Origin of the sequence: Falsiphaeobacter marinintestinus, from assembly GCF_007923355.1 — a bacterium.
In the GTDB taxonomy this organism is placed as follows: domain Bacteria; phylum Pseudomonadota; class Alphaproteobacteria; order Rhodobacterales; family Rhodobacteraceae; genus Phaeobacter_A; species Phaeobacter_A marinintestinus.
Map to the genome: position 1 here is coordinate 1 of NZ_VOGO01000006.1, position 111,053 is coordinate 111,053.

General features: G+C 59.8%; 112 protein-coding genes (1 of these 112 running past the window's edge). 67 read left to right on the forward strand and 45 right to left on the reverse strand.

The genetic code is table 11. The features are described 5' to 3' along the window. Window positions 1-113: 113 nt before the first annotated feature. The gene (locus FOY56_RS13570; RefSeq protein ID WP_146346402.1) at window positions 114-1,691 is read right to left on the reverse strand and encodes a DUF5928 domain-containing protein; all 1,578 of its coding nucleotides are present in this window, start codon (window positions 1,689-1,691) and stop codon (window positions 114-116) included. Window positions 1,692-1,914: 223 nt separating this feature from the next. Here FOY56_RS13570 and FOY56_RS13575 point away from each other — a divergent pair, with 223 nt between their 5' ends. Further along, entirely contained in the window at window positions 1,915-2,733 is an 819-nt protein-coding gene (locus FOY56_RS13575; protein WP_146346403.1) for a sulfotransferase family protein, read from the forward strand. 143 nt (window positions 2,734-2,876) lie between these two features. Here the strand turns inward: FOY56_RS13575 and FOY56_RS13580 are convergent, their stop codons facing one another. Beyond that, on the reverse strand, window positions 2,877-3,554 hold the full coding sequence (locus tag FOY56_RS13580; protein ID WP_342779801.1) for a class I SAM-dependent methyltransferase: 678 nt from the start codon (window positions 3,552-3,554) through the stop codon (window positions 2,877-2,879). Window positions 3,555-3,599: 45 nt separating this feature from the next. On the opposite strand from FOY56_RS13580, the gene FOY56_RS13585 reads away from it, so the two are divergent. The 7 genes from FOY56_RS13585 to FOY56_RS13615 all read left to right on the forward strand — a co-directional run bounded on the left by FOY56_RS13585 (window position 3,600) and on the right by FOY56_RS13615 (window position 9,173). Continuing rightward, a complete protein-coding gene (locus FOY56_RS13585; RefSeq protein WP_146346404.1) occupies window positions 3,600-4,499 on the forward strand; it encodes a LysR family transcriptional regulator in 900 nt (299 codons plus the stop codon). A gap of 85 nt (window positions 4,500-4,584) precedes the next feature. Further along, window positions 4,585-5,061, forward strand: a complete 477-nt coding sequence (gene smpB / locus FOY56_RS13590) for an SsrA-binding protein SmpB (RefSeq protein WP_146346405.1) — start codon at window positions 4,585-4,587, stop codon at window positions 5,059-5,061. A 102-nt stretch (window positions 5,062-5,163) separates the two neighbouring features. After that, window positions 5,164-5,742, forward strand: a complete 579-nt coding sequence (locus tag FOY56_RS13595; protein WP_146346406.1) for a hypothetical protein — start codon at window positions 5,164-5,166, stop codon at window positions 5,740-5,742. 113 nt (window positions 5,743-5,855) lie between these two features. Continuing rightward, window positions 5,856-6,710, forward strand: a complete 855-nt coding sequence (gene sseA / locus FOY56_RS13600; RefSeq protein ID WP_146346407.1) for a 3-mercaptopyruvate sulfurtransferase — start codon at window positions 5,856-5,858, stop codon at window positions 6,708-6,710. Continuing rightward, entirely contained in the window at window positions 6,710-7,894 is a 1,185-nt protein-coding gene (locus tag FOY56_RS13605) for an amino acid aminotransferase (protein WP_146346408.1), read from the forward strand. Before sseA ends, FOY56_RS13605 begins: the two co-directional genes overlap by 1 nt. Window positions 7,895-8,014: 120 nt before the next feature. Then, entirely contained in the window at window positions 8,015-8,629 is a 615-nt protein-coding gene (locus FOY56_RS13610; protein ID WP_246139486.1) for an MliC family protein, read from the forward strand. A 25-nt stretch (window positions 8,630-8,654) separates the two neighbouring features. Next, the gene (locus FOY56_RS13615) at window positions 8,655-9,173 is read left to right on the forward strand and encodes a DUF805 domain-containing protein (protein ID WP_146346410.1); all 519 of its coding nucleotides are present in this window, start codon (window positions 8,655-8,657) and stop codon (window positions 9,171-9,173) included. Window positions 9,174-9,242: 69 nt separating this feature from the next. Here FOY56_RS13615 and amtB read toward each other — a convergent pair whose 3' ends face one another. After that, the gene (gene amtB, locus FOY56_RS13620; protein WP_146346411.1) at window positions 9,243-10,565 is read right to left on the reverse strand and encodes an ammonium transporter AmtB; all 1,323 of its coding nucleotides are present in this window, start codon (window positions 10,563-10,565) and stop codon (window positions 9,243-9,245) included. 30 nt (window positions 10,566-10,595) lie between these two features. Then, window positions 10,596-10,934, reverse strand: a complete 339-nt coding sequence (locus FOY56_RS13625; RefSeq protein ID WP_146346412.1) for a P-II family nitrogen regulator — start codon at window positions 10,932-10,934, stop codon at window positions 10,596-10,598. A 255-nt stretch (window positions 10,935-11,189) separates the two neighbouring features. Between FOY56_RS13625 and FOY56_RS13630 the strand changes: the two genes are divergently transcribed. After that, a complete protein-coding gene (locus FOY56_RS13630; RefSeq protein ID WP_146346413.1) occupies window positions 11,190-13,454 on the forward strand; it encodes a transglycosylase domain-containing protein in 2,265 nt (754 codons plus the stop codon). A 2-nt stretch (window positions 13,455-13,456) separates the two neighbouring features. Here FOY56_RS13630 and FOY56_RS13635 read toward each other — a convergent pair whose 3' ends face one another. Together FOY56_RS13635 and FOY56_RS13640 are read right to left on the reverse strand one after the other, a co-directional pair. Then, window positions 13,457-14,050, reverse strand: coding sequence for an MlaC/ttg2D family ABC transporter substrate-binding protein (locus FOY56_RS13635; RefSeq protein ID WP_425468369.1), 594 nt, complete (start codon window positions 14,048-14,050; stop codon window positions 13,457-13,459). Window positions 14,051-14,060: 10 nt separating this feature from the next. After that, window positions 14,061-14,834, reverse strand: coding sequence for an MlaA family lipoprotein (locus tag FOY56_RS13640; protein WP_146346415.1), 774 nt, complete (start codon window positions 14,832-14,834; stop codon window positions 14,061-14,063). Window positions 14,835-15,028: 194 nt separating this feature from the next. Here FOY56_RS13640 and FOY56_RS13645 point away from each other — a divergent pair, with 194 nt between their 5' ends. The 6 genes from FOY56_RS13645 (at window position 15,029) to FOY56_RS13670 (ending at window position 20,971) form a co-directional block, all read left to right on the forward strand. Further along, on the forward strand, window positions 15,029-16,762 hold the full coding sequence (locus tag FOY56_RS13645) for a type I secretion system permease/ATPase (protein WP_146346416.1): 1,734 nt from the start codon (window positions 15,029-15,031) through the stop codon (window positions 16,760-16,762). Next, complete coding sequence (locus tag FOY56_RS13650; protein ID WP_146346417.1) at window positions 16,759-18,060, forward strand: HlyD family type I secretion periplasmic adaptor subunit; 1,302 nt, start codon at window positions 16,759-16,761, stop codon at window positions 18,058-18,060. Before FOY56_RS13645 ends, FOY56_RS13650 begins: the two co-directional genes overlap by 4 nt. Window positions 18,061-18,222: 162 nt before the next feature. Beyond that, on the forward strand, window positions 18,223-18,681 hold the full coding sequence (locus FOY56_RS13655; RefSeq protein ID WP_146346418.1) for a RidA family protein: 459 nt from the start codon (window positions 18,223-18,225) through the stop codon (window positions 18,679-18,681). Continuing rightward, on the forward strand, window positions 18,678-19,448 hold the full coding sequence (locus FOY56_RS13660; protein WP_146346419.1) for a glycerophosphodiester phosphodiesterase family protein: 771 nt from the start codon (window positions 18,678-18,680) through the stop codon (window positions 19,446-19,448). Before FOY56_RS13655 ends, FOY56_RS13660 begins: the two co-directional genes overlap by 4 nt. 45 nt (window positions 19,449-19,493) lie before the next feature. After that, the gene (locus FOY56_RS13665) at window positions 19,494-20,681 is read left to right on the forward strand and encodes a GNAT family N-acetyltransferase (RefSeq protein WP_146346420.1); all 1,188 of its coding nucleotides are present in this window, start codon (window positions 19,494-19,496) and stop codon (window positions 20,679-20,681) included. After that, window positions 20,678-20,971: a 4a-hydroxytetrahydrobiopterin dehydratase gene (locus FOY56_RS13670; protein WP_146346421.1), complete on the forward strand. Its 294-nt coding sequence runs from the start codon at window positions 20,678-20,680 to the stop codon at window positions 20,969-20,971. The genes FOY56_RS13665 and FOY56_RS13670 overlap by 4 nt, the downstream gene beginning before the upstream one ends. A 4-nt stretch (window positions 20,972-20,975) precedes the next feature. Here FOY56_RS13670 and FOY56_RS13675 read toward each other — a convergent pair whose 3' ends face one another. After that, window positions 20,976-21,278, reverse strand: a complete 303-nt coding sequence (locus FOY56_RS13675; RefSeq protein WP_146346422.1) for a hypothetical protein — start codon at window positions 21,276-21,278, stop codon at window positions 20,976-20,978. 61 nt (window positions 21,279-21,339) lie between these two features. Beyond that, window positions 21,340-21,825 carry a peroxiredoxin gene (locus tag FOY56_RS13680; RefSeq protein ID WP_146346423.1) on the reverse strand — a complete coding sequence of 162 codons (486 nt, stop codon included), beginning with the start codon at window positions 21,823-21,825 and terminating at the stop codon, window positions 21,340-21,342. A gap of 113 nt (window positions 21,826-21,938) precedes the next feature. On the opposite strand from FOY56_RS13680, the gene FOY56_RS13685 reads away from it, so the two are divergent. Genes FOY56_RS13685 through FOY56_RS13695 form a run of 3 tightly spaced genes read left to right on the forward strand, consistent with a single transcriptional unit; the run spans window position 21,939 to window position 24,345 of the window. Next, window positions 21,939-23,150, forward strand: a complete 1,212-nt coding sequence (locus FOY56_RS13685) for an NAD(P)/FAD-dependent oxidoreductase (RefSeq protein WP_146346424.1) — start codon at window positions 21,939-21,941, stop codon at window positions 23,148-23,150. Beyond that, window positions 23,147-23,710, forward strand: coding sequence for a 16S rRNA (guanine(966)-N(2))-methyltransferase RsmD (gene rsmD, locus FOY56_RS13690; RefSeq protein ID WP_146346425.1), 564 nt, complete (start codon window positions 23,147-23,149; stop codon window positions 23,708-23,710). Before FOY56_RS13685 ends, rsmD begins: the two co-directional genes overlap by 4 nt. Then, window positions 23,707-24,345: an HAD family hydrolase gene (locus FOY56_RS13695; protein WP_146346426.1), complete on the forward strand. Its 639-nt coding sequence runs from the start codon at window positions 23,707-23,709 to the stop codon at window positions 24,343-24,345. The genes rsmD and FOY56_RS13695 overlap by 4 nt, the downstream gene beginning before the upstream one ends. A 130-nt stretch (window positions 24,346-24,475) precedes the next feature. On the opposite strand, the gene map is transcribed toward FOY56_RS13695, so the two are convergent. Then, on the reverse strand, window positions 24,476-25,306 hold the full coding sequence (map, locus tag FOY56_RS13700) for a type I methionyl aminopeptidase (RefSeq protein ID WP_146346427.1): 831 nt from the start codon (window positions 25,304-25,306) through the stop codon (window positions 24,476-24,478). 199 nt (window positions 25,307-25,505) lie between these two features. On the opposite strand from map, the gene FOY56_RS13705 reads away from it, so the two are divergent. Next, window positions 25,506-26,150, forward strand: a complete 645-nt coding sequence (locus tag FOY56_RS13705; RefSeq protein ID WP_146346428.1) for a hypothetical protein — start codon at window positions 25,506-25,508, stop codon at window positions 26,148-26,150. Here the strand turns inward: FOY56_RS13705 and sfsA are convergent. After that, window positions 26,137-26,853, reverse strand: coding sequence for a DNA/RNA nuclease SfsA (gene sfsA / locus FOY56_RS13710; protein WP_146346429.1), 717 nt, complete (start codon window positions 26,851-26,853; stop codon window positions 26,137-26,139). The two genes, FOY56_RS13705 and sfsA, sit on opposite strands and share 14 nt — an antisense overlap. A gap of 62 nt (window positions 26,854-26,915) precedes the next feature. Between sfsA and FOY56_RS13715 the strand changes: the two genes are divergently transcribed. The 5 genes from FOY56_RS13715 to FOY56_RS13735 are packed head-to-tail and all read left to right on the forward strand — an operon-like array spanning window position 26,916 to window position 31,086. After that, on the forward strand, window positions 26,916-27,638 hold the full coding sequence (locus FOY56_RS13715) for a competence/damage-inducible protein A (protein ID WP_146346430.1): 723 nt from the start codon (window positions 26,916-26,918) through the stop codon (window positions 27,636-27,638). Further along, the gene (locus FOY56_RS13720; RefSeq protein ID WP_146346431.1) at window positions 27,635-28,369 is read left to right on the forward strand and encodes a GNAT family N-acetyltransferase; all 735 of its coding nucleotides are present in this window, start codon (window positions 27,635-27,637) and stop codon (window positions 28,367-28,369) included. The genes FOY56_RS13715 and FOY56_RS13720 overlap by 4 nt, the downstream gene beginning before the upstream one ends. Beyond that, window positions 28,366-28,938 (forward strand): peroxidase-related enzyme, encoded by a 573-nt coding sequence (locus FOY56_RS13725; RefSeq protein ID WP_146346432.1) that lies wholly within the window; start codon window positions 28,366-28,368, stop codon window positions 28,936-28,938. Before FOY56_RS13720 ends, FOY56_RS13725 begins: the two co-directional genes overlap by 4 nt. Beyond that, window positions 28,935-29,849: an OmpA family protein gene (locus tag FOY56_RS13730; protein ID WP_146346433.1), complete on the forward strand. Its 915-nt coding sequence runs from the start codon at window positions 28,935-28,937 to the stop codon at window positions 29,847-29,849. The genes FOY56_RS13725 and FOY56_RS13730 overlap by 4 nt, the downstream gene beginning before the upstream one ends. Before the next feature lie 58 nt (window positions 29,850-29,907). Then, window positions 29,908-31,086, forward strand: coding sequence for a hypothetical protein (locus FOY56_RS13735; protein WP_146346434.1), 1,179 nt, complete (start codon window positions 29,908-29,910; stop codon window positions 31,084-31,086). Window positions 31,087-31,155: 69 nt separating this feature from the next. Here FOY56_RS13735 and FOY56_RS13740 read toward each other — a convergent pair whose 3' ends face one another. Together FOY56_RS13740 and FOY56_RS13745 are read right to left on the reverse strand one after the other, a co-directional pair. Further along, on the reverse strand, window positions 31,156-32,061 hold the full coding sequence (locus FOY56_RS13740) for a LysR family transcriptional regulator (RefSeq protein ID WP_146346435.1): 906 nt from the start codon (window positions 32,059-32,061) through the stop codon (window positions 31,156-31,158). A gap of 281 nt (window positions 32,062-32,342) precedes the next feature. Continuing rightward, complete coding sequence (locus tag FOY56_RS13745) at window positions 32,343-33,044, reverse strand: ArsR/SmtB family transcription factor (RefSeq protein ID WP_146346436.1); 702 nt, start codon at window positions 33,042-33,044, stop codon at window positions 32,343-32,345. 76 nt (window positions 33,045-33,120) lie between these two features. On the opposite strand from FOY56_RS13745, the gene FOY56_RS13750 reads away from it, so the two are divergent. Both FOY56_RS13750 and FOY56_RS13755 read left to right on the forward strand, forming a co-directional pair. Further along, complete coding sequence (locus tag FOY56_RS13750; protein WP_146346437.1) at window positions 33,121-33,444, forward strand: NIPSNAP family protein; 324 nt, start codon at window positions 33,121-33,123, stop codon at window positions 33,442-33,444. Beyond that, window positions 33,441-33,785: an antibiotic biosynthesis monooxygenase family protein gene (locus tag FOY56_RS13755; protein ID WP_146346438.1), complete on the forward strand. Its 345-nt coding sequence runs from the start codon at window positions 33,441-33,443 to the stop codon at window positions 33,783-33,785. Before FOY56_RS13750 ends, FOY56_RS13755 begins: the two co-directional genes overlap by 4 nt. 74 nt (window positions 33,786-33,859) lie before the next feature. Here FOY56_RS13755 and FOY56_RS13760 read toward each other — a convergent pair whose 3' ends face one another. Both FOY56_RS13760 and FOY56_RS13765 read right to left on the reverse strand, forming a co-directional pair. Further along, complete coding sequence (locus FOY56_RS13760) at window positions 33,860-34,159, reverse strand: CBU_0592 family membrane protein (protein ID WP_146346439.1); 300 nt, start codon at window positions 34,157-34,159, stop codon at window positions 33,860-33,862. A gap of 288 nt (window positions 34,160-34,447) precedes the next feature. After that, window positions 34,448-36,475 (reverse strand): NADPH-dependent 2,4-dienoyl-CoA reductase, encoded by a 2,028-nt coding sequence (locus FOY56_RS13765; protein ID WP_146346440.1) that lies wholly within the window; start codon window positions 36,473-36,475, stop codon window positions 34,448-34,450. Between the two features lie 179 nt (window positions 36,476-36,654). On the opposite strand from FOY56_RS13765, the gene FOY56_RS13770 reads away from it, so the two are divergent. Both FOY56_RS13770 and FOY56_RS13775 read left to right on the forward strand, forming a co-directional pair. After that, a complete protein-coding gene (locus tag FOY56_RS13770; RefSeq protein ID WP_146346441.1) occupies window positions 36,655-37,149 on the forward strand; it encodes an RNA pyrophosphohydrolase in 495 nt (164 codons plus the stop codon). Window positions 37,150-37,252: 103 nt separating this feature from the next. Further along, entirely contained in the window at window positions 37,253-37,444 is a 192-nt protein-coding gene (locus FOY56_RS13775) for a hypothetical protein (protein ID WP_146346442.1), read from the forward strand. A gap of 8 nt (window positions 37,445-37,452) precedes the next feature. On the opposite strand, the gene FOY56_RS13780 is transcribed toward FOY56_RS13775, so the two are convergent. Genes FOY56_RS13780 through nth form a run of 3 tightly spaced genes read right to left on the reverse strand, consistent with a single transcriptional unit; the run spans window position 37,453 to window position 39,685 of the window. Further along, window positions 37,453-38,052, reverse strand: a complete 600-nt coding sequence (locus FOY56_RS13780) for a GNAT family N-acetyltransferase (protein ID WP_146346443.1) — start codon at window positions 38,050-38,052, stop codon at window positions 37,453-37,455. 2 nt (window positions 38,053-38,054) lie between these two features. Further along, window positions 38,055-39,044, reverse strand: a complete 990-nt coding sequence (locus FOY56_RS13785) for an adenosine kinase (RefSeq protein WP_146346444.1) — start codon at window positions 39,042-39,044, stop codon at window positions 38,055-38,057. Continuing rightward, window positions 39,041-39,685 (reverse strand): endonuclease III, encoded by a 645-nt coding sequence (gene nth, locus FOY56_RS13790; RefSeq protein WP_146346445.1) that lies wholly within the window; start codon window positions 39,683-39,685, stop codon window positions 39,041-39,043. Before nth ends, FOY56_RS13785 begins: the two co-directional genes overlap by 4 nt. A gap of 113 nt (window positions 39,686-39,798) precedes the next feature. Between nth and FOY56_RS13795 the strand changes: the two genes are divergently transcribed. The 4 genes from FOY56_RS13795 to FOY56_RS13810 all read left to right on the forward strand — a co-directional run bounded on the left by FOY56_RS13795 (window position 39,799) and on the right by FOY56_RS13810 (window position 42,952). Next, the gene (locus FOY56_RS13795) at window positions 39,799-40,638 is read left to right on the forward strand and encodes a methylated-DNA--[protein]-cysteine S-methyltransferase (protein ID WP_146346446.1); all 840 of its coding nucleotides are present in this window, start codon (window positions 39,799-39,801) and stop codon (window positions 40,636-40,638) included. A 203-nt stretch (window positions 40,639-40,841) separates the two neighbouring features. Then, window positions 40,842-41,534 carry a helix-turn-helix transcriptional regulator gene (locus FOY56_RS13800; protein ID WP_146346447.1) on the forward strand — a complete coding sequence of 231 codons (693 nt, stop codon included), beginning with the start codon at window positions 40,842-40,844 and terminating at the stop codon, window positions 41,532-41,534. A gap of 135 nt (window positions 41,535-41,669) precedes the next feature. Beyond that, window positions 41,670-42,347, forward strand: coding sequence for a YiaD family glycine zipper/OmpA-like lipoprotein (locus tag FOY56_RS13805; RefSeq protein ID WP_146346448.1), 678 nt, complete (start codon window positions 41,670-41,672; stop codon window positions 42,345-42,347). Window positions 42,348-42,409: 62 nt separating this feature from the next. Next, the gene (locus FOY56_RS13810) at window positions 42,410-42,952 is read left to right on the forward strand and encodes an NADPH-dependent FMN reductase (protein ID WP_146346449.1); all 543 of its coding nucleotides are present in this window, start codon (window positions 42,410-42,412) and stop codon (window positions 42,950-42,952) included. A gap of 13 nt (window positions 42,953-42,965) precedes the next feature. On the opposite strand, the gene FOY56_RS13815 is transcribed toward FOY56_RS13810, so the two are convergent. Beyond that, the gene (locus FOY56_RS13815) at window positions 42,966-43,370 is read right to left on the reverse strand and encodes a VOC family protein (protein ID WP_146346450.1); all 405 of its coding nucleotides are present in this window, start codon (window positions 43,368-43,370) and stop codon (window positions 42,966-42,968) included. A gap of 42 nt (window positions 43,371-43,412) precedes the next feature. On the opposite strand from FOY56_RS13815, the gene FOY56_RS13820 reads away from it, so the two are divergent. Then, on the forward strand, window positions 43,413-44,219 hold the full coding sequence (locus FOY56_RS13820) for an HTD2 family dehydratase (RefSeq protein ID WP_146346451.1): 807 nt from the start codon (window positions 43,413-43,415) through the stop codon (window positions 44,217-44,219). Here FOY56_RS13820 and FOY56_RS13825 read toward each other — a convergent pair. Next, entirely contained in the window at window positions 44,211-45,251 is a 1,041-nt protein-coding gene (locus tag FOY56_RS13825; protein WP_246139487.1) for an NAD(P)/FAD-dependent oxidoreductase, read from the reverse strand. The two genes, FOY56_RS13820 and FOY56_RS13825, sit on opposite strands and share 9 nt — an antisense overlap. A gap of 47 nt (window positions 45,252-45,298) precedes the next feature. On the opposite strand from FOY56_RS13825, the gene mnmC2 reads away from it, so the two are divergent. Both mnmC2 and FOY56_RS13835 read left to right on the forward strand, forming a co-directional pair. Continuing rightward, a complete protein-coding gene (mnmC2, locus tag FOY56_RS13830; RefSeq protein WP_146346452.1) occupies window positions 45,299-45,964 on the forward strand; it encodes a tRNA (5-methylaminomethyl-2-thiouridine)(34)-methyltransferase MnmC2 in 666 nt (221 codons plus the stop codon). After that, window positions 45,961-46,830, forward strand: coding sequence for a DMT family transporter (locus FOY56_RS13835; protein ID WP_281288828.1), 870 nt, complete (start codon window positions 45,961-45,963; stop codon window positions 46,828-46,830). Before mnmC2 ends, FOY56_RS13835 begins: the two co-directional genes overlap by 4 nt. Here the strand turns inward: FOY56_RS13835 and FOY56_RS13840 are convergent. After that, the gene (locus tag FOY56_RS13840) at window positions 46,804-48,777 is read right to left on the reverse strand and encodes a lytic transglycosylase domain-containing protein (RefSeq protein ID WP_146346453.1); all 1,974 of its coding nucleotides are present in this window, start codon (window positions 48,775-48,777) and stop codon (window positions 46,804-46,806) included. The two genes, FOY56_RS13835 and FOY56_RS13840, sit on opposite strands and share 27 nt — an antisense overlap. Window positions 48,778-48,916: 139 nt before the next feature. Between FOY56_RS13840 and dapA the strand changes: the two genes are divergently transcribed. The 3 genes from dapA (at window position 48,917) to FOY56_RS13855 (ending at window position 51,797) form a co-directional block, all read left to right on the forward strand. After that, on the forward strand, window positions 48,917-49,789 hold the full coding sequence (dapA, locus tag FOY56_RS13845) for a 4-hydroxy-tetrahydrodipicolinate synthase (protein WP_146346454.1): 873 nt from the start codon (window positions 48,917-48,919) through the stop codon (window positions 49,787-49,789). Between the two features lie 188 nt (window positions 49,790-49,977). Continuing rightward, window positions 49,978-50,394 (forward strand): VOC family protein, encoded by a 417-nt coding sequence (locus tag FOY56_RS13850; protein ID WP_146346455.1) that lies wholly within the window; start codon window positions 49,978-49,980, stop codon window positions 50,392-50,394. Between the two features lie 239 nt (window positions 50,395-50,633). Further along, on the forward strand, window positions 50,634-51,797 hold the full coding sequence (locus tag FOY56_RS13855; protein ID WP_146346456.1) for a M20 aminoacylase family protein: 1,164 nt from the start codon (window positions 50,634-50,636) through the stop codon (window positions 51,795-51,797). Between the two features lie 2 nt (window positions 51,798-51,799). Here FOY56_RS13855 and FOY56_RS13860 read toward each other — a convergent pair whose 3' ends face one another. The 4 genes from FOY56_RS13860 to FOY56_RS13875 all read right to left on the reverse strand — a co-directional run bounded on the left by FOY56_RS13860 (window position 51,800) and on the right by FOY56_RS13875 (window position 57,546). Further along, the gene (locus tag FOY56_RS13860; RefSeq protein WP_146346457.1) at window positions 51,800-52,672 is read right to left on the reverse strand and encodes a dimethyl sulfoxide reductase anchor subunit family protein; all 873 of its coding nucleotides are present in this window, start codon (window positions 52,670-52,672) and stop codon (window positions 51,800-51,802) included. Further along, window positions 52,672-53,427: a 4Fe-4S dicluster domain-containing protein gene (locus FOY56_RS13865; protein ID WP_146346458.1), complete on the reverse strand. Its 756-nt coding sequence runs from the start codon at window positions 53,425-53,427 to the stop codon at window positions 52,672-52,674. The genes FOY56_RS13860 and FOY56_RS13865 overlap by 1 nt, the downstream gene beginning before the upstream one ends. Before the next feature lie 55 nt (window positions 53,428-53,482). Next, window positions 53,483-56,317: a molybdopterin oxidoreductase family protein gene (locus FOY56_RS13870; RefSeq protein ID WP_146346459.1), complete on the reverse strand. Its 2,835-nt coding sequence runs from the start codon at window positions 56,315-56,317 to the stop codon at window positions 53,483-53,485. 92 nt (window positions 56,318-56,409) lie between these two features. Beyond that, window positions 56,410-57,546: a citrate/2-methylcitrate synthase gene (locus tag FOY56_RS13875; RefSeq protein WP_146346460.1), complete on the reverse strand. Its 1,137-nt coding sequence runs from the start codon at window positions 57,544-57,546 to the stop codon at window positions 56,410-56,412. A gap of 33 nt (window positions 57,547-57,579) precedes the next feature. On the opposite strand from FOY56_RS13875, the gene FOY56_RS13880 reads away from it, so the two are divergent. Next, window positions 57,580-58,431: a phosphate acyltransferase gene (locus tag FOY56_RS13880; RefSeq protein WP_146346461.1), complete on the forward strand. Its 852-nt coding sequence runs from the start codon at window positions 57,580-57,582 to the stop codon at window positions 58,429-58,431. Between the two features lie 7 nt (window positions 58,432-58,438). Here the strand turns inward: FOY56_RS13880 and FOY56_RS13885 are convergent, their stop codons facing one another. From FOY56_RS13885 to FOY56_RS13900, 4 genes are all read right to left on the reverse strand, one after another. Further along, complete coding sequence (locus FOY56_RS13885) at window positions 58,439-59,599, reverse strand: acetate/propionate family kinase (RefSeq protein ID WP_146346462.1); 1,161 nt, start codon at window positions 59,597-59,599, stop codon at window positions 58,439-58,441. 3 nt (window positions 59,600-59,602) lie between these two features. Beyond that, complete coding sequence (xsc, locus tag FOY56_RS13890; protein WP_146346463.1) at window positions 59,603-61,384, reverse strand: sulfoacetaldehyde acetyltransferase; 1,782 nt, start codon at window positions 61,382-61,384, stop codon at window positions 59,603-59,605. A gap of 109 nt (window positions 61,385-61,493) precedes the next feature. Next, on the reverse strand, window positions 61,494-62,966 hold the full coding sequence (gene pdxR, locus FOY56_RS13895; protein WP_146346464.1) for a MocR-like pyridoxine biosynthesis transcription factor PdxR: 1,473 nt from the start codon (window positions 62,964-62,966) through the stop codon (window positions 61,494-61,496). 55 nt (window positions 62,967-63,021) lie between these two features. Continuing rightward, window positions 63,022-63,660 (reverse strand): glutathione S-transferase family protein, encoded by a 639-nt coding sequence (locus FOY56_RS13900; protein WP_146346465.1) that lies wholly within the window; start codon window positions 63,658-63,660, stop codon window positions 63,022-63,024. Window positions 63,661-63,782: 122 nt separating this feature from the next. Here FOY56_RS13900 and FOY56_RS13905 point away from each other — a divergent pair, with 122 nt between their 5' ends. Together FOY56_RS13905 and FOY56_RS13910 are read left to right on the forward strand one after the other, a co-directional pair. Beyond that, window positions 63,783-64,091, forward strand: a complete 309-nt coding sequence (locus tag FOY56_RS13905; protein WP_146346466.1) for an ArsR/SmtB family transcription factor — start codon at window positions 63,783-63,785, stop codon at window positions 64,089-64,091. Next, the gene (locus tag FOY56_RS13910) at window positions 64,084-65,121 is read left to right on the forward strand and encodes a permease (RefSeq protein ID WP_146346467.1); all 1,038 of its coding nucleotides are present in this window, start codon (window positions 64,084-64,086) and stop codon (window positions 65,119-65,121) included. Before FOY56_RS13905 ends, FOY56_RS13910 begins: the two co-directional genes overlap by 8 nt. 102 nt (window positions 65,122-65,223) lie before the next feature. Here the strand turns inward: FOY56_RS13910 and FOY56_RS13915 are convergent, their stop codons facing one another. Both FOY56_RS13915 and FOY56_RS13920 read right to left on the reverse strand, forming a co-directional pair. Continuing rightward, on the reverse strand, window positions 65,224-65,883 hold the full coding sequence (locus FOY56_RS13915) for a GNAT family N-acetyltransferase (RefSeq protein WP_425468370.1): 660 nt from the start codon (window positions 65,881-65,883) through the stop codon (window positions 65,224-65,226). Between the two features lie 35 nt (window positions 65,884-65,918). After that, the gene (locus tag FOY56_RS13920) at window positions 65,919-67,319 is read right to left on the reverse strand and encodes an aminotransferase family protein (RefSeq protein WP_146346468.1); all 1,401 of its coding nucleotides are present in this window, start codon (window positions 67,317-67,319) and stop codon (window positions 65,919-65,921) included. Window positions 67,320-67,768: 449 nt separating this feature from the next. Here FOY56_RS13920 and FOY56_RS13925 point away from each other — a divergent pair, with 449 nt between their 5' ends. The 5 genes from FOY56_RS13925 (at window position 67,769) to FOY56_RS13945 (ending at window position 75,633) form a co-directional block, all read left to right on the forward strand. Next, on the forward strand, window positions 67,769-68,173 hold the full coding sequence (locus tag FOY56_RS13925; RefSeq protein ID WP_146346469.1) for a (R)-mandelonitrile lyase: 405 nt from the start codon (window positions 67,769-67,771) through the stop codon (window positions 68,171-68,173). A gap of 23 nt (window positions 68,174-68,196) precedes the next feature. Further along, window positions 68,197-68,778: a VOC family protein gene (locus FOY56_RS13930; protein ID WP_146346470.1), complete on the forward strand. Its 582-nt coding sequence runs from the start codon at window positions 68,197-68,199 to the stop codon at window positions 68,776-68,778. Between the two features lie 178 nt (window positions 68,779-68,956). Continuing rightward, complete coding sequence (locus FOY56_RS13935; protein ID WP_146346471.1) at window positions 68,957-72,358, forward strand: transglutaminase family protein; 3,402 nt, start codon at window positions 68,957-68,959, stop codon at window positions 72,356-72,358. 3 nt (window positions 72,359-72,361) lie between these two features. Then, window positions 72,362-74,752 (forward strand): circularly permuted type 2 ATP-grasp protein, encoded by a 2,391-nt coding sequence (locus tag FOY56_RS13940; protein WP_146346472.1) that lies wholly within the window; start codon window positions 72,362-72,364, stop codon window positions 74,750-74,752. Between the two features lie 2 nt (window positions 74,753-74,754). Beyond that, window positions 74,755-75,633, forward strand: a complete 879-nt coding sequence (locus FOY56_RS13945; RefSeq protein WP_146346473.1) for a transglutaminase family protein — start codon at window positions 74,755-74,757, stop codon at window positions 75,631-75,633. Window positions 75,634-75,637: 4 nt separating this feature from the next. Here the strand turns inward: FOY56_RS13945 and hemC are convergent, their stop codons facing one another. Next, the gene (hemC, locus tag FOY56_RS13950) at window positions 75,638-76,597 is read right to left on the reverse strand and encodes a hydroxymethylbilane synthase (protein ID WP_146346474.1); all 960 of its coding nucleotides are present in this window, start codon (window positions 76,595-76,597) and stop codon (window positions 75,638-75,640) included. Between the two features lie 102 nt (window positions 76,598-76,699). Between hemC and hemE the strand changes: the two genes are divergently transcribed. The 9 genes from hemE to FOY56_RS13995 all read left to right on the forward strand — a co-directional run bounded on the left by hemE (window position 76,700) and on the right by FOY56_RS13995 (window position 89,528). Continuing rightward, window positions 76,700-77,734, forward strand: a complete 1,035-nt coding sequence (gene hemE / locus FOY56_RS13955; protein WP_146346475.1) for a uroporphyrinogen decarboxylase — start codon at window positions 76,700-76,702, stop codon at window positions 77,732-77,734. A gap of 124 nt (window positions 77,735-77,858) precedes the next feature. Next, window positions 77,859-78,443: an ANTAR domain-containing response regulator gene (locus FOY56_RS13960; protein ID WP_146346476.1), complete on the forward strand. Its 585-nt coding sequence runs from the start codon at window positions 77,859-77,861 to the stop codon at window positions 78,441-78,443. Further along, a complete protein-coding gene (locus FOY56_RS13965; protein WP_146346477.1) occupies window positions 78,440-79,621 on the forward strand; it encodes a CmpA/NrtA family ABC transporter substrate-binding protein in 1,182 nt (393 codons plus the stop codon). Before FOY56_RS13960 ends, FOY56_RS13965 begins: the two co-directional genes overlap by 4 nt. Window positions 79,622-79,903: 282 nt before the next feature. Next, on the forward strand, window positions 79,904-81,271 hold the full coding sequence (locus FOY56_RS13970) for a CmpA/NrtA family ABC transporter substrate-binding protein (protein WP_146346478.1): 1,368 nt from the start codon (window positions 79,904-79,906) through the stop codon (window positions 81,269-81,271). Between the two features lie 110 nt (window positions 81,272-81,381). Further along, complete coding sequence (locus FOY56_RS13975; protein ID WP_146346479.1) at window positions 81,382-82,464, forward strand: ABC transporter permease; 1,083 nt, start codon at window positions 81,382-81,384, stop codon at window positions 82,462-82,464. A gap of 5 nt (window positions 82,465-82,469) precedes the next feature. Then, window positions 82,470-84,152, forward strand: a complete 1,683-nt coding sequence (locus FOY56_RS13980; protein ID WP_146346480.1) for an ABC transporter ATP-binding protein — start codon at window positions 82,470-82,472, stop codon at window positions 84,150-84,152. A 5-nt stretch (window positions 84,153-84,157) separates the two neighbouring features. Beyond that, window positions 84,158-86,590: a nitrite reductase large subunit NirB gene (gene nirB, locus FOY56_RS13985; protein WP_146346481.1), complete on the forward strand. Its 2,433-nt coding sequence runs from the start codon at window positions 84,158-84,160 to the stop codon at window positions 86,588-86,590. Continuing rightward, window positions 86,587-86,922: a nitrite reductase small subunit NirD gene (gene nirD, locus FOY56_RS13990; RefSeq protein WP_146346482.1), complete on the forward strand. Its 336-nt coding sequence runs from the start codon at window positions 86,587-86,589 to the stop codon at window positions 86,920-86,922. The genes nirB and nirD overlap by 4 nt, the downstream gene beginning before the upstream one ends. Next, window positions 86,919-89,528 (forward strand): nitrate reductase, encoded by a 2,610-nt coding sequence (locus tag FOY56_RS13995; RefSeq protein ID WP_146346483.1) that lies wholly within the window; start codon window positions 86,919-86,921, stop codon window positions 89,526-89,528. The genes nirD and FOY56_RS13995 overlap by 4 nt, the downstream gene beginning before the upstream one ends. A gap of 134 nt (window positions 89,529-89,662) precedes the next feature. Here the strand turns inward: FOY56_RS13995 and FOY56_RS14000 are convergent, their stop codons facing one another. Further along, window positions 89,663-90,532, reverse strand: coding sequence for a helix-turn-helix domain-containing protein (locus tag FOY56_RS14000; RefSeq protein WP_246139489.1), 870 nt, complete (start codon window positions 90,530-90,532; stop codon window positions 89,663-89,665). 88 nt (window positions 90,533-90,620) lie between these two features. Between FOY56_RS14000 and pobA the strand changes: the two genes are divergently transcribed. The 9 genes from pobA (at window position 90,621) to FOY56_RS14045 (ending at window position 97,161) form a co-directional block, all read left to right on the forward strand. Beyond that, window positions 90,621-91,793: a 4-hydroxybenzoate 3-monooxygenase gene (pobA, locus tag FOY56_RS14005; RefSeq protein ID WP_146346485.1), complete on the forward strand. Its 1,173-nt coding sequence runs from the start codon at window positions 90,621-90,623 to the stop codon at window positions 91,791-91,793. 156 nt (window positions 91,794-91,949) lie between these two features. Continuing rightward, window positions 91,950-92,891 carry an aspartate carbamoyltransferase catalytic subunit gene (locus tag FOY56_RS14010; protein ID WP_146346486.1) on the forward strand — a complete coding sequence of 314 codons (942 nt, stop codon included), beginning with the start codon at window positions 91,950-91,952 and terminating at the stop codon, window positions 92,889-92,891. After that, window positions 92,888-93,421 (forward strand): hypothetical protein, encoded by a 534-nt coding sequence (locus FOY56_RS14015; protein WP_146346487.1) that lies wholly within the window; start codon window positions 92,888-92,890, stop codon window positions 93,419-93,421. Before FOY56_RS14010 ends, FOY56_RS14015 begins: the two co-directional genes overlap by 4 nt. Beyond that, window positions 93,421-93,804, forward strand: a complete 384-nt coding sequence (locus FOY56_RS14020; protein WP_146346488.1) for a hypothetical protein — start codon at window positions 93,421-93,423, stop codon at window positions 93,802-93,804. The genes FOY56_RS14015 and FOY56_RS14020 overlap by 1 nt, the downstream gene beginning before the upstream one ends. After that, a complete protein-coding gene (gene pyrC, locus FOY56_RS14025; RefSeq protein ID WP_146346489.1) occupies window positions 93,801-95,081 on the forward strand; it encodes a dihydroorotase in 1,281 nt (426 codons plus the stop codon). The genes FOY56_RS14020 and pyrC overlap by 4 nt, the downstream gene beginning before the upstream one ends. Then, the gene (gene plsY / locus FOY56_RS14030; RefSeq protein WP_146346490.1) at window positions 95,081-95,686 is read left to right on the forward strand and encodes a glycerol-3-phosphate 1-O-acyltransferase PlsY; all 606 of its coding nucleotides are present in this window, start codon (window positions 95,081-95,083) and stop codon (window positions 95,684-95,686) included. The genes pyrC and plsY overlap by 1 nt, the downstream gene beginning before the upstream one ends. A gap of 83 nt (window positions 95,687-95,769) precedes the next feature. Then, a complete protein-coding gene (locus tag FOY56_RS14035; protein ID WP_246139490.1) occupies window positions 95,770-96,297 on the forward strand; it encodes a GbsR/MarR family transcriptional regulator in 528 nt (175 codons plus the stop codon). Further along, window positions 96,242-96,787, forward strand: coding sequence for a hypothetical protein (locus tag FOY56_RS14040; RefSeq protein ID WP_146346491.1), 546 nt, complete (start codon window positions 96,242-96,244; stop codon window positions 96,785-96,787). The genes FOY56_RS14035 and FOY56_RS14040 overlap by 56 nt, the downstream gene beginning before the upstream one ends. Next, window positions 96,787-97,161 (forward strand): hypothetical protein, encoded by a 375-nt coding sequence (locus tag FOY56_RS14045; protein ID WP_146346492.1) that lies wholly within the window; start codon window positions 96,787-96,789, stop codon window positions 97,159-97,161. Before FOY56_RS14040 ends, FOY56_RS14045 begins: the two co-directional genes overlap by 1 nt. Here FOY56_RS14045 and FOY56_RS14050 read toward each other — a convergent pair. The 4 genes from FOY56_RS14050 to FOY56_RS14065 form a co-directional block, all read right to left on the reverse strand. Continuing rightward, the gene (locus FOY56_RS14050) at window positions 97,151-98,521 is read right to left on the reverse strand and encodes a glutamate--cysteine ligase (RefSeq protein ID WP_146346493.1); all 1,371 of its coding nucleotides are present in this window, start codon (window positions 98,519-98,521) and stop codon (window positions 97,151-97,153) included. The genes FOY56_RS14045 and FOY56_RS14050 overlap by 11 nt on opposite strands. A 90-nt stretch (window positions 98,522-98,611) precedes the next feature. Beyond that, window positions 98,612-99,139, reverse strand: a complete 528-nt coding sequence (locus tag FOY56_RS14055; RefSeq protein WP_146346494.1) for a hypothetical protein — start codon at window positions 99,137-99,139, stop codon at window positions 98,612-98,614. After that, the gene (locus FOY56_RS14060; protein WP_146346495.1) at window positions 99,136-100,014 is read right to left on the reverse strand and encodes a GNAT family N-acetyltransferase; all 879 of its coding nucleotides are present in this window, start codon (window positions 100,012-100,014) and stop codon (window positions 99,136-99,138) included. The genes FOY56_RS14055 and FOY56_RS14060 overlap by 4 nt, the downstream gene beginning before the upstream one ends. Continuing rightward, window positions 100,011-100,733, reverse strand: coding sequence for a 16S rRNA (uracil(1498)-N(3))-methyltransferase (locus FOY56_RS14065; protein WP_146346496.1), 723 nt, complete (start codon window positions 100,731-100,733; stop codon window positions 100,011-100,013). Before FOY56_RS14065 ends, FOY56_RS14060 begins: the two co-directional genes overlap by 4 nt. 12 nt (window positions 100,734-100,745) lie before the next feature. Here FOY56_RS14065 and ubiA point away from each other — a divergent pair, with 12 nt between their 5' ends. From ubiA to FOY56_RS14080, 3 genes are all read left to right on the forward strand, one after another. Next, window positions 100,746-101,708 carry a 4-hydroxybenzoate octaprenyltransferase gene (gene ubiA / locus FOY56_RS14070; protein WP_146346497.1) on the forward strand — a complete coding sequence of 321 codons (963 nt, stop codon included), beginning with the start codon at window positions 100,746-100,748 and terminating at the stop codon, window positions 101,706-101,708. Window positions 101,709-101,774: 66 nt separating this feature from the next. Next, on the forward strand, window positions 101,775-103,727 hold the full coding sequence (locus tag FOY56_RS14075) for an OmpA family protein (protein WP_146346498.1): 1,953 nt from the start codon (window positions 101,775-101,777) through the stop codon (window positions 103,725-103,727). Beyond that, window positions 103,728-104,054 (forward strand): hypothetical protein, encoded by a 327-nt coding sequence (locus tag FOY56_RS14080; protein WP_146346499.1) that lies wholly within the window; start codon window positions 103,728-103,730, stop codon window positions 104,052-104,054. A 4-nt stretch (window positions 104,055-104,058) separates the two neighbouring features. On the opposite strand, the gene FOY56_RS14085 is transcribed toward FOY56_RS14080, so the two are convergent. The 9 genes from FOY56_RS14085 to FOY56_RS14125 form a co-directional block, all read right to left on the reverse strand. Continuing rightward, window positions 104,059-104,502, reverse strand: coding sequence for a molybdenum cofactor biosynthesis protein MoaE (locus FOY56_RS14085; protein ID WP_146346500.1), 444 nt, complete (start codon window positions 104,500-104,502; stop codon window positions 104,059-104,061). Window position 104,503: 1 nt separating this feature from the next. Beyond that, window positions 104,504-104,749 carry a molybdopterin converting factor subunit 1 gene (gene moaD / locus FOY56_RS14090; RefSeq protein ID WP_146346501.1) on the reverse strand — a complete coding sequence of 82 codons (246 nt, stop codon included), beginning with the start codon at window positions 104,747-104,749 and terminating at the stop codon, window positions 104,504-104,506. Then, on the reverse strand, window positions 104,749-105,414 hold the full coding sequence (pgsA, locus tag FOY56_RS14095; RefSeq protein WP_146346502.1) for a CDP-diacylglycerol--glycerol-3-phosphate 3-phosphatidyltransferase: 666 nt from the start codon (window positions 105,412-105,414) through the stop codon (window positions 104,749-104,751). The genes moaD and pgsA overlap by 1 nt, the downstream gene beginning before the upstream one ends. Window positions 105,415-105,493: 79 nt before the next feature. Next, the gene (uvrC, locus tag FOY56_RS14100) at window positions 105,494-107,371 is read right to left on the reverse strand and encodes an excinuclease ABC subunit UvrC (protein ID WP_146346503.1); all 1,878 of its coding nucleotides are present in this window, start codon (window positions 107,369-107,371) and stop codon (window positions 105,494-105,496) included. A gap of 290 nt (window positions 107,372-107,661) precedes the next feature. Continuing rightward, window positions 107,662-108,444, reverse strand: a complete 783-nt coding sequence (locus FOY56_RS14105) for an SDR family oxidoreductase (RefSeq protein ID WP_146346504.1) — start codon at window positions 108,442-108,444, stop codon at window positions 107,662-107,664. Between the two features lie 24 nt (window positions 108,445-108,468). Beyond that, window positions 108,469-109,416: a calcium/sodium antiporter gene (locus tag FOY56_RS14110; RefSeq protein ID WP_146346505.1), complete on the reverse strand. Its 948-nt coding sequence runs from the start codon at window positions 109,414-109,416 to the stop codon at window positions 108,469-108,471. Next, complete coding sequence (locus FOY56_RS23965) at window positions 109,413-109,595, reverse strand: hypothetical protein (protein ID WP_146346506.1); 183 nt, start codon at window positions 109,593-109,595, stop codon at window positions 109,413-109,415. Before FOY56_RS23965 ends, FOY56_RS14110 begins: the two co-directional genes overlap by 4 nt. Window position 109,596: 1 nt before the next feature. Next, complete coding sequence (locus tag FOY56_RS14120; protein ID WP_146346712.1) at window positions 109,597-110,394, reverse strand: S49 family peptidase; 798 nt, start codon at window positions 110,392-110,394, stop codon at window positions 109,597-109,599. Between the two features lie 116 nt (window positions 110,395-110,510). After that, window positions 110,511-111,053 carry the 3' portion of an ABC transporter permease gene (locus FOY56_RS14125; protein ID WP_146346507.1) on the reverse strand. Its footprint extends 219 nt past the window's final position, so the window shows 543 of its 762 coding nt (coding positions 220-762); its start codon lies beyond the right edge, outside the window; it ends in the stop codon at window positions 110,511-110,513.

Genomic DNA, 111,053 nt, shown 5'->3' on the forward strand with positions numbered 1-111,053 from the left:
ATCGTCCGTTCTTCATTCAAAATCTCCTCAGATATCTTGCCGAGAAAATTCTACTTTTGAACACCACTATTTTTAGGGGGGATTACCGGCGGACCTGTCAAACAAGCGGTGACTTAGTCGGCGAACAGATGCGGAGCCGTGGCGACTTCCATTGCCTGATCCGGCGAGATCGACAGGAAAGCAGCGATCTTCTCTGCATTATCTTCGGCCGGCGCGGTTTCCAGTATCCGGTAGAAGTTTGAAAACTCCGAGTCGCGAATGCGATCACTTTCGTAAACCAGATCGTTGCGAATTGTAGGCAAGAGGCGCATGAGCGTTTCCTGGCTGGTCCGCTCTCCGGCCAGACCCACGCGGCGGGCGTGTCCGATCAGATAGTCCTCGCTAAAGTGACACTCGATTTCCAACATGCGCGTTTTCGAGCGGTCCGAGAAGAAATCGTTCATAAGGTCCAGGTTCGACGGATCCATGCAGACGATCAGCCGATCGGTTTCATAATACTCAAACAGCATCCGCATCAGGGCGCGCCGGTGGCGTGTTCGTTTTTCCAGCGTCGACTGGATGCCACCAAGGTCCGGGATTTCGGTGCTTTCTTCGTTGAACAGGTACTCAATGGCCGGAACATTGGTGACTTTCCGGATCTGTTCCAGAAGACGCTTGGCCACATGCCATTTCTTGCACACCACGATCAGAAGCTCGCGTTCCCGACCCAGAGAGCTTTCGGTTTCCCAGAATCGCATTGCGAATCGCCGTCCGATTCGGCCCCGCCCGGTCAGGAACTGAAACAGGCTTAAGCCTTCGTTCGAGATCTGAAAATGCACGTCTTTTTCTGCATACAACCGACCCAGCCGGGCTTTTAGGTCCTTGGCTTCGGGGCTGATCTTGCGGGCGAACAGGAAGTCCTGACTGAGCAGCAGATCATAGTGATCGTCATAAAACGTCACCGGCATCCCGTAGTCAGAAAACATCAGGAAGGTCAGAGTGCGCGTGCTGATCTGCGTTTCCGGGATCAGATGCCGGACAAGGGTCTGGAAAAAGGTTTCATCCGGGATCCAGGTGGTGCGGAAAAACCGCATCACGTCCTTGCGTTCGCGAGTAAACTCTATGATCCGCTCAATTGTGCGGCGGCGCAGGCACCACCATTGACTGCCGATCTGAATCTGGATGTCTGCCGGGATCTCGCGCGTGAGCCCGAACTTCTGCTGCAGACGGTACGATGTATAGAACCGCCATTTTTGGGTACGTTCGTTGAAGAAGTGGCGATAAATCAGCCGCTCCTTCTTCATGCCGGTCTTTATCCAGTCGCTTTCGAGGAAATCGAAGCTTTCGACATAGTCGACATCATTGGCATCAAGGAAGTCATGGGCATATTCGGCGGTTTTGATTGCCATGCAGTCGCCCGACAGCATGTAGAAATGCGTGGCGCGGGGAAACTGATCGGCAGCGGCTTCGACGGCATGAAGCGTGGCCTGAACCAAAGACCATTCGCCCCAGCCGCACTTGATGCGTTTGCGGGCGAAGGTCACGTTCGGGTTGTCGGCCAGTGCGGACTGAATGCGGCGGAAATGCTCTGGCTTGGCGCGCGCGTCGAAATGAATCGACATAAAGTCGCCTGCAGCGGTCAGACGTTCGGCCTGCTGAATGATCGCGTCAGGATCTTTATGGCAGAGTAGGATGTACGCGATTTTTGCCATTTGGGAAACAAAGTACCTGATTTGACTGGTGTTGTTCTCATAGATAGTCGTGAACAGGCGGTGAATAAACCGCAATTTGCCGGTGATGCGCGTTGTCACGGCATTGGCCGGGGCCTGCTGGCACACTGGCCACACCTTTCCCCGTAATCTGGGCTTGGTTCAGGCCATGTGCTTTTGCTATAAAGCGCTAAAGAACAAGAAAATCAGGCAGGAGGTGCGGCAGATGGGATTCCCAGGCACGTGGATGACCGAAAGCGAAAGCTTGGTGTATCGGGTGGTCCCGAAGTGCGCCTGCTCGACCATTGGTCAGATTATGTTCTACTCAGATCATGGCAGTTTCTTTGACGGTGACATTCATGACGCCAAGTCCGGGCTGCACAAATGGGCCCTGGAGGACAGTCAAAAGAAGATCCAGCGCAACGTGCGGGACCACAAGTCGTACACCTTCACCTGTGTGCGTAACCCATATTCCCGCATCCTGAGTTCTTTCTTTGACAAGATCTGCGGTATTCAGCGCAATGGCCGTCGGTATCGCGGCAACCTTGTACCAAAGCTGGCCTATGAATACGGGATCGAAGTCGGGGGCGAAGACGGTAAGGAAGAGTTCGACCAGATTGCGAGCTTTCGCCGGTTCTTGCTGTTTGCCCGCGACACCATTCGCTGGCGACGCCCGATGGACCCGGACATCCACTGGTCTGCCGTGTCTGGCCACGTGTCCACATTCATCGCGAATGGTGGGACGTATGACAAAATTTTCTGGACTGAAGCGTTCAACGACGGGATGAACCAGGTTTTGGATGCTGTCGACACGCGCCACGCCATCAACCTGAAACAGATCCCGCGTTTTAACGAAAGCGAGGGCCATGGTCCGAAACGGGCGCATCCGGTTGAGGATTACTTCGACGATCTGTCGATGCATCTGGTCTATGAAATTTACCGACGTGATTTCGACTTGTTCAAATACGACTTCGAAAACCCGGGCAACAAGATGCCTGTGGGCGAGATTGATCTGGACGAGGTGCACGCCAAGTTGGGCGACTGATCCGCCCAGTCGGTGGCGTAGCTAAACTGAGCGCTACCGCGCATTTCTATGCGCCAAGTGGCGAGGCGACGCAGTGCGCCGGCCGACGCGTCGAAGGCTGGGCTTTCGACGCGGGCAGGTACGAGGTAAGCTGCTCTTTTGTGTCAGAGCTTGCGCGCCACAATGTATCGGCTTGGAGGTTGGGCCGGATGGTTCCCAGTTTCGATGATTTCGAAACCGGCTTTTTGGACAGCCTCTTCGAGCTCATCAATCCGGTAGAAGAAAACGGGCGGCGCCTTGCCGAGCAGGCGCATGATCGGCAGCGCTGTCCGCATTGCATGGAATTTCAATGGAAACCCGTGTTCAGGCAGGCAGATGGTCTTTGAGATAAAGTGGCCGCCGGGCTTGAGCATGGCGTGGGCGTTGGCCAGCGCGGCTGGCAAGTCCGGAACGAGGTGCAGCAGGTTCAATGCCAGAACTGCGTCATAAGCCGCCCCCTCAGAAGCCGCATCTCCAGCATCCGTTGCAACAAATTCAACATTCCCAATTCCTTGTTCCTGCGCGTTGCGTTGCCCGATTTCGAGCATCTTCGGGGAGATGTCAGTGGCGACATAGGTGTCGACAGAGCCGGCAAGAAGCAGAGCAGTTGAACCTGTACCGCTGCCGAGTTCCAGCACGTGGTCGCTGGCCCGCAGGTAAGACCGCGTGCGATCCAGTGTGTATTGATAGGCATCCTTGTCCGAGATCGGCGACGCCGCGTATTTGTCGGCGACGTTGTCCCAGAATGTAGCTGAGTTGATCATGGGGTTCTCCTTTGAGTGAGAGAATAGCCATGCGCGCATCAGGGGTGAATTGCCGAAATCCGCAGGTCTGTTATACGTTTTTGCATGAACTGGCAGGCTTCGTCCTTTGACTGGAATCGCGCGCGGGCCTTTTTGGCGACCGCCGAAGAGGGATCGTTGTCTGCGGCCGCCCGTGCTTTGGGCCAGACCCAGCCGACGCTTGGACGGCAAGTGACGGCGCTGGAAGATGAGCTTGGTGTTGTTTTGTTTGAGCGAGTCGGCAAGGGGTTAGAGCTAACGCCAGCAGGGCGTGAACTTCTGGAACATGCGCGGGCCATGCGGGATGCAGCTGGGCGGATCTCGCTTGCAGCCAGCGGGCAAGCACATGGTGTCGATGGCAAGATTTCGATCACCGCGTCCGAGGTCATGTCTGTCTATGTCTTGCCGCCAGCGTTGAAACGTTTGCGCCAGGTGGCGCCGCGTCTTGAGATCGATGTGGTTGCCAGCGACGACCTGCAGGATCTGCAGCGCCGCGAGGCGGATATTGCAATTCGACATGTGCGCCCTGAGCAGCCTGAACTTTTTGCAAGGATGGTGCACGAGGCGACGGCTTGCATCTATGCCTCGACCGAATACCTGAACCTGCGTGGGCGACCTGCGACGCTGGAAGATCTGGTGAGCCATGATTTCATCAGTTTTGGTGACAATGCGCGGATGCTGGAATTCCTTCGCCCGCTGGGCCTGCCGGTAAGTGAAGAAAACATGCGGGTCGGGTCGTCTTCCGGCATGGCTGCCTGGGCGCTGGTGCAGCAGGGGATGGGCGTCGCCATCATGTCGGACCACGTGGCACGCCAAACGCCCGGGGTGGAACGTGTCTTGGCCGGGCAGCTTGACCCGGTGCGGTTCCCGATCTGGCTGACCACACATCGTGAGCTTCACAAGTCGCGCCGCATCCGGCTGGTGTTCGATTTGCTGGCAGACTTCCTGAGTACCGAGGGGCCTTAGGCGCGAGTCCAAGGGGACCCATGTGTCGCGAAATCCGCAGGCGGTCCCTTGCGCCTGACAAAGGGCAGGCCTATCTCTGGCGGCCATGTCCAATACAAAATCTGATCCGAATTATAAGATTATCGCTGAGAACCGGAGGGCGCGGTTCGACTATGCCATCGAAGATGACATAGAATGCGGAGTGATGCTGCAAGGGTCCGAAGTCAAATCGCTGCGGGCCAATGGCGGCAACATCGCTGAAAGCTATGCCACTGTTGATGAGGGCGAACTGTGGCTGGTCAACAGCTATATCCCGGCCTACGAGCAGGCCAAGATGTTCCCGCATGAAGAGCGCCGGCGCCGCAAGCTTCTGGTCAGCAAAAAGCAACTGTCGAATATGTGGAATGCAACGCAGCGCAAGGGCATGACCCTTGTACCGCTGGTGATGTATTTCAACCACAAGGGCCTGGCCAAGCTGAAGATCGGCATCGCCAAAGGCAAGAAGGCGCATGACAAGCGCGAAACATCTGCCAAGCGGGACTGGTCGCGCCAGAAGCAACGGCTTCTTAAAGACCACAATTGAGTCTACTCTCGACCTGTATTGAACTGGCCTGACATCGCGTGCCGGTAACCCAGGTCTGTTTCGATGGGCGGGCGTCAAAGAAAACGGGTTGGGAGATCTGAATTGAAAACAACAATACTGGGTGGATTTCTGTTTCTTGTTCCGCTGGCCTTCATCGCCATCGTGCTGGGAAAAACATATCAGATCAGCATGATGGTCGCCGGTCCGCTGGATAAGATCATTCCGGTCAGCAGTATTGCTGGCATCGCATTCGTGAACATTCTGGCGATCGTGCTTTTGTTGTTGGTCTGTTTTCTGGCAGGGCTTGTTGCACGCGGCGGATGGTTCACGGGCCGGATAGAAAAGCTGGACGGTTTCCTGATTGATGTCATGCCCGGATACGCCGTGGCCAAGGGGATGATCGGCGGTGTCACGAAAGAAGACGATATTGCGGCTGTTATGGTGCCAGTGATGGTTCGGTTCGATGACTATGACCAGATCGCGTTCGAGATCGAGCGGGACGACACCCAATCGGTGATTTTTCTGCCGGGCGCCCCATCGGCATGGTCTGGATCTACAGTCGTTGTCGACATCGCCCGCGTCCGACTGCTGAACATACCGGTCCACCAGGCCGTCAAACTGATGAGGGTTCTTGGGCGCGGCAGCCTGGCGGTAAAACCTGCTCCTGTGTCTCAAACATAAGCCACCTGCAAAAGCTGCTTCGGCATCGCCGGTTGCCTGCGACGTATCCCGGACTTGCGACTCTGCCTCTGCAATAGTAGGCACAAATGAACGTGCACGCGGGGAAAATGGCTATGCAGGACGATCCGAAAACCCTTGTTTCCACAGATTGGCTGGCAGCGCACCTGAAGGATCCGGATCTGCGGATTCTTGACGGGTCGTGGTACTTGCCTCAGGCAGGGCGTGATCCAAGGGCTGAATACGAGGATGCGCATATCCCGGGTGCCCGATTCTTTGATATTGATGACGTCGCCGACCAGCGTTCAGAATTGCCGCATATGGTGCCGCCGGTTGAAAAGTTCATGTCGCGGATGCGCGCGATGGGGATTGGCGACGGGCATCAGGTTGTCGTCTATGATGGCGTCGGCGTGAATTCAGCGGCCCGGGTCTGGTGGTTGTTCAAATTGATGGGCCAGCCCAACGTTGCCGTTCTGGATGGTGGTCTACCAAAGTGGCAGGCCGAAGGGCACCCGACCGAAGACATGGCGCCTATCGTGCGCGACCGACACATGACTGTGCGGTACCAGAATGCACTGGTGCGGGACGTGACGCAGGTGTCGGCAGCCTCCAAATTGCGCGATCACGAGATCATCGATGCACGCTCGGCCGGGCGGTTTCGTGGCGAAGACCCCGAACCGCGAGATGGATTGCGTGGCGGCCATGTTCCCGGATCCAGAAACGTTCCGTTCCCCAGCCTGCTGAACGACAACGGCACCATGAAGTCGCCTGACGAATGCAAAGCCGTGTTCGAAGCCGCAGGGGTCGACTTGTCCAAGCCAGCGATCACCACCTGCGGGTCGGGTGTAACCGCCGCGATCCTCAGTCTGGCACTTGAGCGTTTGGGCAAGTCCGATCATTCACTTTATGACGGGTCATGGTCCGAATGGGGCGCCTTTGCCACCCTCCCAGTTGCAACCGGAGACGACTGATGTTCGAGAACCTTAAAGCGCAACCGACTGACAAAATCCTGGAGCTTATGAAGCTGTTCGCGGATGATCCTCGCGATCAGAAGATCGATCTGGGCGTTGGCGTTTATAAGAATGCCGAAGGCGTGACGCCAGTGATGCGAGCGGTCAAAGCCGCCGAGCAACGCGTGTGGGAAGATCAGACAACAAAAGCCTATACCAGTCTGATTGGGGATCCTGCCTTTTCGGATGCGATGATTTCCCTGATCCTCGGCGACGCGGTGCCGCGCGCCAACATTGCTGCGGCGGCGACACCCGGTGGAACCGGGGCTGTTCGTCAGGCGTTCGAACTGGTGCGCATGGCCAATCCATCGGCGCGGGTTTACGTTTCGAACCCCACTTGGCCGAACCATCTGTCCATCCTGAAATATCTGGGCATGGAGACCGTGGCCTATCGGTATTTCGACGAAGAAACCCGTGCGGTTGATTTTGGCGGCATGATCGAGGATTTGGCGACCGCAAACGCGGGCGACGTGATCCTGTTGCATGGCTGCTGTCACAACCCGACAGGGGCCAACCTGAACCTGGTTGAATGGCAGGCGGTCATCGATCTGATCAACGAACGTGGCCTGATCGCCATGGTCGATATTGCCTATCAGGGGTTTGGCGACGGTCTGGACGAAGATGCGGCCGCCACGCGACTGGTCGCCTCCAACGTGTCAGAATGCCTGATCGCAGCCAGCTGTTCGAAGAACTTCGGGGTCTATCGCGAGCGGACTGGCCTGCTGATGGCGATCTCGCAAGAGACCAGCCAGCAGGGGCTCAATCAGGGCACTTTGGCGTTTCTGAACCGTCAGAACTTTTCCTTCCCGCCCGATCATGGGGCGCGCGTTGTGTCGACGATTTTGAACGATCAGGCCTTGCGCGCCGACTGGGCCGCCGAGCTTGAGGATGTGCGTCTGTCGATGCTGGGCCTGCGGCAACAGCTGGCGGACGAGCTGCAAAAGCGGTCCGGATCTGACCGGTTTGCGTTTATCGCGCAGCACCGGGGTATGTTCTCGCGCATCGGGGCAGCCCCCGAACTGGTGATGAAACTGCGCCAAGAACATGGGATTTATATGGTGGGTGACAGCCGGATGAACATTGCCGGATTGAATGCCACCACTGTTCCTATCCTCGCGCAAGCGATTGTCGACGTCGGCATCTAAAACCTTAAGTTTTGCCATAACACCGAATCGATCTACGATTTTCAAGCGTGCCCCTTTCCCGGGGCGCGCTTTTTTTGATTGGGTTCGAAGTCTTGCAACGGCCCACTGGAGGAGATGTCCATGCTAAGATCAGGGTTTGTGTTAACTGCGGTGTTTGCTCTCTGGGCAAGCGGAGGCATCGCCTCAGAGCCGTCGTTCGATTGCGCCAAGGCCAGTAGTAGCGCGGAAGAGGCCATCTGCGCCTCAGACGATCTTGCGGCTTTGGACCGTGAAGTGTCGCGGTTATACGCGCTGGCCTCGAAGGGGCCAAACATGACCGATGATCGCTTGCAAGAGTTGCGCGCCTTCCAGCGTGGATGGGTCAAAGGGCGCGACGAGTGCTGGAAATCAGATCTGGGCCTCGAAACCTGTGTGGCCGAGGAATACGCGCTGCGTGTTCAAGAACTCCGACAGGGCTATGCCGATGCCCGATCCGAGGGCGGGCCGTCGGACGGCCCCTTCCCATATATGTGTACAGGTTTTGACGCGCTGATCGGAGCGACCTTTGTAAATGCGGGATCCCCGCGTGTGGTTCTAAGATGGCTTGATAGCTTTGCGGTTCTTCAAGCGGCCGAGGCCGCCTCTGGTGCCCGGTATCAGAACGGGAACACCGTATTCTGGACCAAGGGTGACGAGGCAATGTTCACGACACCCGACGGTGACGAGTTGACCTGCGTTCGGGACGAGATGGGCTAACCGCAAGAAAACGAAAGGAAATCAAATGGGATTTCAGGACTCAATTCGCACGTGCTTGTCAAAATATCTGACCTTTTCCGGCCGTGCCCGGCGGTCTGAATATTGGTGGTTCTTGCTGTTTGTGGCAATCGGCGGGGCCATTCTGGGCATGCTGGATGCAATGATCTTCGGTGCTCCGATGGAGCCCGGAGATACGCAGGCAAGCCCGCTTGCGACGGTGTTTCAACTGGCCATGGCAATTCCACTTCTGGCGGCGGGGTGGCGGAGATTGCATGATACGGGGCGCCCGGGTTGGTATCTCTTTATTCCGATGCTGATCTCTTTGGCTTTCGTGTTCTCGATGTTGTTTGGCGTTATGACCTTCGGTGCGATCGAAGCCGGCGGTGCGGACCCCGATGCTTTGCGTGGGCCCGCAACTGTTTTGGGGCTTACAGGGGTGATGGCTGCGGCGGTCACACAACTGATCGTGGCGATTTTGATGCTTTACTGGCTGACCCGACCCAGCCAGCCGGGCGAAAACGAGTACGGTCCAGAGCCTGTCTAACACAGCACCAACAAAAAAACCCGGGCGCGAACGCCCGGGTCAGTTGGTTCAGGTTGAGGGAAGGAGAGCTCAACCCTTGGAGAATTCCGGATAGGCTTCCATACCCAGTTCGGCCATGTCGAGACCGTTGATCTCGTCTTCTTCACCGACGCGGATGCCGACTGTTGCCTTCAGGATGAACCACAGGACGAAGCTGGCGACGAAGGTGAACACGCCGTAGGCCACAATGCCTGTCAACTGCGACATCAGGTTTGCATCGCTGTTGTAGAAGATCACAGCGATTGTACCCCAGATGCCGGCGAACAGGTGAACCGGGATCGCACCGACAACGTCATCAATCTTCAGCTTGTCGAGGAACGGAACCGCGAAGACCACGATCACACCACCAACTGCACCGATCCAGAGCGCACCGAACAGGGTCGGGGCCAGAGGTTCGGCTGTGATCGACACGAGGCCGGCCAGCGCGCCGTTCAGCACCATGGTGAGGTCAGGCTTCTTGTACAGCACCTGCGTCAGGATCAGCGCCGCGACGGAACCGGCAGCAGCGGCCATGTTGGTGTTGGCAAAGATGCGCGACACGTCAGACACGTCACCAACTGTACCCATTGCCAGCTGCGAGCCGCCGTTGAAGCCGAACCAACCCAGCCACAGGATGAACATACCCAGCGTTGCGAGGGCAAGGTTCGAACCGGGCATCGGGTGCACACGGCCGTCTTTGTATTTACCGATACGCGGGCCCAGTACGATGGCACCAGCCAAGGCAGCCCAGCCACCAACCGAGTGTACGACAGTCGAACCAGCGAAGTCAGAGAAGCCAGCTTCCGACAACCAGCCGCCGCCCCACTGCCAGGACCCAGAAATCGGGTAGAACACGCCGGTCAGCACTATCACGAAGATCAGGAAGGGCCACAGTTTGATACGTTCGGCCAGTGCGCCCGAGACGATCGATGCAGTTGCCGCAACAAACACCAGCTGGAAAAAGAAGTCCGAGCCGATCGAGGCATAATCAAGCGCCGCATCAGCCGCGCCAACGCCAACCGGGTCAAGCGATGTGGTCGAGAAAAACGGGCCAACCCAGCCTGCGATGGTCCAGCCGTCGCCAGGGTACATCAGGTTAAAGCCGATCAGCCAGTACATGATGGCGGCAAACGAAAACAGCGCGACGTTCTTGGTCAGCTGCATCGCCACGTTTTTCGAGCGCACGAGGCCGGCTTCGAGCATGGCAAAGCCCGCGGCCATGAAGAACACCAGAAAGCCTGCAACCAGGAACAGCAGGGTGGTCATGATGTAGGGGCCGATTTCATCAAAGCCCGGAGCGGCGTCCTGGGCCAGTGCCAGCGTCGGCAGCGCGGTCAGCGCGGCGGCGACGGGAAGCGTTTTGGTCAGTTTCATTGTCTGTGTTGTCCCTTGTTCGACGCAGGCTTAGAGCGCGTCTTCGTTGGTTTCGCCGGTGCGCACGCGGATCGCCTGCTGCACGTCGAGCACGAAAATCTTGCCGTCGCCGATCTTTCCCGTCTGGGCGGTCTTGGTGATGGTTTCGACGACGCTGTCGGCCATGGAGGCTGCAACGACGATTTCCAGCTTGATCTTCGGTACAAAATTCACGGCATATTCAGCGCCACGATAGATTTCGGTGTGACCGGATTGGGATCCGAACCCCTTGATTTCCGTCACCATCATGCCGCGAACGCCAGCCTCGGTCAGCGCTTCGCGGACCTCTTCCAGCTTGAACGGTTTGATTGTCGCAATGATGAGTTTCACGTTTGTCCCCTACACTCGGCAGGTTGCCCTGCAATTCGCACATGCAGAAAGACCGGGAGGAGGCGGGGAAGGAAACGGATTCGGGTGGAAAATACGGGCATCGACCAAAGAAGATGCACAATTTTTGCACAATTTTAGATAAATGGTTAATTTTTATGCAATTTGTGGACGGGAAATTCTGTCGTTTGTGGCCCTCAACAAATACGAATTCACACGTTAGTCTACGCACAAACAAAAGATCGAGCAGGATCGAACATGGCTGATTCATCGCGGCGCAAAACGCCGCTTGTGGCGGACAAGCGCTATCCAACGGATACGCGCAAGGCGAAGCCTGCCAAAACGACAGCTGGCAAACCCACCAAAACAACCAAGCCAAAAACGACGACGAAACCCAAGGCTAAACCCAAACCCAAGCCGGCTCCAAAGCGTAAAACAGCCAGCGGTGGTAAGGGCGGCGGCAAGGGCGGTGGCGGAATTCGCCGGGCGATCACCGGCCTGTTTCGCTGGATCTTGCGCGTTGTCTGGGGGCTGACTTGGCGGGTCGGAATGGTGTTTGCACTGCTGGTCGGCCTGGCTGTCGGGTTCCAGTATCTTCAGTTACCCGATTACACCGCCCAGTTGGACGGCAGGGCCCGTGGGTCGGTCACCATGACGGATCGCAATGGTCAGGTGTTTGCCTGGCGCGGCGATCAGTTTGGCGGAGTGGTCACGACCGACACCGTGTCGCCATATCTGAGCAATGCAATCATCGCGACCGAGGACAAAAGGTTCTATCGTCACTTTGGCGTCAGTCCGCGCGGTGTGGCCAGTGCCGTGCGGATCAACCTGCGCGAAGGTCGCGGGCCGTTGTCCGGCCATGGCGGGTCAACCATCACGCAACAGACAGCCAAATTGCTGTGCCTGGGCGAACCTTATGATCCGACCTCGGGTCAGACCGAAGCCCAATATGAATCCTACTGTCGGCAGGGCACGCTGTGGCGAAAGGTCAAGGAAGCCATCTATGCCATGGCGATGGAGGTCAAATACTCCAAGGATGAAATCCTCACGATCTATATGAACCGAGCCTTTCTGGGCGCGGGCGCGCGCGGGTTCGAGGCTGCAAGCCAGCGCTATTTCGGCAAGTCTTCGGCCGAGGTGTCTGCTGCCGAGGCCGCCATGCTGGCCGGGCTGCTGGTCGCACCGACACGGTATGCACCGACCAACAGCCTGACGCGCGCGCAAAACCGCGCGGGCGTGATTGTCGGTCTGATGGAAGATCAGGGATACCTGAACGAAGCGCAGGCGCGCGACGCGATCGACAACCCGGCGCAGTTGTCTGACGCCGCCGCTGCGCGGGCAGGCGGGTATTTTGCCGATTGGGTCATGTCGAGCGGCCCCGAGTATTTCACCCGAAATACGACCGAAGACGTGATCATCCGCACAACGCTGGACCAGAACCTGCAGCGCGCTGCCGAAGAGGCGATGAATTTCGTGTTTCAGGAAAAGGTGCGGTCGGGGTCAAAGGCGCAAGCCGCCATCGTGGTGATGAGTGCGGATGGTGCCGTGCGGGCGATGGTTGGCGGGCGCAAGACGCGGGTGTCGGGGGCGTTCAACCGGGCAACGCAAGCGTTGCGTCAGACGGGGTCCGCGTTCAAACCGTTTGTCTATGCAACAGCGCTGGATCTGGGGTATTCGCCGCTCGATATCGTGGTGGATGCACCCTATTGCCAGACGATTCCCGGATCGGGGCAGTGGTGCCCGAAGAACTATACCAACAAACACTATGGTCAGGTGACGTTGACCCGGTCACTACGCGACAGCCTGAACATTCCGGCGGTCAAGATCTCGGAAGATGTTGGGCGTGACAAGGTGCGGCAGGTGGCCAGCATGTTTGGCATCGACAGCGATCTGGCGGCAGGCCCAGCCCTGGCGCTTGGGGCGTCGGAAAGCACGTTGATCGAGATGACCGGGGCCTATGCGGGCATTCTGAACGGCGGGTCCGCGGTAGAGCCTTACGGCATGGTTGAACTGCGACTGGTCGAGGATGACGCGCCCTTGATGGGCGCTGAAGGCGGCATTGGCGAACGGGTGATCCGCACCGAGGCGGCAAAACAGCTGATCTGGATGATGGAAAAGGTCGTGTCAGAAGGCACCGGTACCCGCGCGGCGATCCCGGGCTGGCAAGTGGCGGGCAAGACCGGAACAACGCAAGCCACGCGGGATGCGTGGTTTGTCGGGTTCACGGCAGAATACGTAACCGGCGTCTGGATGGGATATGACGACAACACGTCGCTGACCGGTGTGACCGGCAGTGGCCTGCCGGCCGAGATCTTTCATGAAACCATGATCCGCGTGCACGAAGGATTGCAGCCGGTTCCGTTGCCGATGATGGATCCGGTGCCGCCCAGCACGCACAGCGCCAATAGCGGCAAACCGGCTACGCAAAAGAAGCCCGAGCAGGGCACGGTGATCGACCAGATCCTGCGCGATATCTTTGGCGGCGGGGGCGGCAGCAAGCCGCCCCCGCAGAGTGACCGGTAAGCTCAACTCAGCTTTTTGAGGTCTGCAATCATCTGGTCGATGTTGCCTTTGCGGCGATCCAGCATCGCTCCGATTTCGGTGCGTTCGGTCAGCAGCAGGTTCACACCTTCGATGTACATGTTGAAGAACAGATCCTTGCCGGTCCGGTCCGAGACATGGAATGTGACCTCGAACGGTGCCTGCCCGCGAAGGTACGCAAGGGTCGATACCTCGTACCAGCTTTTGACCTTGCGCACGCCGGTTACCTCAAGCTTACCACCGATAAACTCCCGGAAGCGCTTGCCATACTTGCGCGAGATGTATCCTTGGAACGCCTTTGAAAACGCTTTTTTCTGCGCTGACGATGCCCGGCGCGCGTCAACGCCCATGGCATAGGCCGCGATGTAAGATGTGTCCGAATACCGCGCAAAGATCCGTTCGAATTCTTTGTACATTCCGGATTCAGATTTACCGGACGCGATGACCTTGTTGATGTCAGCGACAAGGGCATCGATCAGTTTTTCGGCGCTGGCTTCTGTCAAAGCAAGCAGTGGTGTGGGTGCGGCGGCAGCCGCAACAACTCCGCATAGGCCTGTAGAAAAAAGGCGCCGGGTCAGAATGGGCATATCAGAATCCTTCTGTGTCGATCGCGTAGGGGTCTGTGTAAAGTTCAAGATTAGCGTCCTGGTCGTCACCTGCCAGTTCAAATCGGCGGTTTTGAAGGAACAGCAGACGCGCCTGAGCATAGCTGTCAGCGCTTTCATAAAGAATGGAATCGACCGTGTCCGAATACCGACCGCGATCCCCCATCCGGTGCACGATTTCGGCCCAGACACCAAGGTTGTCGACCGGTCGGGTCGGGGCAAAGTCGATCGGGTTGGTGAAGATATTCACAATGATGCCGACGGCATCCCGTGTCGTGGTCGGGCCATAGAGCGGCAATTCGACATAGGCGCCTTCGGAAAAGCCCCAATGATGCAGCGTCTCGCCAAAATCGGTGTCCACGGCAGGCACCCCGAATTCTGTGGCAGGGTCGGCCAGTCCGGCGAAACCGATAGTCGAGTTCAGCAGGAAACGCGCGGTGGCGTTGCCGGCCTGCTTGATATCGCCTTGCAGGATCGAATCGACGATCATGCCGGGCATCGACAGATTCTCGGCAAAATAGTTGAAGCTGTCGACCATAGGAGGTGGCACAATTGTCACGTATCCCTTGGATGCCGGGCGAAATAGAACTTTGTCGACGCCAAGGTTGAACTTGTGCATCGCGCGGTTTGTATTCTCGTAAGGATCGAAAATCTCACCCCTGGCCAGCGATTCAGCAGATTGCGTGCCGCAGGACGACAAAAACGCTGTAAGTACCAAAGACACAAACAGAAAACGAAATTGGAATATGAGCTTCATATGATATGTGTTCCGGCAGCTGTTGGCGGCGTCAAGACAACAGCCGACATGTAATCGTATCATCGAGAGTTCAAAGTTGTTGGTCATTGATTTAATGGATCTGTGGCGGTTTTGGAACAAGCCACGACACGATTTGGCGTGAACACGCCGGGACATTGGAAAAAGCTGCGAAAAAAAATGGTAGGGCGACGTTAATGACGACCGGAAAAACCACCAGGGGCCGCGAAGAATTGGTCGCAGCCCGTCAGCAAAGCCGGGGTCTGTACTGGACTGTCGGTCTGTTCAGCTTTTTTGCGAATATGCTGATGCTGACCGGGCCCCTGTACATGTTGCAGGTCTATGACCGCGTTCTGGGCAGCCGGTCCGAAGAAACGCTGGTGGCGCTGTCACTGTTGGTCGTCTTTCTGTACGGCATAATGGGCATCCTTGATTACACACGGGGCCGGATCATGGCGCGGGTTGGCGCACGGTTTCAGGACGCTTTGGACAAACGCGTGTTCGACGCGATGATCCGCCGGTCTGCCGTGTCAGCCGATTCCAACGCGCAAACCGGACTGGCCGATCTGGAATCGGTGCAGCGTCTGATCAGCTCTCCGGTTCTAACAGCGGCCTTTGATATTCCCTGGACGCCGATTTTCCTGGCCGGGATCATGCTGTTCCATCCCTGGCTGGGTATGCTGGCGCTGGGTGGCGGTGCGGTGCTGGTCTTTATCGCTCTGATGAACCAGCTGTTTTCGCGCGGCCCAATGATTGAAGCCAACGTTGCATCGCACCGGGCGTCGATGATGTCCGAAGAGATCCGCAACGAAGCCGAGATGATTCAGGCCATGGGCATGCGCACAGCCGCGTTTGAACGCTGGAAGTCGGCCCGCGAAAAATCGCTGGTGCAAAGCGTCAGTGCGAATGATGTCAGCGGGTCATTCACGTCGATGACCAAAACGCTGCGCCTGTTCCTGCAATCGGCCATGCTGGGCCTGGGTGCCTATCTGGTGTTGCAGGGCGAAGTGACAGCGGGCGCGATGATCGCATCGTCGATCCTGATGGGTCGAGCGTTGGCTCCGATCGAACTGGCGCTTGGTCAGTGGGCGGTGGTTCAGCGGGCCGTGCGCGGCTGGAACAATCTGGCCGAATTGCTGAGCAATGTTCCGCCCGAGCTGACCAAGACCGAATTGCCCAAGCCCAAGGCCAAGCTGGACGTGCAATCCCTGACTGTGGTGCCTCCGGGTGATACGCGGGCGCAGTTGAAGACGGTGACGTTCAAGATTGAGCCGGGGCAGGCGCTGGGCGTCATTGGTCCGTCGGGTGCCGGAAAATCGACACTGGCGCGGGCTTTGACCGGGGTCTGGAGACCTGCAGGGGGAACCGTGCGGCTGGATGGTGCGGCGCTGGACCAATACGCGCCGGATGTTCTGGGTCTGCATATCGGATATCTGCCGCAACGGGTGCAGTTGTTTGAGGGGACCATTGCCGAAAACATTGCCCGCCTATCAGGTCAGCCGGACAGCCAAAAGGTCGTCGCCGCGGCCCAAAAGGCTGCCGCGCATGAGATGATTCTGGAACTGCCCGATGGTTATGACACCCGCATCAACGCCGGTGGCGGCAGGTTGTCTGGTGGTCAGATGCAGCGAGTCGCTCTGGCGCGGGCCATGTACGATGAGCCTGTCCTGCTAATCCTGGATGAGCCGAATTCGAACCTCGACAACGAAGGATCGATGGCTTTGAACAAGGCGATCCGGGCAATGAAAGAGGCCGGGAGTTCGGTGATGATCATGGCGCACCGTCCGTCTGCAATTCAGGAATGTGATACGCTTCTGGTGCTGGATCACGGCGCCGTTAAAGCCTTTGGGCCGAAAGATCAGGTTTTGAAAGACACTGTTACGAACCATCAGCAATTGCAGAAAACCAAGGCCATGGGAGGTGTGAAATGAGCAATTCAACGTGGTCCGCACGACGCCCCGTCTTTATCGGTCTTTTCGGTTTGCTGGTGCTGGTCGGCGGATTTGGCGCCTGGGCCGCGTTTTCGACAATCGCAGGCGCGATTGTTGCGCCGGGTCGGATCGAAGTCGATCGCAATCGCCAGATTGTGCAACACCCTGATGGTGGCGTTGTGTTCGAGATCATGGTCGATGAGGGCGATACTGTCGTTGAGGGGCAGCCTCTTATCCGGTTGGACGCAAATCTGCTGAAGTCTGAACTGTTGATCGCGGAAGGCCAGTTGTTTGAACTGATGGCGCGGCGCGGGCGTCTGGAAGCTGAACGGGATGAACTTGAGACGATCACATTTGATCCCGAATTGGTCGAAGTCGCCAGCGGCCGGCCCGATGTGCAGGACCTGATCGACGGGCAACAGCGGTTGTACGTCGCTCGCAAGGCGTCGACCACGCAGGAAATCAATCAGCTGGAAAAGCGCCGGGCGCAACTCAACAATCAGATTGACGGAATCGAAGCGCAGCAGGCCTCAATGGATGTTCAGCTTAAACTGATCCAGCTGGAGTTGGAGAATCAGCAAACACTTTTGGACAAAGGCCTTGCGCAGGCGGGCACCGTGTTGAACCTGCGGCGGACCGAAGCGGATCTTCAGGGAGATCTGGGCGAATTGATTGCCAGTCAGGCCCAGACCGAAGGCCGGATCACGGAAATCGACATCGAAGTTCTGAAACTTGGGACGGCGCAACGCGAAGAGGCGATCACACGTCTGCGCGACTTGCGATATCGCGAACTGGAACTGGCCGAACAGCGCCGGTCTTTGCAGGAACGCCTGTCACGGCTCGACATCACAGCGCCGGTTTCGGGGATTGTCTACGGGTTGCAGGTGCAAACCGTGCGTTCGGTCATTCGCCCGGCAGACCCGGTGCTGTATATCGTACCACAAGACCGCCCTCTGGTGATTGCCGCGCGGGTGGACCCGATTCATATCGACCAGATGCATGTCGGGCAGGAGGTTATCCTGCGGCTATCGGCATTGGATCAGCGCCAGACGCCGGAACTGAGCGGCAACGTCACGCAAATCAGTGCGGATTCGTTCGAAGATCAGGCCAGCGGCATTTCCTATTATCGCGCCGAGATCGAGCTGGCTAAGGGTGAGATTGCAAAACTGCCGGAAGGGTCTGTCTTGATCCCCGGGATGCCGGTCGAAACCTTTATTCGCACGGCGGATCGCTCGCCATTGGCGTATCTGGTGAAGCCGCTGGCGGATTACTTTACCAAAGCCTTCCGCGAGACCTGAGGCGACCCGCCTGGCGGGGCTGTCGAAGGTTGAGTATTTGGAAAGAGAAGATGCCAAAGGCGGGTCGCTTTTTGGCGGGCCTTTCAGCCTGAAAGCAACGGTTGCATTTTGCGTGGCATCGGGGCAGCGTCGCGTCGAACCTGAATGAACGGAGTCGCGATCATGACCATCGAAGCCAAACTTGCCGACCTGGGTGTCACACTGCCGGACGCGCCTGCGCCAGCGGCGAATTATGTGCCGTTCGTGCAGATCGGAGACATCGTCTATGTCTCGGGCCAGATTTCGAATGACGAAAACGGGCTGATCATCGGCAAACTGGGCGACACGATGGAGGTCGACGCGGGCGCAGCGGCGGCCAAGCGGTGTGCCATCAACCTGCTGGCGCAGGTGCGCGCGGCCTGCGGGGGCGATCTGGAGCGGTTGGTGCGCGTGGTCAAGCTGACCGGTTTTGTCAATTCGACAGCCGATTTCACCAACCAGCCTCAGGTGATCAACGGCGCGTCTGATTTTCTGGTCGAAGCGCTGGGCGATGCCGGACGGCATTCACGCTCAGCCGTTTCGGCGGCGGCGTTGCCTTTGGGCGTTGCGGTGGAAATCGAAGGGATCTTTCAGGTCCGATGAAACCGGCTCTTTCCGACGGGTTGCTGCGGGTGCCCATCGCGCACCGTGCGTTGCACGATATTGCCCAGGGACGCCCCGAAAATTCTCGCGCGGCGATCCGTGCCGCGATTGAAGCCGGGTATGGTATCGAGATTGATTTGCAACTGAGTTCAGACGGTCAAGCCATGGTGTTTCATGACTATGATCTTGCCCGGCTGACCGGTGAAAGCGGCCCGATTCAGGGGCGGAGTGCGGCGCAAGCCAGTCAGATTGTCCTGTTGCACGGGGATGGCGAAACGATCCCGACCTTGTCCGAGGTGCTTGAGATCGTCGGCGGGCAGGTGCCGGTTCTGATCGAGCTGAAAGATCAGGATGGCGCGATGGGGGCGAATATCGGAAGGCTGGAGGCCGCTACGGTGCAGGCTTTGGACGGCTATGACGGCCCGGTGGCTGTGATGTCTTTCAACCCGCACAGCGTGGCCGAGTTGGCCCGGCTGGCACCGGACATTCCGCGTGGGTTGACCACGAGCGAGTATGATCCAAAGGACTGGCCGTTGTCCGAGGCAACCTGTGCCCGGTTGCGCGATATCCCGGATTTTGAAGCCAGCGGCGCGTCCTTCATCAGCCATCATGCTGTAGATCTGGCCAACCCAAGGGTGCGCCAGTTGTGGGACGATGGTGTGCCAGTGTTGTGCTGGACGATCCGGTCGCCCGAAGCCGAGGCGGAGGCGCGCAAACTGTCGGATAATATCACCTTCGAGGGCTATCTGGCCGATCTTCCGGCTTGATCCAATGGCGTCAGACCACAGATAGTGATCAGGCGCGGAGAGATTATGGACCAGGCTCAGATCGAGATTAATGTACTGACCTCTCTGTCGCAGATCGCGGCAGAAGATTGGGATGCCTGCGCCTGCCCGGAAGCGTCCGATGGTGGCGCGCCGCTGGATCCGTTCACGACCTATAGGTTTTTGCGCGCCCTTGAGACCAGCGGGTCGGTCGGGGCGCGATCCGGGTGGGAGCCGCGGTATCTGGCGGCCTATCTGGACGGGATGCTGATTGCCGCAGCGCCGATGTACATCAAGCACCACAGCCAGGGCGAATACATCTTCGACCATAACTGGGCCCACGCGTATGAAAACGCGGGCGGGCATTACTATCCCAAGTTACAGATCGCGGCCCCATTCACGCCTGCGACGGGGCGGCGGTTTCTGGTGCGGCCCGGGTATTCCGGTGTGGGTGAATCGGCGCTTGTGCAGGGCGCGGTGCAACTGGCGTCAGACAACGAGGTCAGTTCTGTTCACATAACCTTTTGCACCGAGGATGAAGCGGCGAAGGGCGAGCAGATGGGCCTGATGCACCGGACCAGTCAGCAGTTTCATTGGTTGAACCCCGGGTATGACAGCTTTGATGCGTTCCTTGCCAGCCTGTCATCGCGCAAACGCAAGAATTTGCGCAAGGAACGTCAGCAGGCCAATGCGTTTGGTGGCACCATTCAGATGTTCACGGGTGACGATCTGCAGCCCGAGCATTGGGATGCGTTCTGGCAGTTCTATCAGGATACCGGTGCGCGGAAATGGGGGTCTCCCTACCTGTCGCGGGCGTTTTTTGACGAGGTTCAGGCGCATATGCGTGACGATGTCATGCTGGCTTTGGCAGAACGCGATGGTCGCTGGGTGGCGGGGGCGCTGAATTTCATCGGGCGTGAGGCGTTGTTTGGCCGCTATTGGGGCTGCGTTGAACATCATCCCTGTCTGCATTTCGAACTGTGCTATTATCGGGCAATCGACTTTGCCATCGAGCACGGATTGCAGCGGGTCGAAGCGGGGGCGCAGGGGGAACACAAGCTGGCGCGGGGGTATCTGCCGACGCAGACTCATAGCCTGCATTGGATTGCTGATCCGGGTTTCGCCGACGCCGTGCGCAAGTATCTTGCGGCGGAGCGCGAGGCGGTTGCGGAAGAGATCGAAATCCTGACCGAATACGGGCCTTTCCGGAAGGCACATGTGGAGGAGCAAGAATGACCGAGAAGATGTCAGAAGAAACCCGGGGGCCATTGCTGGACCCGCTGTTCGCCACCGGCTGGGAAATGGTTGAAGGGCGCGATGCGATCACCAAGACCTTTCGCTTTGACGATTTTGTGGATGCGTTCGGCTGGATGACACGTGTCGCGATCTGGGCCGAAAAATGGGATCATCACCCGGAATGGAGCAATGTCTATCGCTCGGTCGACGTGGTTTTGACCACACATGATGTCGATGGGCTAAGCGCTTTGGACGCGAAACTGGCGCGCAAGATGGACAGTCTGATCTGATCTCTCAGCGGCGACCAACCCCCGAGGCATAGGCCGAATTGGCAGCTGCGAACATGCGGTTGAATTCGTCTTGTGTGACAAAGCCATCCGAGTAATTGATGCCAGACGGAATGCGAGCCGGGTTTTTGCCGGTCAATTGGACGGACCCTCGGCTGGTGTTCAGATCAAAGCAGCGGTTGTTCAGGCAATTCCTGCCGTTCTGAATGCTGATCTGCGTGGCACCGGAATTTGACGTGCGTACCGGATTATCCGGCACCTCGCAGGCGGCGACCAGCAGCAAGGCGGGTATGGCAAATCTGTACAACATAGCTCCTCCTTTGGAAGAAACTGCGCCGCAACCCAAGGTGGCCGCGGCGCGTATTCAGGTATTACATCGACGCCAGAAGGCCTTCGCCAGCGGACACTTCGCAGACACCGGGGCTTTCTTCTGGTTGGAACAGGGTCACTTTGCCATCCTCCACCAGCATCGCATAACGACCCGAACGGGCCATCAGGCCAGCAGGGGGCGCGTCAAAGTCCATGCCGATGGCCTTGGTGAAGCCGCTGTCAGCGTCGGCCAGCATGGTGATGCCAGCAGCAGCAGCGCCGGTTGCATCGCCCCAGGCTTTCATCACGAAGGGGTCATTGACCGACACGCAAATGACTTCTTCAACGCCCTTGGCGTCGAACTGATCCTTCGTGCGGATAAAGCTGGGCACGTGTGCCGAATGGCAGGTCGGCGTGAAGGCGCCGGGAACGGCAAAGATCACAACTTTGCGGCCTGCTGTCTTTTCTGCCAGGGACACTGCGGCGGGTCCATCGGCTGTCATCTGGATCAGGGTTGCTTCGGGCAGTGTGTCGCCAACTGAAATCATATTATTCCTCCGTTTTGTAGGTATTCGCACATGGCGGTTCCAATTGCATATAAGCCCTACGCTCATGTAGGTTCCCACGCAATGAAGACCATTAATTGATGGGAGAGATACAGGTGTCTCACTATGTCGTGATCGGTGCGGGGCAGGCAGGCGCATCGCTTGTCGCCAAATTACGCAAAGACGGGTTTACAGGCGAAATCACGTTGATCGGGGCCGAGCCGGTGTTGCCCTATCAGCGTCCGCCGTTGTCCAAGGCGTATTTGCTGGGCGATATGGCATTGGAACGTTTGTTTTTGCGCCCCGAAAGTTTCTATGCAGAACAGAGCATTACAGTGAAACTGGGACAGCCGGTCACGGCCATCGATCCTGTTGGTAAAACCGTGACGGTCGGGGATGAGGTGATCGCCTATGACCAACTGGCCCTGACCACCGGGTCTGATCCACGCCGCTTGCCAGCCGCGATCGGCGGCGATCTGGACGGCGTTTTTGTGGTGCGCGGGTTGGATGATGTCGATGCGATGGCGCCGCATGTCGTCAAGGGCAAGCGCGCCTTGATCGTTGGCGGTGGCTATATCGGTCTGGAAGCCGCCGCAGTCGCTGCCAAGCTTGGTGTCAAAGTGACATTGGTTGAGATGGCCGACCGCATCCTGCAACGGGTCGCGGCCAAGGAAACGAGCGACTATTTCCGCACGCTCCACAGTGAGCATGGCGTTGAAATCATAGAAGGAATCGGGTTGCAGCGTTTGGTCGGGACTGATGGCCGTGTAACTGGCGCAATCCTAAGCGATGACAGTGAGATCGACGTCGATTTCGTCGTTGTCGGTGTGGGCATCGCCCCGTCGACGGCGTTGGCCGAGATGGCCGGGCTTGAGATCGAAAACGGGATCAAGACTGATGCACTGGGCCGGACGTCGGATGCATCAATCTGGGCGGCGGGCGATTGCGCATCTTTCCCGTATCGCAAGGGTCGGTTGCGGCTGGAAAGCGTACCAAATGCGATTGATCAGGCCGAATGCGTGGCGGCCAATATGATGGGCGGCGAAACCGCTTATGTGCCGCAGCCATGGTTCTGGTCGGACCAGTATGACGTCAAATTGCAGATTGCCGGGCTGAACACCGGGTATGACCATATTGTGTCGCGTCTGGGCGACGGTCAGACGGTATCGTTCTGGTACTACAAAGGTGGCCAGTTGCTGGCGGTTGACGCGATGAATGATCCACGCGCCTATATGGTGGGTAAGCGTTTGATCGACAACGGTAAAACCGCAGATCCAGCCATTGTGAGCGATCCCGAGGCGGATCTTAAACCCCTGCTCAAAGCGTGAGGATCATTGCGGGCGCGTTCCGGGGGCGGGCCTTGGCCTCGGTTGGCAAAGGCGATGCGGGCGCGCATCTGCGCCCGACGACTGATCGGGTGCGCGAAAGCTTGTTCAGCGTTCTGACTTCGCTGGGAGTTATTGCCGATGCGCGGGTGCTGGACCTGTTTGCCGGAACGGGTGCTTTGGGGTTGGAAGCCCTGTCGCGCGGGGCAGAGCACGTGACCTTTGTCGATGACGGGCGTGTGGCGCAGGGGCTGATCCGCAAGAACATCGGGTTGACCGGGGCCACGCATACGCAGTTGATCCGGCGGGATGCGACGAAGTTGGGGCCCAATTCTGATGCGCCCTATGACCTTGTGTTCCTTGATCCGCCGTATGGCAAAGGGATTGGGGAAAAGGCCTTGTTAGCGGCGGTGGATGGCGGCTGGATCGCAGATAACGCATTGATAGTATGGGAGGAAAATGCACCGATGATGGCGCCTCCCGGTTTTGAAATGCATGATGCGCGCAAGTATGGAGACACCCATATCACGCTGTTGTGGCGCGAAGACGGAGCCGCATCATGACAGGTCTGGTCATTTTTGATTGTGACGGCGTTCTGGTCGATAGCGAACGCGCGACCAACCTTGTTCTGGTCGAGGATCTTGCCGGATACGGGCTGACCCTGACGCTGGAAGACTGTTTTCGGATGTTCGTTGGCGGGACGATGTTGGGCGTTGCCGCGAAGGCCCGCACACTGGGCGCGGACCTTCCAACCGACTGGGTCGATCAGATCTATGCCAAGATGTATGCGCGTCTGGAAGAGGGCGTTCCGCTTGTCCCAGGTGTGCGTAACCTGCTGGGTTATTTGGAAAATAATGATATTCCGCATTGCGTTGCGTCAAACGGACACGAGGCCAAAATGCAGATCACATTGGGCCAGAATGGGCTTTGGGAGCAGTTTCAGGGCCGGATCTTTTCGGCTTATACGCTGGGCGTTTCCAAACCTGACCCGGGATTATTTTTGGCTGCGGCAGAGCAGTTTGGCGTGCAACCAGCCGAGTGTCTGGTGGTCGAAGACAGTGCCACCGGTGTGACCGCCGCGGCGCGGGCCGGAATGCGGTGTCTTGGCTATGCCCCGCTGGGGGATGGGGCACAGTTGCAGGCGTTGGGCGCGACGGTGATCCTCGACATGGCCGAGGTGCCCGCACATATCCTGTGACCGGCTAAACCCCTGCGGGGCAGGAGTTTGGGCCGTTTTGTACATCCCAAACCGGGGCGATGTACCGTTTTGTACTGCCCCGGAATGAGACAATCACCGTGAGACTTGCCCGGGAAAAAATTCCCCCGGGTCACTCGCCATATGTGGGGTGAAATTTTCCGCCGGGTGACAGGGTGAAAATGTCATATCCATCAGCCGTGACCCCGATCGAATGTTCGAACTGCGCGGAAAGGGATTTGTCGCGGGTGACGGCAGTCCAGTCATCGGCCAGCGTCTTGGTCTCGGGTCGGCCCAGATTCACCATCGGTTCGATGGTGAAGAACATGCCCTCTTCCAGAACGGCACCGGTTCCGGGACGGCCATAATGCAGAACATTGGGCGGAGCGTGGAACACGCGGCCAAGTCCGTGACCACAGAAATCACGAACCACGCTCATCCGGTGGGCTTCGACATAGGCCTGAATGGCGTGGCCAATATCGCCGAACGTGTTGCCCGGCTTGACCATTTCGATGCCTTTGAACAGGGCGTCATGTGTGACCTGGATCAGACGCTCGGCCTTGCGCGGCAGTTTGCCGGCTGCATACATGCGGGACGTGTCGCCGTACCAGCCATCGACGATCACGGTGACGTCGATGTTCAGGATGTCGCCATCCTTGAGCACCTTGGCCCCCGGGATGCCATGGCAGACCACGTGGTTCACGGAAATGCAGCTGGCGTGCTGATAACCTTTGTAGCCGATCGTTGCCGAGGTCGCGCCATTGGCTTCGACCATCTCGGTGATCTTGCCGTCGATCACTCCGGTTGACTGGCCGGGAAAAACAAAGGGGGCGATGTCATCCAGAATTTGCGCCGCCAACTTTCCAGCGGCGTGCATCCCGGCGAAATCGGACCGGTCATAAAGGCGGATTCCATCTTTGGTCACACGACCGCGTAAATCACTTTTCAAAATACGCTCCATCATTCTGCGCTTGCATCCTATTTAGGACGATTTGTGGGGAAGGACCAGAGGTGAGCCGCACAGAGAATTCAAGACGGCGTCAAGGCGGCAAACGGCGCGTTTACAGTTGCTTAAGATGCCGGGACTTGCCCGATGGCGGGGCTGGGCCTTAGTGTGGGATGATATTTCATCGTGTCTTTCATTCTGTGACTGGAGGTTTTTCATGCGTATTTCCGGCTTTTCCGCCCTGTGTCTGAGTGCTGTTTCGGTGGGTCTGACCATCCCGCCCGCAGCGGCTGATCCTTGTCGCGAGACGATTGCGGCCATGTTTCAAGGCGGGGCGATGGACCCGTTTGTGCGCCCCAAGCGGCATGAAACGACGATCCGGCACAATCCGGACGGCAGCGAAACCATGGTCACGGATGTGTATTGGGAAACGGTTCTGAAGTCGGTTAGCAAGTCGGGCGGCAATTATTATCTGACCTATGATCTGGACATGTGGTCGGGGCCATCTTTTGACGGGCCGTGGACGCCAACAGGGTCAAAATTGCCAGCGGATTTTGCCGAGATGACGCGTCAGATGAACGTTCAGCAGGCGGCCAACTTGTCCGAGACATCCTGTCCGGGCGAGGTGGCTGTCGATGGTCAGACGCTGGTCAAATATGTCTATCGGACCAAGACCGATACAAATGTGCACGGAAGCTGGTTTGGCGGGCTTTATACGGCCTTTCTGGATCCGGCGTCCGGACAGTTGGCCCGGTTGGAAACCGCCGAGATGACTGCATCCTGGGCCCCCGATCCGGCGGCGTTTGTGGACATCACGACCGTGGTTTACGACCCGTCGATTTCAATTGTCAGACCGCAGTAGCGATCTGCACCGGTAAGGGGTTGGCGACGTCGATGCTGTCGGGGGACAGGGTGCAGCCAAGGGCCATCACCTCGACACCCGCCCTGGTCGCGGCGGCAAGGGCGGCGGCATAGGTCGGATCTATATCGGCGGCCACAGTGACGGTGCTGCAATCGGTGCGCTGCACCAGATACAGCAGGATCGCGCGGTGACCGTCGCGGGCCATGTCGGCCAATTCGCCCAGATGTTTCGCTCCGCGCGCGGTGACGCTGTCGGGGAATTCAGCAAGACCGGGCTGGCGGGACAGGGTGACGGATTTGACCTCGACATAGGTGTCGGGCAGGCCCGGCTGGGTCAGCAGGAAATCGATGCGGCTGGCCTGACCGTATTTCACCTCGGGGCGGACGGTTTCATAGGCGTCCAGATCGGGGATCTGACGGTCGATGAGGGCGCTGCGCAGGGCGCGGTTGGGGACCGAGGTATCGACGCCGGTGAAATGGCCATTTTCATGGTCAACCAGTCGCCAGCCGAATTTGAGCTTTTTCTTCGGGTCGTCGTTAGGTTCAAGCCAGATCTTCATGCCGGGTTCGGCCAGACCCATCATCGAGCCGGGGTTGGCGCAATGGGCGGTGACCTCGCGCCCGTCATCCAGAGTGCAATCGGCGAGAAACCGTTTGTAGCGACGTATCAGCCGGGCGGGGACAAGAGGGGTTTGAAAGCGCATGAAACCCGGCCTATACCTGCCCGGGCGGCCCTTCAAGACCGCCCACTCACGAAAGGGACGAGATGACCAATCCTACCGCAGCTATGTTGGTGATCGGCGATGAAATCCTGTCAGGCCGGACCCGCGATTCGAACATGTACTATCTGGCCGGTGAACTGACCAAACACGGCGTCGACCTGCGCGAAGTGCGCGTGGTCAGCGATGATCCGGACGCGATAACCGGCGCGGTTCAGGCGTTGTCGGCGGCCTATGATCACGTGTTCACCAGTGGTGGGATCGGGCCGACCCATGATGATATAACGGCCGATTGCATCGCGGCCGCCTTTGGCGCGTCGATTGATGTCCGCGATGATGCGCGGGCGTTGCTGGAGGCCCATTATGCGCGGACCGGGGTTGAACTGAACGAGGCGCGGTTGCGGATGGCGCGGATTCCGGATGGGGCGACGCTGATCGACAATCCGGTATCGACCGCGCCGGGATTTACGCTTGAGAACGTCAATGTGATGGCCGGGGTTCCGGCGGTGTTCGAGGCCATGGTGGCCAGCGTTCTGCCGACGATCACCGGGGGCGCGCCGCTGTTGTCGCAATCCTTGCGGATCGAGCGGGGCGAAGGCGAGATCGCGGCGACGCTGAACGCGTTGGCGGCTGATTTCAGTGATTTGTCGATTGGATGCTATCCGTTTCAGAAGAATGGGGTGTTCGGGGCAAGCGTGGTTGTGCGCGGGTCTGACGGGGCGCGTATCGACGCGGCCATGACCCGGCTGGCCGGGGAGCTTGGCCTTTGAGCACGCATCCGTCGATTGCCGAGATTGTTGACGGGACGTGGCCTGCTGCGGAGTATCGGCAGGTTGGCCCGTGGACCCTGCGCCGGGGTGACGGGGGCGGCAGCCGGGTGTCGGCGGCAACTGTGAACGGTGCCTTTGACGATAGCGATATCGATGCAGCCGAGGCCGCGATGCGCGATATGGGGCAGCGCCCGTTGTTCATGATCCGGCCCGAGGATGCGGCGCTGGATGCCGCACTGGCAGCGCGCGGGTATGAGGCGTTCGATGCGGTCAATATCTATGAATGCGGCCTGGATCAGCTGACTGACCTCCCGATCCCGCGCGTGACGGTTCTGGTGGTTTGGGAACCGTTGGCGATCATGTGCGAGGCTTGGGCCAGCGGTGGCATCGGTCCGGAACGGCTGGCTGTCATGCAGCGCGCCAAGGGGCCGAAAACCGGGCTGCTGGGGCGCTATAACGACAAACCCGGCGGGGTCGGGTTTGTGGCCATCCAAGGCGACGCCGCGATGGTGCATGCGCTTGAAATCCTGCCGCATCAGCGCGGGATGGGGTTGGGCAAGTGGATGATGCGTGGTGCGGCCATTTGGGCGCGCGATCACGGCGCCACCCGTATGACCGTATTGTGCACGCAAGCGAATGACGCGGCGAACGGCTTGTATTCCTCGCTCGGAATGCGTGTTGTGGGGCAGTATCATTATCGACGCACGCCGAATGAGGAGATACCGACGTGACTGACACCAGACCCGTGACCGCGCTTGATTTGCCGATGGTCGACCCGTTGCCCGAAGCTACGCAGAAGTATTTTGACATTTGCGTCGACAAGCTGGGCATGGTGCCGAACGTGCTGAAGGCGAACGCGTTTGATATCGACAAGCTGAACACGTTTACGGCCATGTATAACGATCTGATGCTGGGGCAGAGCGGGCTGAGCAAGCTGGAGCGCGAGATGATTGCCGTGGTCGTGTCATCGATCAACAAATGCTTCTATTGCCTTGTGGCGCATGGCGCAGCGGTGCGGCAATTGTCGGGCGATCCGATGCTGGGCGAGATGATGGTGATGAACTATCGCGTTGCCGATCTGGATGCGCGGCAGCGCGCAATGCTGGATTTCGCGGCGCATATGACCACCTCCAGCGCGTCGATCGAAGAAGAGCACCGGCAGGGCCTGCGCGATGTCGGATTCAGTGATCGCGATATCTGGGACATCGCCAATGTCGCGGCGTTTTACAACATGACCAACCGGATCTCGAGCGCGACGGCGATGTGGCCGAACGAAGAGTATCACGCCCAACACAGATGATCAGAACTGCCGTCGTCACCTTTTTGTTTCTGGCCGTGGCCCCGGCTCTTGCCGCGCTGGAGCTGCCGGTGACCGCGCGTGAGCAAGCCGAACGCATCAGCCCGCTGGACAGTTATGCGCTGCCCATCGGCCCGTTTGCGGATGGGGCGATTCCTGCCGAATTGATCGAAGGGCGGATCGAGCGGCGCAGCTGGCGGATTGATGGCGGATCATCGACGACGTTGCAGATGCTGGCCCCCTTGCGCGCGCAGATAGCGGCGCAAGGGTATGAGACCATTTTTGAATGCGCGGACAAGGCGTGTGGCGGGTTTGATTTCCGCTTTGGAACCGAGGTTTTGCCCGGCCCGCACATGTATGTGGATCTTGGGGATTTCCGGTTTCTGTCGGCGCGACGTGCACCGGGTGACGTTCAAAGCCTTTTGATCAGCCGCACGGCAGCGTCGGTTTATGTGCAGCAGATCATCGCGACCGAGGTGACGCAAGAACAGGGTATTCCGGTTGTCCTCCCGACCGAGACGCCTGTTGCGCCACTTGCAGAGGATCTGGTTTCGCGGCTGATGGCGCAAGGCCATGTTGTTTTAAGCGACTTGGAGTTCAGGACAGGGGCCAACGAACTGGGCGACGGCCCGTTTGCGTCGCTTGAGGCGCTGTCCGGCTTTATCGATACCCACGATGATTATCGCCTTGTCTTTGTCGGCCACACGGACAGCGTTGGTCGCCTGTCTGCGAATATCGCCCTGTCCAAATCCCGGGCCGAAGCGGTTCGGGCGCGGATGCTTCGGGATTTCGATGTCTCGGGTGACCGGATCGAAGCCGAAGGCATGGGGTATCTTGCGCCGATTGCGTCGAACCTGACCAAGGCGGGACGCGAGGCCAACCGTCGGGTCGAGGTCATCCTGCTGCCGAAATAGCGGAAATTGTGATAGGCTGGGCGGCATTAGGGCTCTGGTTTTCACGAGGATATTTCACATGCAGATCGACGAGGAAGAGTTGCGCCGTTTCGAAGATGATCTGGCCGACCGGCTGGAAAACACGGTCCGCAAACGAGTCGTTACCTATTTTGCCGCCATGGGCGTGTTCGTGTCCGGGGTTCTGGGTTTCTTTGGCTATAACGTGATCCAATCGGCCAAGGTCGCCGCCGAGCTGCGGGGCGATGAACTGGTTCGGGACGTGAACCTGAAGGTCACAAACGATGTGGCCGCCCTGCGCGACAATGCACAGACAGAAGTCGATCAGTTTCTGAGGTTTTGGCAGGAGCGGGTGGATACCACTTTGCAACAAATGCAGACCGCAACGGGAGAGGCCAACGTCGCCGCGCAAAAGACGTTTTCTCGGTTGGAAATTCTGGACGACCATCTGGAGCGGCGCGAGGAAAAGCTGCTGGATGCCGAGACTGAGGCGCAACGCCGCTCGGCACAGTTGACGCAGATGGAAAAGGACGTGGACCTGACCCGGACCGAGGTCGCCAACGACGTGACCCACCTTCGTGCCAGTCTGGACGGGATCAAGACCGAAATCTCGACAGCTCAGGAAGAGCTGATCAAAGAGATTCAGGCCCAGTCGGATGCGTTGCGGTCGCGCAATACGGACCAGGCGCAGGCCAGCCAGGAAGGGTTGAGCACGCTTGCAACGGGGTTGGACAGCCTGGCCGAGCAGGTTGAACAGCTGAGCGCGCAACTGGTGGTGTTGCAGCAACGCATAACGGATGGCACCGGCCCGCAGGGTGGTGTGGACGAAGCCGCGATTGATGAGGTGCGTGGGTTCGCCCAGTCACAACAGATCGCGCCGCCGCCAGAAATGATGGTCGAACCCGTGGTCGTCGTCGAACAGGAACCGCTGTCGCTGGTCTATGTGCAATTCGCCGGCGTGGGCCGGTCGATTATCGAGGGCATCTCGGACGAATTGCGGCTGTTCGGGTATGAGGTGCCGCGCGAGGAACGGCTGTCATCTTCCGCAAATCTGCAGGAGGTCCGGTATTTCTGGAAAGAGGACCGGGCGGCCGCGCGGGCGCTGGCGGCCGAGGTCAATCAAATCCTGATGGATCAGGGGTATGTGAACCGAGTCGGTGTTGAGGATTTGACCGGCTGGTCGAAGGGGCCGAAACCGGCGCAAAACACGCTGGAGCTGTGGCTGGAACCCAAGCGCTAAAAAGAAACCCCCGAAGCCAAGCGGCGCCGGGGGCAGGTTGGGTTGCCAAGGGAAGCAACATGAAAAGAGTTACCAGTTGGTCGGGCCTTTGTCGGCGAATTGATGCGCCAGGAAATCGATAAAGGCGCGGACCTTGGGCTGGGTGAAACGGCCCGGCGGGTAGACGGCATAGATGCCTTGGGTTTCCATCGGAAGCGACGGCATGGCGTCTTCGATCAGGCCTTCGTCAAGGGCATCTGAATAGAGATAGCTGGGCAGATAGGCGATGCCGAGGCCCGAAATCGCGGCGTTCAGCAAGGATTGGCCGTCGTTGACACTCAGCCAGCCAGCGGTGCGCACCTGACGCTTTTCGCCGGATGGCGCGGTCAGTTTCCAGACATTGCCGCTGGACTGGTTCGAATAATGCAGCAACTTGTGCTCGTTCAGATCGTCGATCTTTTGCGGGCGGCCATAACGCTCGAAATACTCGGGCGAGGCGATCATGCGCTTGGTGGTTTCGGTCAGTTTGCGGGCACGCAGGGTGCTGTCTTCCAGCTCTCCGATTCGGATCGCCATATCGAACCCTTCCGAAATCAGTTCGACGTAGCGATTGTTCAGAACCATGTTCACGGTGATCTCGGGGAAGTCGGACAGGAATTCGGACAGAACCGGGGACAGGTGATTGACGCCGAAGTCGGTCGCAACCGAGATCCGCAGAAGGCCGGATGGCGCGGATTGCATGGATGTGACCAGCGCGTCGGCTTCGCCAGCATCGTTCAACACGCGGCGGGCGCGGTCATAATAGGCAAGGCCAATCTCGGTCGGGCTGACACGACGGGTCGTGCGGTTCAGCAGGCGGGCACCAAGGCGCGCTTCCAGGCTTGAGACGTGTTTGGACACAGCCGATTTGGAGATCCCCATCTTTTTGGCCGCATCGGTGAATCCTCCTTGATCCACGACATTGGCGAAGGCTTCCATTTCGGTGAGACGGTCCATTTAATTTTCCTCGGCTTCTCGTGTTCCGATGACCTGTATCGCTTCAGATCTGGGCAAGAACGGGGCAGTCTTGGGATAATATCAGGGTTTTGATGTGGATCGTTGAGCGCGCGGAAACGTAGAAACAGTCGTTTCCAGTGTGTTGAGACGGGATTGCGCGGCCTGCGCCCAACAGGAGGAGATCACCGTTAGGGGATCGACGACTGGCGGGAGCGTTTCGGGTCTAGTTGCTGGGTGGTGTCGGCGGTTTGGTCCGTGTTGCTGACGGCGTTTGGCGCGGTTCAGACGCTTTGGCTTGCGCGATCGGGCATGAACAGCGTGTCGAACCGGGCTGCGCCTTGGGTGGTCAAGGTGATCACGCGGCCCTCGCTTGCGCGGGACATCCAGCCAAGGTGCTCCATACGGGTCAGCATGGCGCGGCCGAGTGTTCCGGCGAGGTGATATTGTCGCGCGCTCCAGTCCAGGCATTCGCGGCACATCGGGGCGCGGCTTTTTTCGAGTTCGGCCAGATCTATGCCAAGATCAGTGACGAACCGGGTGCCGGTGTCGGTCAGGGTGACCGCGTCGCCGTCCAGGGCCAGGTGCCCGCATGCGCGCATGGCGCGAAACATCTGGACGCCGCGTTCACCGGCGAGGTGATTGTAGCACACCCTTGCGTGGCGCAGTTCGGGGTCTTTCGGACCGGTCCGCACCCGCAGGTGACCGCGCCCTGCCGCGAGACCCATGAGGCCTTCCAGCGCCTGGGCAACGTCATCGCCGGAGAGCGACACATATCTGTGCCGGCCTTGCTTGAGTACCGTGGTAAGCCCGCCCTCTTCCAGTTTGCGCAAATGGGAGCTGACCGTTTGCGGGCTGACGCCGGCTTCGGTGGCCAGTTCGCTTGCCGTCAGCGCCTTGCCGGACATGAGAGCCGTCAGGATGTTGGCACGGGCCGGGTCGCCAATCAGGGCGGCGAGTCGGGCGATGTCGGGTCCGTCTTTCATAGTTCGATCATAATCGAAGCATGGACGTTTAGGAAGCTGCTAAACCTGGGGAGAGATCAAAAAAAGGAACCTCCACATGCTCACCTGTATCATTCGATACCAGATCGATCCCACGAAAAAGGCCGAATTTCAGCAATATGCGCGCAACTGGGGGCAGGCGATCCCGCGCTGCGGGGCCGATCTGATCGGCTATTATGCCCCGCACGAAGGATCGTCGACGCTGGCCTATGGGATCTACAATATCCCCAGCCTTGCTGCCTATGAGGCCTATCGCACGCGGTTGGCGGCTGATCCGTTGGGGCGGGAAAACTATGAGTTTGCCCAGCGGGAAAAGTTCCTGTTGCGTGAAGACCGAACCTGGCTGACGCTGGCCTCGGCACCGCAGGGAGGGGACCTATGATCGCGATTATTTTCGAAGTTGAACCGGCCGAGGGGCAGATGGATCACTATCTGGATGTGGCGGCCGCCATGCGGCCACTGGCCGAGCAGGTGGACGGGTTTCTGGGGGTCGAGCGGTTTCAGAGCCTGACCAACCCCGAGAAACTGTTGTCGTTGTCGTTTTTTCGCGACGAGGCGGCCGTGACGCAGTGGCGGGCATTGGCCGAGCATCGCGGCGCGCAGGCCAAGGGGCGGGGCGGGATCTTTGCCGGGTACCGGTTGCGGGTGGCGCAGGTGATCCGGGATTATGGCATGGACGACCGGGCCGCGGCGCCCGCCGACAGCCGCGCTGAGCACGGCTGACGCCGGGCGCGGTTGCGCGTGTGATCAAAGGTGGTCGCCCCGGGCCAGCGGGAGGGGCCTGAGCCCGGGGCGTGTCATTTCCGGATCATGAGACCCGATCCCAGCCACACGCGGCTGCGGACGGCAATCGCTCCAAGCGACACGACGATATAGAACGATTGGATCAGCGCTGCGGACAGGTTGAAATCTGCCCAGAGGCTGGCCAATACGCAGCTGGACGCAACAAGGACCATAACGAAATAGAGGGGTCTTGTGCTGGTGAGCCTGCCGAAACTCAGGCTGATAAAGGCCAGCACATAAATCGCGAAGCCAATCAAGCCCAGCGTCCGGCAGAATACTTCCAGATCAACAGGCGCAAAATCAAATCCAAACATGAAAAAAACCTACGTATTAAAGGACTGCAACCGTCCACAAACAATATGCATAGACGTTAGGCTGGATGAAAACCGGCGTCAGGTCAGGAAATCCTGACCGGGCATTTGTCTGCCGAAAACGCGCGCGAAAAGCGGCTGGACGCCTTGTAAAACAAGGTGGATGAGCGGTTTTGTTCTGGTGTGAGGGGCTGGCAGACGTCGCCTGACATGTGCCGATCAGGCGTTTTTTGGAGCTGCGAGCGCCTGTTTGAACGGGTGCTCGCGGCAATTATTTTCGATGGATGCCCTTTACAATGCGGCGGCCAGTTCGGTGCCTTGACGGATGGCGCGTTTGGCATCGAGTTCTGAGGCCACATCGGCGCCACCGATGACATGGGAGGTGATCCCCTTGTCGGCCAGCGCGTCGGCCAGCGAGCGATCCGAGACCTGACCGGCACAAAGGACGATTGTGTCGGCGGGGATCACTTTCGGGTTTTCGCGGGCCTCACCAAAGCTGACGTGCAGGCCGTCGGCATCGATGCGTTCATAATTCACGCCGCCAACAAATTCGACATTCTTCATCTTAAGCGCGGCGCGGTGGATCCAGCCGGTGGTCTTGCCGAGGCGTTTGCCCAGGGCTTCGGACTTGCGTTGCAGCAGGGTGACCTGGCGCGCGGGCTTGTGGGGTTGCGGGCCTTCGGGGGCCAGACCGCCACGGGCTTTTTCCGGGTCGGTCACGCCCCATTCTTCCATCCAGAGGGGGAGGTTTTCGGTGGGGCTGTCGCCGTCGTGCACGAGGTATTCGGAGACATCAAAACCGATGCCACCCGCGCCGATCACGGCGACGCGGTCACCCACGGTCACCTTGCCGCGCAGAACGTCGATATAGTCGACCACGTTGGGGCCGTCCTGACCAGGAATCTGCGGATCGCGGGGCAGGACGCCGGTGGCAATGATAACCTCATCATAGCCGGTCAGGTCGTCGGCAGTGATCTCTTTGCCCAGTTCCACGGTGATGCCCAGATCGGCGATCATGGTACGGTACCAGTCGACGAAGCCCCAGAACTCTTCCTTGCCGGGGACCTGCTTGGCCATGTTGAGCTGGCCGCCGATTTCGTCGGCACGGTCGAACAGGGTCACGGTGTGGCCGCGTTCGGCCGCCGTCATCGCGGTGGACAGACCGGCGGGGCCTGCGCCGACGATGGCGATGGTTTTGGGGGTGTCGGATTTGGTGATGGTCAGTTCGGTTTCATAGCAGGCCATCGGGTTGACCAGACAGGTGGTCAGCTTGCCGCCGAATGTGTGATCGAGACAGGCCTGGTTACAGCCGATGCAGGGGGCGATCTTGGCGCTCTCATCATTGGCGGCCTTGGCGACGAAATGCGCGTCGGCCAGCATTGGGCGGGCCATTGACACCATGTCGGCGCAGCCTTCGGCCAGAACCTCTTCGCCGATTTCGGGCGTGTTGATCCGGTTGGAGGTGATGACGGGAATAGAGACCTTGCCCATCAGCTTTTTCGTGACCCAGGCAAAGGCGCGCCGCGGGACAGAGGTGGCGATGGTGGGAATGCGGGCTTCGTGCCAGCCGATGCCGGTGTTGATGATCGTGGCGCCGGCCTTTTCGATTTCCTGCGCCAGTTGCACGACTTCTGCGTGGGTCGAGCCGTTGGGGATCAGGTCAATCATCGACAGGCGGTAGATGATGATGAAATCCGGGCCGACAGCCTCGCGGGTGCGGCGGACGACCTCAATCGGCAGTTTGATGCGGTTTTCGTACGATCCGCCCCACCCGTCGGTGCGTTTGTTGGTGTGGGTGACGATGAACTGGTTCAGGAAGTAGCCTTCGGAGCCCATGATCTCGACCCCGTCATAGCCGGCCTTCTGGGCCAGAACGGCGGAGTTTGCGATGTCGTTGATCTGTTTCTGGATGCCGTCTTCGTCCAGTTCGGCAGGCGGGAAGGGCGAGATTGGGGATTTCACCGGGCTGGGGGCGACGCATTCGGGGCTATAGGCATAGCGGCCCGCATGCAGGATCTGCATGGCGATCTTGCCGCCCGCGTCGTGCACGCGTTGGGTGACGATGGAATGGTCGGCGACATCCTTGTCGTTCATCATGCCCGAGGCGCCGGGCAGAACGCCGCCTTCGCGGTTGGGCGCGATGCCACCCGTGACCATCAGCGCAACACCGCCGCGGGCGCGTTCGGCATAGAATTCGGCGACGCGGTTCCAGTCTTTGGTTTCTTCAAGACCGGTGTGCATCGAGCCCATGAGGACGCGGTTTTTCAGTGTGGTAAAGCCCAGATCAAGCGGGGCCAAAAGATGTGGGTACGCAGTCATATCACTCTCCCTTAGTTGCGTGCAGGTTTACGATGGTTTGCGTGCGAGTCATCCTGAACGCAGCGTCATTGAAATTGGCGCCTTACGTTAACATGCGTGAAACATCCTGCGTGGCAAGGTGCCCCTTGTGTCGGACGGGGGCGTTGCTAGACAAGGGCAGTACCGAATGGAGACACCAGATGACCCCGGAAGAGATCGCGAAACTGCCCTATCGTCGTTGTGTCGGCGTGATGCTGATGAATGCAGACGGCCATGTGTTCGTAGGGCAGCGCAATGACCGCCATGCCGAAGCCTGGCAAATGCCGCAGGGCGGGGTCGACAAGGGCGAAGACCCGCGCGAAGCAGCGCTGCGTGAGTTGTGGGAAGAAACCGGTGTGACCCGTGATCTGGTCGAGATCGTCGATCAGACTGACGACTGGCTGCCCTATGATCTTCCGCATGATATCGTGCCGCAGATCTGGAAGGGCAAGTATCGCGGGCAAGAGCAGAAGTGGTATCTGATGCGGTTTCACGGCACCGATGATCAGGTGGATATTGCGACTGAACATCCCGAATTCACGGTGTGGAAGTGGCAGGAGCCTGTGCATCTGGTCGACCGGATCGTGCCGTTCAAACGAGACGTCTACAGGCAAGTGCTGGCGGCGTTCGATAAACACCTGGGGTTTTCGGTATAATTAGGGCTTTGGCTCTTGCTGCACTTAGGGTGTCATTGTTACGTTTAGCGGACAGGGTGGGTGTTTTTGACCGCTGCGGGATTCGTTAGAGAAAGAAAATTACATGCGATTGCTTATTGTTTTGGCCTTTTCCAGCACGCTTCTTGCTGGGTGCGAGGCCTGTAACACGCCCCGTACCAACGTAAACGTTGGCGTCGGATCGGGCGGTGTTCATACCGGTGCCAGTGTCGGTGCGCAGTGCGGTCCGGTGCATGTGAATGTCGGGTCCGGTCGCGGGTATCACCCGAACTGGTAAGCCGCCCTTCAGCTTTCGATGATCGGTATATGGGATCCCGCGTCGCGCGGGATCAACCCGGCCAGCCGGGGGTCATCGGCGATTTCGATTTGCTGGCGGATCGGTGTGAACCCGCTGCGTTGGTAAAACCCAAGGGCTGACGGGTGATCCAGTGTGCAGGTGTGGACGTGAAACCGGGTGATTGGTTTGCGCCACGCATGGTCTATGGCGGCGTTCATCATGAACCGGCCCAGTCCCCGACCGATCATCCGGGTGGTCAGGCCGAAAAAGGCCAGTTCGCATTCGGTGTCCTGGCGAAAATCAAGCTCTAACAAGCCTTCGGCATGACCATCCAGTTCGATGGCGTAAACCTCGACTTTGGGGTCGGTCAGGATGGCGGAAAGTTCGGATTCGGACATCGCCAGCCGCGAGAACCACAGCCAGTCGTGCCCGCCAACGCGGGTGTACAGGTCGCGGTACCAGTCGGTCGACGGGGATGTCACGAAATTCAAGGATATACCGTCCGGCGCAGAGACCGGACGGAGGTCGGGTTTTTCACGCATCTCAAGATGGGTGACCACCGTGGCGATGGCCCCCGGCGGGACATCGTGAAACCCCTTGTCGAGCATGATCAGAGCAACCCTTCGCTGCGCAGCACGTCCAGCATGTTGGTTTCGGGGCGAGGCCCAATGTGCGAAATGACTTCGCGCGCGCAGATGTTGCCGATGCGGGCGCAGGTTTCGATGTCGCGTCCGGTGGACAGGCCGAACAGGAACCCGGCGGCAAACTGATCGCCCGCGCCGGTGGCATCCACGGGGGTGACCTTTTCAACTGGCACATCGACCCGGTCGGTGCCCGAGATGACCGTGACGCCATCGCCCGAGCGGGTGCAGACAACCATTGGGCACAGGCCAGCGGTCAGGGTCAACGCATCTTCCAGCTTGTCGGTTTCGAACAGGGCCTTGATCTCGGCCTCGTTGCCGATCACGTAATCCATCTCGTGTTCGATCAGTGACAGGAAATCATGCCGGTGACGGTCGACGCAGAACGGATCGGAAATCGCGATGCCGATCTTGCCGCCACCTTTGTGGCAGTCACGCGCGGCCTCAAGAAACGCGGCTTTGCCTTTGTCCTTGTCGAACAGATAGCCTTCGAGGAACATCAGTTCGGCATTGCCGGCCACTTCGCCCGGAACATCGAGCGAGCTGAGTTCGGCCGAGATGCCCAGATAAGTGTTCATCGAGCGTTCGCCATCGGGCGAGACAAAGATCATCGACCGCGATGACGGCAGTTCGCCGCCCGCGACCGGCGGATTGACGAAATCAACGCCGTCTTCGTTCATCGCGTCGGCATAGAAATGGCCCAAAGCGTCGTCGCTGACCCGTCCGATGAAGGCGGTATTCAGCCCCAATGCGCCTGCGCCTGCGATGGTGTTGGCCACCGACCCGCCGGGCGTCTGCACGCGGCTTTCCATGGCGCCATACAGGGTTTCGGCGCGCTCACGCTCGATCAGTTGCATGATGCCTTTTTCGATGCCCATGTGGTCAAGAAAGATGTCGTCAGCCTGGCTGATCACGTCCACGACGGCGTTGCCGATTCCGACGAGTTGATAGGTCTTCATAGTGTCTTGTCCTCGAATTGGCACAGGTCGCGGATGAGGCAGGCGCCACAGATCGGCTTGCGTGCTTTGCAGTGATAGCGGCCGTGCAGGATCATCCAGTGATGCGCATGCTGCTGGAAATCGACCGGAATGTTGTCTTCGATGGCGCGCTCAACAGCGACGACATCCTTGCCGGGGCAGATGCCCGACCGGTTGCCAAGGCGGAAGATATGCGTGTCGACCGCCTGAGCGGGGTAATGCCACCACATGTTCAGCACCACATTGGCGGTCTTGCGCCCGACGCCGGGCAGCGATTCAAGTGCTGCGCGCGAATTTGGCACGACGCCGTCATAGTCGTCGACCAGAATGCGCGACAGTTTGATGACGTTCTTGGCCTTGTTGCGATAAAGGCCGATGGTCTTGATATGTTCGATCAGCTGCTCTTCGCCCAGATCCAGCATTTTCTGCGGGGTATCGGCGATCTTGAACAGCTCTTTGGTGGCTTTGTTCACGCCGACATCGGTGGCCTGCGCCGACAGGGCGACGGCCACGACCAACGTATAGGCGTTGACGTGATCCAGTTCCCCCTTGGGTTCGGGTTCGCGCGCCTGAAAGCGGCTAAAGATCTCGCGGATCGTGTGGTAATCAAGTTGCTTGGCCATCCGGGACTTAATGCCGTGCTGGTCGCCACCCTGCAACGCCAAAGCGCAGGAATCGGGTCGCTTTGGCGCGGTCTGTTGCCTAGTTTGTCTGCAAGGACGTGGAGAAGTTTGTGATGAATACCCAGGCCCCCGAACAGGGATACCATTTTAACGTGATGCGGCGTGCCATTGATCTGATTGACGAGGGCGGTGAAAACCTGGCCTTGGAAGATCTGGCGGCGCAGATGGATATGAGCCCGGCGCATTTTCAGCGCCTTTTTTCGCGCTGGGTGGGTGTGTCGCCCAAGAAGTATCAGCAGTATCTGAAGCTGGGACACGCCAAGTCGATGCTGCGCGAGCGGTTCACGACGTTAGAGACGTCGCACGCCGTCGGGCTGTCAGGCAGCGGACGGTTGCATGATCTGTTTGTGCGGTGGGAGGCGATGAGCCCCGGCGAGTATGCCCGCAACGGACAGGATGTCACGGTGTACTGGGGCTGGTTTGACAGCCCGTTCGGGTTGTCGCTGGTGATGGGAACGGAAAAGGGGATCTGCGGCATCGCGTTTGCGTCTGAGACCGGAACCGAGGCGGCGATGGAAGATATGCGGTCGCGCTGGCCCAAGGCCGAGTATGTCGAGGATCCGATGTTGCTGCGCCCGTTGGTGCTGGCCGCCTATGACCAAAAGGGCGAAACCGCGCTGCACATGATCGGCTCACCCTTGCAGATCAAGGTGTGGGAGGCGTTGTTACAGATCCCGTCTGGTCAGGTGACGACCTATTCCGAGATCGCTGACGCCGTGGGCAAGCCCAAGGCGGTGCGGGCGGTCGGGACTGCGGTGGGCCGCAATCCCGTGAGCTGGCTTATCCCGTGCCATCGGGCGTTGCGCAAATCAGGTGAGCTGGGCGGGTATCACTGGGGATTGCCGGTGAAGCGGGCGCTTTTGGCGTACGAATCCGCGCGATCCGACGCCTGATCCAGCGGGGGACTATGGGGCAGACGACCAGCCCCGGTGGGGTATAGTCGGGATGCCAGCGATCCAGTTTCAGGGTCATCAGCACGTGATTGTCATAATGGCTCATATCAGCTCTCCTGTCTGAGCACATTTACGCAGGTTGCTGCTGACAGCCCGTTGTCAGCAGCCCATGTTAGAGTGGCAGCAGCAACTCTGAGGATGCGATGCGCCGTTCAACCCGCCTGTTCGAAATTATCCAGATTTTGCGTGCTGCCGAGGCACCGATGACGGCAACACAGATCGCCGAGCGGCTGGAGGTATCAAAGCGCACTGTGTATCGCGATATCGCTGCCCTGCAGGCAATGCGCACGCCGATCGAAGGCGAGGCGGGGTTGGGATACGTGATGCGGCGGGGCTATGATCTGCCGCCGCTGAACTTTGACAGTGAAGAGGTCGAGGCGCTGCGGGTCGGGCTGGCGATGCTGGCCCGAACCGGGGACAGTGCTTTGCAACAGGCGGCTCTGCGGATCTGCCACAAGGTCGAAGCGCTGCACGGGCCTGCGGACTGGTTGCAGATTTCCACGCAGGGCGCGGCGCCGGATGATCCGGCGCGGGGGTGTGTGTCTGTGTCGGTGTTGCGCTCGGCCATTCGGGACGAGCGTAAGCTGCGTCTGATTTATCGCGATGAGGATGGCAGCGAAACCGACCGGGTCATCCGGCCCCTGGGGCTGGTCTATCACGTCGATTGCATCCTGTTGGGGGCCTGGTGCGAATTGCGCGGGGGGTTCCGTCATTTCAGGACCGACCGGATTTGGGCCTGTGATCCGCAAGAGGCGTTTTTTGAAGGGCAGGCGGCCGGGCTGCGCCAGTTGCTGCGCGAAACCGATGTGCCGCAGATTGAAACGATCACGTTCTGAGGCGGGCCTAGACCGGCGATGGGCAAGGCTTTGCCGATGGCTGTGCAATTGCCCTTGAGACAGGGGGGCGTGGCCATGTTATACAGGGTTCAAACGCCCCGAAGCAGTCGGGTCATAATAAAAACGAGGCTGAGTATGATCAATTTCAAAGCGCCAATTGCGGCGGCTGTATGTGGTGTGTTCCTTTTGGGCGCGTGCACCCCGACGAACCCTGCCAATCTGGATGCGTCCGCGGACCCGAACAAGAACACGAAAACCGGTGCGATCATCGGCGGGCTTGTCGGAGCGGGTCTTGGGGCGGTGTCGAATTCATCGAACAAGACAGCCGCCGTTCTGGGCGGGGCTGTTGTCGGCGCGGCCGCCGGCGGTGCCATCGGCAATTCGCTGGATCAGCAAGAGGCCGAACTGCGCCAGCAACTGGCAAACCAGGGCATCACAATCACCAATACCGGCGACCGTCTGATCGTCTCGTTCCCGAATGACATCACGTTTGCCACCGACAGCTATACAGTGAAGTCTGCGCTGACACCGGAACTGCAGACTGTGGCCGGGGTGATGGTGAAGTATCCGAAATCGACCGTGCAAGTGATCGGCCATACCGATAGCGATGGCGATGCGACCTATAACCTTGGTCTGTCTCAGCGTCGCGCCAATGCGGTTGCCGACATCCTGCAATCCAACGGTGTGTCGTATGAGCGGCTGTCGGTCATCGGGCAGGGCGAAGCGCAACCGATCGCGTCGAACCTGACGCCGGAAGGCAAAGCGCAGAACCGCCGCGTCGAAATTGTCGTGATCCCCAAGCAGTCTTCCTGATCTGGTCAACAGGCGTGCCGGGGCCTATGTCTTGGCACGTGTATTGATCGGAGACTGACTTAATGGCTGACCCCGTCCTTTTGGGCCTCTCCGGCGCGCTGCGCCGGGGATCTACAAATTCCATGCTGTTGCGTGAAGCCGCGCGCCTGTTCGGGCCGTGCAGCTTTGCCGAGGGCGATTTGCGGCTGCCGCTGTTTGATGCCGACCTGCAAGAGGCCGAGGGCATCCCCGCCTCGGTTCAGGTCTTGGCAGATCAGATCGCGGCGGCAGATGCGGTGGTGATTTCGACGCCGGAATACAACAAAGCGCCTTCCGGTGTTCTGAAAAACGCGCTGGATTGGGTGAGCCGGACCTCGGGCAAGCCCTGGGCGAACAAACCTGTCGCTGTGATGTCGGCGTCCTCGGGTCGTGCAGGTGGTGAGCGTTCTCAGGCGATTTTGCGGTTGTGCATGGTGGCGTTTCAGCCGCGCTTGTTGCAAGGCCCTGAGGTGCATCTGGCGGATTGCACAAACCAGTTTGACGACGCGGGGCAGCTGAAGAGTGAGCTGTATGAAGCGACGTTGCAGCAGTTGATGGACAAGTTGCGGGCAGAAATCGGGCGTTAGCGCTTTGGGGGCCTTAGCCTTGGGCGGGGGTGCTGATTTCGATCAGGTTTCCATCGGGATCGCGTAGGTAGATTGACAGGATCGGCCCGGTGGCCCCGGTGCGGGGCACCGGGCCTTCTTCGATCTCTATGTTTTGGGTTTCGAGGTGGGCCTGCCACCTATCCAGCGGCGTTTCGGTCAGGAAACAAAGGTCTGCTGTTCCGGGGCCCGGATGTGCTGCTTTGGGATCGAACGGGCTGGCAGCTGGGTGCAGGTTGATCTTTTGGCGCCCGAATTTCAGCGCGTATCGGGATGAGCCATCGGCGGGGCGGAATTTTTCGGACTGCATACCCAGAACCCGGGTGTAGAAACCGACAGTGCGGTCGATGTCGCGGACCGTCAGAACAAGATGATCAAGAGCGGTGACGGATGGTGGCATCGGTGATTGTCCTTTGGGGAAGCTCTGCAATATGGTGCGAGCATGAATGAGACCTATGTGGAAAGTCAAAGCGATGTGATCGACCCGGCGCGGGCGAATGCGTTTCGTGTGGCGCTGGGCGAGGGTACGGATTTTGAGGTTGGCAGCGCGTTGCCGCCGTTTTTCCATCAGCTGTATTTCTGGTCGCCACAACCGCCCGATGGGCTGGGCCGGGATGGGCACCCGAAGGTTGGTGGGAGTGGGTTGATCCCTGACATGGGGTTGCCGCGGCGGATGTGGGCCGGGGGGCGATTGGCCTTTGCAGTTCCGTTGCTGGCGGGTCGCGTTGCTGAAAAGCGCAGTACGTTGGAAACGGCGGTGCGCAAGGACGGGCGAACCGGGCCGCTGGCCTTTGTCACGCTGAAGCATGAAATCTGGCAAGGCGGTCAGTTGTGCGTCACCGAATGGCAGGATCTGGTTTATCGCGAAGACCCTGATGCGGGCGCGCCGCGTCCCGAGGCCCCGGTTGCGCGTGTGGATGAAACCGATCTGCGCGAGGTCTCTTTCACGTCGACGTTGTTGTTTCGCTATTCGGCGCTGACCTTCAACGGGCACCGCATTCATTACGATCTGGATTATGCCCGAGACGTCGAAGGCTATGACGGATTGGTGGTACATGGGCCATTGCTGGCGCAGCATCTGATGCTGTTGGCGACAGAGTTGATGGGGCCGCTGGCAGAGTTCAGCTTTCGCGCGTCATCGCCGCTGATGCATTATGAGACGGCGACGCTGTGCCGGAATGGCCGCGACCTGTGGGTGCGCGGGCCGGATGGGCGGCAGTGCATGGTCGCCACGGCCCACTCAGAGTGAGGCGGCGGGGCGGAAATCGTCGGGAATCGCGTCGTGACCGTCCAAAAGCAGATCAGCCATGATCTCGGCCACCTTGGGGGCCATGCCAAAGCCGATCTTGAAGCCTCCGTTGGCGATGAACTGACCGGGGTATAGCGGATGGTCGCCCAGCATGGGGGCGCGCGACTTGGCACGGGGCCGCAGGCCAGCCCAGCGTTCGATCACCGGGGCGTTTTGCAGGGCGGGGACTGCGGCCATGGCGCGGGCGATCACGGTATCAAGCTGGTCATCGGTGCTGGTCGGGTCGTCGTAATCGCGTTCGCTGGTTGATCCGATGGCGACGGTTCCATCGGCGTGTGGGATGATGTGGACGGTGTCGGCAAAAAGCTGTGGGGCGTTTGCGGCGTCGTGTTGCAGAAGAGCCGCCTGACCTTTGACGCCATTGCCGATGGGTTTGCCCAAAGCGGTGCTGAGCGCGATCAGCCCATCTGCCCCGGTGGCATGCAGGACGCGGCCTTGATCTTTGGCATCTGTGGTTACTTCTGCGCCCTTTGCGGTCAGGGCGGCCACCAAGGCAGCGCAGGCCCGGCGGGGGTGCATGCGGGCTGTCAGTGTGTCGTGGATCACCAGACCCGTCGGGCTGTGCGGGCACCAAGCGCCGAAGTCGGACGCAGGGCGGACCTGCCAGATGGCTTTGCCTTGCCATAAATCGGCGGCAGTTTTGGCGCGGCGTTGGGCGAGGGACAGCGCCTTGTCATCGGCGATGGGTTGCAGGCGGCCCGTGCGGCCATATCCGGTGGAGACCCCTCCGGTGGTGGCGACGTCAGTCCAGAAGGTTTCGGCGTGGATCAGGCTGTCGAATTGAAATGCCTTCTTGTCGTTCCAGTTTTCGGGGACGTGCGGGGCAAGAGCGCCGACCAGCCCTCCACTGGCGCCCGAGCCGGGGCCGTTGGGGTCGATGACGCGCACTTTGGCCCCGCGTCGGGCGCAGGCCCAGGCGATGGACAGACCAAAGGCACCTGCCCCGCGGATTGTCACGTCGACCATTGCCATTTGTCGCCCCCTATCCCAGTGTCGCGCTTTGTGTACGGAATATTGGCATGAGCGGCCAGCAGGCAAATCTGACATGGAAAGATGGCGGCGTTCCGGTCTCGGAGCGGTTCGATGACCCGTATTTTTCGTTGCAGAACGGTTTGGCCGAAACGCGGCATGTTTTTCTGGACGGAAATGGGTTGCCGGACCGGTTTTGCCAGGGTTTTCATATTGCCGAACTGGGCTTTGGAACGGGCCTGAACATGCTGGCGACCTGGGCTTTGTGGGAGCAGAGCGGGCAGACGGGCGTGTTGCACTTTACCAGTTTCGAGGCGTTTCCGATGGCCAAACCGGATATGGCACAGGCGTTGGAAGCGTTTCCCGAACTTGCCCCCCGGAGCGAACGGTTTCTGGCGGTCTGGCAGGGCGGTGTTTGCGATCTGGGCACTTTGCGGCTGGAGGTGATCGAGGGCGATGCGCGTCTGACCCTGCCCGCGTGGGCCGGTCAGGCGGATGCATGGTTTCTGGACGGGTTTTCGCCGGCGAAAAATCCGGAACTGTGGGAAAATCAGTTGATGGCGTCGGTTGCACAGCATACGGCGCAGGGCGGCACGGCAGCGACCTATACGGCGGCCGGGTTCGTGCGGCGGGGGTTGGAAGCTGCGGGTTTCACGGTTGAGCGCACCCCCGGATATGGGCGCAAACGCCACATGACGCGGGCGGTTTTGCCGTGAGCCAGAGAAACTCGGTCTCGCTGGGTATCCTGTTGATGGTCGCGTCGACCGTTGTGTTTGCCTTGCAGGACGGGCTGTCGCGGCATCTGGCGGGGACGTACAACACCTGGATGGTGGTGATGATCCGTTATTGGTTCTTTGCCGCCTTTGTTATTGCGATAGCGGCCCGCTCAAAAGGCGGGTTACGGCGCGCGGCGCGGACCGATCAGCCACTGTTGCAGATCACGCGGGGCCTGATGCTGGCGGGTGAAATTTGCGTGGCGATTTACGGATTTACCTTGTTGGGGTTGATCAACAGCCATGCGGTGTTCGTGTGTTACCCGCTGCTGGTCGCAGCGCTGTCTGGTCCGGTTCTGGGCGAAACGGTGGGGTGGCGGCGGTGGCTGGCCATTGCCATCGGGTTTGTCGGGGTGATGATCATCCTGCAACCGGGCACAGGCGTGTTTGATCCGGCGGCGATAATCCCGCTGATCTCGGCGCTGATGTTTGCGCTTTATGCGTTGCTGACCCGCTATGCGGCGCGGCGGGATACGACAGAGACATCGTTTTTCTGGACCGGAACGGTCGGGGCCGTTGTGATGACCGGCATCGGTGTCTGGTTCTGGGAACCGATGACCTCTGATGACTGGGTCTGGATGGGGATGCTGTGCGTCAGCGGTGTGACGGGGCATTGGCTGCTGATCAAATGCTACGAGGTGGCCGAGGCCGGGGCGGTGCAGCCGTTTGCCTATTTCCACCTTGTCTGGGCGTCGCTTCTGGGGCTTTTCGTGTTTGGCGAGGCGTTGCGCAACAACGTGCTGATCGGCGCGGGGCTGATTGTGGCAGCGGGGCTGTTCACCCTATGGCGCGAACGAGTAAAGGGTTGAGCCGATCAGTTCCTGTTTGAATGGAACGGGCAAAGGGTTGTGCCCCAGCCGGGCGCGATAAATCGGCAGGCTTTCGGTGACCCGCATGACATAGTTTCGGGTTTCGTTGAACGGGATGTGTTCGATCCAGTCGACGATGTCGATATGGCCCTGACGCGGATCGCCATAGGTTGCCATCCATTTGGTGGGACGGCCCGGCCCGGCGTTATAGCCTGCCGACATCATGACCACGTTGCCGCGAAAATCACCGGCCAGACCGGCAAGGTAATTCGCACCCAGCCGGGCGTTGTATTTCCAGTCGGTGATAAGGCGTCGCGTTTCGTGGTTGGCGAGGATGCCCATTTCACTTGCGACCAGCTTGGCGGTGGCGGGCATCACCTGCATCAACCCGCGCGCGCCTGCGCCGCTGATAACAGCAGGGTCAAATTCGCTTTCCCGTCTGGCGATGGCCAAAGACATCTCTTTGGCCATGGGCAGCTTTTCCTTGGCCATCGGGTGCAGGGGATAATACGCCTCGGCCAGCACATTACCCTGTTGTGCGGCGCGTTTGGCGATCATGACGCCCAGATGAGGTTGGTCCATTTCCAGCACCATCGCGCCCAACTGGTTTGCCTGTTCTGCATCCAGAGATTCGACCAAATGGGTCAGGAACCTTTCGGCAAGGCTCATCTCATCGACGGCCAGCAGCAAAAGCCCGGCTTGGGTCACGGTTGACGACATGAAGCCCGCCTTGCGCCAATCAGACGGCGTGACCGGATTGGCCAGCGCGGGATCGAACGGGCGGCCAATTTGTTCTGCCGCCAAGAGGCCATAGAACGACGTTTGGTGTTCAGCGCCCATGGCATAGGCGTCATAGGCCTTGTCCGCATCGCCCATGGCCGCATATGCGCGGCCCTTCCAGTACCCGGCGCGTCCTTTCGAGATTGGCGTGGCCACCGCCGCATCGAAGCGTTCGAAATGCTGTGCGGCTGTGGCCGGGTCGTTCAGTTTGGACAGGGCAAGGTAACCGGCGATCCACTCAAGATCAGCAAAGGCATAGCCGTTGGCGGGCGTCAGGTGATGATAGGCGGCAACGCGATAGGCGCGTTCGGGGTTGCCGTTGCGCATTTCCCAACGCGCCAGATTGCGCCGTCGGGTGGCCCATTTGTCGGGCTCGCCCAGCAGATCGGGGGTCTTGCTGCGTTCGAGCAGCAGGTCGATGGCATCCTTGTCGCGGCCCTTGCGGTCGCGCCAGACAAAGCGCGCATGGGCCAGACCGGGGTCGGTTTGCAACGCGTCGGGGACTTTGGTGATCAGCCCGTCGACACCGGGGGCGACGTCAAGCAGCGCGATCCGCGCTTCGGCCAGCGCGCGGTGTCCTTCGTCAACCAGAGGCACCATCCGGCGGGCGCTGACTAGGTGGCCGTCCCACAGCATCCGATCCAGCCGCGAGACATGGTGCGGGGTCAGAAGCTTGCCGTATTTCTTGAGGAACTGGGCCTGCAATCCGCGCCCCATGGGCATCGTGCGCCAGGCCAGAACCAGTGTCGCCTCGGCCTCGCCCACCCGGCCTTTTCGGGCAAGGGCTGCGGCAAAGGCCAGCGCACCTTCGGCGGTTTGGGGGGGGACGTCGTCAAAAAAGGCCACGACCCGGTCCGGATCCTGATCGGAAAAGGACGGCTCACTTTTACGGCGCAGCCACGCCAGCCCCGGCCAATCGGGGCGGCGATCAAGGAACACGAGAACATCGCCTGCGCTGCCCTGACCGGCGCGAAGCCAATGCCAGACGATAATGTCGCGTGACACGGATCCGCGTTGGCCCGACACTTGTAGGGCCGTGTCCCAATCGGCAATGCGCATAGCGGCCAACCCGCGACGCAGGTCTTCGGCCGCAGTGGCATGGCCGGGCCGAACGAGGCCACAGAACAACAAAAACGAGGCCATCAATAAGGCCAGAATGCGCGTCATGACTTGCATTTTCCAATCAACCAAGGCTAGAGCCTGTGACGATAATTCCTGACCGCCAAGTATCAACACACAATCTTGGCAGGACGGTCTTATCACAGGCCATATGCCTGTTGAAAACGCAAATCTAGGGAGCGCACCCATGTTCAAAGGCTCGATGCCGGCACTCGTCACCCCGTTTCGCAACGGTGAGTTGGACCTGGATTCGCTCAAACACCTGGTAGAATGGCATATCAGTGAAGGATCGACCGGGCTTGTGCCTGTCGGAACCACCGGGGAAAGCCCGACGCTGACCCATGAAGAACACGAAACCGTGGTCGAAGTGGTGGTCAAGGCCGCTGCTGGCCGGGTGCCGGTGATTGCCGGGGCAGGATCGAACAACACGGTAGAAACGATTCGCTTTGTTGAATTCGCTGCCAAGATCGGGGCCGCGGCTGCGCTGGTCGTGACGCCATATTACAACAAGCCGACCCAGCGGGGCATGATCGCACATTTCACCGCGGCGCATGATTGCGCGGATATTCCGATCATCATCTATAACATCCCGCCGCGTTCGGTCATCGACATGTCGCCCGACACCATGGGCCAGCTTGCCAAGTTGCCGCGTATTATCGGCGTGAAGGATGCGACCGCCGACATCACGCGGGTCAGCAAACAGCGCGCAACCTGTGGTGCCGATTTCGTTCAGTTGTCGGGCGAAGATGCCAGCGCCTTGGGCTTTAACGCACATGGCGGAGTTGGCTGTATCTCGGTCACTGCGAACGTGGCACCGAAACTATGCGCCGAATTCCAGCAGGCGACGCTGGCGGGCGACTACGCCACCGCGCTGACTTATCAGGACAAACTGATGCCGCTGCACGAGGCGATCTTTATCGAACCGGGTCTGGTGGGTGCAAAATACGCGCTCAGCAAGCTGGGCCTGTGCACCGAAGAGGTGCGTTCGCCCCTGACCGGGCTGGAGGACAGCACCAAAGCCGCCATCGACGCCGCCATGGCGCATGCCGGTATCGTCTGAGCCTTTCAACGGCTCTGATCAGGTCAAACAATCCCGCCCGTGTGGCAGTGTTGAAACAGCGACGACCCGCCAGAATGGTGGCGGGTCGATTGTGCGGCGTTGCGCGTATTGACCTGGACTCTGTGTTGGCGTGTCAAAATGTGGTAAGCCTATGCCGATAAACGGTCTTCTGGAAAGGAACCCGCAGCATGATTGCCTATGTAACCGTCGGTGCTGATGACATCGCTGTCGCCAAACGGTTTTATTCGGCGTTCCTGCCAGCCCTTGGTTATGGGCTGAAAGAGGGTCCTGAAGGCCTAAGCTATGCGCTGCCCATAGGGCCGGGGCAGGCTCCCGTTCTGCCGGATTTTTACGTTAAGCCAACCTTCGATGGGCGTCCGGCCTCGGCTGGGAACGGTGCCATGACCGCATTCGAGGCGCGAAATCAAAGGCAGGTTCGTGACCTTCACGCCGCAGCACTTGCCGCAGGCGGTTTTGACGAGGGCCAGCCCGGCTTTCGCGCGTCATATGGACCTCATTTCTATGTTGGCTACCTTCGCGACCCTCAGGGCAACAAGATCGCCTTGTTCTCCAACGATCCGAACGAACCCGGACGAGACGGATAACGCGGGTTTCGCGTCGTCATGATCCTTGTCCAAAAGCCAATGCAGGTGCCAAAGGGTTTTCGGTTTCCGCAATAACAGCCCTGCGCCGCAAGGGCTGGCTGATCAGAGCGGCTTTTTGGGTCGGTTGACGTATTCCCTGCCCCCTGTGAGCGGCTGGTGTTGACTCGAGCGGTGCGGTTTTCCATCCTCATGGCGCGGGGCGCTTTGCGGTGCCCCTTTGCCATTGCAAGGACGCCCCAATGAACATTCTGCCGCCAATCGCCGAAGCCACCTCTGAACTTGAGGCCATTTTCAAGGATTTGCACGCGCACCCCGAATTGGGGTTCGAGGAAACCCGCACCAGCGCCATCGTGGCCGACAAGCTGCAAAGCTATGGCGTGGACGAGGTGCATACCGGACTGGGCGGGACAGGGGTTGTGGCGCTGGTACATGGCAAGACAGCGGGCAACCGGCGTGTCGGGCTGCGGGCCGATATGGATGCGTTGCCGATCCACGAGGTGACGGGGTTGGAGTATGCATCGACAAACCCCGGTGTGATGCATGCCTGTGGGCATGACGGGCACACGACGATGCTGCTTGGCGCGGCCAAATATCTGGCCGAAACCCGCGATTTTGCGGGCACGGCGGTTTTGGTGTTTCAACCTGCCGAAGAAGGGTTGGGCGGCGCGCGCAAGATGCTGGCTGATGGTTTGTTCGAACAGTTTCCCTGTGACGAGATTTACGGGATGCACAATGCGCCCGATGGTGCGCCGGGCAAGGTTGGCATTTGCAAGGGGGCTGCGATGGCAGGGGCGGCGTTCTTTGACATCCACATCGCTGGGCGCGGCAGCCACGCGGCGGCCCCGCATATGTCACGCGATGCGCTGATGATTGCGGCGACGCTGGCCGGTCAATTGCAGACCATCCTCAGCCGCAATATTCCGCCGCAGGAGACCTGTGTTTTGTCGATCACCCAGTTGCACGCCGGATCGGCCTATAACGTGGTGCCGGAAACCGCGACGCTGGCGGGGACCATCCGGTATTTCAAGGACGAGATCTATGAGCTGGCCGCCGGGCGGATGCAGGCGATTTGCGACGGGTTTGGCGCGGCGCATGATGTCGAGGTCACCGTTGATCTGCGCAACGTCTTTGACGTGCTCGTCAACGATTCCGGCCTGTCGGATGCCTATATCGAGGCCGCGGCGGATATTGTGGGTGTCGACAATGTGACAACGAACGATGCCCCGGTCACCGGGTCCGAAGATTTCGCCGACATGCTGAAAGTCGTGCCAGGGGCCTATTGCCGGGTCGGGCATGCCGGGACGGTGGCCTTGCACAACCCGGCCTTTGAGCTTGACCGCAACATCCTGCCCGTGGGCGCGTCGATCATGGCGCGGATGGTCGAAAAACGCCTGCCAATCTGACCTTAGCGCTTGCCATAATAGAGGCCGACGACATGCTCGGCCTCGGCAAAGAACAGCCAGCGCGCAGCAAAGACGCCTGCGATATGGCTGATCACTGCAAGGGCCGCGAGAAGATGATTGAACGGCAGCAGCAGGCAGGCCATTGGAAGGACGGCCACCAAGAGCAATGAGATGATCCGCAGCTTGGCGCTGTGCTTGCGGCCAACGACATAGACCATTTCACGCAGCAGGTAATTGGTGCCGGTATGGGGCGGTTCGAACGCCTTGACGGCCCCGATTTTCCCCAACCCCGTGGCCGAGGCCATAGACGTGCCTGACGTGATCAGAGCCCGGTCGCCAAGCGCCCAATAGGCAACCTGAACCAGGGCCAGCACCAAGAGCAGAGCTTTGGTTGTTGCGATTTGCCCCGACAGAAGCGCGCCACCGGCCAGTCCATAGCTGAGGAACAGCGCCGGGGTCAGCGGCATGTTCCAGCGCGGGATCGATTTGAGCTGCGCATAGATCATCGATGTGCTGAACACGGTCGCAAGGCTAAGGAGGCCGCCGACATATCCGACAAGCGTCCAGCGTGTGCCCAGGAAAACCAGCCCCGCCCCGTAGAGGCCCATGATAATCAGCGAGATTACCGCCAGCCATGCCTCGCGGCTCAGCCAGCTGCTGCGCCATTGGCTGAACGCTTTGATCGCGTTTGATTTCTTGCCAAGGTGAAACGTTGACGCCATCAACCCGCCGACGGCCAGAAGATAGGCGATGGCGAAGAAAACGAAGGCGGTGCCGCCGGTCACACCGGGATATCCAAAGCCCAGCCAGAACAAGAGACCAAAGCCGAGACCCGAGAGCGACGTGAAAAGGATAACAGACGGGGCTGGATGCATCAGTTCGCTCCTCCGCCGGGGAGACGATCAAGGGTCTTGTCGAGCCATGACAGGAAGCCGGTGGTCTCGGTCGCGACAGCGGGCAGGGCAGCAGGCGCTTCGGTTTCCAGTTTGTCCTTGGGGCGCGGAGGCAAGTATTTGTTGACCGGTTTGGTGCCCTGTTCGGGCATCAGATCAAAACCGCCACGTTCGGCGACAAGGCGGCTGACGTCGCTTTCGGGGTCACTGAAGTCTCCGAAATGGCGGGCACCGGCGGGGCAGGTGCGCACGCAGGCGGGTTCGCGGTCTTCTTCGGGCAGGTTTTCGTTATAGATACGGTCGACGCAGAGCGTGCATTTTTTCATGATGCCAGCCGCAAGGTCGAGTTCGCGCGCACCGTACGGGCAGGCCCAGGCGCACAGCCCGCAGCCCATGCAATCGCTTTCGTTGACCAGCACGATGCCGTCTTCGGTGCGTTTGTAACTGGCGCCGGTCGGACAGACGGTGACGCAGGGGGCGTCGTCGCAATGCAGGCAGGATTTCGGGAAGTGGATGAGTTGAGCGGCGCCTTCGGCGGGTTCGACCTCGTAGGAATGGACGCGGTTCAGGAAGGTGCCGGAAGGATCTCCGTAAGCGTCCTGATCGGACAGGGGCGCGCCGTAGTTTTCAGTGTTCCAGCCTTTGCACGAGATTACACAGGCATGGCAGCCAACGCAGGTGTCGAGATCGATCACGAGACCCAGTTTACGGTCAGTTCCGGTGGGAAGGGTGGTCATGGATAGGCTCCTTCGACGCTTGGCGTGGAAAATTTTCGACGAAAATTTTTGTCGCTCATTTGCCGGTCTTCCATTCAAGATCGCCAGAGGCGGTGCCAACGGGGGATGTTTCGGGCGGGATAGCGGGTTGGCTTTCGCTGGGGGCTTGGACTTTTTCCATCCGGACCCGCAGATCAAACCACGCGGCCTGACCGGTAATCGGATCAGAGTTCGACCAGCGCAGACCGTCGCCTTTGGGGGGGAGGAGTTCGTGGATCAGGTGGTTCAGCAGGAACCCGCGCGTGGCTTCTGGCGCGGTGTCTTTCAGCGCCCAGGCGCCTTTGCGTTTGCCAATCGCGTTCCACGTCCAGACGGTGTTTTCGTTGAGCGCGGCCATTTCCATGACCGGGACGGTGATTTGCCCGTGCGGGGATGTGACCTTTGCCCAATCGCCATCCGTCAAGTTGTTCTCGCGCATCAGCTTGGTTGGCACGTAAAGCGGGTTGTGACCGTGAAGCTGGCGCAGCCATGCGTTTTGGCTGCCCCAACTGTGATACATCGCCATCGGGCGTTGGGTGAGCGCGCGGATCGGGTACTGGGTGTTGCTGGGGCCGTCTTCGTACCAGATCGGCAGCGGATCGAGTTTGTCGATGATCTGTTGGCGCAGGTGCTCGGGAGGCTGGCGTGTACCGTGGCCTTCGGCGGCCAACTGGAAGCGGCGCATGGGTTCGACATAGAGTTGAAAGAGGTAGGGCTGTGGGCTGTCGAACAGGCCGAGCTTTACGGCCCAGTCCTGATAGGCTGTGTTCCAGGGTTTGTAGTATTGAGCATCTTCGGGGATGTGAGTGCTCCAGAAACCGCCATTGTCGATGTAATTCTGGATCTGGTCGGGGTTTGGTGACCCGCGTCCTTCGGACGACGTCCCACCCACCCCCGAACCTTCGGGATCGGTGCGCCAGCCCGCAAGCGGGCCGATGCCGGGTTTGCGTTCGTGGTTGGTGATGTAGTCGGCGTAATCCTGATATTTTGCGCTGCCGTCTTCGTTTGTGAAGCCGGGCAGTTGCATCCGGTTGGCGAGATCAACCAGAACGGACTGGAAGCCGCGCACGTTGCGGTCGGGTTCGACCACGGGCCAGCGGATTGCGTCGGCGGCGGCGTCTGCTTCGCAAATCGGACGGTCCAGCAATGAAATGCAGTCGTGGCGCTCAAGATAGGTGGTGTCGGGCAGGATCAGGTCGGCATAGGCGACCATTTCGGACGAATAGGCATCGGAGTAGATGATTTTGGGGATGACGTAGTCACCGTTTTCGTCGGTGTCTGTCAGCATCTCCATCACGCCCGAAGTGTTCATGGACGAGTTCCACGACATGTTGGCCATGTACATGAACAGGGTGTCGATCTTGTAGGGATCTCCGGCATGAGCGTTTGAGATTACCATGTGCATCAGGCCATGCGCACTCATCGGGTTGTCCCAGGTGAAGGCCTTGTCGATGCGGGCCGGACTGCCGTCGGGTTTCAGCGCCAGATCGTCGGGGCCGCGCACAAAGCCCAGATGCGGGCCGTCCAGCGGCGCTCCGGGCGTTACGCCGCAATGCGGTTTTGGGTGGGCTTCGACTGGTTTGGGGTAGGGTGGTTTGAAGCGGAAGCCGCCGGGAGCTTCGACTGTGCCGAGCAGGATTTGCAGGACGTGCAGGGCGCGGCAGGTCTGGAACCCGTTCGAGTGGGCGCTGATGCCGCGCATGGCATGGAAGCTGACCGGGCGACCGATCATCTTGGCGTGTTTTTCGCCGCGAAAGTCGGTCCATTCACGGTCGAGCGCGATCTCTTCATCAAAGGCGACGCGGGCGAGTTCTGCGGCGATGGCGCGGATGCGGTCGGCGGGAACGCCGGTGCGTTCGGCCACGGCGTCGGGGGCATAACACGGGTCGAGATAGCGTTCGGCCATCAGGTGGAACACGGGGCGGTGGGTGATGCCGTTTTGGTCGTATGTGGCGGCCAGATCCGGGCGGACGCCGGGTTTGTCAAACGGGGTCAGCGTGCCTGTGTTGCGGTCGATAACAAGGGTCTTGTCGTTGTCATCGCGCAGCAGCAGGCCGTGTTCAGGCGATGTCGGATCGCTGTTCACAAGGCAGGGCGCATTGGTGAAGCGCGCAAGGTAATTGAGATCTATCCGGCCGGCTTTCATCAGCTCGTGGATCAGGGCCATGATGAACAGACCATCGGTGCCCGGCGTGATGCCAACCCAGTCGCTGGCCACGGCGTTATACCCGGTGCGGATCGGGTTGACGCTGACGACCCGGGCATTGCGAGCCTTGATCTTGCCGATGCCGGCCTTGATCGGGTTGCTGTCGTGATCTTCGGCGACGCCAAACAGCATGAACAGTTTGGTGTGATCCCAATCGGGTTGCCCGAATTCCCAGAACGCGCCGCCCATGGTGTAGATACCTGCGGCTGCCATGTTGACCGAGCAGAAGCCGCCGTGGGCTGCATAGTTGGGGGTGCCGTAATTCTGAGCCCAGAAGCTGGTGAAGCTTTGCGATTGATCGCGGCCTGTGAAGAACGCGAGCTTTTCCGGGTTTTCTTCGCGGATCGGTTTCAGCCAGCTGACGGCAAGGTCAAGGGCTTCGTCCCACGATATTTCTTCGTATTCGCCCGATCCGCGGGGACCGACGCGTTTCAGAGGCGCTTTGAGGCGGGACGGGGCATTGTGCTGCATGATCCCGGCGGACCCTTTGGCGCACAGCACGCCTTTGTTCACCGGATGGTCCTTGTTGCCTTCGATATAGGCGACCTGGCCGTCTTTCATATGAACATTGATGCCACATCGGCAGGCGCACATATAGCACGTCGTCTTGCGGACCTCGTCCGAGACCTTTGGCGATGTGTCGACAACGGGTTGTTGGTGGCCCATCTGATCTCTCCCTCCGGAACTGTCCCGGCACGTTATGATGACATTCTCATAAACGCGAATGTTTTGATGTGTCGTCGTGTCTGACCGTGACCTCAGCCGCGCTCGGACATTGGGATGTAGGCGCGCGGTTCGGGCCCATTGTAGAGTGTCAGCGGCCGGATCAGGATGTTCTGGCGCTGTTGTTCGATGCACTGGATGATCCAGCCGGGCATGCGGCCAATGGCAAAGATCGGCACGTACAGGTCCATCGGGATGCCGTGCAGCTGATAGATCACGCCGGAATAGAAATCGACGTTCACATTCAGCCCGTGGCGGGCATAGGGCTGCATCGCGTCGACCACCGCTTGCAGGATTTCGTACCATTCAGGCGCGCCCATTTCGTCGCCCAGTTGTTTGACGCCATCGCGCATGTGGCGGGCGCGGGGGTCTTCCTTGCGATAGACACGGTGGCCAAAGCCGGTGACGGCCTCGCGGGCGCTGCGCTTGGCTTTGACATAGGCGGCGGCGTTTTCGGGTTTGCCGATCTCCTGCACCATTTTCATGACGTCCTCGGCGGCGCCACCGTGGGCCGGGCCGGCCAGCGTCGACAGGGCCGTGACAATGCCGCCGTGCAGGTTGGTTTCGGTGCCGATAGTGACACGCGCGGCAAAGCTGGAGGCGTTGCTGCCGTGTTCGGCGTGCAGGATGAAGTCGACATCGGCCAGACGAGCGGCATCTGCGGACGGCTTTTCGCCCTTCAGCATCCACAGCCAGTTGGCGGCGTGCGACAGATCGGGGTCAGCGGCGACAGGGGCGCGGCCATTGCGCAGGGCTTCGTGCGCGGCAATGATCATCGGGACCTGGCTGGTCAGGCGGATACCGTTGCCGATAAACGCCTCTTCGCCGACCTTGTGGCTGTCAGGCTCCAGCGCGGCGAGTGCGGACACGGCAGTGCGCAGAACGTCCATCGGGTGGCCATCCTTGCAGGATGCGATGATGTCGAGAACCGGTGCGGGCAAAACGCGGGCGGCCTTCAGTTTGGCGTCGAAATCGGCAAGTTCAGCCGGGGTCGGCAATTCACCGTAAATCAGCAGATAGCTGACTTCTTCGAAGGTCGATTTTGTTGCCAGATCGTGGATCGAATAGCCACGATAGCTGAGCTCGCCCTTGGAGCCGTCGATGTCACTGACGCCGCAGCGCTCGAAATAGATGCCCTTAAGTCCACGGTTTATCTTGACGTTTTCGGTCATCGCTGTCTCCTTCGGAGCGAAAAGGGGGAATGTATGTCGGCAATGAAACGGGCCCTTGACCGGGCGAAGGGGCAAAATGCCCGGGTCGTGTTTCCGGAAGCGGAAGACGACCGGATCGCACAGGCGATGGACCGGCTGCGGGCCGAAGGTGTTTGTGAGCCGGTTGAACCCGGTGGCGTGACAGACGCGCTTGTCGCGGCTTTGGTTGAGGCGCGCGGCATGAAAGAGGCTTTGGCCCGCCGCATGCTGGCCCGACCGTTGTATCGGGCAGCCGCGATGGTTGCGGCAGGTGAGGCCGACGCGATGGTGGCCGGGGCCGTGGCATCGACCAAGAAGGTCATCGAAGCCGCAAGCATTGCTATCGGTTTGGCACCAGATGTGGCGCTGCCATCGTCGTTCTTCCTGATGCGGTTTCCGGACGGGCGCGAGTTGATCTTTGCGGACTGTGGGCTGAATGTGTCGCCCGATGCCGATGCGCTTGCCGAAATCGCGCGGGCGTCCGAACGGAGCGGGACTGCGCTGTTGGGCGATGCGCGCGTGGCGCTGTTGTCGTTTTCGACAGGCAGCTCTGGCGCAGGCGAGAGCGTAGACAAGGTGCGGGCGGCAGCCGAGGCCACCGGATTTGTCGGGCCGGTCCAGGGGGACGCTGCGCTGAACCCAAGCGTGGCCGCGAAAAAGGGACTTGGGGCGGGGGATGCGAATGTGCTGATCTTTCCTGATCTCGATTCCGGGAACATCGCGTACAAACTGGCGCAGGAACTGGCCGGCGCACAGGCGTTGGGGCCGATCCTGCAGGGGTTTCGCAAACCGGTTTGCGACCTCAGCCGGGGGGCGACGGTGGATGACATCGTGAATGCCACAGTGGTCGCGCTGGCGCTGGCGTAAACGCGCATCACGCGGCCTCCATCAGGGCGGTCGCGTCCATGGCGATCATGCGTTCTTCTTCGGCGGGGATGACCCAGACTGCGATTTTCGAGGTTTCCGCATGCAGCCGTGCTTTGCGGGCGTGGTTGGCATCCGGGTTCATCCGCACACCGATCCATTCCAGCGACCGCAGGATGCGGGCGCGTACACCGACCGCGTTCTCACCAATCCCGCCGGTAAAGGCAATCGCGTCAAGCCCCTCCATCGCGGCAATCAGAGACCCGGCATGGCGCAGCGACCAATAACAGAAATGTTCAATCGCAAAGGCACTGTCGGCAGAGGGGTCGACCATCAGGTTGCGCATGTCGGATTTGCCGCCGGACAGACCCAAAAGCCCGCTTTCGTGGTTCAGGATCGCCTTGGTGCGTTCAAGCCCGTTTTCTTCGACCAGACGCAACACGGCATTGGCGTCGATGCCACCCGAGCGTGTGCCCATCGTCAGGCCGTCCAGCGGCGAGTATCCCATTGTCGTCGCGATCGACTGGCCGTTTTTGATGGCACAAAGCGATGCACCGTTGCCAAGGTGAAAGGCGAGCAGGCGTGAGGGCAGTTTTTCCCCCGAAATCTCGGGCAGGTTCTGCACCAGTGACGCGTAGCTGAGGCCGTGAAACCCATAGCGGCGGATGCCTTTGGTCTCCATCATGCGTGGGATCGCATAGCGCGTCGCGACATCCGGGTTGGTGGAATGGAACGATGTGTCAAAGCTGGCATATTGCGGCAGCTCGGGTGCGATTTCGGCCAAAGTGTCGACTGCGGCCAAGTTGTGTGGGTTGTGCAGCGGGGCCAGCGGCGTGCACGAGGCGATCTCGGCGCGGACTTCGACGTTGATCTTGACCGGTGCTGTCAGCTTGCGACCGCCATGCACCACGCGATGGGCCGCTGCGCGCAAATCGGTAACTGCGATGCCTTGTGCTTTGAGCGCCGCCAGAACGGCTTTCAGTGCGGCCCGGTGGTCGATAAAGGGCATATCGCGCTTTTGACCAGTGACGGTCAAAGAAGAGGCACCGCCGATTCCTTCGGCGATGCCTGTGATCTGTTCGGTCAGGTCGCCGTCAAAAACCGCGAACTTGATCGACGACGACCCAGCGTTGAGCACCAGAATGGGGCTTGAAAGACCGGGTCGCGCCATTGCTTAGCCGGCCTGCTGCGGACGCATGTCCGCGGCGTCGATCCCGGCCACGGCGACGGGCTTTTTCATCGCGTCGCGGCGGAAGGGTTCGCCCAGTTCCTGGTTGATCATGGCTTCGATCAGGGTGGTCTTGCCGTGGTTCATCTGGTCGTCGATGGCCTTGGTCAGCGCGGCCCTCAGTTCGTCCATGGTGCGGGCAACGACGCCTTGCAGACCACAGGCCTGCGCGATGCCAGCATAAGACACGTCTGTATCCAGCTCGGTTCCGACAAAGTTATCGTCGAACCACAGGGTCGAGTTTCGCTTTTCCGCGCCCCACTGATAGTTGCGAAACACGATTTGCGTCACGGCGGGCCATTCGCCCCGGCCAATCGCGGTCAGTTCGTTCACGGCAATCCCGAAGGCGCCGTCACCTGCAAAGCCACAGACCGGAACATTTGGTTGGCCGATCTTGGCGCCAACAATGGCGGGCAGGCCGTATCCGCAGGGGCCGAACAGACCGGGGGCCAGGTATTTGCGGCCTTCGTCAAAGTCCGGATAGGCGTTGCCGATGGCGCAGTTGTTGCCGATGTCCGAGCTGATGATGGCTTCGCGCGGAAGGGCGGACTGGATTGCACGCCATGCCATGCGGGGGCTCATCCAGTCGGGTTTGTCGGCGCGGGCGCGTTCGTTCCAGGTTGTGCCCGGATCGTCCTCTTCGTGGTCCATCGACGACAGCTGTTGTGCCCATGTCGATTTGGCTTGGGCCACGCGGGCCTTACGGTCAGCGCGACCCGCGTCGCCAGCGTCTTCGGCCAGCTGGGCGCGAATGCCGTCAGCCACTTTGGCCGCATCCCCGACGATGCCGACGGTAACCTTTTTGGTCAGGCCGATCCGGTTCGGGTTGATGTCGACCTGGATGATTTTCGCATCCGCAGGCCAGTATTCCATGCCATAGCCGGGCAGGGTCGAGAACGGGTTCAGACGGGTGCCAAGGGCCAGAATAACGTCGGCGTCCTTGATGAGCTCCATGCCTGCTTTAGAGCCGTTATAGCCCAGAGGACCGGCAAACAGCGGGTGCGAGCCGGGGAACGCGTCGTTGTGCTGATAGCCAACGCAAACCGGTGCATCCAGACGTTCGGCGAGCGCCATCGACGCCGCGATGCCGCCGGGTGACAGGACCACGCCGGCGCCGTTCAGGATCACCGGGTTCTTGGCGGAAGAGATCAGCGCCGCGGCCTCGGCCACCGAATTGGTGCCGCCGGGCGAGGTTTCGAATTCAATCGGCTCGGGGATGGTGATGTCGACGATCTGGGTCCAGTAATCGCGCGGGATGTTGATCTGGGCAGGGCCCGACAGACGCTTGGCCTGAGAAATCACACGGGTCAGCACCTCGGCCACGCGGGACGGATCACGGACCTCTTCCTGATAGGCAACCATGTCTTCGAACAGTTTCATCTGTTCGACTTCCTGAAAACCGCCCTGACCGATGGTTTTGTTGGCGGCCTGCGGGGTCACCAGCAGCAGCGGTGTGTGATTCCAGTAGGCTGTTTTGACGGCGGTCACGAAGTTGGTGATGCCGGGACCGTTCTGAGCGATCATCATCGACATCTTGCCGGTGGCGCGGGTGTACCCGTCGCTCATCATGCCGGCCGAGCCTTCGTGGGCGCAGTCCCAGAACATGATGCCTGCTTGCGGAAACAGATCGGAGATCGGCATCATGGCCGACCCGATAATGCCAAAGGCGTGTTCGATACCGTGCTGCTGGAGCACCTTAACAAAAGCTTCTTCGGTGGTCATTTTCATCAGTGGCACTCCCGGTACAACAGATTGGTCCGGTCCCAGTAAAGGCCGGTTTTGGAGTCTGGTTTAGGGGGTGCTGCGGGCGTGGGTTAGGGCCAGTCTGAAGGGCCGCTTAGGTCCAGTCTTCAGCTTCACCCATGGCATTGGCGATCAGCGCGATGCCCTCGGGAATACGTTCAGACAGGATCGAAGAATAGCCAAGTCTATAAAAATTCCGGGGCCGGTCCGGACCGGCGAAGAACGGGGCGCCGGGTTCGATAAAGGTGCTGTCCCTGACAAGCCGACTTGCCAGTTTCGCAGTGTCGACCTGTGGCGGGGCCTGCATCCAAAGCGACGACCCGCCATAAACGCCGCGCCCCGCAATCGTCAGGCCATGCGCGTCGATGGCCTGTTCCAGCACTTGCCGGCGGGTGTGCAGGGCGTTGCCCATGCGCCGGATCTGGCTGTCATAGTGACCCAGCGACAGGAAATAGGCGGCGGTGCGCTGGATATGACCCGGCGGGTGACGCAGCATCGAGGCGCGTAGGGCGCGAGCCTCGCGGATGAAGCGTTCTGACCCGACAAGGTAGCCCAGCCTGAGCCCGGGAAACAGAGATTTGGAAAAGCTGCCGACATAAATTACACGGCCATCCCGATCAATCGACTTCAGCGCCGGATAAGGGGCGGCCAGAAACGACATCTCGAATTCATAGTCATCTTCCACGATCAGCGCGTCCAGATCGCGGGCCCGGTCCAAAAGCTCGTGTCGCCGCGACATCGGCATCGTGGCCGTGGTCGGCGACTGGTGGCTGGGGGTTGTATAAATGACGTCGGTATCAGGCGGGATCGACTGGGGCGGCAAGCCGTCTGCGTCCACCCGCAAAGGGACAAGGCGGCAGCGCGCATGGTTCAGAAGATCGCGCAGCGCATAATAGCTGGGATCTTCGATTGCGGCGGTACGTTGCCGGTTCAACAGGATCCGCGCGGTCAGCCACAGGGCGTTTTGCGCCCCCATGGTGATCAGGATCTCTTCGGGCCGCGCGGTGATCCCGCGGCGCGGCAGGGTGTGGCGGGCGATGTATTCGATCAGCAACGGGTCGTCCTGATCGAAGTAGTCGGATGTCAGCGATGCGAAATCCTTTTGACCCAGCGCGCGCAGCGCACACAGCCGCCAGTTGGCATGATCAAACAGGGTGGGATCGACCTGACCATAGATGAACGGATAGCGATAATCGCGCCAGTCGTCGGGCTTGCGCGGGGTGTCGCCTCCGGTAAACCGCTGCGCAATAGCGCGCGACCAATCCACGGTGTCGTGGCTTTTGGGCGGGGGCGTATAGACCGGCGGGATCGGGGCGTTTTCGGATACGAAATACCCGGATCGGCCTTGCGAGGTCAGATAGTCGTTGGCGACCAGTTCGGTATAGGCCAGCGTCACCGTGATCCGGCTGACGCCCAGGTGCGCCGCAAGCTTGCGCGACGAAGGCAGCTTTTCCCCGACGTGAAAGCGGCCCGACAGGATGCCTTCGGCAATCATCTGCTGGACCTTGGCCTGCAAGGTGCCGGACGCATCGGGACTGAGAAAGAAGGTTTCGACCGAGATTGCCATAGGGGCAGGATAGAGTGGACTTATCCGGGCTGCAATCTGGTCTTACAAGCGCGATTTAAGCACGCAATTCGTCATACGAGATCATGACGTGGTCGCGGTATGCCGGGCGCTGGGTCAGCCGGTCGTAATAGCTGCGCAGGGCGGGCATTGGAGCCCGGTCAATTGCGATGTCGTAGTATCGGTACAGGACATGGCCAAGCTGAATATCTGCCAGCGTGAAGTCCTGCCCTGCCAGAAAGTCGTGCTTGACGAGTTGTGCCTCGGCAATGGCGAGGGATCGTTCCAAGGTGGTCACCGCCGACTGAATGACCTGTGGGTCCTGCTGATCTGCCGGTGTTCGGACCACGCGCCAGAACACGGGTACGGTGAAGGTTTGGGCAACGTTAAGCTTTGCCCATTCAGCCCATTTGTCGACATTGGCGCGGGGGGATGGGGCGACGGGCCAGAAGGTGTCACTGCCGTATTGCGCGGCCAGATACCGAAGGATTGCACCGGTTTCCCACAGCGTGTGGCCATCGCCATCGCGTAGCACCGGGACGGTACCATTGGGATTAAGCGCCAGGAAGCCGGGTGTGTCGGTGCCGCCGAACCGGTGACCGATGTCATGGCGGGTGAACGGCAGGTTCAGTTCGCCCACAGCCCACATCAGGGCCTGAACATTGGATGATGTTTTGCGTCCCCAGATCTCAAGCATATGGCGATATCCTTTGGGGGCAGTGTGAGGCATTTGCCGTGTGAACTCCAGCCGGGCAATCAGGGGTTGCCAGTTCTTGTTTGCCAATATAACTATAAAACTAGTTAAATGGAGATTCGATCATGTGGGAAACGGCAGCACAGGGGTTTGCGGCCATGGGATCAGAGGCGCGGCTAAAGGTGCTGCGCACCCTGATCCGCGCGGGTGAGCCGGGGTTGACGGTCAGTGACATTCAGGACCGGACCGAAATCGCGCCCTCGACCCTGGCGCATCATCTGAAATTTCTCGCCGCCGGTGGGCTGGTCGAGCAGGAAAAAGTCGGGCGCACGGTGATCAACCGGGCGTCATTTGCATCACTGGAACGACTGGCGCAGTTTATTCTGGCTGAATGCTGCGCCGATCAAGAGCAAAGGGCCGCGAACAATGGCTGACACCACTCAAAACCAGTCGGGAGCCACGCTGAAAACGCTCACCGAGATGTTGAAAACACCCTGGGCAGTGATTGTCGGGTTGCTGTTGGCGGTGGCGGTGCTGGACCCGGGCAATTTCACCAGCACGGTGATCTTTGCAGCCAAAGCGCTGGCACACACAGCGCAGTACATCGTGTTCGCGGTGCTGTTGTTGGCTTACCTCAAGGCCACCGGGGCCGAGGTTGTCGTGGCGCGCGCCTTTGAAGGGCGCGAGGTTCGGATGATCTTCATGGCGGCGCTGTTCGGCGGGCTGGCACCGTTTTGTTCGTGCGAGGTGATCCCGTTTATCGCAGGCCTTTTGGCTCTGGGCGCGCCGCTGTCAGCCGTAATGGCGTTCTGGTTAAGCTCGCCTTTGATCGACCCGCCAACCTTACTGATCACAGCGGGTGCGCTGGGCTGGCCGTTTGCTATTGGCAAGGCGGTGGTTGCCGTTGCGCTGGGCCTGTTCGGTGGGTTCATCGTCAAGGCGCTGATGACACAGGGCGGATTTGCGAACCCTCTGAAAGCCCGCCCAAAAACCGGATGCTGTGGAAGTGGCCCGAAGCTGGACGGAAAGCCGCATTGGCGGTTCTGGGAAGAAGAGCCGCGCCGCCAGATTTTCCGGGCCGAGCTGGTCTCGAACGGAGTGTTTCTGCTGAAGTGGCTGGCGCTGGCCTATGTGCTGGAAGCGCTGTTGGTGCAGTACGTCCCGGCCGATCTGATCGCGGGGCTTGTTGGCGGCGAAGGCGTGGTTCCGGTGGTCATCGCGGCCTTTGTCGGGATGCCGGCCTATCTGAACTCTTACGTTGCGCCGCCCTTGTTGGCAGGGCTGATGGAGCAGGGCATGAGCGCAGGGGCTGCCATGTCGTTCATGATTGCAGGCGCCGTGAGTTCGATCCCTGCGATGACCGCAGTTTGGTCGTTGGTGAAACCACGGGTCTTCGCCACATATCTGGGGCTGGGCGTGATCGGGGCGATCTTGTCGGGGGTGTTGTTCCAAATGGTGATGTAACCAGGGGGCGCTGCCCCCCGCGCTGCGCGCGTCCCCCGGGGTATTTTGAACAAGAAAGAAGCAGGTTTTCGGGCCTGCTTTTTCACGTGTGTCAGATGGGTGTCAGCGCAGGTCTGTCAAGGATTGTCTTTGACGCCCGTTTTCGTCGAAGTTTTCGGGTGCCAGCCAGGCCTTGAACGCGGTTTTCAGGTGGGGCCATTCGCTGTCGAGGATCGAGAACCAGGCCGTGTCGCGATTGCGGCCCTTGTAGGTGGTGGCCTGACGAAATGTGCCCTCGTAGGTGAAGCCAAGCCGTTCGGCCGCCGCGCAGGACGGGGCGTTCAGGGCGTCGCATTTCCATTCATAGCGGCGGTAGCCAAGTTCGTCGAAGACCCGCTTCATCATCAGATACATGGCTTCGGTTGAAACGGCGCTGCCTTGCATCAGCGGCGAAAAGTGGATGTGTCCGACTTCGATCACGCCAGCGCCGGGGTCAATGCGCAGGAAGGTGGCGAGGCCAACCGGGGTGCCCTCGGCTGTGCAGACCGTATGGAACAGCGGGTCGTCGCCCTGACAGGTGGCCTCCATCCAGGTGGTGAAATCAGCCTCGGTGGCGAAGGGTCCGTAAGGCAGATAGGTCCAGTTGCGGCCATCCGTGTCGCGGGCGAAGGCGTCATACAGCGCAGGCGCGTGGCTTGTCTGCGTCGGGATCAGGCGCGCGGTGCGGCCTTGCATCGGCGTGAGTGGGGGACGGGGCCGAGGGAGTTTGGTGGTCACGGGCAGCCCAACAGGCTGCCCGAGATCGTTAGTATTGTGGGTCACGCGCCGCAGACTTTGGCGATGGCTTTGTCGACCGTATCGGTGATCTGGTCGATGTCATCGGCTGTTGCGATCAGGGCTGGCGCGAAGCACAGGAAGTTGTTGTAACCGGGGATCGAGCGGTTGGCCGCCCCGATGATCACGCCCTGCGCGCCGCATTCGCCTGCGATCTGCTGGATGATCTTTTCATCGACCGGCTCTTTGGTCTTGCGATCATTGACCAGTTCGACGCCAAGGAACAGACCTTTGCCGCGCACATCGCCGATATTGGCGTGCTTTTCGGACAGCGCCTGCAGGTTTGACAACATCCGGTCACCCATGGTGGTGCAATTGTCGAGCAGGTTTTCGTCTTCGATGATGCGCATGTTTTCCAGCGCCGCCGCCGGACCAGCCGCACAGCCACCAAAGGTCGAGATATCGCGGAAATAGTTCAGCTTGTCCCCGGCATCGTCCTTGAACATGTCAAAGACTTCTTCGGTGGTGACACAGCAGGCGATGGCCGCGTAGCCGCTGGCCACACCTTTGGCCATCGTCACGAAATCGGGTTTGATGCCGTATTGCTGATAGCCGAACCATGTGCCGGTACGCCCGACGCCGCAGACGACCTCGTCGATATGCAGCAGTATGTCGTATTTCTTGCAGATTTCCTGCACGCGCTCCCAATAGCCGGGGGGCGGGGTGATGACGCCGCCGCCAGCGGTCACCGGCTCAAGGCACAGGCCAATCACCGTATCTGCGCCTTCGGCCAGAATGACCTCTTCAATGGCATCGGCGGCGCGCTGGCCGTATTCTTCGCTGCTCAGACCGCCCCAGCCCTGATCGTGGGCGCGGTATTCAAGGCAGTGGGGGACGCGGACAAAACCGGGTGCGAAGGGGCCGTACTGGATGTTGCGTTCATCCTGCCCGCCTGCCGACATCGCAGCCAGCGTGCTGCCGTGATAATCACGGTCGCGGTACAAGATCTTGTGCTTCTTGCCGCCGTATTTCTTGTACGAAATCTGGCGCATCAGTTTGAACGCCTTTTCGTTCGCCTCAGAGCCCGAGTTGACATAGTAAACGCGGCTCATTCCCGGCATCTTTTCGATCAGCTTTTGCGAATACAGCGCGCCGGGGATCGACCCTGCGCCCTGGCTGAAATAGCACAGCTTCATCAGCTGGTCATACACTGCCTTGGCAATGGATTCGCGGCCATAACCAACGTTGACGGTCCAGACGCCGCCCGACACCGCATCGATGTATTCTTTGCCGTTCTGATCCCAGACGCGCATGTCCTTGCCTTCAAGGATAATCCGTGGATCGCCGGTTTCGAACGCCTTGTGCTGGGTCAGATGATGCCAGACATGCGCCTTGTCGGCATCGATGATGTGCTGAATGTCATTCTCGTTGAACGTGCCGTCCATGACATGTCCTTTCCGGGCTGTGGGACTCGTGTGGGGTCTGCTGAAATTCGAATTTGCAGAGTCGCTCTTGGAGTCCACAGACGCTAAAATACAGCCAATCTATAGGTCCAGTTGAATTCGCATGTATGTCCAAAAAGGTCTCATTCAGAAGCGCACATTTTTTAAGTTATTGAATTTTATAAACTAAAATTCGTGAATCTGATACTGGAGGCCACTGCATTCTCACTGGCCCCAAAGGTGCTTGCCTCATTCCCGATCAAGTTCCACCCGACGGTTATCGTGCTGATCAGTTATCTCTGGTCCGGTTTCAACAGGTTCGGCACAGATATGCTGATGTGCCCGGCTGCTGGCGAGTTTGTGCTGCAAAAAGTAAGGGTTGTTCCCCGAATCCTTGACACGGACCATCCCAGATCGGAACCTGTCGCTATAAAGCGTCACAGGATTTCGAGATGGATATTCAGGTTTCCGGTGCGCGGCCGTCATCAAAGGCCCGCGCCGATTGGTTTACAGGTACGGTTTGGCAAGATCCGGTGATCGAGGCACCCGAGCCCGCGCGGATGCGCGCGCTGAGGGTCACATTTGAACCGGGAGCGCGCACGGCGTGGCACACCCATCCCTTGGGTCAGACATTGTATGTTCTAAGCGGTGTCGGGCTGGTTGGGCTGCGCGATCAGGCCCCGCGTCTCATCCGCCCCGGCGACACAGTCTGGATTCCTCCGGGCGAAGAGCACTGGCATGGTGCAGGGCCTGAAACCGGCATGTGTCATCTGGCCATGCAAGAAGCTTTCGAGGGTCGCGTGGCCGTCTGGCTGGAACATGTGACCGACGAGGACTATCTGCAAAGGGCGAAATAGCGACAAGCTTCGGGGAGGTCGATATGAAAAAGATCCAGGTTCAGGGCGTGCACCATATCACGCTGACGGGGGCTGATCGGCAAACGTCGATTGATTTCTGGGAAGGGCTTTTGGGGATGCCTTTCATTTTCGATCAACCCAATCTGGATAATCCGGGCGAAGGGCACTTGTATTTCGATCCCGGCGACGGGCGTCTGATCACCGTGTTCACCAATGAGGCCCGGACGCCCGATCCGGCGCGCACGCCGACTGATGCCGGATGTGTGCACCATCTTGCGTTCAATGTCAGCAAGGCGACATTCAGCCAGACCGTTGCGCGGCTGGATGAACGTGGAATCAATCATTCCGGGCCAAAAGATCGGGGGTTCATGGATTCGATCTATTTCACCGATCCGATGGGGTTACTGATTGAACTGGCCTGTTACCGGTTCGAGCCGCCGATGGGGTGCAGCCATGCCGATGTGATGATCGAGGCGCATCGCCTGCGCGTTGCGCGCGGGGACTACAACATCGCTGAAGTGCATTTGGCTGATGCTATCGAAATGCTGGTTGAACGCCGACAGGGGTCCCTGTCTGATGATCGCGCGCCGCGCGACCCCTATTGACCCCGGCAATACTAAGATTGCCCGATTATTGGGCAGTTCCGCCGATGAATTGCTGCTTTTATCCCCTCTGAGGCTGGCCTTCGGGCCGGGAGTCTGCATCAGGTAGGTTGGCTGGCCGCCTGGCTGGCGTACGATTATCTCTTCGTCGTTGAGCAATAGAACGAGGCACGCTGAACACATGGCCATTACCGCAGGCATCCGCCACGTCACGCATTACAAATATGACCGGCCAACCCAACTGGGCCCCCAGATCATCCGGTTGCGGCCCGCCCCCCACAGCCGGACACGGGTGATTTCGCATTCGCTCAAGGTCACGCCCGAGGGGCATTTTGTGAACCACCAGCAGGATCCCTATGGCAACTGGCTGGCCCGCTTTGTGTTCCCTGAACCCGTGCGTGAATTCCGGATCGAGGTTGATCTGGTCGCTGACATGACCGTCTACAACCCGTTCGATTTCTTTGTGACGGAAGAAGCCGAAGACTGGCCGTTCGAGTATCCCGACGAATTGAAAGACGATCTGTCGATCTATTCGACACCCGACCCCGTTGGCCCAAAACTGGCCGCCTTGCTGGACAGTATCCCGCGTGAAACCACACGGACCATTGATTTCCTTGTCGGGTTGAATGCCCGCCTCGAAAGCGAAATCGGCTATGTCATCCGCATGGAGCCCGGGGTGCAGACGCCCGAAGAAACGTTGAGCATCGGCAAGGGGTCTTGCCGTGACACCAGTTGGCTGCTCGTGCAGGTTCTGCGCAATCTGGGTCTCGCCGCGCGGTTCGTGTCCGGCTATCTGATCCAGTTGAAACCGGATCTTGTGTCGCTGGATGGCCCCGCCGGAACCGAACAGGATTTCACGGATCTGCACGCCTGGTGCGAGGTTTATCTGCCCGGCGCGGGTTGGATCGGGCTGGACCCGACCAGTGGCCTGTTGACGGGCGAAAGCCATATTCCACTGGCCGCCACGCCGCATTATGCCAATGCCGCGCCGATCAGCGGGTCGGCGACCTATGCCGAGGTCGATTTCGATTTCGAAATGACGGTCGATCGGATGTCGGAACACCCCCGGATCACCAAACCGTTCTCGGATGAGGCGTGGGACGCGCTGGACGATCTGGGCCACAAGGTCGATGAGCGGATACAGGCGCAGGACATGCGGCTGACCATGGGTGGTGAGCCGACGTTTGTGTCGATTGATGACTTCGAAAGTCCGGAATGGAACACCGCCGCTGTCGGTCCGCAAAAGCGTGGTTTGGCCGACACGCTGATCCGCCGTTTGCGCGACCGCTTTGCGCCGGGTGGGTTCCTGCACTACGGGCAGGGCAAGTGGTATCCGGGCGAAACTTTACCGCGCTGGACCTTTTCGCTGTACTGGCGGCGGGATGGCTTGCCAGTCTGGAAACAGCCCGACCTGATTGCCACCGAAACGCCGGACACTCCGGCGACGGCAGAAGATGCCGGGCGGTTCCTGTCGCATTTCGCCGAGCGGTTGGGGCTGGACCCGAGCCACGCTCAGCCGACCTATGAAGACCCGGCAGAATGGATCCTGAAGGAAGCTGGCCTGCCAGCCAATGTGACCCCGGAAGACAACAAGCTGAAAGATCCCGAGGCGCGGGCCCGGATTGCGCGCGTGTTTGCCCGTGGGCTGACCAATCCGGCGGGCTTTGCGCTGCCGATCCAGCGCTGGCAAAGCAAGGCGGCCAAAAGCGGCTGGATGTCAGAACTGTGGAAGCCCCGGCGCGGGCATCTGTTTCTGATTCCCGGGGACAGCCCGGTTGGTTTCCGCCTGCCGCTTGGCACGTTGCCGCATATTCCCGAAGGGTCTTACCCTTATGTCTACCCGGCAGATCCGACGATCCCGCAGGGGCCTTTGCCAGATTTTCATGCCGCTCAGGACAAGCAGCGACAGGCGATTCTGGACGAATTGGCCCGGATCGCGCAGGAAGAGGCTGACACGCTGCCTGACGTTTCGCCCGGCCACACGCAACCGGTCAGCGCAGCCAGCGGCGCAACTGAAAACCGTCAAACTATTGTGGAACAGGGCGTTGACCCGGATGGCAGTCAGGTGCGCACCGCGATTGCCATTGAACCGCGCGATGGCAAGCTGTGCGTGTTCATGCCTCCGGTTGAATCGCTTGAGGATTATCTTGAGCTTTTGACCAATGCCGAAGCCACCGCCGCCGAACTGGGTCTGCAAGTGCACATCGAAGGCTATTCGCCGCCCGATGACAGCCGCCTGAACGTGATCCGCGTGGCCCCCGATCCGGGCGTGATCGAGGTGAATGTGCACCCTGCGCACAGTTGGAAGGATTGCGTCGACATCACCAATGCCGTCTATGAAGAGGCGCGTCTGACGCGTCTGGGTGCCGACAAGTTCATGATCGATGGCAAGCATACCGGCACCGGTGGCGGCAATCACGTGGTTGTCGGCGGCGCGACGCCAAGCGATTCACCGTTCTTGCGGCGCCCCGATCTGCTGCGATCACTGGTTCTGCACTGGCAGCGGCATCCGTCGCTGAGCTATCTTTTCTCGGGGCTGTTCATCGGACCGACATCGCAAGCACCGCGCATCGACGAGGCGCGCCATGATACGCTGTACGAGCTGGAAATCGCGCTTAGCCAGATCCCGTCGCCGGAAGAGGGCACGCCGCCTCAGCCATGGTTGGTGGACAGGTTGTTGCGCAATATCCTCATCGACGTGACTGGCAACACGCACAGGGCCGAGATCTGTATAGACAAGCTGTATTCGCCGGATGGGCCGACGGGGCGTCTGGGCCTTGTCGAATTCCGCGGGTTCGAAATGCCGCCCGATGCCAAGATGAGCCTTGCGCAGCAGGTGTTGATCCGCGCCCTTCTGGCCCGGTTCTGGGACAAGCCGGTCAAGGGCAAACCGGTGCGGTGGGGCACGACCTTGCATGACCGGTTCATGCTGCCGCATTTTGTGTGGGAAGATTTTCAGGACGTGCTGCGCGATCTGGGCGATTATGGGTACGATTTCCGCCCCGAATGGTACGAAGCGCAGCAAGAGTTCCGCTTTCCCTTTGCTGGAGAAGTTGAATACGAAGGCGCGCATCTGGAACTGCGTCAGGCGCTTGAACCCTGGCATGTCCTGGGTGAACGCGGCGCGATTGGCGGCACCGTACGTCACACCGACAGCTCGGTCGAACGGATGCAGGTCAAGCTGAGCGCCGCCAATCCGGATCGCTATATTGTTGCCTGTAACCAACGGCAGGTGCCGATGACGGCGACAAATACCAATGGAGTCGCTGTGGGTGGCGTGCGCTTCAAGGCGTGGCAACCGGCCGAAGCGCTGCATCCGGTTCTGCCGGTCAACGCGCCTTTGACGTTTGACATCTTCGATACCTGGTCGGGCCGGGCGCTGGGGGGATGCACCTATCACGTCGCGCATCCCGGCGGGCGGAGTTACGATACGTTCCCGGTCAATGGCAACGAAGCGGATGCGCGCAGGCTTGCCCGTTTCGAAAAGATGGGCCACACAGGCGGCATGTACTGGCCACAATCCGAACGTCCGCACCCTGAATTCCCGATGACGCTTGATTTGCGCCGCGCACCGGGGATCTGACGTTTGGGCGATGCCGATCCTGTCCGTTCGGACGCGGTCGCGGCCTTGCTGGCCGCGTACCGCCCGCAGCCGGGTATCGCGGATGAATTGCTGCAGCCTGACGGTCAGTTGCGCCCGGTCTGGGCGCCGCTGATTGATCTGCTGGCAGGCCAGACGCCCGAACAAATCGCGCGCCGTTTTGCGCGGGGTGATCAGTATCTGCACGATGCCGGGGTCTATTACCGGCAATACACCGGCACGGTTTCGACCGAACGCGACTGGCCGCTGAGCCATGTGCCGGTGGTGATTTCGTCGGATGAGTGGGCCGGGCTGACGCAAGGCATCGTTCAGCGCGCCGAACTGCTGGAACGGGTGATGGCCGATCTCTATGGTCCCGGCGATCTGGTGTCGCGGGGGCTGTTGCCGGCGGAACTGGTGGCGCGCAACCCGGAATGGCTGCGCCCCATGGTGGGGATCAAACCGGCCTCGGGGCATTTCCTGCACAGCATGGCGTTTGAAATCGGGCGCGCGCCTGATGGGCGCTGGTTTGTTCTGGGCGACCGGGCTCAGGCGCCATCAGGCGCGGGGTTTGCGATTGAAAACCGGATGGCAACGGCGCGGGTGTTTGCGGACCATTATCCGGATGCCAATGTTGAACGTCTGGCCGGGTTCTTTCGCGCATTTCGCGATACGTTGACGGCCCCGCGCAGCGGTGGCTGGGGGCATGCTGCGATCCTGACGCCGGGACAACAGACTGATACCTATTTCGAACATGCCTATCTGGCGCGCTATCTGGGCCTGATGCTGCTGGAAGGCGAAGATCTGAAGGTGCAGGGTGATCGCCTGATGGTGCGCACGGTCAATGGCCCTGAACCCATTGGCGCGTTGTGGCGTCGGCTGGATTCGCGGTTTGCTGACCCACTGGAGCTGTTTGAGGGCTCTGCTCTGGGTACTCCGGGCATGGTCGGCGCGTTGCGCAACGAGGCCGTGATGATGGTCAATGCGCTGGGATCGGGCGTACTTGAAGCGCGGGCCCTGATGGCCTTTCTGCCGCGCATCTGCCGGGACTTGCTGGGCGCGCCGCTTGCCCTGCCAAATATCGCGACATGGTGGTGCGGGCAGCCACAGGCGCGTGAATACGTGATGCAAAACCTGCCACGGATGATGATCGGAAGGGCGCTGACCTCTCAATTGCCGTTTGAGACCGATAGCTTGACCGTGATTGGTGGGGCAGGGTCGGATGCCGTCGGGGACTGGCTGACGCGTGATGGGGCATCGTTTGTCGGGCAAGAGGCGGTGACGCTGTCGACCACACCGGCGATGATCGATGGCAAGCTGGCCCCGCGCCCGATGCTGGTGCGGGTGTTTGCAGTGCGCACGGATAAGGGATGGACGGTCATGCCGGGTGGATATGCCCGCATTGGGCGCACCGAAGACCCGACCGCGCTGACCATGCAAAATGGCGGGTCGGTTGCCGATGTTTGGGTAGTCGGCGACACGCCGGTCGAACAGGACAGCCTGCGCCCGGCGGTGTCGGGGCCATTTGTGCGGGGCCGGGGCGAGATGTTGCCAAGCCGCGCCGCTGACAACCTGTTCTGGCTGGGCCGCAATGTCGAACGGTCCGAAGCGCATCTGCGGCAGATGCGGGCGTATCATCTGCGCTGGGCCGAATCTGACGGGCGGATGACGCCGATTCTGAGCCACATGCAAAACTTCATGAGCGGCACAGGGATTGCTGCTGAGCCGCCAATCTCAGAGGCGTTAACCGGAATACTGGAATCGTCGCTTGGATGCGCGGGAAAGGTCCGGGACCGGTTTTCGCAAGACGGCTGGATGGCACTGCGGGATCTGGCAGACACGGCGCGGGATTTTTCGGACAGGGTTCAGCCCGGCGATGATGCGGCCCGCGCGATGTGGGTTTTGTTGCGTAAGCTGGCTGGGTTCGCCGGTCTAGCGGATGAAAACATGTACCATTCGGCGGGCTGGCGGTTTCTGACCATTGGCCGGGCGTTAGAGCGGGCCGATTTTGTGGTGCGGTCGCTGATTGAATTTGTGAATCCAGACGCGCCGCCGGGCAGTCTGGATGTCGCGCTGGAGCTGGGGGATAGCGTGCTCAGCCATCGGCAGCGCTATGCCATGCAAACTAGCCCGTTGACCGTGCTGGATCTTCTGGCGCTTGATCCGGACAACCCACGTTCGATCCTGTCGCAGATCAGCGCAATCCGGAACCAGAACGCGCTTTTGCCAAAGGCGCTGGAACATGGGCAGATGTCAGACGTGTCGCGCCGGATCCTGCAACTGCATACGTCGCTTGCTGTCGCGAAACCTGCAGGCATGACGCCGGAACAGTTGCACCACATCCGGGGCGAGCTGTTGGGGATTTCTGATGACCTGACGGCCCTGTATCTGAGTTAGCCATGCCTATTGAGTACGAAGTTCGCCTGATCATCACCTATACTTACGACCGGCCTGCCGGCGGCAGTCGGTCGCTGTTGCGGATGTTGCCCCGGTCGTTGCCCGGACAACAGTTGATCGCCGGGGCGGTCAGTTGCTCACCGGCTCCGGACTCACGCCGGGATTCGCTGGATTTCTTTGGCAACCCGTTGACCGAGCTGGCACATGACGCGCCTTTATCCGAGGTGTCTTTTCGGTTCGAGGGGCGGATTCGCAAGGATGAGGCCGAGGGCGCGTTCGATTTTTCGACCGCATTGGACCGGTTGCCAGCGGAAATCGCCCAGCAACACAGTCTGGCGCCGGACTCTCCGCATCATTTCCTCAGCGTGTCCGACCGCATCCCGCAGGCACCCGAAATCGCCGCCTTTGCGCAGCAAGTGGTTGGCAACGGATCATCTGCCCTCGACGCCGTTCAAAGCATATCGCGTGCGCTGCATGCCGAGATGGGTTTTGACCCGTCTGCAACCGATGTCACCACGACGCCGGTCGAAGCGTTTCGGGCCAGACGCGGGGTGTGTCAGGATTTCAGCCACATAATGATCACCGCCCTGCGCGCATTGGGCATTCCGGCGGGCTATGTCAGCGGGTTCCTGCGAACGAACCCGCCCGAAGGCCAGGCGCGACTGGAAGGGGCGGATGCCATGCACGCCTGGGTGAGGGCGTGGTGCGGGGCCAAGGTGGGGTGGGTCCAGATCGATCCGACCAATGACATGATGGCGGGACTGGATCACATCGTTGTGGCGCTGGGGCGTGATTATGCAGATGTGGCCCCGTTCAAAGGCTCCATGCGTGCATCGGGTGATCACACCACCCGGCACGAGGTAGATGTGGTGCCGTTATAAGCAGTTAGCTGCGCCAGGCGAAAAAGCCGGGACCAGCTTTTTCCAGCAGATCGCGGGCCATTTCAGCGCCCAGATCCGCCCCGTCTTCGATCGGGCAGGTGCGATCATCGGCGATGGCTTCGGAGCCGTCGGGACGCAGAACTTCGCCCCGCAAGCGCAGTGTGCTTCCGTCAAGCTCGGCAAGCCCGGCTATCGGGGTTTCACAAGATCCGTCCAGCGCGGCCAAAAAGGCGCGTTCAGCTGCCAGCCTTTGTCCGGTCGGCGTGTCGTGGATGGCGGCCAGCATGTCAGCCACGCGGGCGTCATCGGCGCGGCGTTCGATGCCGATGGCACCCTGTGCCACGGCAGACAACATGTCTTCGGATGCGATGGGCGTTGCGGGCACGTCCGTGCGGCCCAACCGGTTCAATCCGGCCAGCGCCAGAAACGTGCAGTCGGCGACTCCATCGTCCAGCTTTTTCAGCCGGGTCTGTACGTTGCCGCGAAATTCAACGACCGTCAGGTCGGGCCGCCGGTTCAATAGCTGGGCGCGGCGACGCAGGCTGGATGTACCGACAACAGCGCCCGCAGCCAGATCGGCCAGGCTGGTGTGCGACGGCGATACAAACGCATCGCGGACGTCTTCGCGCGGCAGATAAGTGTCCAGAAGCAGTCCGGCAGGTTGCTCGACCGGCATGTCCTTCATCGAATGCACCGCGATATCGATGCGGCCTGACAACAGGTCTTCTTCGATCTCTTTGGTGAACAGACCCTTGCCGCCGAGATCCTTCAACGGCTTGTCCGCCGCGATCAGCGCCTGGTTGTCGCCGGTGGTCTTGATGACCACGATTTCGAAAGCAGAGTCCTCTAGCCCGAAAGCAGCGGCCAGACGGCTACGGGTTTCATAGGCCTGTGCCAGCGCCAGCGGCGAACCGCGCGTGCCGATTTTCAGGGGCGAAGCGGGAGAGGGAAGCGGTGCATTCATGACTTTGCTTTAGACGCGTCCTATTGTCCTGACAACCGCGCGGACTTGACAAATTGCCGCTTGAGAGAGACCCACAGCATCAAAGACGAGTGAGGGGACACCATGGCCGAGACGAAGAAACTGTTGCGCGCACTGGCGGGAGAGATACAGGACGTGCCGCCGATCTGGATGATGCGGCAGGCCGGGCGGTACCTGCCCGAGTATCGTGCGACACGGGCGCAGGCCGGAGATTTCCTGTCGCTGTGCTATAATCCCGACCTGGCGGCCGAAGTCACATTGCAGCCGATCCGCCGTTATGGGTTTGACGCGGCGATCCTGTTTGCTGATATCCTGCTGATCCCGCAGGCGCTGGGCGCGGATTTGTGGTTCGTGACCGGGGAAGGCCCCCGGTTGTCGACGATCACCAGCCAGTCGGATTTCGATGTTTTGAAACCGGCCACGGATATCCACGAAACCCTGTCTCCGATCTATGAAACCCTGCGCATTCTGACGCGGGAATTGCCGTCGGAGACGGCATTGATCGGATTTGCGGGGGCGCCGTGGACGGTCGCCACCTATATGATCGCCGGAAAGGGCACGCCCGATCAGGCGCCCGCCCATGCCCTGCGCGAAGGCAACCCGGCGCTGTTTGATGCGCTGATCGAGCGGATCACAGAAGCCACGATTGATTACCTGTCGATGCAGATCGAGGCCGGGGCTGAAACCGTCAAGATCTTTGACAGCTGGGCCGGATCACTGAAAGGCCACGCGTTCCAGAAATACGCGTTGGAACCCTGCCGCCGGATCACGGCTGCGTTGAAAGAAAAACATCCCGACATTCCGGTCATCGGCTTCCCGCGCGAGGCGGGCGAGAAATACGTCGGGTTTGCCAAGGCGACCGGTGTGGATTGTGTGGCTTTGGACAATTCCGTCGATCCCGAATGGGCGGCGGCGAACGTGCAGGTGGATGGCTGCGTTCAAGGCAACCTGAAGTCGTCGCATATGGTCACGGGCGGTCAGGCTTTGATCGATGACACGCGCCGCATCGTAAAGGCGTTCTCAAAAGGACCGCATATTTTCAATCTGGGCCACGGAATCACCCCGGATGCAGATCCCGAGAATGTGCAGCTGATGATCGACACGGTGCGCGGCGGCTAAGCCAAGCTTTGTGACGTGGGTGCCTGATTTTTAGGCGATGATCGGGCCGGGTTGGCGGCAAGTCATACTGCACTGCAGCATTCGGCTTGCGCGTCGGCTGGTTCCGGTCTTTCTGACCAGTATCATGGCAGACACATTATCCATCGTCGTCGTCGAAAAAGACCGCGATCAGGCTTTGCTGATCGTGGACAGTCTGAGGGCGTCCGGTGATCACGAGATATTCGTGATCTCGGAAGAGGCCGGGTTGGCGCGGCGCATTTCGGAACGCAACCCGGACATCGTTCTGGTCGATATCGCCAGCCCGTCGCGCGACATGCTGGAAGAACTGACCCTTGCCTCAAGCCCGATGGAGCGGCCCGTCGCGATGTTTGTCGACCGCAGCGATCAGGGGCTGACCAAGGCGGCGATCGAGGCGGGCGTTTCGGCCTATGTGGTGGATGGGCTGCAACCGGATCGGATCAAGCCGATCATTGATGCGGCCATCGCGCGGTTCCATATGTTCCATCAGGTGCGCACCGAACTGGCCCAGACCAAGCGGGCTTTGCAGGAACGCAAGGTTATCGACCGGGCCAAGGGCATTCTGATGAAGGCGCAGGGCATCGACGAAGATGCCGCTTACGCATTGCTGCGCAAGACGGCGATGGCGCAGGGGCGCAAGATTGTAGATGTTGCCGACGCGCTTGTGACGGCGGCAGGGCTTTTGTCATGACAGTTCAGACGTTGAAGGCCGGGTTTATCCCGCTGGTGGACGCGGCTCCTCTGATTGCCGCCGCCGAGATCGGGTTTGCCGAAGAAGAGGGGCTGAAGCTGGATCTGGTGAAAGCACCCAGCTGGTCAACGCTCAGGGACATGCTGGCCGTCGGGCAGATCGATGCTGCGCATATGTTATCGCCGGTTCCGGTCGCCGCTGCGCTGGGGCTGGGCGGGGTGTCGGCACGGTTTGACGCTGTGTCTGTCCTGTCGGTCAATGGCAACGTGGTGGGCGTGTCCGAGGCGCTGGCGGGCCGGATGCGGGCGCAGGGGTATGGTTTTGATTTCAGCGATGCCGTCGCGGCGGGTGAGGCGCTGATTGCCGCCACGGATGGTCGCTTGCGCATCGGGGTCCCGTTCCCGTTTTCGATGCACGCTGAATTGTTGTATTATTGGCTGGGTGCCCTGGGGCTGCCTGCCCCGCAAGGGATCGACGTGCGCACCGTGCCGCCGCCGCTGATGGCCGAGGCGATGGCCGCTGGCGAAATCGACGCGTTTTGCGTGGGTGAGCCGTGGGGATCCATAGCTGTCGAAAACGGGGTCGGCACCTTGTTGCTGCCCGGGGCCGCGATCTGGGGCTTTGCGCCAGAAAAGGTGCTGGCCGTGCGGCATGGCTGGGCGGATGACCAGCCCGACATGACCAGTCGTCTGATCCGGGCCTTGTGGCGCGCCGGTCGCTGGCTGAGCCAACCGGGCAGTCGCGAACTGATCGCCGACGTATTGGCGCGCAGGGAATACCTGAACGTCAGTTCAGAGATCCTTGAGCGGGCGCTGACCGGGGCGTTCGTGATTTCGGCGCAGGGAGACCGCAGGACACGGGATAAGTTCGTCACGTTTTACGATGGTGCGGCCAATTTCCCATGGCGCAGTCAGGCGGCGTGGATCGGTCAGCGGCTGGCCGAACGCATGGGGCTGGATCGTGAGGGCGCGATCAGCGCGGCAAAGTCGGTATTCCGCAGTGACGTGTACCGGCAAGCGCTGTCCGGTCAGCTGGCTGATCTGCCGGGAGCCTCGGAAAAACTGGAAGGCGCAATTGCCGAACCCACCGAGGTTGCCTCGGCATCCGGGACACTGATTCTACAACCTGACCGGTTTTTCGATGGCCAAACTTTTGATCCTTCTGCACCGCAGCGATGATTTTTTGGGCGATTGCCCCGACTTGATGCGCAAGAACACCTGAAATCGGGCGCATACGTCCTGAAATCGTGTCCCGCGCTTGACGTATTTCGCAGTTGCAGCAATTCTAATCCTGTCTTCGGAACAAGGGCGTTCCACCGACACATCACCCCAAGGATGCGGGTACCCCGAGCAAAGCTGCTTGACCCACGACGTGCATGTGCACGCCGTTGGATCAGCGGCTTTTTTTGTTTTTCTGCCCCCATTTCTTTTGCTGAACGGGGCGCAACCGAAGGAATCGAAATGAAACTGACCTTTGCTGCATTGCTGACCAGCACCGCACTATGCGCCCCGGCCTTTGCCGAGATGCTGGACGTTGAAAAAGACGAACTGAAGTTCGGCTTTATCAAGTTGACCGACATGGCGCCTTTGGCCGTGGCGTATGAGAATGGCTATTTCGAAGACGAAGGCCTGTTCGTGACGCTGGAAGCACAGGCCAACTGGAAAGTGCTGCTGGATGGCGTGATCGGCGGTCAGCTGGACGGGGCACATATGCTTGCCGGTCAGCCGCTGGCCGCGACGATCGGGTTCGGGACCGAGGCCCACATCATCACGCCGTTTTCGATGGATCTGAACGGCAACGGCATCACCGTGTCGAACGAGATCTGGGACCAGATGAAACCGCATATCCCATTGATGGACGACGGTCGCCCGCAGCACCCGATTTCAGCGGCGGCGCTGAAGCCGGTTGTCGAAGCGTACAAAGACGAAGGCAAGCCGTTCAACATGGGCATGGTTTTCCCGGTGTCGACCCACAACTATGAACTGCGCTATTGGCTGGCTGCCGGTGGTCTTGAGCCCGGGTTTTATTCGAGCGACAACATCACCGGACAGATCGGTGCCGATGTTTTGCTGAGCGTGACCCCGCCGCCGCAGATGCCGTCGACCATGGAAGCCGGTACGATCTATGGCTATTGCGTGGGCGAGCCGTGGAACCAGCAGGCCGTGTTCAAAGGCATCGGTGTTCCGGTCATCACCGATTATGAGCTTTGGAAGAACAACCCCGAAAAGGTCTTTGGCCTGTCGGCTGAATTCCAGCAAGAAAATCCGCAGACCACCATTGCGATCACCAAGGCGCTGATCCGCGCGGCGATCTGGCTGGACGAAAACGACAACGCCAACCGCCCCGAGGCGGTCGAGATCCTGAGCCGGTCTGAATATGTCGGTGCGGATTACGATGTCATCGCGAATTCGATGACCGGCACGTTTGAATATGAGAAAGGCGACAAGCGCGAGGTTCCGGATTTCAACGTGTTCTTCCGCTATAACGCGACCTATCCGTTCTATTCGGATGCGGTCTGGTACCTGACCCAGATGCGCCGCTGGGGCCAGATCACCGAAGCGAAATCTGACAGCTGGTATGATGAGGTCGCCAAGTCGGTCTATAAGCCCGAGATCTATCTGACGGCTGCCAAGATGCTGGTCGAAGAAGGTCTGGCAAATGAGGCCGATTTCCCCTGGGACAGCGATGGCTACAAGGCGCCCACCCCGGCCGAAGATATCATCGACGGTATCCCTTATGACGGCAGAACCCCCAACGCCTATCTTGAAAGCCTGCCGATCGGCCTGAAAGCGGGCCAGACCGTTGTCGGGAACGAAGTGCAGGGCTAACCCTTCACTGAACCTGCCGGAGGGCGGCGCGGCGCTCGCGCCCATAGGGGGCGCATCGCCCCGCCCGCCCTCCCGTTTTTCTCTTACTTGATCGAGCCAAGGACCTAGCCATGACCACCGTCGATCCCGATTTCGCCGCAGAACAGGCCCGTGCCGAGCGGCAGGCGCGGATGTTCCATCGTATCAACAAGGCTGACGCCTATTTTCAGGTCCTGGGCCTGGCTTGGGTGACGCCCTTGCTGAAAGCCGCCGCCGGGGACAACCCGCGCGCGCAGATGAAAGACGTCTGGCGGTTGTTGGGTGTGCCGATGCTGGCCATCGCCGGTTTCCTGCTTGCCTGGGCCGCTTTGGCCCCGACGGTGCAGACGTCGCTGGGGGCGGTTCCGGGACCGGTGCAGGTGTGGGAGCAGGTCGAAAACCTGCATGCCGACGCCAAGCGTGAGCGTGAAAAGGAAGCTGCGTTTTATGTCCGTCAGGACGAGCGCAACGCCAAATACATCGAAATGGGCAAGCCCGAGAAGGTCAAGGAACGCGCTTACACCGGGCAGCCGACCTATTATCAGCAGATCTGGACGTCGATCAAAACCGTGTTCTTCGGATTTTTGCTGGCCACGATTGTTGCGGTGCCTTTGGGGATCATGGCCGGGTTGTCGGCGACAGCAAACGCCGCGATCAATCCGTTGATCCAGATTTTCAAGCCGGTGTCCCCGTTGGCGTGGTTGCCGATCGTGACCATGGTGGTCTCGGCCACTTACACCGTGAATGATGGGTTGTTTTCGAAGTCCTTCCTGATCTCGGCCATCACGGTAACCTTGTGTTCGCTGTGGCCGACACTGATCAACACGGCACTTGGTGTGTCGTCGATCGATAAGGATCTGGTCAATGTGTCCAAGGTTCTGAAGATGAACACCTGGACCAAGATCACCAAGTTGGTTCTGCCCTCGGCCCTGCCGCTGATTTTCACCGGGTTGCGTCTGTCGCTTGGTGTTGGCTGGATGGTTCTGATTGCGGCCGAAATGCTGGCGCAGAACCCTGGGTTGGGCAAGTTCGTATGGGATGAGTTCCAAAACGGATCCTCGCAGTCTCTGGCCAAGATCATGGTGGCGGTTCTGACCATCGGGATTATCGGCTTCCTGCTGGACCGGTTGATGTTCGCGATCCAGTCGCTGTTTACCTTCACGAATAATCGGTGATCCAGATGGCTGTGCTTGAATTCAAGAATGTCAGCAAATCCTTCGGCGAAGGCACTGCGGCATCCCATGTTCTGAAAAACATCGATCTGGAGGTTGAGGAGGGCGAGTTTCTTGTGCTTCTCGGGTTCTCAGGGTCGGGCAAAACGACGCTGATCAACCTGATGGCGGGTCTTGAGATGCCGTCGAAGGGCGAGGTCACATATCGCGGCAAGGCGATTGACGGGCCGGGGCCGGAACGGGGCGTCATCTTTCAGAACTATTCGCTGATGCCGTGGCTGACGGTGAACGGAAATGTGGGTCTGGCGGTCGATACGATGTTCCCCAACCTGTCCAAGGCTGAAAAAGCTGACAAGGTTGCGCATTACGTCAAGATGGTGGGGCTGGATCATGCGGCCACCCGCCGTCCGGCGGAATTGTCGGGCGGGATGCGGCAACGGGTGAACGTGGCCCGTGCTTTGGCGATGGACCCCGAGATGTTGCTGCTGGACGAACCCCTGTCGGCGCTGGATGCGCTGACCCGGGCCAATCTGGCAGATGAGATCGAACACATCTGGGAGGCGGACAAAAAGACCTGTGTGCTGATCACCAATGATGTGGACGAAGCGATCTTGCTGGCGGACCGGATCATCGCGCTGAACCCGGACGGAACGCTGGGCGAAGAGTTCAAGGTCACCATCCCGCGTCCACGTGAACGCGGTGAGATGAACCATCACGAGGGGTTCAAAGCACTGCGGGCCAAGGTCACGACGTATCTGATGGATGTCGGAATCGAGGCGAAGGCAGAAGGGACCAAAACTCTGCCGAATGTGACGCCGATCCATTCGGTGCCGGCGGCTGTTGCCGATGCTCAGAAGGGCATGATCGACCGGAACTTTCTGGATTTCAGCCAGCTCCACAAGATCTATCCGACGCCGAAGGGGCCGTTGACCGTGGTCGAGGATTTCAACCTTAAGCTCAACAAGGGCGAGTTTATTTCGCTGATCGGGCATTCGGGCTGTGGCAAATCCACGGTTCTGACGATGGCCGCCGGGTTGAACGAGATCTCGAAAGGGGCGATCAGGCTGGATGGGCGGCATGTCGAAGGGGCCGATCCGGAACGTGCGGTGGTGTTTCAGTCGCCCAACCTGTTCCCCTGGCTGACAGCGCGTGAAAACTGCGCCATCGGGGTCGACAAAGTCTATCCCAAGGCGTCGCGGGCCGAACGTCAGGATGTGGTTGAGTACTATCTTGAGCGTGTGGGTCTGGCTGATGCCATGGACCGCGGCGCGGCGGATATGTCGAATGGCATGAAACAGCGGGTTGGTATTGCGCGGGCCTTTGCGCTGAGCCCGAAACTGCTGTTGCTGGATGAGCCCTTTGGGATGCTGGACAGCCTGACCCGCTGGGAGCTGCAGGAAGTGTTGATGGAGGTCTGGGATCGGACCAAGGTCACCGCGATCTGCGTAACCCATGACGTGGATGAGGCGATCTTGCTGGCCGACCGGGTGGTGATGATGACCAACGGACCACAGGCGACCATCGGCAAGATTGTCGATGTCGATCTGCCCCGCCCCCGCACCCGCAAGGCGTTGCTGGAACATCCCGATTATTACGCTTTCCGTCAGGAAGTGCTGGATTTCCTTGAGGAATACGAGCACGGCGCAAAGCCCAAAGCGAAACCGGCGCCTGCGCCGATTGCAGCGGAGTGAACACGATGACACAGAAAATCGTCGTTATCGGGGCCGGTATGGCCTCGGGACGGGTGCTGGAGCACCTGAGTGACGCAGGCGCGGATGTCGAGGTTACTCTCTTCAACGCTGAGCCGCGCGGAAACTATAACCGGATCATGCTGAGCCCGGTTCTGTCTGGCGACAAAACGTACGACGAAATCGTGACGCATGATGCCCATTGGTATGCCGAGCGCGGTGTGACCTGCCGCTTTGGCGAAAAGGTCGCATCGGTGGATCGGGGTGCCAAGACGGTTACGGCGGAAAACGGTGATGTTCTGCCCTATGACAAGCTGGTGTTTGGCACCGGATCGAACCCGTTCATCATCCCTTTTCCGGGGCATGATCTGGAAGGCGTGATTGCCTATCGTGACCTGGAAGATACCGAGCGGATGATGGGGCTGGGCGAAGGCCACAAAGCCGTCGTGATCGGTGGCGGTCTGCTGGGGCTGGAAGCGGCGGCTGGCATGGCGGCACGCGGAGTCGACGTGACCGTTGTGCACATCATGGGCCACCTGATGGAGCGTCAGTTGGACGAGGCCGCCGGGTATCTGCTGCGCAAGGCGCTGATCGACAAGGGCATTACCGTCAAATGCTCGGCGAATTCCAAGGAGATCCTTGGTGAAAACGGCCACGTCAAGGCGCTGTTGCTGGATGACGGAACCGAGCTGCCCTGTGATCTACTAGTCATGGCTGTTGGCATCCGCCCCAATGTGGCTTTGGCCCAGGACAGTGGGTTGCAGGTTGGCAAGGGCATCTATGTGGATGACCAGATGATCACCTCGGACCCGGATGTGCTGGCGGTTGGCGAATGTGTCGAACATGACGGTGCGATCTTTGGTCTGGTGGCTCCGCTGTACGATCAGGCCAAGGTGGCAGCGCAGACCCTGATGGGGGCAAAGGCGACCTTTGTTCAGAAAGAGCTGTCGACCAAGCTGAAGGTCACCGGGTGCGATTTGTTCAGTGCAGGCGACTTTGCGGATGGCGAAGGGCGCGAAGACATCGTGTTCCGCGATCCGGCGCGCGGTGTCTATAAGCGCCTTGTGATCGAAGACAACCGGATCATCGGCGCGGTCTTCTATGGCGACACGGCTGACAGCAACTGGTTCTTCGGGATGATCCGCGACAAGACCGACATCTCGGACATGCGCGAGACGCTGATTTTTGGCCCCGCCTTTCAGGGGAGTGCCCCCCTGGACCCTATGGCGGCCGTTGCAGCCTTACCGCCTGACGCAGAAATCTGCGGCTGCAACGGCATTTGTAAAGGCACCATTGTCGAGGCCATCACAGGGGGCGCGTCCGATCTGGGCGCGGTCCGGGCCACGACCAAGGCAAGTGCATCCTGCGGGACGTGCACGGGATTGGTCGAACAATTGCTTGCCGTCACCATGGGCGACGAGTTTGAATCCAAGCAAGCCGGCATTTGCGGCTGTACCGATCTGACCCACGAAGAAGTTCGTCGCCTGATCAAGTCGCAAGAACTGAAATCGATGGCGGCTGTACATCAGGAACTGGGGTGGAAAACCTCGTGCGGGTGCCATGTCTGTCGCCCGGCGATCAACTATTACCTGCTGGCCGATTGGCCGGTCGAATATCAGGACGATCCGCAAAGCCGGTTCATCAACGAACGCAAGCACGCCAACATCCAGAAGGATGGTACGTTCAGCGTTGTGCCAAGGATGTGGGGCGGGATGACCACGCCCAACGAATTGCGCGCGATTGCCGATGCGGCTGAAAAATACGATGTGCCGACGGTGCATGTGACAGGTGGCCAGAGGATCGACCTTCTAGGGGTGCGTGGCGAAGATCTGCCTGCCATGTGGGCCGATCTGAATCGGGCCGGGCTGGTATCGGGCCATGCCTATGCCAAGGGTCTGCGAACGGTGAAAACCTGTGTCGGGACAGACCATTGCCGGTTTGGTACGCAGGACAGCACCGGTCTGGGGATCAAGCTTGAGAAAAAGCTGTGGGGGTCATGGTCGCCACATAAGGTCAAGCTGGCCGTGTCGGGATGCCCGCGCAACTGTGCCGAAGCCACCTGTAAGGATATCGGCGTGGTCTGTGTCGACTCCGGCTATCAGATCGGGGTTGGCGGCGCGGCTGGTATGGATCTGAAAGAGACCCAGCGTCTGGCTGATGTTGCCTCGGAACAAGAGGCCATCGATCTGGCGACCGCGTTCATGCAGCTTTACCGCGAGAACGCCAAGTATCTGGACCGACCCTATAAGTGGATCGCCAAGGTCGGGCTGGACTGGGTCAAGGAACGGATTGTCGATGATCTGGACGAACGTCAGGCGCTGATCGAGCGGTTCGAACTGTCACAGTCAATCTATCAGAAAGACCCCTGGGCCGAACATGTCGCCGAACAGGCCAACGCGTATCAGCCGATCGCCGATTTCAAACTGGAGGCTGCAGAATGAGCGACTGGATCGATATCGGGGCGCTGGGCGATATCCCGCAGCGCGGTGCGCGGGTTGTCAAAACCCCGCTGGGGTGCGTGGCCGTGTTTCGCACCATTCTGGATGAAGTGTTCGCGTTGGACAATGCCTGCCCGCACAAGGGCGGACCATTGGCCGAAGGTATCGTGCACGGTTCATCCGTGACATGCCCGCTGCACAACTGGGTATTTTCGCTTGAAACCGGTCAGGCGCAAGGTGCAGATGACGGCGGAGTGGCGACCTATCCGGCCCGCATTGATGCCGGCCGGGTCTATCTGGACGCCAATTTCCTGCAGATGCGGGCCGCGGAATGACATCGGTCAAAACCGCCTGCCCGTATTGCGGCGTCGGATGCGGCGTGCTGGCCAAGGCAGACGGCACGGTGTCTGGCGACCCCGATCACCCGGCGAACTTCGGGCGGTTGTGTTCCAAAGGCACGGCATTGGGTGAAACCGTATCGCTTGAGGGCAGGTTGTTGGCGCCCCGTGTGGACGGGGTCGAAACCGGGTGGGATCCGGCGCTGGACTTGGTCGCGGAGCGTTTTCGGGCCGCGGTTGAGGAATATGGCCCGGATTCGGTGGCGTTCTATGTTTCGGGGCAGCTGCTGACTGAAGACTACTATGTCGCGAACAAGCTGATAAAGGGGTATATCGGCAGCGCAAATATCGACACGAATTCAAGGCTGTGCATGGCCTCGTCCGTGGCGGGGCACAAATGGGCCTTCGGCAGCGATACCGTTCCCGGCCAATACGCCGACTTCGAAGAGGCCGAGGTGATTGTGCTGGTGGGGTCAAACCTGGCCTGGTGCCACCCAGTGCTGTTCCAGCGGATTGTTGCAGCCAAAAAGGCGCGGCCCGGGCTGAAGGTTGTGGTGATCGATCCGCGCAGAACCGCCACGGCCAAGATTGCCGACCTGCACCTGTCGATCCGCCCCGATGGCGATGCGGCGCTGTTCAACCTGCTTTTGGAGCAGATCGACGCGCGTGGTCTGATCGACGCGGACTATACTGCGGCGCATGTCGATGGCCTGGGCGATGCGGTGAAGGCCGCACATGGCTCGGACCGCGCAATGACCGGTTTGAGTGACACCGAGATTGATCAGTTTCTGGACCTCTGGTGTGGCACGGACAAGGTTGTCACGCTGTATTCGCAAGGCGTGAACCAATCGGTTTGCGGCACCGACAAGGTCAACGCGATCCTGAATTGCCATCTGGCCACGGGTCGGATTGGCAAACCGGGTTGCGGGCCGTTTTCGATAACCGGGCAGCCAAATGCGATGGGCGGGCGCGAAGTAGGCGGTCTGGCCAATATGCTGGCCTGCCATCTGGACCTTGAAAATGCCGATCACCGCCATGCGGTTCAGACGTTCTGGGCCTCTCCTGCCATGGCAGACGCGCCGGGTCTTAAGGCGGTGGACCTGTTTCAGGCCTGCGCGGACGGGAAAATCAAGGCGCTTTGGATCATGTCGACCAATCCGGCGGTGTCGATGCCTGATGCAGACAAAGTGGTCGAAGCAATCCGCGCGGTGCCGTTTACCGTGGCCAGCGACATCGTGATTGATACCGACACCAACCGGCTGGTCGATGTCTTGCTGCCTGCCACTGGCTGGGGTGAAAAATCGGGGACTGTCACGAATTCGGAACGCTGTATCTCGCGTCAGCGCGCGTTCCTGCCCGCGCCGGGACAGGCCCGCCCGGATTGGGACATCATCGCTGATGTTGGCCGCCGCATGGGCTGGCACGATGCGTTTGATTTTGCCAGCGAAGCTGAAGTGTTTCGCGAATATGCCGCCTTGTCGTCTGTGTCGGGGATGTTGGGGCGCGACTTTGACATCTCGGGGTTGGCTGACCTTGGGGATCAGGCGTATGACGCGATGCCGCCGACCTATTGGCCGGTGCCACGCAATGCGGCGTCGGGTGGCCGGTTCTTTGCGGATGGAGGGTTTTATCATCCCGGCGGCAAGGCACGGATGTTGCCGATCACACCACCAGACCGGAAACCCGTAGGCGCGGGTTTGCGCCTGAACACGGGCCGGGTGCGCGACCACTGGCACACCATGACCCGCACGGGTCGGTCACCACGGCTGGGCATGCATATGGGAGAGCCGTATCTTGAAATTCACCCTGAAGATGCGGTGTCTGCCGGGCTTAGGGATGCCGAGTTGGCCGTGGTGGAAAACCCCCGTGGACGGGTGATCCTGCGGGTTCTGATCACTGCCAAGGCGCAACTTGGATCGGTGTTCGCTCCGATGCATTGGACGGATATCACAGCCTCGCAAAGCCGGATCAACGCGCTGGTCGATGCGGTGACAGACCCGGTGTCAGGTCAACCCGCGTCAAAGGGTGCAAATGTGACGCTGAAGCAGTTCGAGGCAGGGTGGTATGGCTTTGCTGTCAGCGCCGCGCCGATGGAACCGACCCGGCCATATGCCGCGATTGCGCGCTGCAAATCGGGCTGGCGCGCCGAGGTCGCTGGCGTTCGCCTGCCAGAAAGCTGGGAGTCCGAAGCCCGCGCTGTTCTGAACTTGCCCGACGGTGAAGCCAGCGTTGTCGAAGACCCGGCAGGAGGTGTTTATCGGGTCGCGATCCATCACGGCGGTCAATTGCTTGGCCTGTTCTTTGCCGCATGTGAACCGGTCACAGTGGCCCGGTCAGCTGCCGTCGCGCTGATCGGAACCGAGACGCCGCCGATGGCCGCTTTGGCTGGGGTAGCCGGGGCGGAGCAGCCGGACCGTGGCGCGACGATCTGTGCGTGTTTCGACATCGGGTCCGAGCAGATCCGCCGGAGCATATCGGATGGAGCCCGCACGGTCGACGCGTTGGGGGCCTGCCTTGGGGCGGGCAGCAACTGCGGATCTTGCCGACCTGAATTGCAGGACCTGATCGATGCTGTTGCACCGGTTAAGATGGCCGCTGAATGACGCTTTCTTTTGGCAGCAGTGATCAGATTGCGCGCCTGCGGCGCATTGGGTTTTCAGGATGAGGGACGCTGTCCCTCAAACTCCCTGGGGTATTTCGAACAAGAAAGAAGCCGTGCAGGGGCCCGTTTGGTGGACTAGGTCTGTTCCTCCATGCGTTTGCGAAACTGGCGCGGCGGCTGGCCGGTGCCTGTGGAAAATACGCGGGAGAAATGAGCAGGGTCGGCAAAGCCAAGTTCATACCCGATTTCGGCGGCGGACAGGGTTGTGTAGATCAGCAGGCGCCGCGCCTCGCGAAGCATTCGGTCGTTGATCAGGGTTGAGGCGGATCCACCGGTGGCCTGCCGGACGATCCGGTTGAGATGTGTGGGCGACACGGCCAGCTGAGCGGCGTAGTCGGCAACGGGTATGCGGTTGCGGTATTCTGTTTCGATTAGTGTTTCGAACCGGCGAAACAGGGGGTTGTCGCGGCCCGGATCGACTTGGCCCTGTTCGGACTGGACCGCACGAGCCATCAGCCCGATCAGAAGTGCGGCCATGGCGCGCAGGATATGGGCGCGCCCGAAGGTGCGGCGGCCATATTCCGCAAAGATCTGCTCGGCCAGGGCGCGCAGGTCGGGGGTGAGCGTAGTTGTCGCAGGCACGTGCATAACGCTGCCCAGTCCTTCGCCTTCGCGCAGGCAGTCATCGACCAGATCCGAGCTGAGCGTGACCACCCAGCCCTGGGTGCCCTCCTGAAAGGAGAACCCGTGAACATGGCCACGCGGAACATTGATCGCCATGCCCGGCGTCATCTGAACTTGCTGTCCGTCGATATGCGCCTGCCCGCCGCCGTCCGCAATCAGGAGCACCTGATGTAGCCGGGCATGGCGATGGGGGCGGAACTCCCAATTGTGCAGCTGCGAGCGGTCCTGAACCGTTTCGCAATGCACGACATCGGGGATTTCGGCGGTTTCGCCGAACAGGTTGTAGGAGCGGATGCGGTCTGTCTGATCAAGTGAAGTCATGTTTGATATGTACAAGAATTTGCGCGGTCGATCCATTCGCAAATCGGGTCTTTCGAGGCATGTTGACGGCAGAATCGGAGGAATACTCATGAGAACCAAGGTTGGCATCATTGGTGGCGGGCCATCGGGTCTGTTGCTGTCGCAGCTTCTGCATCTGAAGGGAATCGACAATATCGTTCTGGAAAAGCACAGCCGCGAATATGTGCTGGGCCGGATTCGGGCGGGTGTTTTGGAGCATGGCTTTGCCGAGTTGATGCGCGAAGCACAGTGCGGCGAACGGATGGACCGTGAGGGCGAAATTCACGAAGGGTTCTTTGTGTCCCATGACGGGATCAAGGACCGGATGGATTTGTCCAAATATTCAGATGGGAATTCGGTGATTGTCTATGGGCAGACCGAGATCACCAAGGATCTGTACGACGCGCGCGACAAGATGGGCGGCAAAGTTGTGCATGGCGCGCTGGATGTGAAGCCGTATGATCTGACATCGGATGCGCCGTATATTACCTATCGTCAGGGGGATGATCTGTACCGCGTCGATTGCCAGTACGTCATCGGTGCCGACGGGTTTCATGGTGTCAGTCGCAAGTCGATCCCGAAGGACGTGTTGAAAGAATATGAGAAGGTGTATCCTTTTGGCTGGCTGGGCGTTTTGTCCAAGACAAAACCGGTCTCGCCCGAACTGATCTATGCCAAGCACGACCGCGGGTTTGCCTTGTGTTCGATGCGCAGCCAGATCCTGAGCCGGTATTACATCCAGGTGCCTTTGACCGACACGACGGACGATTGGCCGGATGAGGAATTCTGGGCCGAGCTGAAGCGGCGCTTGCCGGAAGACGTCGGAGCCAATCTGGAAACCGGGCCGTCTATCGAAAAGTCGATTGCCCCTTTGCGCAGTTTCGTGGCCGAGCCGATGCGCTATGGGAACATGTTTCTGGCCGGGGACGCGGCACATATCGTACCGCCAACCGGGGCGCGGGGGCTGAATTCGGCGGGGTCGGATATCTATTACCTCTACCACGCGCTGGTCGATCATTATGAGAACGGGGATGATACCGGGCTGGAAACCTATTCGGAAAAAGCCCTGGCGCGGGTCTGGAAAGCGCAACGGTTTTCATGGTGGCTGACGTCGCTTTTGCACAGTTTTCCGGAAGGCATCGAGTATGATCGGCGGCTGCAGGATATCGACCTTGAGTATCTGTTTACGTCTGATTCTGCCCAAGCGTCTTTGGCTGAGAACTATGTTGGGTTGCCTTACTGACCCGGGTGCGCTGGCCGTGATAGCATCGGGGAGCCAGCGGCTCCCCTTTCAATAGGCTGGGGTGCGCTTAATCGGCGGGTCGGCCAATTCAGGTCTATTGCCCCCGGCCTCGGGTCTTTCTATAACCCGAGCCGACTGTCGGATCGGAGCTGCCTCATGACATTTGCCCACCGCCACCTGCTGGGAATCGAACAGCTTAAGCCTGACGATATACTGGCGATCCTTGATCTGGCCGAAACCTATGTCGATCTGAACCGAAAATCTGACAAGCATTCGGACGTTTTGTCCGGGCTGACCCAGATCAACATGTTCTTCGAAAACTCGACCCGGACGCAGGCCAGTTTTGAATTGGCAGGCATGCGGCTTGGCGCGGATGTGATGAACATGTCGATGCAGGCGAGTTCGATCAAGAAGGGGGAAACCCTGATTGATACCGCGATGACGCTGAACGCCATGCACCCCGATCTGCTGGTCGTGCGCCATCCGCATTCGGGTGCGGTGGATCTGCTGGCGCAAAAGGTGAACTGCGCAGTGCTGAACGCCGGGGACGGGCGGCACGAGCATCCGACTCAGGCGTTGCTGGATGCGCTGACCATCCGGCGGGCCAAGGGACGATTGCACCGGCTGAATATCGCGATTTGCGGCGACATTGCCCATTCACGTGTCGCGCGGTCGAACATCATGCTGCTGGGCAAACTGGAAAACCGGTTGCGCCTGATCGGGCCGCCAACGTTGATGCCCGCGCAGATCGGTGAATTCGGGGTCGAGGTTTATGAGGACATGTCCGAAGGGTTGAAAGACGTTGATGTGGTGATGATGCTGCGGCTTCAAAAAGAACGTATGGATGGCGGGTTTATTCCATCCGAACGCGAATATTATCACCGCTATGGACTGGACGCGGCCAAGCTGAGCCTTGCCAAGCCCGATGCCATTGTCATGCATCCCGGCCCGATGAACCGGGGCGTCGAGATTGACGGAACGCTGGCTGACGATATCAACCGGTCGGTCATACAGGATCAGGTCGAAATGGGTGTTGCCGTTCGTATGGCCGCGATGGAGCTTTTGGCCCGCAATCAGGTCGCGAGGCGCATGGCATGAGTGATGATCTGACGATACCGGCCGGTGAACGCGGCGTGATCCGCATCTTTGCGCTGGATCTGCCCGATGAACAGGCCAGATTTCTGCGCGAACCCGGGGCGGCACAGCAGGTGCTGGGCGCCGAAGGTCTGGACGATGCGCATATCGACATCATTCGGCTGGACGACCTCGAAGAGGTTGGATTGAACGGGTACCTGATTGACGGGTTGGGGGTGCCGAAAGATCAGATCAACCCGGACTGGAATACGCTGGGCGCGCTAACTGGATATGTCATGATCCTGCGTAGCAGCGCGTTTTCCGGACAGCCGATGACATTGCGTCCCGATCCGGGGGTCAGGTTGGTTGCCACCTATCATGAGCCCGGAACGGATTGGAGTGCGACGCCGATGACGACCGACAGTGCCAAACCCTTTTCCGCCGCCAAACCGCCGCCGCGTGCAGCCCGGGCCGAAGCGCGCAAGATCGGCGCCATCCTGTTTGCGGTGGTAATGACGCTGATCGTACTTGGCATTCTGTGGACCGTTTTGTGATGACTGACCTTACATTCCCGCCTGATCGCGCGGCCTATATCCGCAACCATGCATGGATGGCGGCGCTGGCGATGGCCGGTGCGATGGGCATCCTGTGGGCCATGGGCAACGCCTATGTCTGGACTGGCGCGGTGGCTGGTCTGGCGGCGATTGCCTTGCGCGGCGTATACCTTGCCTCGGAAGAACTGGCCGTTGTCTGGAAAATCGATGACGGAGCCTTGGTAGGGCCGGGTGATCAGCGGGTTGCCCTGGCGAATGTTGAGGCTGTACGGACCATGGGCAGTTTTGTTCAGGTGATCACGCGGGATGGCCACAAGTACCTGATCAAGTATCAGGCAGAGCCTGCGAAAACCAAGGCGGCCATCGAAAGGGCGTGCTTATGACCAATATCCTGTTCACAAATGCGCGCCTGATCGACCCCGAATCGGGCATTGACGATCTGGGAACATTGCTGGTCCGCGATGGCAGGATCGCCGCTGAAGGGCACGAGGTTGCCGTGCCGGATGATGTCGAACTGGTGGATTGTGGCGGTAAATGCCTGGCCCCCGGTATTGTCGATATCGGCGTGAAAGTGTGCGAACCCGGCGAGCGGCACAAGGAAAGTTACAAGTCTGCCGGTCTGGCAGCCGCGGCGGGCGGTGTGACCACCATCGTCACCCGGCCTGATACGATGCCGACGATCGACAGCCCCGAAACGCTGGAATTTGTCACCCGCCGCGCGCAGGTCGATGCGCCGGTAAACGTGGTGCCAATGGCGGCGCTGACCAAGGGGCGTGACGGGCGCGAGATGACCGAGATCGGCTTTCTGATGGATGCCGGGGCGGTGGCGTTCACCGATTGCGATCATGTTGTCTCAAACACCAAGGTGTTCCTGCGGGCGCTGACCTATGCCCGGTCGTGCGGTGCCTTGGTCATGGCGCATCCTCAGGAGCCGACGCTGAGCGCGGGGGCGGCGGCCACCAGTGGCAAATTCGCGTCATTGCGCGGATTGCCTGCGGTTAGCCCGATGGCCGAGCGTATGGGGCTGGATCGTGACATTGCCCTGATCGAAATGTCTGGCGCGCGCTATCACGCCGACCAGATCACCACGGCCCGCGCGCTGCCCGCTCTGGAACGCGCCAAGCGCAACGGGCTGGACATCACGGCAGGGGTCAGCATCCACCATCTGACGCTGAACGAACTGGACGTCGCCGACTATCGGACGTTCTTCAAAGTCAAGCCGCCGCTGCGGTCCGAAGAGGATCGGCTGGCGGTTGTCGAGGCCGTCAAAACCGGCCTGATCGACACGATCAGCTCGATGCACACGCCGCAGGATGAAGAAAGCAAACGCCTGCCGTTTGAAGAGGCCGCCAGTGGCGCAGTTGCATTGGAAACCCTGTTGCCAGCGGCCATGCGCCTCTATCACGCGGAGTATCTGACCTTGCCGGACCTGTTCCGGGCGATGGCGCTGAACCCGGCGAAACGGCTGGGCCTGCCCGTTGGCCGTTTGACCCCCGGCGCGCCTGCGGATCTGGTGTTGTTCGACCCGGACGCGCCGTTCATCCTTGACCGATCCACCCTGCGTTCCAAATCCCGCAACACGCCGTTTGACGGCCAGCGGATGCAGGGTAAGGTTCTGGCGACCTATGTTGCCGGACAGCCGGTTTATCGGAGAGCCTGATGCCCCTCATTGAAACGCCTGTTCCGTTCCTGATCCTGTGGGCTTTGATCGGATACGGTCTGGGCTCGATCCCGTTTGGCATGGTGCTGGCGCGGGTGATGGGACTTGGCAACCTGCGCGACATCGGGTCGGGCAACATCGGGGCCACCAATGTGCTGCGGACTGGCAGCAAACCGGCGGCTGCGCTGACCTTGCTGCTGGATGGCGGCAAGGGGGCCGTTGCCGTATTGCTGGCCCGGGCATTCGCGGGAGAAGACGCCGTTCAGCTGGCCGCACTGACCGCTTTTCTGGGCCATTGTTTTCCGGTCTGGCTGGGGTTCAAGGGCGGCAAGGGGGTCGCGACCTTCCTTGGTATCTGGCTGGCGCTGGCCTGGCCTGTGGGGCTTGCCTGCTGCGCGACTTGGCTAGTGGGTGCGGCTGTCACGCGTACCTCGTCTTCGGCAGCGCTGATCGCTGCGGCGTTCTCGACGGTCTGGGCTGTCTTGCTGGGCTATGGCATCGGGTTGGTGCTTGGGATCGTCCTGACGCTTCTGATCTATTGGCGACACGCGGCCAATATTCAACGTATCCGCGCTGGAACCGAACCGAAAATCGGGGAGAAGTAACCTGTAACAAAGTGGTTGCGGTTTTCATGTAATCTGTTATTTCTGTAATTGCAGAAATAACTGTCAATCAAGGTTGATTCGTGATGAAGCTGACACCCGCCATGCAAGCCTTCGTTCTTCACTGGGGCGAGATGGGCACAAAATGGGGCGTGAACCGGTCTGTTGCGCAAATCCATGCCTTGCTGCACATCACGCCGGAACCCTTGGCCGCTGATGAGATTTGTGAGGCGTTGGGGCTGGCCCGTTCGAATGTCTCTAATGGGTTGAAAGAGTTGCAAGGCCTTAAAATCGTTACGGTTAGCCGAAATCTGGGCGACCGACGCGATCACTTTACGTCGATCCGCGATGTGTTCGATCTGGCCAGAACCGTGGTCGAAAGTCGCCGGGATCGGGAGTACGCGCCGACGTTGCTGGCCTTGAAGGATGTTGCAGACGAGGCTGAAGGCGATGGAACGCCCAGTCAGGTACGGGCACGCATCGATGAAACCTTGGTCACGATGCAAATGTTCGATGACTGGTATCAGGACGTCTCGCGGCTGCCACGGCCCGTGCAGCTTGCAATCATTCGCCTTGGTGGGCGGATCGCACGGTTGTTGCCGAAGGGCAGCTAAAAAAATTTTGCCGGAGATTTCTCTTATGACAGAAATAACTGAAAGAAAGATGGGCTTGCTTCTTCCCGCGGCTCGGAAATCGGCCCATGTGGTGGATCCTGTTGCTCTGATTGTCGGGTTGATCGGCGGCCCGCTGATTGTAACGGCGGCGACATTCTACGCTGTCATCCCGGTCTTTGCCCTTGGAATGGGTGGTCTGCTGTATCTGGTCGCAGGTTTTCCCGCGATGCTGATCTGGTTCGCCCGACGCCCGATTTCCTCTGGCGGGGTCGCGACGGCTGCGTTTCTGGTGAACGCTGGCCTGTCGATTTCTGTGTGGGCCATCAGCTTGCTGTTCGATGCGGGTGATATGGCAAAGATAGCTTTGTTCTATCTGGCCTTCGGATCCGCATTTGCACTGACTTGGGGCGGGGTAACTGGCTGGATCTATGTCAAACTTTGCAATCCCATCTACCAATCTTCCGTTTTGTTAAAAAAAGGAGACCACTGATGATTACCGCTATGTCCACTTACCTTGTGTTGTCTTTGATCACTGTCGGCGCGTTAAGCGTCATGATCCTGAGGATCGGACGTATCCTGGGGGACTGTCCGCAGACAGGAACTGCCTATAAAGCGGCGGCGGTTGCTGTTGCGACGGGGTATGCCGCCATCGGAACCGGGGGCGTTCTGCTGATCGCGGCCGGGATCGCCATGGCACCTGTTCCCCATATGCAAGCGTTGCCGGTCGCCCTTGGTCTAGCGGCCTTGTGTCTGGGATTGGGATTTTCTAACGCCATCGCAACCCTGCGCGGCGTGGTCAACCCGCCAGAGGCCGCCCCGAAAACCCCTCGGGTTCCCGAGGCTGACGCGCCGGTCAATAGCTGAATGCGTCGTAGATCTTGCTGAGGTCGCCGTTCCATTCACCGTTGTAAAGCTCCAGCAGTTCGTCTGCTGGGGCCATTCCGGTTTCTACGCTGTCTTCCAGCGCGTGCAGGAAATGGCGTTCGTCGGCGACCATACCGCCCAGACCCGGCTTGGCCCGTGCCTTGAGGCCCGCGCGCGAAATGTCGAGCACTTCGCGGGCCAGATCGTTCATGTTGATCTTGCCGACCTGCGCCTGCAGCCCCTGTTCGCCTCCGCCAACGCGCAAGGCCCAGCGGGTTTCCTCATCCCAGTCCTTGACCAGATCCCAGGCGGCATCCAGTGCGGATTGGTCATACATCAGGCCAACCCAGAACGCGGGCAGGGCGCACAGGCGGCGCCACGGGCCACCATCGGCACCACGCATTTCGATGAACTGCTTCACCCGCGCTTCGGGGAAGACCGTGGTCAGGTGATCGGCCCAGTCTGACATCAGCGGGGTTTCGCCGGGCAGGGCGGGCAGTTCGCCTTTCAGAAAATCTCGGAAGGATTGGCCCAGGGCATCAATGTACTGACCATCGCGATAGACAAAATACATCGGCACATCGAGCACGTATTGCACCCAGGCCTCAAACCCGAAGCCTTCGTCAAAGACAAAGGGCAGCATTCCGGTTCGTGCATCGTCAAGGTGACGCCAGATGTAGGAGCGCCAGCTTTTCTGACCGTTGGGTTTGCCTTCGAAGAATGGGGAATTGGCGAACAGGGCGGTTGCCACAGGCTGTAGCGCCAGCGCGACACGCATCTTCTGCACCATGTCAGCTTCCGAGCCGAAATCGAGGTTCACTTGCACCGTGCAGGTCCGGCGCATCATCGATGTGCCCATGGTTCCGACCTTTTGCATATAGCTGTCCATCAGCTTGTACCGGCCTTTGGGCATCAACGGCATCTGGTCGTGCGTCCATTCGGGCGCGGCACCAAGACCAAGGAAGCCGACGCCGATCTTGTCCGATATATCTTTGACGTCGCGCAGGTGCTGATTCACCTCGTCACAGGTCTGGTGGATCGTCTCAAGCGGCGCGCCGGACAGTTCCAGCTGCCCACCCGGTTCCAGCGAGATGTTGGCGCCGTCTTTTTCCAGCCCGATCAGTTTGCCGGATTCGACCAGCGGAGACCATCCGTGGCGATCACGCAGCCCTTCAAGAACGGCTTGAATCGACCGTTCGCCCTCATAGGGCAGGGGTTTGTGGGTGTCTTTGCAATACCCGAACTTTTCATGCTCGGTGCCGATACGCCAGTCTTCCTTGGGCTTACACCCCTTCTCAAGGTATTCGGCCAATTGGTCGTGGTGTTCAATCGGCCCGCCGCCGGACTGAGGAATGGACATGGCAAAGGCTCCCGTTCTGCTTGCAAAGAGGTGAATGTCTTGGGCAGGGGTGTCAAGACATGCACGTCGCTTTGATGCGCATTGACGTGATTACGAATGCAGCAGACCGGCAGGTCGCATCGGGTTACGTTCCCAGATCACCACGGGATGACTGCCCGGTTTGCGCAGCGTTGACAGCATCTTTTCGGTGTTGAAACCGGGCAGGACGCTGAACACGTCGAACAGGGCATCGACCCCTTCGGCATTGATCGGAACGTGCAGGATGGGCTGGCCGGGTTGATGCAACAGCCAGTGCGTTGGTTGTGATGTCGGGTCCAGAACCAGTCGCTCAAGCTCGGACGTAGAGACGGCACCGCCGGTGAGCGGGCCGAAATAGGCAATCTGACCTTCATCAACCTGAACCACGCCGGGACCGCCGGTTCCGGTGCGGAACCGGGCGCGTTGTATCCCGACAAGCGCAAGGGCGGCGGCGGCAACGATCAGGGCCCAGCCGACCCAGCCTAGCAATCCGCCCGGGCCTGCAGCCCAGCTGGCACCAACCACAGCGATCACGCTGGCGGCAATCAGTTCTCGCCACCGCCAGATCACGGCGCGGGCTTCGGGGCGGACAAAGCTCATGCGGCGCCTCCGTTGATGATGTAGGGGCGCGCCAACAGGGCGATGCTGTACCATCCGATCTGCTTGAAACCGATTTTTTCGTACAGCCGGGCGGCGTCGGGCGAATTGGCAAACAGATTGGCAACTTGAACGCCCTCAGCGCGGGCGTCTTGTAAAACGGCTATGGTCACGCGGCGGCCCAGCCCGCGCTTGCGGAATTTGTCGGGGACAAAAACACCGCCAACCTGTGCATGATGTCCAACCACGGCATTCAACGTCGCCATGGCAACAGGTTGTCCGCCATCTTCGACAACTCGAACCCGGCCCGAGGCAAGCTCAATCCTGGCCCGTTCGGGTGCCTTCTGGCGTGCGTTCTCAGCATCGAACTGGCCGGTTTGAAACAGGTAGTCCGCAAACCAGGGCTCCATGATCGCAAGATCGTCCGGGTGCATCGGGCGGCATGTCTCGGGCTGGGTGGGCAGGTCCGACAGATCAAGCAGGAACAAAGGTTCGATGTGTCGCATCTGATAATCGGCGGTTTCCAAATCCAAGGCCCGCAGTACTTCGGTCACTTGATTGGTTACCCCGGTCATGCCCAGTGTTTCGACACCTGCGAGCACCTGGGCAAAGGCTTGGGCAGCCTCTTCGGGCATACCGGGCACCTGCGCCATCAGATATCCGGATCGGGTGATCCCAAATACACCGGCAAGGCCATCGGGTTCCCAAAGGTGGAATTCGGTCGACAAAGGATGATCCGTGAAACCAACACCATGTGTAGACAGGTTGCCCCGAAGGTACATCGACGTAGCAGCGTGCTGCGCCAGATAGGCGTCGATCAGTTCCGCATCCTGTTCGGTCGCCTTTCTGAGCTTCGGTGAGCTTAAGCGCGCGTTCATTGCCAATCTCCAAACGTTTGCTGCCAGATGGTCATCGCGGCGACGGCAGCGGTGTCGGCCCGCAGGATTCGCGGTCCAAGGCTGACGACGTGTGATTGAGGAAGCGCGTTGAGGCGCTTGCGCTCACGATCAGAAAATCCGCCTTCGGGGCCGATCACAATCGCCCAGGGGCCCTTGCCCGCGTTAGCCAGAGTCAGCGCAGCACCCGCTTCGGTTTCGTCACAGAACATCAACTGGCGATCGTCGGGCCAGTTGTCTAACAGCCGGTCGAGTTTTTGCAGGTTGGTCACCTCGGGAACAAATGTTCCTCCGCATTGTTCTGCGGCCTCGACGGCGTGGGCCTGCAGGCGGTCCTGGCGGATACGTTCGGAATTGGTGAAGTCAGTCTGCACCGGAACGATCCGGGCGGCCCCCATCTCGGCCGCCTTTTCGACGATGAAATCGGTGCGGGCCTTTTTGATTGGTGCGAACAGCAACCACAGATCAGGCGGGTTCATTTGTGGCGCGGTCTGGTCCACCACGCTCAGAGCCCCGCCGCGTTTGCCAGCCTCGGTGATCTCGGCCAACCACTCGCCGGACTGGCCGTTGAACACAAGAACCCCGTCGCCAACTGACAGGCGCATCACCCCAAAAAGGTAATGTGCCTGATCACGGTCCAACGGAACCGATTGCCCCACCCCAAGAGGGTGGTCTAGATACAGCCTGACCTTCGCTTTCATGAAAGCTTACTTATGCAAGGCAATGCCCAAACACCAGATGGTCAGATCTCGGATGCTGTAGAAGGCAACTGGGTCGACTCATTGGCCCCGGCTTATTCGCGGCCCTATCTGCGCTTGTCCCGCGCGGATCGACCCATTGGCACTTGGTTGCTGCTGATCCCGTGTTGGTGGGGTCTGGCGCTTGCCATGCTGTGGGACCAGAGCCCGCGATGGGAAGACGCATGGATCGCTGTGGGTTGCGCGCTGGGGGCGTGGCTGATGCGCGGGGCCGGGTGTACCTGGAACGATATCACGGATCGTAAAATCGATGCGCAGGTCGACCGCACACGGTCGCGGCCTATTCCGTCCGGGCAGGTGTCGGTGCGTCAGGCGGTTGTCTGGATGGTGCTTCAGGCCCTGCTGGCGCTGGTCATCCTCCTGACGTTCAATCGCGCTGCTATTGCAATGGGTGTTCTGTCCCTGTTGCCAGTTGCAATCTATCCGTTTGCCAAACGCTTTACATGGTGGCCGCAGGTGTTTCTGGGGCTGGCATTCAACTGGGGCGCGCTGCTGGCCTGGACGGCGCATACCGGCGCTCTGCACTGGCCCGCCGTTGTGCTGTATTTCGCCGGGATTTCATGGACGCTGTTCTATGACACGATCTATGCGCATCAGGATGCCGAAGACGATGCCCTGATCGGGGTGAAATCGACGGCCCGGCTGTTCGGACAGGACACTGCGGGTTGGTTGAAGTATTTTCTGGTGGGCACCGTGTCCCTGATGGCGCTAGCTGTGATCAATGCAGCGGTTGTCAAAGCGTCGATACTTGCGCTGGTCATTGCACTGGCCGGGCCCTGGGCGATGGGCTGGCACATGGCCTGGCAGTTGCGCGGGCTGGACATTGAAGACAACAGAAAGCTGATCCAGCTGTTTCGGGCAAACCGTGACACCGGCTTGATTCCGCTGATCTTCTTTTTGGCAGCGCTGCTGGCCTGATTGCACCGCAGGCCAAGCGGTTGTAAGACTTCGGCACTCGGGAGCTTCTGAAAGACCAAAACCTAAATGCGACTTTCCTTTGTGTTTGCAGTTGGAATGACCTTCTTGCTGGCTGCCGGTCTGTCCCTTGTGGCCGCCCGGTTCGCGGCGACTGCCGTGGAAGAGGCGTCGGAAATTGACGTTCGGTTGTCGCTGGATCGCGCGGCCCATGGCTGGGCCGAGGTGCAGGCAAACGGCTTGCAGGTGATTCTGAGCGGCATAGCTCCGGACGAGGCGACACGGTTCAATGCCCTGACCGTGGTTGGAGACGTCGTCGACGCGGCACGGATAATCGACGGTATGGAAATTGCCCCGACGGCCGATTTGGCGCCCCCGAAATTCTCTATCGAAATTCTGCGCAATGACAGTGGGATATCGATCATCGGCCTGATACCGGCCAGCACGGATCGCGCCGATCTTGTCGATCAGTTGCACGGGCTTGTCGGCGAGGATCAGGTGGCAGATCTGCTGCAAACCGCCGACTATCCGGTGCCGGCAGGCTGGGATGATGCGTTGCAATTCTCGGTCATCGCGCTCAGCAAACTGCCACGCTCCAAAATCTCGGTCACAGCAGGACAAGTGTCGGTCGATGCGATTTCGGACAGCCCCGAAGCCAAGATGCGGCTTGAGACGGCTTTGACCCGCGCGGCACCACCCGGGTTGCGTTTGGCGCTGGATATCGCCGCACCGCGTCCGGTTATCACACCCTTTACCCTGCGGTTCTTGATCGACGAGGCTGGCGGCCGTTTCGACGCCTGTTCGGCCGACACTGCCGAAGCTGGTGCACGCATTCTGGCGGCAGCGCGCGCGGCTGGTGCGGTCGGTGATGTGGATTGCACGGTCGGCATGGGCGTGCCATCGCCGAATTGGGCGCAGGCCACTGTTCAGGGCATCCAGGCCTTGGCGGAACTGGGGGCCGGGGCGATCACGTATTCGGATGCCGACATCACGCTTGTGGCTGCCGAAGGCACGTCGGAAAACCTGTTCGACCGGGTCGTCGGAGAACTTGATGCGGCCTTGCCCGACGTTTTTGCATTACATGCTGTTCTGCCCGTGCCCGAAAGCGATACATCGGCTGGACCGCCGGAGTTTACCGGCACGCTCAGCCCCGAAGGTCTCGTGCAACTGCGTGGTCGGATCAGCGACCCGCAGATTCGCGATGTGGTCGACAGTTTCGCGCGGGCGCGATTCGGGACGAAAGAGGTGTACACGGCAACGCGCGTTGCATCCGATTTGCCGGCAGATTGGGCAATGCGGGTTTTGGCCGGTGTCGAAGTCCTGTCGAAACTGCGGCAGGGCGTCGTAACCGTCACACCTGATGATCTGGTCCTGCGCGGGGTCAGCCATCAGAAAGACGCAAGCGCGGAAATCGCGCGGCTTTTGTCTGACAAACTGGGTGAGGCCGAAAAATTTGCGCTTGAGATTACCTATCAGGAACCTCCCGAGGACCCGGATGAGCCGATTGACCCACAGCAATGCATCGCGCGCATCAAGGAGATTCAGGAAACCTCGAAGATTGCGTTCGAGCCGGGGTCAGCGACGATCACCGAAGCGTCGCTTGGCACAATGAACGGCATCGTCGATGTTCTGAAAGCCTGCGGGTCCATCCGTCTTGAGATTCAGGGTCATACCGACAGTCAGGGACGCGAGGAAATGAACCAGCAGCTTAGCCAGGCGCGGGCTCAGTCGGTTCTGAACGAATTGCGGGCTCGTCGCGTTCCGACAGCAAGCTATGTGGCTGTGGGATATGGTGAAACCCGCCCGATTTCGCCGAATGACACGGAAGACGGGCGCGAAGACAACCGTCGGATCGAATTCTGGCTGATAAAGCCGCGCGAAAGCCTGCCGGAAGAAGAAAGCCCGCTGGAAGAACTGGCAGGGCAAACCGAAGTTGCACCTTCCGAGGACGCAGCTGACGACGACACAAGCGAGGCGGACGCGCCGGATACACAGCCCGAGACCGACGGGGAGAACAACTAGATGAACCGCACCGAATTCATCATTACCACGGCCATCATTCTGTTCGTCGCGTTTGTCGTCGGCTGGTTTGCCAACTGGCTGGTGCATCGCGCCACCCGCGTTCGGCAAAGTGACGTGGCTGATCTGGACCGGATGAGCCAGGAACTGCACGAAGCCGAAGAAACCCGCGATCAGGCGATCACGTATCTGCAACAGCGCGAGGCCGAGTTGACCAATCAGCTAACTCAGACCGAGGCCGAACTGCGGGCTGCCATGGATGGTCTGCGTGATGCGCGTCAGGATGCCGAACAACTTCGCGCGCATGTCGAACGGATGCGCGACGTCTGATCGCTTACCAGCGGGTCAGGGCGTCTTCGTCTTCATCTTTGGCTGCAACCCAGCCTGTGTGATCGGCTGTGATCTCCTTCTTCCAGAAGGGCGCGCGGGATTTCAGGTAATCCATCAGGTATTCCGCCGCTTCGAATGCATCTTTGCGATGCGGCGCGGCTGTGGCCACCATCATGATCCGTTCACCGGGTTCAAGCCGCCCGTGGCGGTGGATGACCAGAACGTCACCCAGTGACCAGCGAGTCGCGGCCTCGTCCGCGATCTTGGCAATCGCCTTTTCGGTCATGCCCGGATAATGCTCGATCTCCATGGCACTCAGGTCGCCACCTTCGACGTCCCGAACCACACCGGTGAAGGTGACAACGGCCCCCATGCGGGTGTTGCCCTTGGCAAAACTTTCGGCTTCGGCACCAAGGTCGAAGGGAGCGGACTGAACGGCAACGCGCATTTTATCCTCCGGTCATTGGCGGGAAAAACGCCACTTCCCGCACGCCTTTTAGGGGGGCGTCAAAATCGCTGAGATCCTGATCCAACGCGACGCGCAGGGCGCTGAGGTCTTCAAACGCTGCGGCATACCGATCTTCGCGGGCGCGCAGTTCCTCAATCAGGTCGGCGACAGTCGCAGCCTGTGTATCGACCTGCTCGCGCGGAAGGCCGATACGTTCGCGAACCCAGGCGAAATACAGAACATCCATCAGCGCGTCTCCTTCAGGTATGGCAGGGCCTTGCGCAGGTAATCAAAGCCAGTGATCAGCGTCAGCGCGGCTGCCAGCCACAACAGACCAAGCCCGACCCAACCGGTAATGTCCATACCGACCAATTTCCAACGCAACCCGTGCAGATCCTCAACACGGCCCGACAAGATGTCATCAATCAGTTGCGGATCCATCCCATAAGCCGACATGCCAAGGTAATGTTCAAAGATGCCTTGCGAAAACAGAACCGCAATGGCGACCATCTGGGCGGTTGTTTTCCATTTGGCCAGCGGTGTGACTTTCAATGTGCCCGCCGTGTCCCCCAGATATTCGCGCAAGCCGGATACAAAAACCTCGCGAAACAGTATGAACGTGGCTGGCAGCACCAGCCAGGGCGACATTGACGAATACCCGACAATCACCATCAGGGCGATGATCACCATCGCTTTGTCAGCGATGGGGTCCAGCATGGTACCGATCTTTGTTTCCTGTCGCCAGGCGCGGGCAAGATACCCATCAAACCAGTCGGTGATCGAAGCCCCTAGAAACAGAACCAGTGCGAACCAGTCAGCATAGGGTCGTTCGAAATACAAAAACATGATCGCAATGCCAGGGGCCGCGATCAGGCGCAGGGTCGTGAGGATATTTGGAAGGTTCCATTGCATGGTGGATTCCTAACCCGGATGTGAGAGGTTTGAAAGCGCAAGCCACATGGCCGGGTGCTGCGGGTCCAGGGGCATGGTGTCACCCTTTGTCATGGAAAAAGTCATAGATCGTTTCGGCCAGCGCGCTTGAGACGCCATCGACAGCTTTCAGGTCCACCAGATTGGCGCGGCTGACTGCCTTGGCGCTTCCGAAATGCTTCAGCAAGGCGCGTTTGCGGGTGGCGCCGACACCGGGCACTTCGTCCAGCGGATTGGCCACCAGAGCCTTGGACCGTTTCGCGCGATGTGTCCCGATGGCAAAGCGGTGCGCCTCGTCCCGCAGGCGCTGAACAAAGTACAACACGGGATCGTTGTGGCGCAGGGCAAAGGGCCTTTGACCCAGTCGGTAGAATTCTTCTTTGCCGGCGTCCCGGTCAACACCTTTGGCAACCCCGACCATCGGGATGTCCTGCACGCCATGTGCTTGCATGATCCCGGCCACGGCGCTGACCTGACCGGCTCCGCCGTCGATCAGCAGCAGGTCGGGCCACAGCCCCTTGTCGCGGTCCGGGTCTTCTTTCAGAAGCCGGGTGAAGCGGCGGTTCAGAACTTCTTTCATCATGCCAAAGTCGTCGCCGGGGGTCAGGTCATCACCACGGATGTTGAACTTGCGATAGGCGTTCTTGGTGAACCCTTCCGGCCCGGCCACGATCATCGCGCCGACTGCATTGGTGCCCTGGATGTGCGAGTTGTCGTAAACCTCGATCCTGTTCGGCGGACCGTCCAGACCGAAGGCATCGGCCACTCCACGCAGCAGTTTGGCCTGCGTCGCGCTTTCCGACATACGCCGGGCAAGTGATTCACGTGCGTTTCGAAGTGCCCCCGACATCAGTTCGGCCTTTTCGCCGCGCTGTGGCACCAGTATTTCGACCTTGCGCCCGGCTTTCTCGCTGAGCGCGGTCTGCATCAGGTCTTCGTTCTCGATCGCGTCGGACAAGAGCAACTGACGGGGCGGTTCCTTGTTGTCATAGAATTGACCAAGGAACGCCTCCATCACTTCGGCGGCAGAAATATCGGTTCCGGCCCGCGGATAGAAATCCCGGTTACCCCAGTTCTGGTTCGCCCGGATAAAGAACACCTGCACACAGGCCTGCCCGCTTTCCATGTGCAGGGCGATGATATCGGCCTCGGTCACGCCACGCGGATTGATGCCCTGACTGGATTGCACCATGGTCAGCGCGCGGATCCGGTCGCGCAGGGCAGCAGCGCGTTCGAATTCCATCCCGTCTGACGCCTCTTGCATCTGCCGGGCCAGATCCTCTTGCACCTTGGTGGAGCGTCCTGACAGAAACCGTTCGGCGTCGCGCACGCTTTTGGCGTAGTCGGCTTCTGAAATCAGCCCGACGCACGGGGCCGAACAGCGTTTGATCTGATGCAAAAGGCAGGGCCGGGTGCGGCTGTCGAACATCGAATCCGAACAGTTGCGCAACAGGAAAGCCTTTTGCAGCTGGTTCAGCGTTCGGTTTACGGCATCGGCACTGGCGAAGGGACCGAAATAGGCCCCTTTTTCCTTTCGGGCGCCGCGGTGCTTCTTGATCTGAGCAAAGGCCTGACCGGTCGTAACAAGAATGTTGGGAAAGCTTTTGTCGTCGCGCAACAGCACGTTGTACTTCGGCTTCAGCTGCTTGATCAGGTTCTGCTCAAGCAGCAGCGCTTCTGTTTCCGTCCGTGTGGTCAGGAACATCATCTTCGACGTGTCACGGATCATGCGATCGATACGCCCGCTATGCCCACCGGGTCTGGCATAGTTGGACACCCGGGCCTTGAGGTTTCTGGCCTTGCCGACATAGAGCACGCGGGCCTGCGCATCGAGCATCCGGTAGACGCCCGGTGAACTGTCGAGCGTCTTCAGATAGGCCTGAATACAGGCATGGCCTGTCACCTCGGGGTCGCTGCTGCTGTCAGTTTGATCGGTCATGATGTGGATGTATGATTCTTGCTGCCTGCCTGCAATCTTGCAAGCCCACGATCAAGAGAAAACAAATCCACCACTTCTGTGGATAAGTCTGAAGATATCTTTGGGGCAGCAGGTAATTTTCCTTGTTTTCGGCAGGCTTCCAGTGAGTGCCTGTTTTTTAGGCGTTTTTTCAAGCTATTGATTTAAAATGATAACTTTCTTTTCATCTGACAAGTTTATGAATTTAAAGACATTTTTGTAACGCCTAGGTAACAGATCATTTACCAGTGCAAAACTTGACCCAGGGGCACCTATTTATCAACGCCCAATACGTCGGGTGTCTGCCAACCCAGATGCTGTCCGCCATCCACGGCAAGCATCTGTCCGGTCACGCCGGGGGCATCCAGAAAGTACCCAAGGGCCGCCGTGATGTCAGCGGGGTTGGCCCCGCGACCCAGAATCGTCGCGCTGCGCTGCGCTTCGAAATGAGCCGCCGATTGCCGGTGCCCCTGCAACGTCGGGCCGGGTCCGATGCCATTGACGCGTATCGCCGGGGCCAGCGCCTGTGCCGTGGTCCGGGTCATCGCCCACAAGCCCATCTTTGCAATGGTGTAGGACATGAACTCGGGCGTCAGTTTGTGCACACGTTGGTCAAGCATGTTGATAATCAGACCGGTGGCCACGGGCTCTCCCTGCGCATCCTGGCCTGCTTTTAGCCCTTGCGCGGCCATGGCTTGCGTCAGCACAAACGGGGCGCGCAGATTGCTTTCAATATGGCGGTCCCAGCTGTCGCGTGTCGCCGAGTGCAGATTGTCGTATTCAAAGATCGAGGCGTTGTTCACCAGACAGGTAACCGGGCCGCCCAAGGCGTGTGCAGCAGCGGGCAGAAGCGCCTGTGCTTGAGCTTCGTCCAGAAGATCCGCCTGCAACGCCACTGCGTTGCGGCCCATTGACCGGATCTGTTGCACGACATCGTTGGCGTCGTCCGCAGAGCTGGCATAGTGGACAGCAACATCATGTCCACGTTGCGCCAGATACAGCGCCATCGCGCGACCCAGTCGGATGCCAGCGCCGGTCACAAGGCTGCGTGTCATGAAATGCTCCGTCCCCAGGGGCCGTCAGATCAGGACGGCAATCACATATGTTGCATATAGAATGGTCAGCGCAAATCCCCAGCTCCGCGTGATATCTACGCGGAAGAAAACGAACGGGATCAAAAGCAGCGATGAGGCCAGCATGACCCACAAGTCGAACCGGATGAAACCGGGGTCGACGGGGATATTGCCGAACATCGTCGCGATCCCGACAATGGCCAAAAGATTGAACATGTTCGACCCGATGACATTGCCCAGTGCAACGTCTGCCTGCCGTCGGAGCGCGGCCATCACAGTGGTGGCCAGCTCAGGCAACGACGTGCCGACAGCGACCAGCGTCAGCCCGATTACGGTTTCTGTGACGCCATAGGTCCGCGCGATGACGGATGCGTTTTCCACCAGCAGGTTGGCACCCAAGGGCAGGCCGATCAGTCCAAGCACCAGATAAACCGCGATCCGCCAATAGGGCATATCGGGGTCCGCTTCGTCCAGCGTTTCCAGATCATCAGGCTCGCCGGCGCGGCGATGTGCCAGGGCCTCGCGAAAGGCGTCGGCAAGAACAAAAAACAAAGCTGCAAGAAGGATCACACCGCTGACTATTGTCAGCGTCCCGCAGAGCGCCAGACCGATAAACAGGACCGTGGCCAACAACATAAAGATATATGTCTTGCGTGTGTTGCATTCGCTGGTGTGCAGCGTTGCCATGATGGCCGGAATGCCCAGCACCATCAGGATATTGGCCGTGTTCGATCCGACCACGTTGCCCAGGGCAATCCCGGGGGCATTGTCCTGTACCGCTTTGATCGCGATCAGCAGTTCAGGCGCCGACGTACCGAACGCGACGATTGTCAGGCTCACGATCAGGGCAGGAACACCCAAACGCAGGCTGAGGTTTACGGCCCCCCGAACCAAAGCGTCACCGGCCAGCAGCAGGATGACCAGCCCCAAAGCGGAAAAGAGCCATGCGCTCATGACTTGCCCCCACGTTTACCGATGTGCCCGCAACTGCAGGGCCCCTTGCCAATCCGAAACCGGCGGCATTTCGGGCACCGGGCAGACTCCAGCTTGCCTTGCCCGGGAAACCGGTACTTGCCAAGCATTGCCAGCACGGCCATGACCGCCAGAAACAGAAGGACAATCTTATAGATCACGTCAGAGGCCGAAACGTGCGAAAGCCGCGCGCTCCTCGATACCCGCGACGCCGTCCTGCACCAGTTGCGCGCCAAAACGCGACAGCAATGGGCGACGCATGCTATAGCGACTGAACTGAACCTTGTCGCCGAACAGTTCGACCATTTTGGGCTTTAGATGTGCAATTCCGTCGATCAGCCCGACGTCAATCGCGCGTTTGGCCAAAAAGATCTCGCCGGTAAACAGGTCGGACTTGTCATCCAGCTTGTCGCCGCGTCGGGTTTTGACCTGAGTGATGAAATTTTCGTGAATGTCGCCAAGAATGACTTTCAGTCGCTCGACGTCCTGAGGGTTTTCGGGGCGGAACGGATCAAGCTGGGATTTGCTGTCGCCAGCCGTATACACTCGACGCTCGATCCCTTGACGGGCCAGGAAGATATGCGCCCCGAAGCTGGACGAAATCACACCGATAGATCCAAGGATCGAACTGTCATCTGCCCAGATTTCGTCGGCGGCCGAGGCCAGCCAATAACCGCCCGAAGCGGCCACATCTTCGACGAAGGCATAAACCGGGACATTCAGTTCTTCCGAAAGTCTCCGGATGCGCGCGCCGATCAGCGAAGATTGAACAGGCGATCCGCCGGGCGAATTGATTTCCAGCGCAACGGCTTTGGGCTTGCCCCTGCGAAAGGCCTTTTCCAACAGCGGAGCCAGCGCGGCATCGCTTAACGATTTGGGACCGCTCATGCCGATCGTGCCGGACAGGCGAACGATCGAGACCAGCGGCGGGTTCTTGAGGAAAGGTAGACGCAGCTTCATCCAGCCGATGTAGAATGCCACCCGCCGACAAACAAGGTACGCGGGCAGTCTGAATTGCCCGTGTCACAAAAATCACGGAACGTCAGGCAAATTTGCAACGCACCATGGCCGGATTATTACCCGCGCAAGCGCCAGCCGGTTTTGAAGATCCACCAGATTACGGCCAGGCAGGTGCAAAGGAACAGCGCGATTGCCGCAAGGCTGAAGCCGATGGAGACATCTGCCATGCCAAAAAACGACCAGCGGAATCCCGAGATCAGATAGACAACGGGATTGAACAGGGTAACGGTTTGCCAGACCGGCGGCAGCATCGAGATCGAATAGAACGATCCGCCCAGAAAAACCAATGGCGTGACGATCAGAAGCGGCACCAGTTGCAACTGCTCAAAATTCCCGGCCCAGATACCAAGGATAAAGCCCAGCAAGGCAAAGCTGAGGCAGGTCAAAACCAGAAAGGCGACCATGGCGACAGGATGCGCGATGGTGAAATCGACGAACAGCGACGCCGTGAACAGGATCACGCAGCCGATGAACAGCGCCTTAGTCGCGGCGGCGCCGACATATCCGAGGACGATTTCCAGAAAGCTGATCGGCGCCGAAAGCAGTTCATAAACGGTACCGATGAACTTTGGGAAATAGATCCCGAAAGATGCGTTTGA

What these genes read in the sequence shown, in the direction of transcription:
- FOY56_RS13570 (WP_146346402.1), bottom strand. Translation starts at nt 1,691, where the DNA reads ATGGCAAAAATCGCGTACATCCTACTCTGCCATAAAGATCCTGACGCG.
- FOY56_RS13575 (WP_146346403.1), top strand. Translation starts at nt 1,915, where the DNA reads ATGGGATTCCCAGGCACGTGGATGACCGAAAGCGAAAGCTTGGTGTAT.
- FOY56_RS13580 (WP_342779801.1), bottom strand. Translation starts at nt 3,554, where the DNA reads ATGCGCGCATGGCTATTCTCTCACTCAAAGGAGAACCCCATGATCAAC.
- FOY56_RS13585 (WP_146346404.1), top strand. Translation starts at nt 3,600, where the DNA reads ATGAACTGGCAGGCTTCGTCCTTTGACTGGAATCGCGCGCGGGCCTTT.
- smpB (WP_146346405.1), top strand. Translation starts at nt 4,585, where the DNA reads ATGTCCAATACAAAATCTGATCCGAATTATAAGATTATCGCTGAGAAC.
- sseA (WP_146346407.1), top strand. Translation starts at nt 5,856, where the DNA reads ATGCAGGACGATCCGAAAACCCTTGTTTCCACAGATTGGCTGGCAGCG.
- FOY56_RS13605 (WP_146346408.1), top strand. Translation starts at nt 6,710, where the DNA reads ATGTTCGAGAACCTTAAAGCGCAACCGACTGACAAAATCCTGGAGCTT.
- FOY56_RS13610 (WP_246139486.1), top strand. Translation starts at nt 8,015, where the DNA reads ATGCTAAGATCAGGGTTTGTGTTAACTGCGGTGTTTGCTCTCTGGGCA.
- FOY56_RS13615 (WP_146346410.1), top strand. Translation starts at nt 8,655, where the DNA reads ATGGGATTTCAGGACTCAATTCGCACGTGCTTGTCAAAATATCTGACC.
- amtB (WP_146346411.1), bottom strand. Translation starts at nt 10,565, where the DNA reads ATGAAACTGACCAAAACGCTTCCCGTCGCCGCCGCGCTGACCGCGCTG.
- FOY56_RS13630 (WP_146346413.1), top strand. Translation starts at nt 11,190, where the DNA reads ATGGCTGATTCATCGCGGCGCAAAACGCCGCTTGTGGCGGACAAGCGC.
- FOY56_RS13640 (WP_146346415.1), bottom strand. Translation starts at nt 14,834, where the DNA reads ATGAAGCTCATATTCCAATTTCGTTTTCTGTTTGTGTCTTTGGTACTT.
- FOY56_RS13645 (WP_146346416.1), top strand. Translation starts at nt 15,029, where the DNA reads ATGACGACCGGAAAAACCACCAGGGGCCGCGAAGAATTGGTCGCAGCC.
- FOY56_RS13650 (WP_146346417.1), top strand. Translation starts at nt 16,759, where the DNA reads ATGAGCAATTCAACGTGGTCCGCACGACGCCCCGTCTTTATCGGTCTT.
- FOY56_RS13655 (WP_146346418.1), top strand. Translation starts at nt 18,223, where the DNA reads ATGACCATCGAAGCCAAACTTGCCGACCTGGGTGTCACACTGCCGGAC.
- FOY56_RS13660 (WP_146346419.1), top strand. Translation starts at nt 18,678, where the DNA reads ATGAAACCGGCTCTTTCCGACGGGTTGCTGCGGGTGCCCATCGCGCAC.
- FOY56_RS13665 (WP_146346420.1), top strand. Translation starts at nt 19,494, where the DNA reads ATGGACCAGGCTCAGATCGAGATTAATGTACTGACCTCTCTGTCGCAG.
- FOY56_RS13670 (WP_146346421.1), top strand. Translation starts at nt 20,678, where the DNA reads ATGACCGAGAAGATGTCAGAAGAAACCCGGGGGCCATTGCTGGACCCG.
- FOY56_RS13675 (WP_146346422.1), bottom strand. Translation starts at nt 21,278, where the DNA reads ATGTTGTACAGATTTGCCATACCCGCCTTGCTGCTGGTCGCCGCCTGC.
- FOY56_RS13680 (WP_146346423.1), bottom strand. Translation starts at nt 21,825, where the DNA reads ATGATTTCAGTTGGCGACACACTGCCCGAAGCAACCCTGATCCAGATG.
- FOY56_RS13695 (WP_146346426.1), top strand. Translation starts at nt 23,707, where the DNA reads ATGACAGGTCTGGTCATTTTTGATTGTGACGGCGTTCTGGTCGATAGC.
- map (WP_146346427.1), bottom strand. Translation starts at nt 25,306, where the DNA reads ATGATGGAGCGTATTTTGAAAAGTGATTTACGCGGTCGTGTGACCAAA.
- FOY56_RS13705 (WP_146346428.1), top strand. Translation starts at nt 25,506, where the DNA reads ATGCGTATTTCCGGCTTTTCCGCCCTGTGTCTGAGTGCTGTTTCGGTG.
- sfsA (WP_146346429.1), bottom strand. Translation starts at nt 26,853, where the DNA reads ATGCGCTTTCAAACCCCTCTTGTCCCCGCCCGGCTGATACGTCGCTAC.
- FOY56_RS13715 (WP_146346430.1), top strand. Translation starts at nt 26,916, where the DNA reads ATGACCAATCCTACCGCAGCTATGTTGGTGATCGGCGATGAAATCCTG.
- FOY56_RS13730 (WP_146346433.1), top strand. Translation starts at nt 28,935, where the DNA reads ATGATCAGAACTGCCGTCGTCACCTTTTTGTTTCTGGCCGTGGCCCCG.
- FOY56_RS13735 (WP_146346434.1), top strand. Translation starts at nt 29,908, where the DNA reads ATGCAGATCGACGAGGAAGAGTTGCGCCGTTTCGAAGATGATCTGGCC.
- FOY56_RS13740 (WP_146346435.1), bottom strand. Translation starts at nt 32,061, where the DNA reads ATGGACCGTCTCACCGAAATGGAAGCCTTCGCCAATGTCGTGGATCAA.
- FOY56_RS13745 (WP_146346436.1), bottom strand. Translation starts at nt 33,044, where the DNA reads ATGAAAGACGGACCCGACATCGCCCGACTCGCCGCCCTGATTGGCGAC.
- FOY56_RS13750 (WP_146346437.1), top strand. Translation starts at nt 33,121, where the DNA reads ATGCTCACCTGTATCATTCGATACCAGATCGATCCCACGAAAAAGGCC.
- FOY56_RS13755 (WP_146346438.1), top strand. Translation starts at nt 33,441, where the DNA reads ATGATCGCGATTATTTTCGAAGTTGAACCGGCCGAGGGGCAGATGGAT.
- FOY56_RS13760 (WP_146346439.1), bottom strand. Translation starts at nt 34,159, where the DNA reads ATGTTTGGATTTGATTTTGCGCCTGTTGATCTGGAAGTATTCTGCCGG.
- FOY56_RS13765 (WP_146346440.1), bottom strand. Translation starts at nt 36,475, where the DNA reads ATGACTGCGTACCCACATCTTTTGGCCCCGCTTGATCTGGGCTTTACC.
- FOY56_RS13770 (WP_146346441.1), top strand. Translation starts at nt 36,655, where the DNA reads ATGACCCCGGAAGAGATCGCGAAACTGCCCTATCGTCGTTGTGTCGGC.
- FOY56_RS13775 (WP_146346442.1), top strand. Translation starts at nt 37,253, where the DNA reads ATGCGATTGCTTATTGTTTTGGCCTTTTCCAGCACGCTTCTTGCTGGG.
- FOY56_RS13780 (WP_146346443.1), bottom strand. Translation starts at nt 38,052, where the DNA reads ATGCTCGACAAGGGGTTTCACGATGTCCCGCCGGGGGCCATCGCCACG.
- FOY56_RS13785 (WP_146346444.1), bottom strand. Translation starts at nt 39,044, where the DNA reads ATGAAGACCTATCAACTCGTCGGAATCGGCAACGCCGTCGTGGACGTG.
- nth (WP_146346445.1), bottom strand. Translation starts at nt 39,685, where the DNA reads ATGGCCAAGCAACTTGATTACCACACGATCCGCGAGATCTTTAGCCGC.
- FOY56_RS13795 (WP_146346446.1), top strand. Translation starts at nt 39,799, where the DNA reads ATGAATACCCAGGCCCCCGAACAGGGATACCATTTTAACGTGATGCGG.
- FOY56_RS13800 (WP_146346447.1), top strand. Translation starts at nt 40,842, where the DNA reads ATGCGCCGTTCAACCCGCCTGTTCGAAATTATCCAGATTTTGCGTGCT.
- FOY56_RS13805 (WP_146346448.1), top strand. Translation starts at nt 41,670, where the DNA reads ATGATCAATTTCAAAGCGCCAATTGCGGCGGCTGTATGTGGTGTGTTC.
- FOY56_RS13810 (WP_146346449.1), top strand. Translation starts at nt 42,410, where the DNA reads ATGGCTGACCCCGTCCTTTTGGGCCTCTCCGGCGCGCTGCGCCGGGGA.
- FOY56_RS13815 (WP_146346450.1), bottom strand. Translation starts at nt 43,370, where the DNA reads ATGCCACCATCCGTCACCGCTCTTGATCATCTTGTTCTGACGGTCCGC.
- FOY56_RS13820 (WP_146346451.1), top strand. Translation starts at nt 43,413, where the DNA reads ATGAATGAGACCTATGTGGAAAGTCAAAGCGATGTGATCGACCCGGCG.
- FOY56_RS13825 (WP_246139487.1), bottom strand. Translation starts at nt 45,251, where the DNA reads ATGGCAATGGTCGACGTGACAATCCGCGGGGCAGGTGCCTTTGGTCTG.
- mnmC2 (WP_146346452.1), top strand. Translation starts at nt 45,299, where the DNA reads ATGAGCGGCCAGCAGGCAAATCTGACATGGAAAGATGGCGGCGTTCCG.
- FOY56_RS13840 (WP_146346453.1), bottom strand. Translation starts at nt 48,777, where the DNA reads ATGACGCGCATTCTGGCCTTATTGATGGCCTCGTTTTTGTTGTTCTGT.
- dapA (WP_146346454.1), top strand. Translation starts at nt 48,917, where the DNA reads ATGTTCAAAGGCTCGATGCCGGCACTCGTCACCCCGTTTCGCAACGGT.
- FOY56_RS13850 (WP_146346455.1), top strand. Translation starts at nt 49,978, where the DNA reads ATGATTGCCTATGTAACCGTCGGTGCTGATGACATCGCTGTCGCCAAA.
- FOY56_RS13855 (WP_146346456.1), top strand. Translation starts at nt 50,634, where the DNA reads ATGAACATTCTGCCGCCAATCGCCGAAGCCACCTCTGAACTTGAGGCC.
- FOY56_RS13860 (WP_146346457.1), bottom strand. Translation starts at nt 52,672, where the DNA reads ATGCATCCAGCCCCGTCTGTTATCCTTTTCACGTCGCTCTCGGGTCTC.
- FOY56_RS13865 (WP_146346458.1), bottom strand. Translation starts at nt 53,427, where the DNA reads ATGACCACCCTTCCCACCGGAACTGACCGTAAACTGGGTCTCGTGATC.
- FOY56_RS13870 (WP_146346459.1), bottom strand. Translation starts at nt 56,317, where the DNA reads ATGGGCCACCAACAACCCGTTGTCGACACATCGCCAAAGGTCTCGGAC.
- FOY56_RS13875 (WP_146346460.1), bottom strand. Translation starts at nt 57,546, where the DNA reads ATGACCGAAAACGTCAAGATAAACCGTGGACTTAAGGGCATCTATTTC.
- FOY56_RS13880 (WP_146346461.1), top strand. Translation starts at nt 57,580, where the DNA reads ATGTCGGCAATGAAACGGGCCCTTGACCGGGCGAAGGGGCAAAATGCC.
- FOY56_RS13885 (WP_146346462.1), bottom strand. Translation starts at nt 59,599, where the DNA reads ATGGCGCGACCCGGTCTTTCAAGCCCCATTCTGGTGCTCAACGCTGGG.
- xsc (WP_146346463.1), bottom strand. Translation starts at nt 61,384, where the DNA reads ATGAAAATGACCACCGAAGAAGCTTTTGTTAAGGTGCTCCAGCAGCAC.
- pdxR (WP_146346464.1), bottom strand. Translation starts at nt 62,966, where the DNA reads ATGGCAATCTCGGTCGAAACCTTCTTTCTCAGTCCCGATGCGTCCGGC.
- FOY56_RS13900 (WP_146346465.1), bottom strand. Translation starts at nt 63,660, where the DNA reads ATGCTTGAGATCTGGGGACGCAAAACATCATCCAATGTTCAGGCCCTG.
- FOY56_RS13905 (WP_146346466.1), top strand. Translation starts at nt 63,783, where the DNA reads ATGTGGGAAACGGCAGCACAGGGGTTTGCGGCCATGGGATCAGAGGCG.
- FOY56_RS13910 (WP_146346467.1), top strand. Translation starts at nt 64,084, where the DNA reads ATGGCTGACACCACTCAAAACCAGTCGGGAGCCACGCTGAAAACGCTC.
- FOY56_RS13920 (WP_146346468.1), bottom strand. Translation starts at nt 67,319, where the DNA reads ATGGACGGCACGTTCAACGAGAATGACATTCAGCACATCATCGATGCC.
- FOY56_RS13925 (WP_146346469.1), top strand. Translation starts at nt 67,769, where the DNA reads ATGGATATTCAGGTTTCCGGTGCGCGGCCGTCATCAAAGGCCCGCGCC.
- FOY56_RS13930 (WP_146346470.1), top strand. Translation starts at nt 68,197, where the DNA reads ATGAAAAAGATCCAGGTTCAGGGCGTGCACCATATCACGCTGACGGGG.
- FOY56_RS13935 (WP_146346471.1), top strand. Translation starts at nt 68,957, where the DNA reads ATGGCCATTACCGCAGGCATCCGCCACGTCACGCATTACAAATATGAC.
- FOY56_RS13945 (WP_146346473.1), top strand. Translation starts at nt 74,755, where the DNA reads ATGCCTATTGAGTACGAAGTTCGCCTGATCATCACCTATACTTACGAC.
- hemC (WP_146346474.1), bottom strand. Translation starts at nt 76,597, where the DNA reads ATGAATGCACCGCTTCCCTCTCCCGCTTCGCCCCTGAAAATCGGCACG.
- hemE (WP_146346475.1), top strand. Translation starts at nt 76,700, where the DNA reads ATGGCCGAGACGAAGAAACTGTTGCGCGCACTGGCGGGAGAGATACAG.
- FOY56_RS13960 (WP_146346476.1), top strand. Translation starts at nt 77,859, where the DNA reads ATGGCAGACACATTATCCATCGTCGTCGTCGAAAAAGACCGCGATCAG.
- FOY56_RS13965 (WP_146346477.1), top strand. Translation starts at nt 78,440, where the DNA reads ATGACAGTTCAGACGTTGAAGGCCGGGTTTATCCCGCTGGTGGACGCG.
- FOY56_RS13970 (WP_146346478.1), top strand. Translation starts at nt 79,904, where the DNA reads ATGAAACTGACCTTTGCTGCATTGCTGACCAGCACCGCACTATGCGCC.
- FOY56_RS13975 (WP_146346479.1), top strand. Translation starts at nt 81,382, where the DNA reads ATGACCACCGTCGATCCCGATTTCGCCGCAGAACAGGCCCGTGCCGAG.
- FOY56_RS13980 (WP_146346480.1), top strand. Translation starts at nt 82,470, where the DNA reads ATGGCTGTGCTTGAATTCAAGAATGTCAGCAAATCCTTCGGCGAAGGC.
- nirB (WP_146346481.1), top strand. Translation starts at nt 84,158, where the DNA reads ATGACACAGAAAATCGTCGTTATCGGGGCCGGTATGGCCTCGGGACGG.
- nirD (WP_146346482.1), top strand. Translation starts at nt 86,587, where the DNA reads ATGAGCGACTGGATCGATATCGGGGCGCTGGGCGATATCCCGCAGCGC.
- FOY56_RS13995 (WP_146346483.1), top strand. Translation starts at nt 86,919, where the DNA reads ATGACATCGGTCAAAACCGCCTGCCCGTATTGCGGCGTCGGATGCGGC.
- FOY56_RS14000 (WP_246139489.1), bottom strand. Translation starts at nt 90,532, where the DNA reads ATGACTTCACTTGATCAGACAGACCGCATCCGCTCCTACAACCTGTTC.
- pobA (WP_146346485.1), top strand. Translation starts at nt 90,621, where the DNA reads ATGAGAACCAAGGTTGGCATCATTGGTGGCGGGCCATCGGGTCTGTTG.
- FOY56_RS14010 (WP_146346486.1), top strand. Translation starts at nt 91,950, where the DNA reads ATGACATTTGCCCACCGCCACCTGCTGGGAATCGAACAGCTTAAGCCT.
- FOY56_RS14015 (WP_146346487.1), top strand. Translation starts at nt 92,888, where the DNA reads ATGAGTGATGATCTGACGATACCGGCCGGTGAACGCGGCGTGATCCGC.
- FOY56_RS14020 (WP_146346488.1), top strand. Translation starts at nt 93,421, where the DNA reads ATGACTGACCTTACATTCCCGCCTGATCGCGCGGCCTATATCCGCAAC.
- pyrC (WP_146346489.1), top strand. Translation starts at nt 93,801, where the DNA reads ATGACCAATATCCTGTTCACAAATGCGCGCCTGATCGACCCCGAATCG.
- plsY (WP_146346490.1), top strand. Translation starts at nt 95,081, where the DNA reads ATGCCCCTCATTGAAACGCCTGTTCCGTTCCTGATCCTGTGGGCTTTG.
- FOY56_RS14035 (WP_246139490.1), top strand. Translation starts at nt 95,770, where the DNA reads ATGAAGCTGACACCCGCCATGCAAGCCTTCGTTCTTCACTGGGGCGAG.
- FOY56_RS14045 (WP_146346492.1), top strand. Translation starts at nt 96,787, where the DNA reads ATGATTACCGCTATGTCCACTTACCTTGTGTTGTCTTTGATCACTGTC.
- FOY56_RS14050 (WP_146346493.1), bottom strand. Translation starts at nt 98,521, where the DNA reads ATGTCCATTCCTCAGTCCGGCGGCGGGCCGATTGAACACCACGACCAA.
- FOY56_RS14055 (WP_146346494.1), bottom strand. Translation starts at nt 99,139, where the DNA reads ATGAGCTTTGTCCGCCCCGAAGCCCGCGCCGTGATCTGGCGGTGGCGA.
- FOY56_RS14060 (WP_146346495.1), bottom strand. Translation starts at nt 100,014, where the DNA reads ATGAACGCGCGCTTAAGCTCACCGAAGCTCAGAAAGGCGACCGAACAG.
- FOY56_RS14065 (WP_146346496.1), bottom strand. Translation starts at nt 100,733, where the DNA reads ATGAAAGCGAAGGTCAGGCTGTATCTAGACCACCCTCTTGGGGTGGGG.
- ubiA (WP_146346497.1), top strand. Translation starts at nt 100,746, where the DNA reads ATGCAAGGCAATGCCCAAACACCAGATGGTCAGATCTCGGATGCTGTA.
- FOY56_RS14075 (WP_146346498.1), top strand. Translation starts at nt 101,775, where the DNA reads ATGCGACTTTCCTTTGTGTTTGCAGTTGGAATGACCTTCTTGCTGGCT.
- FOY56_RS14080 (WP_146346499.1), top strand. Translation starts at nt 103,728, where the DNA reads ATGAACCGCACCGAATTCATCATTACCACGGCCATCATTCTGTTCGTC.
- FOY56_RS14085 (WP_146346500.1), bottom strand. Translation starts at nt 104,502, where the DNA reads ATGCGCGTTGCCGTTCAGTCCGCTCCCTTCGACCTTGGTGCCGAAGCC.
- moaD (WP_146346501.1), bottom strand. Translation starts at nt 104,749, where the DNA reads ATGGATGTTCTGTATTTCGCCTGGGTTCGCGAACGTATCGGCCTTCCG.
- pgsA (WP_146346502.1), bottom strand. Translation starts at nt 105,414, where the DNA reads ATGCAATGGAACCTTCCAAATATCCTCACGACCCTGCGCCTGATCGCG.
- uvrC (WP_146346503.1), bottom strand. Translation starts at nt 107,371, where the DNA reads ATGACCGATCAAACTGACAGCAGCAGCGACCCCGAGGTGACAGGCCAT.
- FOY56_RS14105 (WP_146346504.1), bottom strand. Translation starts at nt 108,444, where the DNA reads ATGACACGCAGCCTTGTGACCGGCGCTGGCATCCGACTGGGTCGCGCG.
- FOY56_RS14110 (WP_146346505.1), bottom strand. Translation starts at nt 109,416, where the DNA reads ATGAGCGCATGGCTCTTTTCCGCTTTGGGGCTGGTCATCCTGCTGCTG.
- FOY56_RS14120 (WP_146346712.1), bottom strand. Translation starts at nt 110,394, where the DNA reads ATGAAGCTGCGTCTACCTTTCCTCAAGAACCCGCCGCTGGTCTCGATC.